Raw genomic sequence first — 115,343 nt, 5'->3', positions numbered from 1 at the left:
ATCCAAAATGCGGGTACTGAAGTTGTAAATGCTAAAGCAGGCGGTGGTTCAGCTACGCTATCTATGGGTGCTGCTGCAGCTCGTTTTTGTATGTCTTTAGTTAAAGGCCTACAGGGTGAAGAAGTTGTAGATTACGCTTACGTTGCTGTTGAAAATGGCGATGCAGAGTACTTTGCACATCCAGTACGTTTAGGTAAAAACGGCGTAGAAGAAATTCTTTCTTACGGCGAACTAAGCGCATTTGAAACAAAAGCAAAAAATGACATGCTTGAAACACTGAAAAAAGACATCAAAGAAGGTGTTGATTTCATGGCGTAATAGCCAAAGTAGAATAACAAAAAAGCCTGCATTTGCAGGCTTTTTTATTGCTCAGAATTAATTTCACACTGTGTAACTAGTTAAAACTAGTGGTCGCGGTCAACCGCAATACGAGCAAGGCTTATGAGTGCTTGCTTATAGTCAGACTCAGCTAAAAAGTCTAAACACGCAATAGCTTTGTCAGCTTCAAGCTCTGCTTTTTGCATTGTAAATTCAAGCGCATTAGTTTGCTTTAGTGCCGATAGAATGTCTTCTAAATGCTCCATACCATTACTGTGCTCTATTGCATCACGAATAAGCTGCGTTTGCTGCTCGCTACCATGTTGCATAGCATAAATAAGTGGAAGCGTTGGTTTGCCTTCAGCTAAATCATCACCAATGTTTTTACCCAACTGCTCAGCATCTGCATTGTAATCGAGTACATCATCTACTAGCTGAAACGCAGTACCTAAATGCATACCATATAGGTTTAGTGCATCGAGAGTAGTTTGGTCTTGCTCAGTAATAATGGCAGCAAGGCCTGTCGCTGCTTCAAACAACTTAGCTGTTTTAGAGTAAATAACCTGCATATAACTGGCTTCGGTCGTATCTGGGTCGTTGCAGTTCATTAACTGCAATACTTCACCTTCAGCAATAATGTTTGTTGCATCGGCAAGTACTTGCATAACCTGCATTTTTCCAAGGCCAACCATAAGCTGAAATGAACGAGTGTAAATAAAGTCACCAACCAATACGCTAGCAGCATTACCAAATTCAGCATTTGCTGTAGGTGTGCCACGTCGTAAGTTTGATTCATCTACAACATCATCATGCAATAGCGTTGCTGTATGAATAAACTCAACAATTGTTGCAAGTGTTATGTGATCTTTACCCTGATAACCGAGCGCTTTGGCTGCTAAAATCGCGAGCATTGGACGAACGCGTTTGCCGCCACTGCTAACTATATATAAACCAAGCTGATTAACTAACGCCACATCTGAGCGCATTTGCGCATGTATAAGTTGATTGACGTCATTCATATCGCTTTCGATTAACGCCTGGATAGCTTTTATATCCATTGATCTCCGAGCCAATTTTTATGTGTGAACGGCGCAGATTGTACAACAAAAAATGCACTAGCTCGATATTTTGTGACGATTGATTGAAAAAACACTATTAAAGTACTTAATTTAGACTGAATTAGCCAAGATAACTGATTAATTGATAATCAATATACAGTTTATGGTGTGCTTAGATATTAAGCTGTGAGGGTCATATTTGAGTACATTAATTTATTTCGACTAAGAGTTAAAAAGCGCTTGGCAAAAGGGCTAATTAATATAAAATGGGGTAAATATTGAATTGCTCTCAAAGCAGCTACTTTTTATTCATTTTAATTACAAAATAGGCTTGCTAGTTATTTCGCGTTAGCGTAAACTTCGCGCCCTATCGAAGAATATTTTAGTTGCGCCGATTTGAGGGTGCACAGACGGAGTTAATTATGTACGCGGTTTTCCAAAGTGGTGGTAAACAGCATCGTGTGACTGAAGGTCAAACGATTCGTCTTGAAAAATTAGACGTTGAAACTGGTGCGGCAGTAGAATTTGATTCAGTACTTTTAGTTGCTGATGGTGAGAAAATCGAGATCGGTGTACCGTTCGTAAACGGTGGCAAGATAACAGCTGAGGTTGTTTCACATGGTCGCGGTGAGAAGATTAAGGTTGTTAAATTTAGACGCCGTAAGCATTCTCGTAAGCAAATGGGCCATCGTCAATGGTTCACTGAAGTTAAAATCACTAGCATTAGCGCTTAATTAGAGGTACTTAGAAATGGCACATAAAAAAGCAGCTGGTAGTACTCGTAACGGTCGCGATTCAGAAAGCAAACGCCTAGGTGTTAAGCGTTTTGGTGGCGAATCAGTTCTAGCGGGTAGCATCATTGTTCGTCAGCGTGGAACTCGTTTCCACCCTGGTACTAACGTAGGTATCGGTAAAGACCACACTATCTTCGCAAAAGCAGATGGTAAAGTTCAGTTTGAACAAAAAGGTCCTTTAAACCGTAAATACGTAACTATCGTAACTGAGTAATCAGTAAGGTAGTTAAAAACCCCGCCTTTGCGGGGTTTTTTGTTTTGTAGTCAGTCAAAATATATACCCAAGCCTGCATTTGTGTTGGCTTGGGTATATAATAGAGTTATTAAACAAGCCAATCCCTAAAGTGAGTAATCATGAAGTTTGTAGATGAAGTAGAAATTCGCGCAGAAGCTGGAGACGGTGGCAGCGGTATCGTGTCTTTCCGTCGTGAAAAATATGTTCCAGATGGTGGACCAGACGGCGGTGACGGTGGAGACGGTGGTAGTGTTTATCTACAAGCTGATGAAAACTTAAATACCCTAATTGATTATCAGTTTGAGCGCTTTCATAGAGCTGAACGTGGTACTAACGGTCGTAGCCGTAACTGTACAGGCCGAAAAGCCGATGACTTATTTGTTATGGTGCCTGTAGGCACGCGCATCATGGATGTTGATACCCAAGAGGGACTTGGCGACTTAACTCAAGATGGTCAACGAATTTTGGTTGCAAAAGGTGGTTTCCACGGCTTGGGGAATGCACGTTTTAAATCAAGTACTAACCGAGCACCTCGTCAAAAAACATTGGGCACACCCGGTGAAGTACGTAACTTAAAGTTAGAGTTACTATTATTAGCTGATGTAGGCTTACTAGGATTACCAAATGCAGGTAAATCTACGTTTATCCGCAGTGTATCTGCAGCAAGACCAAAAGTAGCTGATTACCCATTCACGACGCTTATTCCTAATTTAGGTGTGGTACGTCCTGAAGCAAATAAATCATTTGTTATAGCCGATATTCCGGGTCTAATTGAAGGTGCATCTGATGGTGCAGGCCTAGGTATTCGCTTCTTGAAGCATTTAGAGCGTTGTCGTGTGTTATTGCACATTATTGATGTAATGCCGGTAGATGGTTCAAACCCTGTTGATAATGCATTCTCGATTATTAACGAGCTACACCAATACAGTCCTAAATTAGCTGAAAAACCACGCTGGTTAGTGTTTAATAAAATAGATTTATTACCAGAAGATGAAGCAAAAGCGCTATGCGAAGCGATTGCAGAAGAGCTGGGCGAAACTGAAAATATTTATCACATTTCAGCAATTAATAAACTTAATACTCAACCTTTAATCCACAACATAATGACACTACTTGATAGCATGCCTAAAGAGAAGTTTGTACAAGTTGAAGATGAAGAAGTTGAATTTAAGTGGGATACCTATCATGAAAAAGCCACTAAAGGTAAAGGCAATGATGATGATTGGGACGACTGGGATGAAGATGATTACGACGTAGAAGTTGTCTACGAGCGTTAATTAAATAGAATTTATTAAAAAGGAGCTTATGCTCCTTTTTCTTTTTTTAAGAATAAAGTACTAGGTGTTTATTATGATAATTTCAATGATTGCAGCCATGGCAAATAACCGTGTAATTGGCCTAGATAATAAAATGCCATGGCATTTACCAGCAGATCTTCAGCATTTTAAAAAAGTAACTACGGGTAAACCTGTGATCATGGGTCGTAAAACTTTTGAGTCAATAGGCCGTCCTTTACCTGGGCGTCGTAATATTATTATTACTCGAAACAGCGAATATACTGCAGAGGGTATTGAAGTAGTAACTACGCCAGAGGCCGCACTAGAACTAGTTTGTGCAGTTGAAGAAGTGATGATTATTGGTGGTGGTAATATTTATGAGCAATTTTTACCAAAAGCAGAACGCCTGTATTTAACCTTTATTGATTTAGATGTTAAAGGCGATACACAGTTTCCTGATTACAATAAAGTAGCTAATTGGGGCATAAAAGAAGAGCAAGAAAATCTCCCAGACGAAAAGAATAAATCTAGTTATAAATTCGTAACCTTATATAAAGAACATTAACATTATTGCGTAATTTTTAGTAGGTTGGTATAATATTAAACAGTCTATATAGGAATAAAGTACCATAAAGGGTTTGATATGTTTAAATTACCAAAGCTAGTTGTAGTTACTGTTGTTGTAGCAGTAAGTTCGTTTTCGTACACAGCACCTGCAAATGCTGAAGATCAGTTAGCAGTATCTATTTGTGAATATATTGCGGCAGACGATAAAAACCGATTACGTAGTAAGCTTAAAAGCTCTCGCGTGAAAATTCGTAATATTTATGATGCAGTGCAATGTAACGGTAATAACTTGCTACGTCATGCCGTTGCTAGTAATGCAGTGGATACTGGTGAGTATATAGTTAAAAACTTATCAAAAAGTGCGTTAGCTGATGGTGCTGACATTAGTTGGGTAGAAGGCAATTTTGCTAGCTCACCGCTTATTGCAGTGATTAAAGAGCGTGCTGGTCTTTAGTTATAATAATATTTATAGCTTTACCATTGATAAGAATACGTTCAAAGATTTATAAGCCTAGGGTTGTTACAAATAATAATACTAGGCTTTTCTCCTTTCCTCCCAACATATACATTGCTTAATTATACTTCCAAAAAATCATTAATAAGTTTCACAACTTACTAACTAGCTTTAAACTGCTAAAAATATGAAGTCTTTCTTTAAAAAAATAGCTTAAAATTTACTTCTTCAAAAGATGTGGCTTTATTCAGCTGGTATCTATTTTGTATCTGTTATTTTATTTACAAACTTAATCACTAAGGATAGATATGAAAGCTGTTATTCCAGTAGCTGGCTTAGGGACGAGAATGCTTCCTATGACAAAAGCTATTCCAAAAGAAATGCTCCCAATAGTCGATAAACCTTTAATTCAATATATTGTCAGCGAATGTGTATCTGCCGGTATTAAAGATATTGTATTGGTTACACACAGCTCTAAAAATGCAATCGAAAACCATTTTGATACAAGCTATGAACTAGAAGCCACTCTTGAAAAACGTGTTAAACGTGCTTTATTAGATGAAATTCGATCTATTTGTCCGCCTGATGTAACTATTATGAGTGTACGCCAAGGTGAAGCTAAAGGGCTAGGGCATGCTATTTTGTGCGCTAAGCCAATAATAGGAGACGATAGCTTTGTAGTACTCCTTCCAGACGTGATACTTGATGCTTATACTGCCGATCAAGAAACTGAAAACTTAGCTGCGATGATTAAACGTTTTAAAGAAACTCAAGCAAGCCAAATAATGCTTGAGCCGGTAGCTAAAGAAGACGTTAGTAAATATGGTATTGCTGATATAAACGGTGTTGAGTTAATGCCAGGTAAAAGTGCTGCAATTAAAGCGATGGTTGAAAAGCCTGATGCAGACTTAGCACCTTCAAATCTTGCTGTTGTAGGGCGATATGTACTGAGTAAAAATATTTGGCCTCTACTAGCAAAAACCTCTGTAGGTGCTGGCGGTGAAATACAGCTTACTGATTCTATTGACGCATTAATGGCACAAGAAACCGTTGAAGCATTTCATATGAGTGGCCGCTCTCACGATTGTGGAGATAAGCTCGGTTATTTAAAAGCAATTGTAGAGTACAGTATGCGGGATAAAAAGTTAGGTAATGACTTTTCTCGCTTTATAAACGATTTAAATTTACCTTAACTGCAGAGCAATAAATTTCATGAAAACTATAGAAGCTAAAATAGCTTTCATGAAATGTAGTGAGCTCGGTCTATAGACCTTTACTATACAGCTCTGGGTTACGTAGTATGTTTGTTACTTATTCTGTATTAATCTTTTCAAGGAACTACCATGATTGAGCAAGGCCAAGAATTACCAGCAGTTACACTAACGCAATTAACTGACGATGGTATGCAGTCTCTTACAAATAAAGAGTTGTTTGAAGGTAAAAAAGTCGTGTTATTTGCAGTGCCAGGTGCATTTACACCAACGTGTTCAAATGCACATCTACCTGAATTTATTACTCTTGCTGATAAAATTAAAGCGAAAGGTATTGATGCTATTTACTGTGTATCTGTTAATGACGCATTTGTTATGAAAGCATGGGGCGACTCGCAAAACGCGCAAGAAATTACAATGCTTGCTGATGGCGATGGAAGTTTCACTAAATCGTTAGGGCTTGATAAAGATACCGCTAGTTTTGGTGGTGTACGCTCAACGCGTTACGCTATGATTGTTGAAAATGCAGTAGTAACTGGTTTATTTGTAGAGCAAGACAAAGAGTTTGTTGTAAGCCGCGCAGAATCAGTATTAGAGAAGCTATAACAGTAATAAGGTGTAGGTTTTAGCTCTAATTAATCAGCAACTTACTATTTAAAAACCGATGTTGGAAACAACATCGGTTTTTTATTTACGGCTCAAACTTTAAATTACGGTTGGTATTGCCCGCTAATTGTTAAACCAGAGAAAGTGCTATAAGCGTTAACGCTTAAATGCCAAGTACCTGCTTGTGGAGCGGTAAATGTACATGTTTCTGCATTGCCATTTTTATAAGGGCGACAATCGTACGTAGTTGTTGTTGGTTGGCTTCCATATTTTACAAATAAGTCTGCATCGCCACTTCCACCCGACGTTGTTACTGTGAACGTACTCATTCCTGCAGGTACATCTAACGTGTAATGCTTCCACTGACCAGTATTGCCTGTCACATCGTTTATAGTGCCGCCGCCAGCTTGTGGAGCGCCTGTACCGCCGCCAGACGATGAACCACCAGTAATATTACCCACCAAGCTCACAGCTGAATATGCAGAGTAGCCATTAAGCATTACGTGATAAGTGCCCGCTGTTGGATTATCAATAGAACACTCTTCGCTATTACCACCTTTATAAGGGCGACAATCATAGGTAGTTGTCGTTGGTTTTCTGCCTGCACGTACGTATAAATCAGCATCACCAGTGCCACCACTCATAGTGAACGTGACGTTAGTTGTACCGCTTGGCACTGTCATAGTGTAAAATGCTTGTGCATTTGCTACGCCACTTAAACCTGTTTTAGCTTCACCACTAACAAGTTCATTATTGCCACCTGTTGGTGGAGTTGTACTGCCACTTGCTGCTGCAACAGCTGCGGCTGCATCAACAATACCCGTACCACAGTTAGTACATGTAGCAGGGAACGCACGGGTTGTTGATTTTAAAATACTTTCTATTTCATCAGGCGTTGCATCTGGTTTTGCTTGCTTAATAAGTGCCGCAACACCTGCTACGTGAGGTGCAGCCATTGATGTACCTTGCGAAAAACCGTAACTGTCGCTTGAAGGTGTAGACGAACCAGAGTTATAAGTTGATAGAACGCCTTCAGAGTCGTTTGCAAAACTTTGCGCGCCACCCGGTGCTGCAACATCAATATTGCTACCGTAGTTTGAGTAATAAGCTCTGCCGCCATTACGGCCCACTGATGCTACGTTTACTACACCATTACAGTTACCTGGGTTGTAGTTTGCTGAGTTATCGTTATCGTTACCTGCAGCAATAACTACCACAGTGCCGTTACTACGCGCGGTGTTAATTGCATTTTGAGTTGTAGAGCTACATGAACCGCTGCCGCCTAAACTCATGTTTATTACATCTGCAGGGTTTGAGTTAGCAGGAATACCTGAAACACTTCCACCAGATGCCCAAATAATACCGTCTGCAATATCTGAGGTTAAACCACCACACTTACCAAGTACACGAACAGGCACTACTTTTGCGTTATAAGCTACGCCTGCAACGCCTTCGCCGTTATTGGTTACCGCAGCAACTGTCCCGGCCACATGCGTACCATGCCAGCTAGAGTTTTGTGCACCGTTAGTGCCACATTCATTCGCAGCAACTGCATCACCAGGATCACGTGCATCGCTATCGCGACCACCGCCATCATTTGCTACCGATAGGTTAGATATCATATCGTAACCCGGTAAAATATTAGCGTTTAAATCAGCATGAGGGCGGTAGCCCGTATCTAGTACAGCAACAACTACACCGCTACCCGTTGCGGTATCCCATGCGGTAGGTAAGTTTAAACCACCGGCTTGCTCGTAGTAGTGCCATTGGTCATCAAAGCGTGGATCGTTAGGAGTTGAAAACGGCTTTAACATTTGATCCACTTCAATGTATTCAACATTACCTGAATCAATCATTTCTTGCATAAACTCTTGGGCTTCTGCTGTACTTAATTTTTTATCAGCACGCATTACGTGATGGTTGTTAAGTGCCATTGCACGAATGTATTTTGCTTTTACTTGGCCTTTTTTAGAAGCGAAGCTTTTAACAAAGCTTTGTGCGCGCTTTTTCATGCTAGACGGGCTTGCGTCTGCAGTTGAGAGGCTCGCCATTTCGCTATTATTTTTATATTTAATAATGAACTGAGTTTCAAAGCCGCCTTGGCTTTGTAGTTTAGCCGATGTTTCAGCCACTGAACTTGAAACTGATTGAGCCATGCCAGATGTTGCTGCAAAAAGCGTACTAACTGTAATTGCAATTGCGCATCTTTTAAAAGTTTTACTTGTTGTCATAATTATCCCTAGATTTTATTTATTATTTCGTGATGTAAGATCACGATGCGGGAACAAAAGTAAACGATCTGTTAACTAGGTTAAAATATCAAATTATTATGTACCTCTTTCATTTAGTTATAACTCAGGTTTTTAGCGGTTTACTCGTCGTTTAGTATTTGTCGTATAAATTAAAAACAGGTATAAAGGATTGATTTGTTGTGCAGGTAATTAGTCATCACTTATTACTGATGCGATTTTGTTGTGTTATTACTAATAATTTAAATGCTGCGTTGTTAGCTATTAAACTTTGCTATAATCGAGCAAATTTTTTAATGAGATAAATAAATGACCCAAGTAGATGTAATTGTAATAGGTGCGGGAGCAGCAGGGTTAATGTGTGCAGCGCAAGCTGGATACCGTGGCCGAAGCGTTACAGTACTTGATATGGGGAAAAAACCAGGTCGTAAAATTTTAATAAGTGGTGGTGGGCGTTGTAATTTCACTAACGAAAACGCAACGCCAGATAACTATTTATGTGGAAACTCTCATTTTGTTAAATCATGTTTAAGTCGCTATACGCAGCATGACTTTATTGAGCTGGTGGACAGACATGGCTTGGCGTATCACCATAAAACATTAGGCCAGCTTTTTTGCGATAACAATGCACAAGACATTGTGGATATTTTACTGACCGAATGTGAGTGGGCGGGAGTAAATATAAAGCTACGCAATGAAGTGATCAGCGTATCAAAGACCGAAACAGGCTATAGCGTTACCACAGAGCAAGAAACATTAAGCTGTGAATCGTTAGTCATTGCATCGGGTGGCTTAACCATGCCAAAACTGGGTGCAACGCCAATAGGCTATAAAGTAGCACAGCAGTTTGGATTAAGTGTATTACCAACCATGGCCGCCCTTGTGCCATTTACTTTGCATCAACACGATAAAGAGCGCTTTGAAGGGCTGTCGGGAATTAGTATCCCTTGTGAGGTTTCAAGCGAAGATGGCACCGTATTTAAAGAAAATATCCTCTTTACTCACCGAGGGTTATCAGGCCCTGCAATATTGCAAATAAGCTCATTTTGGCGAGCAGGGCAGGCTGTCACTATAAACCTGCTACCTGGAATTGATTTAAGGCAGCAACTTGCTGATTGGCGAGAAACGCAGGCCCAAAAGTCTTTAAAAAACAGCCTTGCGACTATTTTACCTAAACGCTTTATAGAAATACTGCACGAAAGCAAAGCGATACCAGATTGTAATATTAATCAGCTTACACATGCTCAAATAGATGAGTTAGTAAATTACATTCGCGCTTGGCAAATTAAACCCAATGGCACTGAAGGCTATAGAACAGCAGAAGTAACACTCGGTGGTGTAGATACCGACGAGTTGAGCTCAAAAACCTTTGAAGCCAAAAAAGCCAAAGACCTATACTTTATAGGTGAAGTAACCGATGTAACGGGTTGGTTGGGAGGCTACAATTTTCAGTATGCTTGGAGCTGTGGATTTGCCGCCGGACAGTATTGTTAAGTGTTTATAAAGCGTAAATAGTTTAACTTTGTCTAAGTATATTAAAAATTATAGTTCAGTAGGCTTAAATAAAATTAGATTTACTGAAAGCACATAGAACCTAGTATCTTATCGTATTTTTGTTATTATTTACCCACTCGGTGACGCTAATTTTATTAAGCTATCGCTCACCTAGAGGGTTAAATAATTTACGCATTCACGTACGCTATACACACTTCTTATTTGTTCACGTTTTATCACCTAAAACACGCCGCTGTTAAAATTTATAACCGCAATACTTGAATGCTCTTTTACTCAACCAGCCTGTATTTTTGCAATTTACTATTTGGCTTCTCAGGTATTGTCATTTCAATTAGCGCTGCATCTATAGCTGGTTTAAGATAGCGCTCTCTAAAATGCTTTCTATCTTTTAAATTCAATTTTGCCTGTAATTGTTTTCGATTTAAAGAACCTTCCACTTGGTATAGTACATTTAACAAGGCTTTAACTTGTGGGGTTTCTTGGGGTTTGTGTGTGAGGTGTTTTTCTTGGGGGGTTGCCTCTTTGTCTGATAATGAATCACTAAATGCTAAAAGCATACGTAAAATATTTTCGAGCATGTATTCTATGAATGCGCAGGAGTCACCTGTTTCTGTACTGTTACCTATTGCTGTATGGTACTGCTCTTCACTTATCGCGACAACGCTTTCTATAGGTATTAGAGCAAATAATGGATTCCATTGTTTTAATATTTGAGTGTGCCAAATGCACCCAATACGGCTATTACCATCAACAAAAGGATGTATAAATTTAAGTTCATAATGAAACACTGAACTTTTTATAAGTGGGTGTTGGTCTGAACTAGCAAGCCAATTAAATAGCTCTTCCATCATTTGTGGAATATGCAACGCTTGTGGAGCCATTTGCAATTTTTTGCCGTTATCGTCGACATTGCTAGAACGGTAATTACCTGCACCACGCCCTCGCGATAGCATGAGAGTTTTATGTCCACTCAAAAGGTCATTACAGAGATTTGTATCCCAATTATCTAATTGGTTATACGTGTTAATAATATCGTTTTTCTCTCGATCAATTTCAGCCGATAAGAAGTTATCATTATGGTGTAGTGTATCTATTTTTCGGCTTGTTAAATCACTGTTTTCAACAGCGAGAATGCTTTGAATCTGGTTTTTAATAATGTTCTCGCGATCTTGATTTATGTTGTGTTTACTATAAAAAGCAGACAACTTACCAAGGGCTTCGGCAATATCAGAAATATAATGAATAGTTTTTGTTGTGATCGTGAAGGGAGGTTGAAATTGACTCATGAAATAATACATTTTAAGCTTTAATTCTGTCTATAAGATACGCTGATCTCATTCAAAAGTCAGCGTTATTGTTACAATTTAAATTATTAGCAAAAGATAAAGCCCTCTTTATAAAAAGGGCTTGAATAAGCAGTACTTAAAGGCGGCAAATGATAACCAATTAATTTGTTAGGGTGAAAATCTGTTTTCACTCTTCTATAAATGCTTCGCCTTGTGTCATCCACTTAGCAGCAGGTTTCCCTTTTAAGTAATGATCAAAGTACTGCATCATACGCACTGAAAAATCGACCTGATTAGGAAACTTTTTCAAGTGGTGTGGTTCACCTTCATATTGTAAAAATATAGCGTCTTTTCCTGCACGGCGTAGGGCTAAGTAGTACTGCACGCTCTCATGCCAAGGCACTGCATCATCTTTGTCGCCAGACATTATTAAGATAGGCGTATTAACTTTGTCTGCAAAAAATACTGGTGAGTTTTCTATGTAAAGCTCTGGTGCTTCAAATAAGTTTTTGCCAATACGGCTTTGCCCTGTTTCGTATTGAAATTGACGAGTAAGGCCCGATTTTAAACGTATGCCACTGTAAGCACTTGTCATGTTTGATACTGGAGCGCCAGATACAACCGCTTTAAACATATCTGTTTGGGTTACCATAAATGCACTTTGATAACCCGCCCAAGAGTGACCTTGTAAGCCTATTTTATCTGGGTCGGCTATGCCTAAATCTATTAATTTTTGGGTGGCGTTTATCATGGTTTGCGTTGACGATTTACCCGGGTGACCTATTTCAAAACGAATATCAGGTAAAAACACCGCATAACCGTTTGAGGTAAACATAGGGAAGTTAGGGCGATGGTTTAATTCCATTTTAGGAAAATCAAACATGCGCTGACTCATGTAACGATAAAAATACACAACCATAGGCACTTTATCGCCTTTTTTATAACCCGCAGGCTTTATTAATACGCCTTGTAAGTCTTCGCCATCAAAGCCTTTATAACTTATTAGTTCTGGCTTTTCGCCCCAGGCAAAATTACTAATTTGTGGGTTTAGCGTGGTTACTTGTTTTGGTGCGCTAAAGCTAAAATCTGTTTGGTAGTAATCAGGAAATTGGCTATAAGTTTGCGAGGTAAATAAATACTTGTCAGCCTTTTTGGCTTTTTTAACCATATCAAAGCGTTTATTACCGCTAAGCACGTTAGTTAGTGTGTTAGTGGTTAAGTCGAGCTTTGCAACTTCGCTTTGTTTAGTTTGTAAGTTAATAGCAGAGACAAGTAATGTATCGCCTTTTTTAAAGCCCACTTGGGTTTTATCAAGCTTAATAACACGGTACTGCGTATTGCTTTGCTTACCATTAGTTAGGCGTTTAGCTTGCTGCGTTTTTACGTCAAATGCCCAAATATCGTATTTACTATAAGCAAGCACTTGGCTGCTATCGGCCATCCAACCAGCAAAACCATAACCAGGTTGAGTAGATGGGTAGTCGTGTTTATCATCAGCAAAGGTTGCCTGAATCGCTTTTGTAAGCGGTGTTACTTTATTATTTTTTAAATCTTTTAACTGTATTTGGCTATCGCTAAAGTAAGCCGCAAACTCTCCATTAGGTGCAAGGTTCGGTTTAAACGGGTAGTTACTAATAATGGGAGTTTGTTTACCGGTGTTTATATTTACTGCAAAGTAATCAGCAAAAAAACCGCCGTACATTATTTTTTCTAGGTAGGGAATGTTAGATGAGCCAAGTAAAGACACATCTCGCTCAGGGTTTAGTGCAACCTCAGGCATGTTTGGTGTACTAAGTTGCGCAACTTTTTGCGAGTTAACGTGATATACCGCGCTGTAATGGCGGTTTTTATTAACTTCGTTCCATTGCTGTTCTTCACGCGGTTTTATTTGCGCATCGTTGTTGTGCCATACATCTAAACCTTTATGTTCACGTATGGTATCAAAGTCGTACAATGAGGCTTCGTCGGTATATTCTTTGGCTTTTACTTTAGCTGCTAATTTTGGATGGTTTTCAAAATATAAGCGCTCGCCATTTTCTGACCATTTAAGGGATGCTGTTTTAACTAAAACCCAGGTTTTATCAGGTGAGGCTATTGTTGAAAGTTTATCGTTTTTATATAGCTGTAAAGTGTAGCTTCGACGGCGCGTGTCATCATTTACATAATTACCTAATGTAAATGCTGCAATATTGTCAGTTGGGTGCCACGCTATTTTATTTGCGATTACGCCTGGTTCATCAATTAATACGCTGCTATTAAAGTCACTTAGCTCAATTAACGCTATTTGGTTGTTATTACCATCGCTGTAACTTTGACTCACTAATAGCTGGCTGTTGGCTGAGTTAATAGCATAGCTAAATACGTTTTCTATTGTATGGGTGCGTTTATCAGATAAATTTACGATAACAAGCGCATAGCTCTTATCTTTTTTATCGGGCGTGATAGCGTTGTCTTCTTCGTTTTTAGTGCTATCGGTTTTATCTTCTACTTTTGCGTCATCGTCTTTTTTATTCAAACGATAAACAAGCCACATACCGTCATCAGATAACGTGTAATCTTTTACATCAGCAAAGCTTTGTTGGGCACCTGATTGTGTGTTTAAGAGTACCAGATTGTTTTTAAGTGTGTCTTTTTTTTTGGTTGTTTCTTTTTCAAGTAAGGTAGGTACTTGTGTAAAAGCGACCCAGTTAGCGGCTTTATTAATATGAGGCTTAGTGCCGCGCTCTACTTCTGCGATGAGAGTATTGCTTTGTAGTGAGTAAACTTGGCCAGTTGCATTTCCACGATACGGCGTTGCACTAAAAGTGAGTACTTGACCATTGTCAGATAGTTGCGTGCTTTTAGCTGATTTAAAACTAAAAACGTCTTTAAATTGTAGCGATTCTTTGGCGTGTATGCCGGTGCTAGTTAAGCTGGCAACGAGTGCAGTGCTTAATAAGGTGAGTTTTGTTTTCATTATTGATTCTCGTATTATGACATTGTTTCATTGTAACGAGTTTGGTTCATAATTCGAGCGGATCAGTTAAATGGCAGCTACATACGACAAAACGACCCGCAGGTCGTTTTTTGGTATTTAATTTATTAATTGAGCAGTAATTACAGCCAAATTTTTTGTAGCTCAAGCCATTGTTTTTCAAATTGAACACTTGGCTTTGCTTTAAAGTCACTACGTACAAACTGATTCATTTTGCCTTCAACGTAGGCAAGTAAAAAGTTTGCAAGTGTAAGCTCATCACTTTGGAAGTTTTTACCTTCACGTAATTTACGCTCACGAAGTACTTGTTTAAACTGAGTTTCTAGTTTTTCAAACAGACTTTGTACCCGCTCGCGTAAACGTTCCTGCTCACCTTGTAATGCGTCGCCAGTTAAAATACGAGTAATGCCTGGGTTTTTTTCAGCAAAGGTTAGAAGTAATAATAGAATGTTATAAATGCGCGTTTGGCTTTCTTTTTCGTTTTCAATAATAATATTTATACGAGATAAAAGGGTATCTTCAATAAACTCAATTAGGCCCTCAAACATACGCGCTTTGCTCGGAAAATGACGGTATAGCGCGGCTTCAGACACACCCACCTCAGCAGCTAGTTTTGCTGTGGTGATACGTTGTCCTAAATTAGTTTCTAACATTTGTGCGAGTGCTTGCAGTATTTGCTCTTTGCGATTACTTCTTTTTGTCGCAGGCATGAACATTCCTTTTTATTAGTTATTCTTAGTGGCGCAGTTAAGAACCCTAGTCATTTTTTGTTCAAATGATTGGCGTATGTTAATGTTTTATTCAGTTTGTTTCCAGCCTTTTTATAGATGTTTAGCCAGCTGTTCGATCACCTTGCGAGCTATTTCTATTTTACTTGTAGTTGGTAATTCTAGTTGTTCGTTATGCCAGTACAGTGTTAAAGCATTATGATCGGAATTAAACCCTAAGCCACTTTTTGATACGTCATTAGCGCAAATCATATCTAGATTTTTATTCTTTAGTTTACCTTTAGCATAGCTTTCTACATTTTGAGTTTCGGCGGCAAACCCCACAGTATAAGGACGATTTTGTTTAAGATTGGCAATAGCTGCAATTACGTCAGGGTTTTTAGTTAAAGTAAGAGTGAGTTCGTCGCCTTGCTTTTTCATTTTTTGAGTCGCAATGTTTGCAGCTCGATAATCCGCAACAGCAGCGCAACCTATAAAAGCATCTGATTGTGGTGCATAGGTAAGTGACTCAGTTAATAGCTCCTCAGCGCTTTCTATATTGATAAGGTTTACGCCAGTAGGGGCTTTTATAGTGACCGGACCCGAAATTAAATTAACCTTAGCACCGAGTTGCAACGCGGCTTCTGCCAGTGCATAGCCCATTTTTCCAGAGCTGTGATTTGATATAAAACGTACCGGGTCGAGAGGCTCACGCGTTGGGCCTGCTGTTATTGTAATTGTTTTTCCTGCAAGTAATTGCGGTTGCTCTTTTGCTATACATAGCGCAACTAGCTCATGAGGCTCTAACATGCGTCCAGCGCCTATATCACCACACGCTTGCTCACCTTTACCCGGGCCCCAAATAAGTACGTTACGTGCTTTTAATGTGGCTAAATTAGCTTGTGTTGCTGCGTGTGCATACATTTGCTGGTTCATGGCTGGTGCAACTGCGACTTTTGCAGGCGTTGCTAGCAGTAACGTCGTTAGTAGGTCGTCAGCAATGCCGGCTGCCATTTTAGCAATAATATTACACGTCGCTGGAGCAACTAAAATTAAGTCAGCCCATTTTGCAAATTCAATATGCCCCATTGAAGCTTCAGCGGAAGGGTCTAGTAATGAGTCAGAGACTGTTTCCCCACTAACGGCTTGCATGGTCAGTGGTGTAATAAAGTGTTTAGCTGATTCAGTCATAACTACTTTTACTTCACAACCAGAGTCTTTTAATCGCCTAACGAGTTCTGCACATTTATAAGCTGCAATACCGCCGGTAATACCTAGTACAATTTTTTTGTTTGTTAAGTTAGTCATGGATGTTCATCAGCTTTTATTAAATATTGGGCTTAAAATAACAAATCTTTACCCATACAGCGAAGTTTTTTAATTCGAAATAACAGGCTAAATTTCAAATTTGCATTACATTTATAAGACACTTTCGCCTCTCAAGGATGAATAATGCAACTTACTTCACTACCAAACTCACTTCGACCTCGTGAAAAGCTCATAGCAAAGGGAGCTAAGGCGCTGACTGACGCAGAGCTTCTTGCCATATTTTTACGAACAGGGTTACCGGGAATGAATGTAATTGAGTTGGCTCAGCATTTATTAAACGAGAATAAAACACTTCATAATTTGTTTAATGCCAGCATTGAGGAGTTTTGCTCTCAAAAGGGGTTAGGGACCGCTAAGTATGTTCAGCTACAAGCTGTGTTAGAGCTAAGCCAACGTTATATGCAGGAGCGTTGCCAACGAGACGCCGTGTTTAATTCGCCAAACTCAGTTTACGATTACCTAACAATTCAAATGCGAGGTTTGCAACAAGAAGTATTTATGGTGTTATATCTGGATAGCCAAAATAGATTAGTAAAAGATGAAATACTTTTTTATGGCACAATTAATTCTGCCAGCGTTTATCCGCGTGAAGTGGTAAAGGCTGCCCTTAAAAATAATGCAGCCGCTGTTATTTTTGCGCATAATCATCCAAGTGGTATTGCAGAACCGAGCCAAGCAGACAAACTTATTACTAATAAATTGCAGCAAGCACTGCAATTGGTCGACATAAGTGTGCTCGATCACATCATTGTTGGTGGAGAAACGTGTGTTTCGTTTGCCGAGCGAGGCCTGATTTAGCTTTGTTAGATACAGAAGTGTGTTAAAAATGAGCTGTTTAACGTGTTTTGGCAAATTAGTTTAATTTAAATGCAGTTTTTACTTTCCCTAAGGGCATTCGATCTTTATAATTAGCCGCTATCAAATTTACATATATGAGCTGATTGGATAGATCAGTGTTTGATCTTTGCCTGTAAAAGCTGTATAAAGAGCGCCCTTCGATTTATCTCTAGGGCGGAAATACACGGCCTTAGATTAAATTAAGCTCGAGCGAAGTTATTGGAGATATATAGACATGTCTAAAGTATGTCAAGTTACAGGTAAGCGTCCTGCGGTTGGTAATCACCGTTCACACGCGAGAAACGCGACTAGACGTCGTTTCCTACCTAACCTACAAACACACCGTTTTTGGGTTGAAAGTGAAAAACGTTTTGTAACATTACGCACTACTACTAAAGGTATGCGTATTATCGATAAAAAAGGCATCGACACGGTTCTTACAGAAATCCGTGCTCGCGGCGTTAAAGTTTAAGGATCTGAATCATGCGCGATAAAATCCGTTTAGTTTCAACTGCCGGTACTGGTTTTTTCTACACTACTGACAAAAACAAACGTAACATGCCTGAGAAGATGGAAATCAAAAAGTTTGATCCAAAGATTCGTAAACATGTTCTTTTTAAAGAAGCTAAAATTAAGTAATTTTAGTTCTTTTAGAATTTAAAAACCCAGCTTAGGCTGGGTTTTTTGTTTTTTAAAATATGATTAGTGAATTGATATAAAAAAAACCTCGTTGGCATAACCAACAAGGCTTTTAAATAAAAAAACGTTATACCAATAGCATTAAATTAGTGAGCTATTTAATGCGATAAAATAATCATGTTTTTAATAAAATTGGTATCATTAGATTTTTGTGAATGCATCTTGTAGTGGTGGTACTACTTGCTTTTTACGGCTCAGTACACCATCTAACCATACTTTATCATTCTCTGGTTTTACACCGTAAGCCTGTTCAACTAAGTTTGCATCGTCAGATACAATTAGCATTTCTGAGCCTTCTTTCATTATATCGGTAAGCAGTAAAAATACAGAGTGGCGATTACCCTCAACTTTTAGCTTAGCAATATCGGCTGCAAGGTCTGCTTTAATATCGTCAAAAACAGCAAGGTCGATTACTTCTAGTTGGCCAATGCCTACTAGGTTACCGTTCATGTTGAAATCTTTAAAGTCACGCATTACTAAATCACGTGCTGGTGTGTTTTCTACCGCAGATTTAACGCGGAACATATCCATACCAAGTTCTTTAAAGTCTTCTACGCCTGCAATTTCAGCTAGCGCTTCAACACATTTAATATCGGCAGTGGTACATGTTGGTGATTTAAATATGACTGTGTCGCTTAAAATTGCACACATCATAATGCCCGCGATGTCTTTAGGGATTTCTACGCTGTAGAAGTCGTACATCATTTTAATAATGGTGTTTGAACAACCAACAGGACGAATCCAACATTCAAGCGGAGTAGATGATGTTAAGTCACCTAATTTGTGGTGATCTACCACGCCAACAACGCGAGCTTGGTCGATATCATCGGGTGCTTGTGTTTTTTCTGTGTGATCTACAATATACACATCTTCACCCGCGTAGCTTAATTTAAGCTCTGGTGCTTCGAAGCCAAATTTATCAAGGATAAATTGAGTTTCAGGTGAAATTTCACCAAGACGAGTTGGAATTGCAGGCTCATCGATTTGGTTTTTTAAATAAGCCAGTGCAATTGCACCACAAATAGAATCTGAATCTGGGATTTTATGGCCCACTACATACATAGACATTGACGGAACTCCTTTAAATTTGCCGATATTCTAACAAAGTCTGCGGCCTTTAACATATAGACAGCGCAATTAAGTTTTAGTTACACTTTAAAATCTTGAATTTACTAGGTGTATTAATATGCGACTGGGCCGTAAAGGTTGGAACAACGTTATAATATTTTCGATGTTGATTATGATCTTCTTCTTAAATGGCTGGCATAAGCAACTTTTGGGAGGGGAGGATAAACCAACATTACAAGCCGTACTCCCCCAGCAAAGTTTTGTACTGACACTGCAATTTGTTGATCAAAAAATTGAGCGAATAGGAACAAGCTGGCGTACAACCCCACTACAAAAAGACATACCGCTTGTGTGGCAAGCATCTGAGCAGCAACTTAGTGATTTAATTAACCAATGGCAAAGCGCACAGTTAATGGGCGTTAACGAATCTGTTGTTTTTAATCATAATGCGCCTTTATATGTTGCTACATTTGAGTTGGCTGGTGAGAGTTTACCTTGGGTTTATTTGCTTTATAAAGGCGATGGGCAATATTACTTACTCGAAAAGAGTAGCCAACGAATACTCGCACTCGATTTAAAAACTGCACAGCAGTTATTTCCTAGTTTTGATTTTTCACAAAGTGAGTCTAATTAATGCCTGAATTACCAGAGGTAGAAGTGAGCCGAATGGGCATCACTCCCCACGTACAAAACCAAGTTGTCACAAAGGTAAATATTTACAATGCCAGTATGCGCTGGCCTGTGCCAGATGACGTGTATCAACTTGAAGGGCTAATTGTTACTAGTATTGAACGACGAGCTAAATACTTACTTTTACACTGTGAGCTTGGGAGCACTATTTTACATTTGGGTATGTCAGGTAATTTACGTGTTGTAGATAAAAGTGAGCCGCTTAAAAAGCATGACCATGTAGAGTTTATTTTTGGCAACGGTAAAGCACTGCGCTTAAACGATCCTCGTCGCTTTGGTTGCTGCTTATGGCAAGAGCCAGGTGAAGTGCATAAGCTACTCTCTAAGCTTGGTCCTGAGCCGCTTACCGATGACTTTTTTGCTAAACGCGTGTACGAACAGTCGCGCAATAAAAAAGTACCCGTAAAGCAATTTATTATGGATAACGCAGTGGTGGTTGGTGTTGGTAATATTTACGCGAATGAATCGTTATTTAAAGCGGGTATACATCCAAAGCGAGAAGCGGGAAAAGTATCGCTCAAACGTTATCAAGCACTTATCCCTATTATAAAAGACACGCTTGCTGCAGCTATTATGCAAGGTGGTACAACGCTTAAAGACTTTGCACAAAGTGATGGTAAGCCTGGGTATTTTGCTCAAGAGTTATTGGTATATGGGCGCAAAGGCAAGCCATGTATGACGTGCGAAAACGAATTGGAAGAAATTAGATTGGGGCAGCGTAGTACTATTTTTTGCTCAAATTGCCAAAAGTAGTTATCCAGGGCGTGTTGACCTTTCGTGATTGATTTTGCAGCAGACTGTTTGGTATTTAGGCAAGGCAGAGCCTATGTAATGTGGTTATTCCCCATAAATTGGCGATAACACAGCATAAATGCCAAACATGCGCTGCCCTTTGGGTTCTTTCTAGGGGCGATTAACTCTTTGTTGCTCGATTTTTACTTAGCCCGCTAGGTTACAAACCTCGCGCCGCGATTAAATCGCCCCTAGATTGAACAAATTTCAATCCACAAAGATCAACACGCCCTAGTTATTTGAATATTCAGTTATTTAAATTTTATCGATTCTAAATTTAATGATATTTAAGGGCCAGCTTTAAAAGCTGGTCCTTTATTTTAAAGCTCGAACGGTGCTACACCGACCGCTTTCATTTTATATCCTACCTGCGCTATTTCGCCCGACCATGTTTCAGTACTTATTATTCCAGTTACAACAATTGCGTCGTATAGGCTATCTATTGGCACGCCACCTTTAATCGTTACATGGACTATTTGATTTGGTGGAGGCGGCGGTACATGTATACAGGCGCCAAAATAAGGAACGAGTAAAAACTCGGTAATTACTTCGCTATCGCCCTCAAGCGGCACAACGAAACCAGGCAAACTCACCGATTGACCATCAAGCGCTTTTACTACTGGAGCATCCAAATCGGGTTGTACCCAGTTTTGATCGCTACCTTCGTGGTTAGCTTGTGCTTGCGTGTCTATTTGCACATGGTTTTTAGGGATTAAGTCTTCCCAAAAAATTTCTTTTGGTGGATTAGCATAACTCGCTACGCTTATAAATAATAAGCCAATAGCAGCAATGTACTGAAAAGCTGTTTTAAAAAATGTCATAAAATCCCTAAAAATTATGCTTTTATACTCATACCATCGCTGAGTGAATAAAAATAAGCGCGAGTAGCGGGTATTAAGCCAATAATAAAACCGGCTGCCATAATAACGCCGATTAAGCCCAGTTCATAGTAAGAGAGTATTGTGATATTTACGCTTATACCGGCATGGCTTTGTAAGTAACCGCAGGCTGAAAAAATAGCTAAATAGTAAAGCATACTTCCTGCTAGGCAACCAAGTAAAGTGGTCAGTAGTGACTCAATACTTATAAGTGTAAATAAATGCCAAGGGCGAGCGCCTACCGAACGTAATATAGCAAGTTCGCGACGACGCTGACTCAGGTTTGCGAGCAATGTCGTTAGCATGCCAAGTAGGCTAATTAACACGACAACAGCTGAGAATAGCAAAAGTATTTTTTCTACTATGGCGAGCATTTCCCATAACTCTTTAAGTGTTACGGTTGGCATAATCCCAAGCAAGGCTTCTGGCTTATATTGATTTATATTACGCCTAATTTGTAGTGTGTATAAAGGCGAATTAAATCCCATTAAAAATGCCGTAATTTGTTTTGGATGCCCAACTAGGTTGTTATGTTCTTCATGCTCATGCTCATGCTCATGCTCATGCTCATGCTCATGCTCAAGGCTAGCTTTACCGCCGTGAATTAAATCGATTGCAGCCAAAGGAATATGCAGCGTTTTATCAACAGGCGTGCCAGTAGGGTTTAAAATACCAACGACTTTAAATGGGTTATCGTCATGATGATGAAAACTGGTATTACCCATACCGTGCGATATAACAATAGAGTCGTTAAGTTTATAACCTAATTTATTTGCAACTTCACTACCTAGCACCACTTCGTTAATTGCAGCAAAAGGGTGGCCTTTGTTAAAGGTTAAATTTTGTTTTTTTGCAAAGCGATAATGGCTAAAGTAATCAAGTGTTGTGCCTAGTACCGCTTGGCCTTTATGGCTGTCGCCTAGGCTTATAGGTATGCTCCATTTTACGCCTCGCTGACTTGTTATGTATTCATAACTTTTCCAGCTTACGCCGTTATTAGTATGGCCAATTCTAAATACTGACGAAAGCAGCAACTGTATGTCGCCGGTACGCGCACCAACAATTAAATCAGTGCCCGAAATAGTATTACTAAAACTACTTTTAGCATCAATTCGTACACGTTCAATACTTAAAAGTAGCATTACACTAATTGCGATAGTAAATAATGTAAGCAGTACACTTGCGCGGCGGTTTAATAAGCTTTTGTAAGCAAGTTTAGCGAGAATCATACTTGTTCCTGCAAGCTTATAAGGTCAATGGAGCGGTCAAATAAAGGCTTTAGTGTTTCATCGTGGCTCACAAATACCAGCGTACTATTAGATAGCTTTGCCTGCTCAAACAGTAGGTTTATAAAGCTTTCACGGTTATTTGTATCGAGTGCAGATGTGGGCTCATCAGCAATTATTAATTCAGGGCTGCCTATAAATGCGCGAGCTGCAGCAACGCGCTGTTGCTGTCCAATACTCAATGTCGCTACATCTTTATGGTGATACTGCGCAGTAAGGCCTAAAGCATTTAATAACCGTATCGCTTCTTTTTGTAGGGCAGAGTTTTTATTTAACGATTGCTTTAATATTTTTTGTTTTCGGCTTTTTGAAAACTCACACCCAAGCGTTATATTTTCAATAGGAGTTAAATAAGGAAGCAGGTTAAAGTTTTGAAAAATGTAGCCAATGTGATCCGCTCTAAAAACATCACGGGTAATATTGCTTAATGTAGTTAGGTTTTGGTCTAAAATTGATACCTCACCGCTGGTGGCTGTATTAATACCAGCAAGAATCGCTAACAATGTCGATTTACCTGAGCCACTAGGACCGTGTAAAAAAATATGCTCACCTTTTTCGATAACTAACTCTTTTATGTTGAGCGTGAGTGAGCTATCGCTTTTATGCCACTTAAAAGTTACGTTTTTTAGGTTGATCATTACTTTATTTTACCATTTCCAATAATTAAGCTTTTTACGCATTTTAAAGTTTCTTATTACATTAAGTGGCTTAGGTTTTAGTTTATCTTCACTTAATAAAAACTCATTTGTTGCAGCAACTACGCGTTCACTCGACTGCCGATCAGTATATGGATGAAGCTCTTGGCAATAGTTTTCAATGTTTTTCATAAGTGTTTTAGGGTACGTGAAAGCCTGCTCTAAGGCTTCTTCAACTTTATTAGGGTCTGTTACATTAAGTAGGTGTTCCTCAGGAGCATTATTACAAAAGGTGACCACAGGTTTTCGTTGGACTAAAAACATTAAAAGTACTGATGATGTATCGCATAACATAACATCGGCTGATTTTAATAAAGGGACTACGTCGTCGGTCTCAATAAACGTTAAATTTTGATTGCTTAATGCCTTATATTTGCTCACCAATTCAGTTGGCATTTTTGGATGAAATTGCATTAAAATTCGCCATTTCCCGGTTTCACTAAAATGTTTTATTTGCTCATATAGCTTTGGTGCAAGCGATAGTCGCTTTGAAAATGTAGAGCAGATTAATAAGGTTGGTCGGGTGTCTGATTTATTTGTATAAGGCGTTTCGGTGATGCCATCAAATAATCGGTCAAGAGGAGGCCAGCCAGTTTCTGTTACCTTGAAATAGCCTAGTTTTCTTTGTAAGGCTTTAAATGGGATTGTTGTATTTGGGCCTTGTGTACAATACAGGTCGAAACAACCCCTAGCTTTAAGGTGATCGTTATTCCCTTTTTTATCTAGCTTACCTGCATCAAAGCCATGAAACACACCTACTTTGATACCAGGGAAAAAAGTGGGTATTAAATTAGCCGGTGCAAACGTTGCATCGGGTTTCCATTCGTGAATCTCTTCAATCGAATTAAGCTGTTTCTCGTGGCTTTGTAAAAAGCTTGGGTTTACGTCTGTGCCTTGTAAAAACCAGCGCACTTCGCCACCATTAGCTAGTACTGCAGCCTGAATAGGCCTCAAGATAGCGTACGAATAATTTTGAGAGATATACATCAAGTATTTTTTATTTTTAGTGGCAGTTAAGTAGTTCAAGCTATCTCCTCAGGCTGGTTGGCACATTAAGTTTACCCCATTGCGACTCGCTTATAAATATATGCCTTTATTTGTTTTAAGCATCCGATTGAGCTTTGAGGTTGGCTAGATTATTATACAGCCCATATAACCCCATACCATACTTTGCTCAAAGAGCATCCCTAACCCCGGAGATAGCATGACTAGCTATAAAGTTTTAGACGTAAACGATGATTTACCCATTCGTACCAAAGGTGAAGTACACAGCGGTAAAGTTCGTTCAGTTTATTGGTTAACTGATGAAGACAGCGCTCGACTAATTAAAGACAAAGGCTACCAAGTACCGACAGGTACTGAGCTTGCGATTATGGTTATTTCAGACCGAATTTCTGCATTTGATTGCATTTGGCAAGGCGAAAATGGTTTAAATGGCGTACCAGGTAAAGGTATAGCATTAAACTCAGTGGCAGCCCATTGGTTTAAGTTATTTGATAAAGCAGGCCTTGCGGGTAATCATATTGTTGATATTCCGCATCCGTATGTGTGGATTGTACGCAAAGCCAGTACAGTAAAAGTAGAGGCAATTGCTCGCCAATATATTACGGGTAGCATGTGGCGCGATTACGCTAAAGGCATACGTAACTTTTGTGGTATAGATTTACCAGAGGGTTTAAAAGCGAACCAAAAGCTTGATAACGTTTTAATTACGCCATCAACAAAAGGTATTATTGAAGGCGTTGCTGATATTCCGCCAGTTGATGATGTAAATATTACTCGCGCTAACATTACTAATAACTTAAACGTATTTAACTTTAAATCGGCAGATGACGTAACCAAATACGAAAAACTGTTAGTTGAAGGTTTTAAATTAATTAGTGATGAATTAGCGAAGCTTAACCAAATTTTTGTAGATACAAAATTTGAGTTTGGTTATGTAGAGGATTTAAATGGCGCGCAACAGCTTATATATATTGATGAAGTAGGCACGCCTGATTCGTCACGTATTTGGGATGAAGCTGCATACAAAAACGGTAAAATTGTTGAAAATTCTAAAGAAGGTTTTCGCCAATTACTTATTAATAATGTGCCAGAGAGCGACGTATTATTAAATAAAGATCGCATGAGTGAGCGTGAGCAATTAGCAAAAGATTATATTTTACCAGAATCAGTAATGCTTGAAGTGTCAAATACCTATGTTGGTATAGCGAGTAAAATTGTGGGTAAAGATATTGTAATCCCAGAAGATCCTCGTCAAGACGTCATTAATATTTTAGATAACGATTACGGATTAATTGTTAAATAACAGCACTTAAGTGCTAATAAAACCAGTAACTAAATCTTTATTTTTAGTTACTGGGCTATAATTCTTGCAATTAGTGCTCGTCTCTAATTAACTTAACCTAACATTAATATTTAGGTGTTGTTATGTTTGAACGGGCATTTCAAAAGTTTGCTAAAAGTCATTGCTTTTTAGCTATAGGTTTGTTTTTTAGTCAGTTTGCTTTAAGTGCGAATATTGAATTAGTAATAGAAGATCAACACGGCCAAAAGTTATCAGGTGCAGTGGTTGAGCTTAATATTGCTGACAAACAAGCCACACCATCAAATTTGCCCATTGCTATAATGGATCAAGTCCATAAGCAGTTTTTACCCGAATTATTAGTTGTACAACAGGGTCAAAAAGTTAACTTTCCTAACAGCGATAATATTCGCCATCATGTTTATTCTTTTTCACAAGCTAAGCCTTTTCAACTAAGATTATATTCAGGGCAACCAAAAGAGCCCATTACGTTTGAGCAACAAGGGGTTGTTGTTTTAGGGTGTAATATTCATGACTCTATGGTTGGCTATATCTATGTAGCGAGTAGTGAATCCGTGTATAAAACAGATAAAAAAGGCTATGTAAGTTTGCCTATTAATATACTGCCTGCACAAGTGAGTGTGTGGCACCCTTTACAAACAGCGCCATTGGAGAATAAAAAAATGATAACAATTAATTCTCAAAAACAGTTACAGATAACAGTAAATACATCGACCCCTGCACCTAGAAATACCTTTGGTAGTAAGTTTAAGGCTGGTAATGACTAATAGTTTACGAAATCGCATAACCATTTTATGTGTTGGCTTAGTGTTATTAACCACTATGGTCAGCTTGTTTAGTTTTTGGTGGTCTACGAGTAAGTTTCAAGAAGAAAAAGTAAATCAAGACATTACCGTAGCGCAAAATGTTTATAAGCAATATTTGAAATCAAAAGAAAGCCTACTACTAACCGCAGCAAAAGTACTCACCTCCGATTTTGGTTTTAAGCAAGCTGTAGCAACCCGAGATGCCGGGACAATAAGCAGTGTGTTGTTTAATCATAGTCAGCGTATTGATGCCGAATTAATGCTGCTACTTGATTTATCGGGTAAGCTAATTTCCGCCAATACTGACGAAGACGCTTTTGCACATAACTTAAAGCCGTTAATGGAAGAGCTTTTAAGTGCGCCAGAAGAGTCTAGTTTTGTGGTGCTTAATAACGAGCTTTACCAAATTATTTTATTACCTGTGAGAGCACCACGTACAGTGGCCTATAGTTTGGTGGGTTTTAAAATTGATGACAATGTAGCCCATGAACTAAAAAGCTTAACAGGTATGGATGTGAGCTTTATAGGTAGCGCTGACGATATTGTTATTAGCTCATTAGCTAATCGCCCTGAGCAATTTGAACCTGTTAGCTATTTTAGTACCGTAACCATATCGCGGTTTTTTGGGGAGTATTTGGTGTATCGTAACCGAGATATAGATTTACCATCGTTGTTGACCCATCCTATAATTATTTTACTGAGTGCCGATTTAACACAAAGTTATAGTGACTTCGAAAAACTTCTTTTTACACTTATTATTTTAGCTATTTTAACTATGTTTGTAGGTGTTATTACGAGCAGCATATTTGCAAATAATTTAACTACACCACTTACTCAATTAGCTGTAATAGCAAGGCAGTTTGCACAAGGTAATTATGCATTTGAATTTAAAGGGCGAAGGCAAAGTACCGAAATAGACACGCTAGTCGCAGCGTTTGATAGCATGGGTAATGATATTAATCAGCGCGAGCAACAAATTAGCTTTCAGGCTCAGCACGACTCCCTCACAGGCTTTTATAACCGCTCAGCAATGCTTGAGGTGCTTGATGATGAGTTAGATTCATCATCCGAGTACACACTCGTTGCAATAGACATAAAGGGTCTTCGCCATATAAACGATAAGCTCGGTCCACGCATTGGTGATGATTGCCTAAAGGCGGTTGCTTGCAGAATAAGTGAGTTTTCGGATGAGTTAGGAGGCTTTCATGCTCGTATTGGTGGCGATGAGTTTTTAACTGTGTTTCCGACGGCGGCAGCGCGTGAGCAAAAAAGCGGTATTGTTGGATTAATGGCGCAATTACAAGCGTGCTACACCATTCAAAAACTAAAAATTAACTTACGCTTTAGTGCAGGCATTGTACAGTATCCTACGCAAGGTATTGCAAGTGATGATTTAATGCGCCGTGTACTAATTGCTATAGAAAGTGCAGCTACTGCTCAAGAAAGTATGCATTACTATCAAAATGGCGAAGACGAAGCGCACTTAGAGCGCTTAATAATGCTTGATGAGCTAAAGCAGGCTATTAGTGATGATGATGGTCAGTTGTTTATGACTTATCAACCAAAATTACATTTAAAAACGAAAAAAATAGATAAAGTTGAGTCGCTTATTCGTTGGCAACGAAAAGATGGTAGCTGGGTTAACCCAGAGTTGTTTATTGATTTAGCTGAGCAGTCTGGGCTTATTGTTGAATTAACTGCGTGGGTAGTTAGAACCGTAGTTTCGCAAGTAGCCGACTGGCAATCTAAAAATATAAACTTGCAGGCTGCAATAAATGTTTCAGCGCAAGATATCGCATTTCTGGGTTTTCATGCTGCATTAGTTCGTACGCTTAAAAAGTACAAAGTAGACCCTAAGCTGATCACTATTGAGCTTACTGAGCGCGATATGATCGAAAACGAAGAAAAAGGTATTAAAGCGCTCGAAAACCTAAAGGCAATTGGCGTTAAAATATCATTAGATGATTATGGTGTAGGGCAAACATCACTGGGTCGATTAAAAATGTTACCTATTGATGAGCTTAAGCTAGATAAGTGCTTTATCCTAAAACTTGATGAATCGCAAAAAGATCAATTTATAGTGCAATCATCAATTACGTTGGGGCATCAGCTAGGTTTCTCGGTTGTAGCTGAGGGGGTTGAAACACTTGGCTCATTAAATTTACTTAGAGGTATGCAGTGCGACCATGCACAAGGCTATTACTTAAGTAGGCCTTTAAAAGCAGAACTATTAGAAGAATGGCTGGAGGAATACTATGAAAAAAATTAAATACTTATTAGCAAGTTTGTTTTTAATAATTAGTGTACCGAGCATTGCAAGCAATGGAAAACTGCTAGCTACGCCGGGAGTTTCTCAAATTGAAGGCAGTGGCGGCGGTGGTATTGTACCGTGGGCACAACTTGCTGGGTACGCAAGTGATGATGAATTTTCGGTAAATGGCTTTTGTAGCCGCGCAGATGTAACCGACTACACACTTGACGTATGTGGTGCACAACTTAATTTATTTAATCGTGTTGAACTTAGTTATGCCCAACAGCGCTTTGATGTACCAGCACTTGATGCTGAAATAGAGCAATCAATTACAGGTGCTAAAATACGTTTATACGGCGATATTGTTTACAGTGATTGGCCACAACTTAGCTTAGGTATTCAGCATAAATCACTGGATGATGGCAGTATTGCAACATTTGTAGGCGCAGAAGATACTAGCGGCACTGACTACTACCTCGCTGCTAGTAAATTACATTTAGGGGCTATTGCTGGCTATAACTGGTTTTGGAACGTAACTACACGATACAGCGAAGCTAATCAACTTGGTTTGCTTGGCTACGGTGGAGAAAATGGTCGTAGTAAAGCGCTATTTGAAGGCAGCACAGCTATATTTTTTAGTCGTGAAGTAGCCGTAGGTGTTGAGTATCGTCAAAAGTCAAATAACTTAAACTTAGGCGAACAAGATTGGAAAGACTTATTTGTAGCATGGATGCCTAATAAGTACGTAAGTGTGACAGCGGCTTACCTTGATTTAGGAAGCATTGCAGGGGCTGACGATCAAACAGGTTGGTATTTATCGGTAACAGGGTATTGGTAATGAAAAGCGTTGGTATTTTTATAGTATGCGTGGGGTTGCTTTGCAGTTGTGCTAGCTCAACGCAATTATCGCTTTATCAAAAGCTGGATGGTAAAGCGGGGATAGGCAGAATTGTTGATAGCTTTATCTATCAAATAGGTAATGACGAGCAGATAATTCATTACTTTGAACATAGCAATATAGCGTACTTTCGCCAAGGGTTTATTACTCATATGTGCATGCTAGTAGAAGGCCCATGTACATACGATGGCGACTCTATGGTGGCAATTCATACCGGTATGCATATTACAGAGAGAGATTTTAATCATGTTGTTGATTTGCTTATAAATGCAATGAATGAGCAAAACATTAGTCATAGCTTACAAAACGATATTCTTTCTAGAATGGCGCCACTTCGTGGTGAAATTATAAAAATGTAATTTTATTTTTTAGTAAAGAAAATACAGTTTCAACTTTTTTTTCTGGTGAAATTTCTTTAATTATTTCAGCATCATTTAAACTATTGCCATTGGCAACTAGAAATATTTTGTTCTCGCACTTAGGTTCTACAATACTCCAAGGTGAAGTTCCTAAACCAACTACGGCAACGAATGCTGTTTTTGTTGCCGCTGCTATATGCATTGCACCAGAATCAATGGTAATCAATAAATCTACGCTGGAAATTATGTCGACCAGTTCGGTTAAATTTGTTTTGCCTGTTAGATCTTGAAAATCAATATTCTTATCGCTTAAGTCTTGTGATATTTTAGCGTTTTCTGATGTCTCTTGATTGTCTCCTACAAGTATAAAGTGAGATGGCGATATTTGATTTATAAGAGCTAAATGCTTGAGGGTATGGATAATGCCTACATTTTTACCAAGCCACCATAATAAACAGCAATTACAGGTTTGCTGTGATTAGCTTTAATTAACTCACTCTTTTTACTAAAAATATATGGTTGGCCGTGGGGTTCATTTACTAGCCGGCAATACCTATTTATGTAGTGATGACTATTATTTAGCTTATATTTATGACTTAGTAGCCAAGAGCGTCCATTCTTTTTGTAGCCAATTTTGTATTTGATATTTGCTAAAGTGCATAGCAAGGCCTCAGAAAATGCACTTCTCATAATTACTGCGAGTTGAACGTTGTGCTCTTTTATTTTTTATCATAACGTTCATCTACCATCACCGTTAAATTTAAACGATCATCACGTTCGAATATAGGTGCTAAAAGGGTCTTAACTAGTACAATTATTTTATTGTTAGGATAAAGCTCTCTTAATAGTGATGTAGCAGTCATATTATTGATGGCATCACCGATAAACTTTGGCTGAATGACTAAAATGGCGCCAGTTATTTTTTTATTAGCCGTGTCATAATTAATATGTTTTCTCAATTAAATTATTAATAATATTAACTCAATTCTTTGGAGTTTTTAAATATTATGTATTTCTTGGATATAATTAATGAAAAACCTAATTAGCTGTCAGCAATTACACGAGCAACTTAATAATCCTGCATTAGTGATATTTGATGCAGGTATGTTGCGCCCAGGTGTTTTGGGTACTTATTCGCCGCAAGCAATGCTGCCTAACGCTAAACGTTTTGACATAAAAAACGAATTGGCCGATAGATCAAATCCCTTACCAAGTACGGTATGCAGCGAGCAGCAGTTTACCCACGTGATGCAAAATGCAGGTGTAAATAACGACTCGTTTATAGTTGTATACGAAGATGGCGGTTTATTTAGCGCAGCAAGAGCGTGGTGGATGTTTAAAGCTATGGGGCATCACAATGTTAAAGTACTCAGTGGTGGCCTTAAGACGTGGTTAGAGAGCGGTTACGCCATACAACAAGGTTATAGCAAAGCGTCAGGTAAAGGTGATTTTACGGCAAACTATAATTCTGAGTATTTTATTAATAGCCAACAAGTGGTTGACGCAATCGATGAGTCTAACATTGTGTTGCTAGATGCACGTGCTTATAAGCGTTTTACAGGCGAAGAAAGTGAACCCCGAAAAGGTATGCGTAGCGGGCATATCCCAAATAGTCGCTCGTCACCTTTTATGGATTTACTTAATAAAGGTGAAGCAAAACCACTTACTGAAATTAAAGCGATATTTAATGACGTGGTCGGTGATGCGCAGCAGCTACAATTTAGCTGTGGCTCAGGTATTACAGCCTGTGTTTTAGCGTTATTTGCTACCGAGTGTGGTTACAGTAATTTAAGTGTTTTTGATGGCTCGTGGAGTGAGTGGGGCGCAAGTGATTCATTGCCCATCGCCACGGGAGAAAAGTAGACGTGTTGGATATGTAAAGCTTGCTCACGTTAAAAGCGCAGCGCTTCTAAACCTCTTTGTGAATAATTGCATATTAAAAATATTACTCACAAGGAGAAATAAAAGAGAAGAAAATGAGAAGGTAAAAACCAATGTTTGCTCGTATTTGTATTAAATAGTTTTTACTTTCTAAAACCATAAGGGCAATTTTTACAACCATTTTTGCAGCACGAACCACGCTTTAAAAAAAACCACTTACTAAATATCATGTAACCACTTTGCATGGTGTAGTCGAGCCCTTCAATTAAATTGTCGTTACCTCTAAATTGTTTTGCAAAGTCTATTTGAGTTTTAATAGGTTGTGTATAAACCCCCTTTAAAAAAGTATTTATTTTATTAAGCGTGCACTTGCGGCATAAACAACTTGTTGCTGTGATATCAAGCGGTAAAATGGCCGGCAGCTCATTGCACCAACACACTGATATATCGTCTACATTACACGTTAGAGTACTGTGGCATTGAGTGCAGTTAAGTTCAGTCATTATAATTCTTTTTAGTAACAGTGAGCCAAGAATAACAAATATTATGAATACACAAAAAGCATTAGCTGAATTTATTACATTTGGTGAGCAAAGGGACGAAGCTATATCGGTTATCGTTTCAAGCCCTGCTGATAGCAATAAAACTCATTATACTCTCTCAACCGAGGTTTTAATTGATGTTCTTAAGCGCTGTTTAAGTAACGAAATAGACTTAGATGATTTAGAGCTTTGGGCAAACGTAATTGAATCGCGAGATGACATTGATTGTGCAGAGCATGAAGGTTTTATTTATGCGCTCAGTAATAGCGAGCAAATGGGAGAGCTTAATCATCAAAAGCTTGCTCAAATAGTTGCGTTAGTAAAAATTTGATTTGTTTAAAAAGCGAGGTGTAAAACCTCACCTACAAAAAAACCGCACTTCAATTGAATGCGGTTTTTTAAATTGAAGACAATCGTTTTAAGCGATTATTTATGATATCCCAAGCACGTTTCGACTTCGTTTTTAGAACCTAAAATAACGGCTACTCGCTGGTGGATTGCATCAGGCTGAATATCCATAATACGCTCGGTACCTGTTGAAGCAATACCGCCAGCTTGCTCTACTAGCATAGCCATTGGGTTTGCTTCGTAAAGTAGGCGTAATTTATTTGGCTTTTTAGGATCTTTAGTGTCAGTAGGGTAAGTAAATAAACCACCACGGCTAAGTACACGATGCACATCGCCCACCATTGCTGCAATCCAGCGCATATTAAAGTTTTTAGCGCGCGGGCCTGTATCGCCTGCTAGCAAATCATTGATATAGTTTTGCATCGCTGGTTGCCAATGGCGTTGGTTAGACGTATTAATGGCAAATTCGTTTGTATCAGCAGGGATTTCGGCAAAATCTTGTGTAAGTAAAAAGCTGCCTTGTGTTTTATCAAGGGTAAACATGCGCGTGCCTTTACCTGTAGTAAGCGCCAGCATAGTTGACGGGCCGTAAAGTACATAACCTGCTGCAACTTGCTTGTGACCTGGTTGCATAAAAATGCTTTCATCAGCAGCGTCAGAGCCCTCAGGCGCTTCCATAATAGAAAATATAGTACCGACAAGCGAGTTAATATCGGTATTTGACGAGCCATCCAATGGGTCAAATGCCACTATAAATTTTGCGTCTGGGTTACCTGCTACCGTGTAGTCTTCTTCCTCGGAGGCGATTGCTTTAACCGTGCCAGACTCCAGTAAAATATCTTTTAACAGCTGATTAGATAATACATCGAGCTTTTTTTGAGTTTCACCTTGAATGTTTTCATCAAGGGTTGAGCCTAATACGCCAGAAAGCGCGCCTTGACCAACGCGAAACGAAATTTCTTTACATGCCGCTAAAATTGTTCGAATTAATGATAAAAGTTCTCTTGAACAACCATCTTCAAGTAATACTGGAGGGAGTCTACGCATTCTATTTTCCTGATAACGTGTTAAAACCAATCATAATGTGAGAGAGATTAGCTTAGAGCGCTGAAATTCGTCTTAAATAACTGTATTGTTTAAATAGCCCCCTATAATGGGACCACCTAATCGTACTTAAAACACAAATAACAAAGATAAGATTATGAAAAAAATACCACTACTAAGTTACATATTCTTTACTGTGCTGTGCTCTATCATAACTCAAGCGCACGCAGCAATTAAGTCAATTGATGAATTTACTACGCAAATGAATCATTTTCCGGGCTATTATTCGTTTTTTTACGATACCCAAAACGGAAAAGTATATTTAAAAGTTGATAAGTTTGAACAGCAATTTTTACTGCAGCAAAGCTTGCCTTACGGTATTGGCTCTAACGACATAGGTCTTGATAGAGGTCAGCTTGGTAATACTCACCTTGTGCAGTTTGAGCGTTTTGGTGACAAAGTAATGCTACGTGCTGTAAATACTTACTATCGTGCTAATACAAGTAATAAGGCTGAACAGCAAAGTATTAAAGAGGCGTTTGCATCAAGTATACTTGCTGGTTTTAAAGTGGTCGCAGAAGATAAAGCCACAGCACTTATTGATTACACGCCTTATTTATTAAGTGATGTACACGGCGTAAGCCGAACGCTTGCGGCGCGTAAGCAAGGTAACTTTAGCCTTGATGAGTCACGTAGCGCCGTTTATATGAATCGCTCAAAAGCATTTGTAAAAAACACCGAGCTTGAAGCCGTACTTACATTTAAAGGCACAAAACCAGGTGAATTTGTTCGCCAAGTAAGTGCCGACCCTTATGCGCTTACTGTTCATATGCATCATTCACTTATTCAATTACCAGATGATAACTACACGCCCCGTAAGTTTAATCCGCAATCAGGTTTTTGGAGTATAGAACATAAAGATTACGCAGCGCCGCTTGGTGACTCTATGTACGTGCGTTATATACCGCGCCATCGTTTAACTAAAAAGGATTCAAGCTTACCTATTAGTGAGCCTGTTAAACCAATTGTTTATTACCTTGATCCTGGCGTTCCAGAGCCCGTTAAAAGCGCTTTGCTTGAAGGTGGAAAGTGGTGGAACGATGCATTTACTGCTGCAGGATATAAAAATGCATTTATAGTAAAAGTGCTGCCAAGTAGCGCCGACCCTATGGATATTCGTTACAACGTCATTCAATGGGTACACCGTGCAACGCGTGGTTGGTCATACGGTAGTTCGGTAATCGACCCACGTACAGGTGAAATACTTAAAGGGCACGTAACACTTGGCTCATTGCGTGTTCGCCAAGATATTTTAATAGCCGAAGCACTCGCTGCTCCTTATTTAAAAGGCAATGAAGTTGCTAAAAACTTGCAAGCAATGGCGCTTGATCGTATTCGCCAATTAAGCGCACATGAAATTGGCCACACGTTAGGTATTTCTCATAACTTTGCAGCATCGGTAGGGGATAGAGCCTCAGTAATGGATTACCCACATCCGCTACTTAGTTTTAATGAACAAGGTAAGCTTGATGTAACGCTCGGCTATGCAACAGGCATGGGCGTGTGGGATACCCAAGTAATTAAATATGGCTATAGCGATTTTACTAACCAAGATGAAAGCGCAGAACTTGCTGCTATTTTAAAAGAGAACAAAGCCAAAGGCCTTGAGTTTATATCAGATAGTGATGCTCGTGCTAAAGGTGGCGCGCATCCAACAGCTCATTTATGGGATAACGGCACTAATCCTTCGCAGGAGCTTTTAAGAGTACTCGACGTACGTAAAAAAGCGCTTTCGCAGTTTGGTATTAATAATATTAAAACGGGCGACTCATTATCGCAATTAGAAGAAAAACTAGTTCCGCTTTATCTGTTTCACCGTTTTCAGGTTGAGGCTGCAGTGAAACTTATAGCCGGTGTTGATTACGAATACGAAACACGCGGTGACTCACCCGTAAAAGGCGCACAAGTCGTTAATAAAAAAACACAGCAAGAAGCAGTAAACGCTATTTTTGCAACGCTTAAGCCAAGTAACTTATTACTTCCTGAATCTGTGTTATCGCTAATTCCGCCAAAAGCATATGGCGAGTCTAAATCGCGCGAGAGCATAGTTGGACGCACAGGGTTAACGCTCGATGCAATGGCATTACCCGAGGTTGCAGTGCAGCACAGCTTGTCGCTTTTATTAAATGCACAGCGTTTAAATCGCTTAGCGCAGCAACAAGCGCGTAGTAATGACTTTTATAGTTTAGATGAGTTACTTGAGGAGCTATATAGCCAAGTGTTTAACGTGTCATCACCTAATACAATGATAGGTAAAATCACTCAGCGCGTGCAATTTTTAACAGCAAAAGCTATGGCTGATTTAGTAGCAAGCGATAGTGCAAGCCCTGAAGTGCAAGCGCAGTTACGTTACTACCTAGTTAAGTTGAGTGAAGACTTTAACCAAAACTCAATGCTGAGCCATACAAGTACTGGCGAGAGTGCGTTTAAACAATATTTAGCTGAGCAAGTAAATCAGTTTTTAATTAAAGGGCAATGGCCAAATAACTTTAAAGTGCTGCCAATCCCACCGGGCTCACCAATTTAGAATAAAAAGTAGAAGCGCTTATTTTTAATCAATCATAAAGCAAAACACCGAGTATATTTATACTCGGTGTTATTTGATTATAAAAACGAATACGTACTCTAAGACTTTATTTGCACTAAATCGTAATCGGCCATACCAGGGACTATTGCTTGTAAGCGAGACTCGGTTACATCGAGTGCATTTAAACATTCGCAATATTCAGAAGCTTTAAGCTCTAATTGATGCGCCTTTTTTTGTAGCGACTTATCAATTTCTCTTGAGATGATATCCATGCGTTGCCCCATGTCGTTAATACGATCTTCTATATTCCCTTCGCGCGATTTAAACGCATCTCCGAGTGACACCAAAATAGCACCTAACGATCCATGCACTGCAGAGTGAATTTGCTGGCTTATTTCTTTAGTAAAAAAATCATCTATTTGCGAAAGTGATTGAGGAGCTATAAAAAAGAAGTCATCGCCGCGCTTAAACTTATCCATTAGCGCGCGCTCTACATACTTTAGTTGTGTTTTAAGTACTTCAGGTTCTTTGTCTGACATACCCTCAACTACGTGCTCAATAGCGCTTAAACCTAAGTTAACGCCATCTGTAGCCAGGTTTACTAATTCGGGGACTGTGTGGCGAATACCATTACTAAACTGTTCGAGTACTTTGCTTTCGTCATCGCTTAAATCAACCCAATAACCGCGAATAAACAGTTGGTTATTGTTATTAATTTGTACACGAGTTTGGCCTTTATCTAATATGCGAATCACATCGTCAGTAATAATTAAACCATGACGTAATTCAACATCGCACTGGGCTTGAGCAAAGGCACTGCAGCTTGAGAGCGCTATGGACAACGCCAATATCGAACGAGATAGAAACGCCATAAACACCTCAAAAAGACTAAAATGGAAGGCGAGTAGGTTAACAAAAAAACAACTTTATGCAAGTTAAAATAAGCCTGTGGGTTATCTCAATGAATAAGTGTATAAAGTGCAGCTTGCGTTTTTAGATGCGGTTATGTTGAACAAAATCAGCAGTACAACAAAGGACTTGGTATAAAGCTAAATAGGTAGTGTTAGCTCACATCTAAATAAGAACACGTGGTTTTAAAAATAAAGTTTAAAAAGATGACTCCAAATTTACTCTGGAGTCAGCTTAAAAAGCTAGCGGTTAAAAGCCAAAATCTCTAGTGTGAAACCACTATTAATCGAATTGCATCAAGTTGTAGCTGCGTTTTTTCAATATATGTAGCTAGGTCGCTGCGTTGCTTATCGTAGAAGGTAATTTCTTCTTGGCGAATATTCGGGTTAATCTGCTTAAGGGCTACCAGTCGCTCTTGCTCTTCACTGAGTGACGTTTGCATTTTAACAAGCGACGCTGCACGAATAACTTCAAGTTTTTCTTGTGCCATATCTTTAGCGGTAGTAATCATTGGGTGAACAGCGCTTTGTAGTGCACCTGCAAGTTTACTTGCTGTTTGGCGGCCAACGGCTGATAACTGCTGATTGAAGCCTTCAAATGCCACATTCTCACCTAAGTTATTACCTGCTTTATCAAGCAATATACGAATTGGTGTAGGCGGTAAAAAGCGACCAACCTGTAATACTTTTGGTGCCATTGCTTCTGCAACAAAAATAAGCTCAACAAAAAAGGTACCAGGCGGTAACTTTTTGTTTTTAAGCAATGCAACCGATGCGCTACCAAAGTCGTCGTCACAAATCATATCCATGGTGCCTTGCACCATTGGATGATCCCAACTAACAAAGTGTACGTCTTCTTGCGAAAGTGCCGTATCGCGATCAAAGGTAACGGTCATGCCATCTTCTTTAAGCGATGGGAATGAAGGGTTTAACATATGCTCAGTTGGCTTTAAGATAATGGTATTTTCGCCTTTATCTTCTTGGCTTACGCCAAATGTGTCGAACACGTTGATCATGTAGCTTGGTAGTTCAAACTGATTGTCGAGTTTTTCGATTTCAGCTACAAGCGAATCTGCAGCACCTTGACCCGATGAATGTAGTTCTAGTAAACGATCTCGTCCGCTTTCCATTTTTTTACGCAGTACGGCATTTTGCTGTGCTACTTGCTCAAGTAATGGATCGAGTTCGTCTTCATCGCAGTTATGCGCAGAAATATATTCAAGTAGATCATCACGGAACTCTTTATAAAGCATTTGACCCGTTGACGAGGTAGATTCGAATGCATCTAGACCTTCGTTATACCAACGTAGTAATACTTCTTGAGCGGTGTTTTCAAAATATGGCACATGAATGTTCACATCTTGTGTTTGACCTATACGGTCTAATCGACCAATACGCTGCTCTAGTAAATCTGGGTTCAATGGTAAATCAAACAACACTAAGTGATGCGAGAACTGGAAGTTACGACCTTCTGAGCCAATTTCTGAACACAGTAATATTTGTGCATTATCGTACTCATCTGCAAAAAATGCAGCAGCCCGGTCACGCTCAATAATAGACATACCTTCGTGGAATACCGACGCTTTAATTGCTTCGCGCTCACGCAGTATTTGCTCAAGACTGATAGCTGTTTCAGCTTTAGCACATATAAGTAGTACTTTTTCACGCTTAAGCGTTTTAAGTGTTTCGATTAACCAATCTACACGTGGGTCAAATAAACCCCAGCTTGCGCTTTCGCCTTCAAACTCTTGAAATATTTTTTCAGGAAAAAGAGCACGGTGTGCACTTAGTTCAGGGTTTTGAATGCCGCCCATGTTACCAAGAACCGACATAGCCGTTTTATACTGCTTTGGCAATGCCATTGGGTAGGCGTGTAATTTACGACTTGGGTAGCCATCAATGCCGCTGCGGCTATTTCTGAATAATATACGACCTGTGCCGTGGCGATCGAGCAGCATGTTAAGTATTTCTTTACGTGCTGGTAAATCACCTTGCTGTGCTTTTTCAAGAATATCAGTAATATCGGTTTCTTTTAATAGCTCAATTAGCGTGGCTTTGGCTGTGTCGTCTAGCCCTTGCTCTTGCAGTAATTGATTTGCAGCTTCAGCAACGTCTTTATAATTTGCTTCTTCTTCTTTAAACACGTCGTAGTCGTAAAAACGGTCAGGATCGAGTAACTGTAAACGTGCAAAGTGGCTGCTGTGACCAAGTTGATCAGGCGTTGCGGTAAGTAAAATAAGGCCAGGAATATCTTGGCTAAGCTCTGCCATACGTTGGTACTCTGAGCTTGGCTTGCCGTTATTTATACTTAGGTGATGGGCTTCATCTATAACTAGTAAGTCCCAATCAGCAAGTGTTGCTTGTTCAAACCAGCGTTTTTTCTTGGTTAAAAACTCAAGGCTGGTAAGTACTAGTTGCTCTGTATCAAACACGTTTGGCGAATCTGCAAACGCTTCGTCGCAGCGTTCTTCATCAAAAATAGAAAAATGTAAGTTAAAGCGGCGTAGCATTTCTACTAACCATTGGTGCTGTAGATTTTCTGGTACAACAATAAGTACGCGGCTCGCACGACCACTAATAATTTGTTGGTGTAAAATCATGCCCGCTTCAATTGTTTTACCAAGGCCTACTTCATCTGATAAAAGTACGCGTGGTGCAAAACGTTTACCCACTTCTTGGGCAATATAAAGCTGGTGCGGAATAAGATTAGCACGTTGACCAATTAAGCCTTTAATAGGCGATTGTTCACGTTCAAATTTATGTAACCACGTTTGGTAGCGAAGTGTATAGCGATCAAAACGATCGACTTGGCCCGCAAATAAACGATCTTGTGGTTTATTAAACTTAATAAAATGATCTAAAAAGGTTTCTTTAAGTTTGGCAGTTTCGCCGTTATCAACACGGGTGCCGTGATAACACAGTAACTCACCTTGTACTTCAATAGACTCTACTTCTAATTCCCATTCTTCAACGCTTTTGATCACATCGCCAGGATTAAATGCCACACGGGTAACAGGTGCTTCTGCCGAAGAATAAACACGGCTCTCACCACTGGCAGGAAATAATATGCTGACCTGACGGCCTTCAATGGCAACAACGGTGCCTAATCCTAAATCTGACTCTGTATCACTGATCCAACGCTGACCTAAGGAAAAATTCATGTATGTCTCGTCTATGATGAAAAAGGCGGCTATGTTACCTGTAAGCTAACACCACTGCAAGGCGCTATTTGGCTCACTTTTAATTAATTTTGTAAGTGTTAATTATTACTATTAAAACAACTTGTTTATGACTCTTTTTTAGGTAAATCAAAACTAATTACAGTTTGTAATAAAACGGACTTTTATGACAAATAGACTAAACTTACATTATGCCTTGGCAATTAAGTATTGCAGGTTTAAGTTTTGCCCGTTTTACTTAGTTATTTTGGTATAGCATAAAAATCATAAAACGTAAGGAAAGTGCTATGGAAAAAGCTTCGAACCTTGAAAGTAAAATGTATGTGCTAGATACCAACGTACTACTTCACGAACCCCTCGCTTATTTGTCTTTTCAAGAACATGACGTTGTAATTCCGATGACGGTGCTTGAAGAACTCGACCACATAAAAAACAGAAAACACGACGTAAGCCGCGATGCGCGCGTTGCTATTCGTGGATTAGATGAGGTACTTAAAAATGCAACGCCTGAGCAAATGCTACAAGGCGTGGCGCTGCCGAGTAACAAAAAGGCAAAAGCGAGCTCTGCAGGTACCCTCATTATTGTAAACGACCATTTATTTGCCGACTCGATTTCTGGTTTGCCGGGTAACGAAAACGACCATCGTATTATTAATTGCGCCGTGTATTTACAAAAGCAGCACAGTGATTCAAAAGTTATATTAGTAACAAAAGACATAAACATGCGTTTAAAGGCCAAAGGCGCAGGGCTTAAATATGTTGAGGATTACCGTACCGATCAACTTATTGACGATATCAGCTTACTCACTAGTGGTTATAAAAAAATTGAAGGTGATTTTTGGGACCATGTAGGGGAATGTAATACGCAGCAACACGGACGAGATACGCTTCATCATGTGCCTAAAAACTTAATACCTGATGTATTTTGTAATGAATATTTACTTGATGGAGGGGATCAGTTTGCGGCGCGTGTTAAATCGTACGATGACGAGCACATAACGCTCAAAGATATTGGTATTGAGCGTTTAATGCATCAACAAGCATGGGGCGTTAAGCCCAAAAATATTTATCAGGGAATGGCGCTTGATGCGCTGCTAGATACAAGTATTGAACTTGTTATTTTAACAGGACCAGCAGGGTGCGGTAAAACCTTGTTAGCACTTGCCAGCGCTCTTGAAATGGTCATCGAAAAAGGTATTTACGATAAAGTAATAGTCACTCGTAATACGCCAGAAATAGCAGAGTCCATTGGCTTTTTACCAGGCACCGAAGAGGAAAAAATGGCGCCATGGCTTGCAGCCATTACCGATACGCTGGAGGTATTGCACAAAGGCGACGAAAATCCGATATCAAGCCGAAACTACATTATGGAGAAGGCTAATGTTCAGTTTAAATCGGTTAACTTTATGCGCGGCCGTAGTATTCAAAATGCGGTGGTCATTTTAGATGAGAGCCAAAATTTAACGGCATCTCAACTTAAAACGATTATTACCCGCTGCGGCGAAGGTACTAAATTAATTTGTACGGGTAACTTGGCGCAAATTGATAGTAACTATTTAACGCCAGTAACATCGGGCTTAACGTACATAGTAGAGCGCTTTAAAAACTTTGAAGGCAGCGCAACTATAAACCTCAACGGTGTTGTACGTAGTCGCTTAGCGTCATTTGCAGAAGAAAATTTATAACTTGCGCTTAACAAATTGGCTCGATAGTCTATCGATTGATTTTCGAGCCAAATGGCAGGCAGTACATTGAATTTTTTACCTCTGAAGCATTATTATCGTTCATTATTTATTGCGCTTTTAGTGCCATTGATTGTCGCTTTTTTACTGTGCTTGCACTTATATAATATAAAGCTTGAGCGGGCGGTTGAAAAACGCGAAGCCGATTTTACGAATGTTTCAGCACAGGTTACTCATGGGATGGAGTCGGTGAGCAATCTACTTACCACCATGTTTAGCTTATACGAACAAACGACCTATCCAAAAATAAACCAAAGCTTACTCGAGGGCATAAATCAATATGATGGTTACTATTACCGTCACTTTAGTGAGCAAGGCACTGAAATTGTAGGTAAGGGGGAGTTTGCGTTATCTGCTAAGGCATTAATGCAGTGGCAGCAGGCTATTACATTAGGGCCTTCGTTTAATACAACGCTTGCATTAATGCAGTCGTTGTCTGCTGTAGCGTATGTTGATAATAATGGTTTTGCTTATGTAAGCAGGCGCAACAAAAGCCAAAGTTTAATGCTTACTGAAATTCTAAATGGAAAATTCAAGCCAAAATTTTCACCAAACAAACTTACTTCAAGTCCCATTGTTAAAGTGAATGATAAATCGTATTTTGCTATTGGCCGACAGCGAAGCACTGGCTCAGCCGATTACATTATTTTGATTTATGATGTTCAGGCAATTTCTGGGTGGTTAAAAAAGGTTTCACCGAACAGTGGTGAATACGTTTTTATGAACCAATCACATCAAGTTATCGCCAGCTCTAAACAGTTAATAGAGCAAGCAACAGCATTAAAAAATTATTGGCCTGATTTGGCCCAGCACCATAGTAAAAAAACAGTATTAACTAGTGATAGTAATTACTTTATGCAGCCTATGGATGAGTTACCTATTCACGCAGCATTTTACGAGCACAAACCCCAATTAATAAGCCCAATTAAGTATGAAATACTATTAGAGTTCGCATTTTTAACGCTATTTTTAAGTATTATGTTTGGCGTGTTTTTTTGGTTAAGTCAGCGCATTTTTATTAAGCCAATGACTCACTTAATGTCGTACCTAGAGAGTAACGGTACACAGCAAGAAGTGCAGCTCGATTATAAAGTACCGCTGAGCTGGCAGCCTTGGTTTTCTAAAGTGAAGCGTGTATTTACTAAAAACAAACAGTTAGTTGATTCATTACAAAGTACAAATAAAGCTCTGGACGACCAGGTTCAGTTGCAATCAGAAAAACTAAGCCGCAGTTACGAAGCAAAAGAGCGCCACTTGGCTTTGCTCAACACTATGCTAAACAGTGTGCCAGATCTTATTTATTTTAAAAATATTGATGGATCATTCTTAGGATGCAATAAAGCATTTGAGGCGTACATCGGTAAAGATCAAACTGCATTAGTCGGTAAATATGTAGATGATTTAGGTGATAACGATCAACAAATAAATGCGCTTGAAAAACAAGTATTACAAAATAGAAACAGTGTTGAACAGCGAATAGAAACCGATAAAAAAACGTATCAACTTACTATTGCACCTTTTTATAACGAGCACCAACATCTGTTGGGGACTATGGGTATTGGTCGCGATATTACCGAACAGCAACAAGCATTATTGGCCTTAAAAGCATCAGAATCTAAATTTAGAAGTGCGATTGAATTTGCGGCTAACTGCGTGGTTTTACTCTCGCTTGAGCACACAATATTACAAGTAAATAAAGCGGCAAGAAAGCAGTTTTCTGAACAGCCAGTACTGGTTGGTGAGCAGTTAAAAGCATTGTTTGACGATACTCAATGGCAGCAAATAAAAAGCACTTTAGCGCAATTGCTAGATGACAAAAAACGCGTATACCACTTAACGCTTGCTCAAGGGCGCTTAACAAGTTGGTTGCAACTGAGTGTATCGCTTGTATGGGATGAAAACCGCGACCCAGCTTATTACGTTATTCACATTCAGGATGTGAGCGCATTAACTAAATCGAAACTAGATGCCGAACGAGCAACCCTTGCTAAAAGTCGCTTTATAGCCAATTTAAGTCATGAAATACGCACTCCTCTTAATGCTGTTTTAGGGCTGCTTGATATGCTTATTGAGCAAGGATTAACGCAAAAGCAATTACAACAAACGGATCAAGCTAAGCATGCAGCACAAAGCTTGTTGCTAATGCTCAATAGAATGCTTGATTTTGCACGCATAGAAAGTTCGCAAACCGATTTAAAACAAGCATCTTTTAGTATGGTTGAGCTGGTGGATATTTGTGAAAGTTTAACGGCTCCATTGTGCGAAGGAAAAGGTATTGAATTTGTTATTGATATTGACCCGTTAATAGCGCCTGATTTGATATGCGACAGCATTCGCTTACAGCAAATATTAGGTAATTTATTAACAAATGCTGTTAAGTTTACAAAAACAGGTTCTATCACTTTAAAAATGGAACTTATTGAAAGCGATAGCCTAGAGCAACAGCATATTTGCTTTAAAGTAATTGATACCGGTATGGGCATAGATGAAGCCGATCAAAGGCGTTTATTTGACGCCTTTACGCAAGGTGATGAATCTTCAACACGCATACATCAAGGTGTTGGACTCGGTTTAGCGATTGTTAAACATGCCGTGTCGTTAATGGGGGGTGAAATTGCTTTAAAGAGTAAAAAAGGCCAAGGTTGTGAGTTTTATTTCAGCATTAGCTTTTTAGTTGATACCACTAAAAACACGATGTTACCGACTAACACTTTGGCTATTTTATCTGAGCAAAGTAAAGAGCTTAAAGAAGTAACAAATGCGTATAAAGAATTTGCTAATATTAATTTAGATGAAGTACTAAAATACCCAATTAAACTCTCCAATGTTCAGCAGATAATAATAGATGCTGCAGACCTACCAGCACTGTTAAATATTGAAGCGATTAATGATTCGTTGTCAGCTAAAGAAACATCGGTGATTATTATTAATCATCAGCACACGCTTAATTTACCAACGAGTGAGCATCTAGCAGCGCATCACGTTAAAGCATCGGCGTTAGGGCAAAGGTTATTTAGTTTGAACACGGTGCAAAAGCCAAAAGTCGATACCTATACTCCAATACATAATATAACTGAAATTAAAGCTGATATATCGGGTCTACTTGTATTAGCAATTGATGATAATCAGCTTAATTTAGAAATAATTAGTAGTGTATTACGCCAAGCAAATGTAAGTGTTGTTACGGCTTTAAGCGCATCGATTGGCATGGAATTACTACATGTTTTAAAGCCAGATTTAATATTGATGGATGTGCAAATGCCTCAAATAGATGGCTGCCAAGCAACGGCTTTAATTCGTCAACAGTTTGACGCAAAACAACTGCCTATTTTTGCATTAACGGCCCATTGTGAACCTGCGGATATTGAGCGTTCTTTAAAGTGCGGTATGAATAAGCATTTAACTAAACCGGTTGTTGCTAAGGTACTTATTGATGCAATTGCCGATTTAAACTTAGTTAAACCAAGCTTTTTTGAAAAATCATTCGCATTAACGCAGTTTAGTATGGATGAAAAGCTCCTCAATACAATGATTGATAAGTTTGCTAGCTTGTGTGAAACACAATTATCTCAAATTGAAGAAACAACCAATAAAGATGATTTGGTACGCTTAGTGCATAGTATAAAAGGTGTTGCAGGTAATTTAGGTTTTAGACGACTATCACACTGTGCTTTATTATGTGAAAGAGAGATTAAAACAACTAACAAGCCTATTGAAATAACACTCAAAGAGCTTATTATGCAGTTAGAACAGGTAATTGTTTTTATTAAAGGGTTAGGGGTTAGGGATGTCGAAAAGAGCTAAAGTACTTATTGTAGATGATGATCCAATCAACAGATTAGTACTTGAAAAAACACTTAAAGGAGAACACGACGTGTTCTTGGTTGAAAGTGGTGAAAAAGCACTTACCTTTGTAAAAACAGCGCAAGTTGATTTAATAATCCTTGATGTGATTATGCCCGGAATTGACGGCTATCAAGTACTCGTAGAGCTTAAAGAAAGCCCGATAACTCAGTCTATTCCTATCATATTTATATCAGCCAATCGCAGCCATGATGATGAAGCAAAGGGTCTAGAGCTCGGTGCAATGGACTATATAACTAAGCCATTTAGTCCTTCTATCGTTCGCGTTAGGGTACGTAACCAATTACTTATAAAACAAAAAAATGATTTGCTAGAAATGCTAGCTTCAATAGATGGCTTAACCGAAATTCCAAATAGACGCTATCTCGATGAGAATTTATCACGAGAATGGCGCCGCAGTAAACGCAATGGAACGCCGCTGTCGGTTTTACTTATGGATATAGACCATTTTAAGCGTTATAACGATTGTTACGGACACCGTGCAGGTGACGAATGTTTAAAGAATGTTGCGCAAGCACTCGCAGCACAATGTGAACGCGGTAGTGACTTTATTGCTCGTTATGGCGGCGAAGAATTTGCAGCTGTGCTACCTGGAATGGATAAGCATGAAGCTATGGAGTTTGCTAACAAATTACGCAATGCGGTAAACGCTTTGAATATAGAACATAAAGCCTCATTAAATGCAGACCACATCACTATAAGTATAGGTATTGCTACAACTCAAACAGGTAGAGTGTATGCTGAACAAGCATTACTCGAAGAGGCCGATTTAGGCTTATATGCTGCCAAAGATGCAGGGCGGGATAGAATAGTCGCACGGTAAAAATTTAATATACAAAAAACGCCAATATTTATATTGGCGTTTTTGTATCAACTACTTTTTGTCGGTTATTGCGTGATCATACCTAAAGCGGTGTCACCAATGCCCACTAACTTATCATTTTTAAATACAAGTGGCGTACATTCATCTTTTGTTGTTTTCGAATCAGAGTGCTTACTGTGAGTTACATAAAAAAGTACTTGGTATACATCGTCATCTTTTTTTAATAGCTCTGTGAAATTAGGCGTTTTTAATTGCGTTAAAACAGATTGATAGCTGCTATCCATTTTTAGCTCTGATATAACTTCACGATTATTTTTATGTTGTGCTTGCCAGCTAGATGAATTCTTACCAGCCCAATGAGTCTCAGCTTCACCATCTGATACGGCAATAACACAGCCTGTTAAAAATGGAGCGATTAAAGCGGCTGCTAAAAGTGATTTTTTCATTTTTATTTACCTTAATAAGATTTTTAATTGGTTATTAGCTGTATTAAAGCAAAGAGTAGACCATATTTATAAGTTGTTATTAATCAGTTTGTTAAATTGGTTAAGCTGTTTTTATCTAATAAAATATTAAATGTATTAGTAAAAACAGCCATTTTTTAGCTTATTTGATTACTACAATAAAATCACTACACCAAGCGGTTGCGTGATTCGCCTTTATTAAATGCAGCAATATTTAAACTTACTTCATTAATTAAACGCACAATAGATTCGGTGCTTGCCCATGCTATATGTGGAGTAAGTAAAAGGTTATTACCTTTGTAATTAGCAAGTGGGTTTGAAAGCTCAGCAGGTTCTTTAGTTAGTACATCAACACCGGCTCCAGCAATTAGATTTTGCTCAAGCGCTGTTGCTAAGTCGGATTCGTTAATAATTCCACCACGTGCTGTATTAATAATTATAGCGCTTGGCTTCATCATTTTAAGCTCATTAAGTGCAATTAAATCACGTGTTTCATCTGTTAGCGGGCAGTGTACGCTGATTATATCGGCTGTTTTAATGACGTCTTCAAAAGGCGTACGACCGTCGCGACATTTAACACCTTTGCGCTCTGCAACAATAACATTTGCGCCAAATGCCTCAGCCACTTTAGCAACGCCTTTACCTAGCGTACCACCGCCTATAATGGCAAATGTTTTACCTTGTAAGTCGTTAAAGCTGTAATCGAGTATGCAAAACATTTCACTTTTTTGCCACGCGCCTTGCTGGCAATCCGCCTGATAGCGGTGTGTGTTACCCAGTAAGTTAGTAATTAAAGAAAACGTATGTTGAACAACAGAAGGTGTTGAATAGCCAGCTACATTAGTTACGGCAATATCAAATTCTTTAGCGGCTTCTAGATCAACATTATTAGTACCAGTTGCACTTACACAAATTAATTTAAGCTGTGTAAGTTTGCTAATAGTGTCGCGATTTAAAACGGCTTTATTAGTGATTAATACATCAGCGCCTTGGCAATGTTCAATAACTTGCTCTGGGCTAGTAAGTTCATAAGTCGTTAATTTACCAAGTTGTTCAATACAAGTAAGAGACGTTTTAGCTAACGTTGCGTTATCAAGAATAGTAATGTTCATTATGAGCCCTAAAATAAGTGGATCTGAAAGAGTTAAAATCGTAAAAAGATGCCTACGATCCATCAAAAATCTAAAATACGAGCTTAAGGTACTACGAAAGAAAGGCTTTGTTAATGGTATTACTACCAAATGATTAGAGGGCTTTGTATTAGTGGTCTGCCCACTAGCAGATTGAGAACATGGTATTTTGCTAGACTGATCAGATTTTTGCACTTTTGAGCAAGCTCATGGTCATAGAAGGTAATTAAACTCGGCTTTAAAGCAAGTTGCTAAAAATAAAATCGCTTTTTTGGTTATTTCGCATTTTAGATTGGCTGAGTTATAATCGGATATAGACATAAACGGTGCGCTTTGGCGTACCGTTTTTTAACATTGTAGATGTAGTAATGAGTGAATTAGAAGATAAATACGCAGATATACGCCCATACAACGACGACGAAGTTGCGGCGTCGCTTACACGTTTAATTAACGATGATGCGTTTATTGATGTAATAGCAAAGTATAATTTACCGCGCTTTTTATCGGCAGTGCCTTTTATTGCGCGTCCAATGGTAAGAAGTCAGTTACGCAAAAAATGGGGCAAAGTAAGCACCGTTGAAGATGTGCAAAATGAAGTGGCACAATACTTAGATAAACTAGTGAAACGCACCACATCAAAGGTTACCTTTTCTGGGTTAGAACAGTTAGATGCTAACCAGGCCTATTTATTTATTTCAAACCACAGAGACATAGTGCTTGATCCTGCATTAGTTAACTGGGGTTTATACCAACATAAAATGAAAACAGTGCGTATTGCTATTGGCGATAATTTATTGCAAATACCTTACATTACTGAGCTTATGCGTCTAAATAAAAGCTTTATAGTTAAGCGCTCTGCTAAAGCACCAAAAGAGATGTTAAAAGCACTGACTCAATTATCGTCATACATTTACGATTCTGTGGTCGGTGGAAATTCTATTTGGATTGCGCAAAAAGAAGGGCGTGCAAAAGACGGTTTTGATCAAACTGATCCTGCGCTTTTAAAGATGCTGCAATTAAATGGGCGTAAACAAAAGAAAGAGTTTGGCGATTATATTAAAGAGTTAAAAATAGTGCCTGTTTCTATTTCTTATCAATATGAGCCGTGTGCAATTGCTAAAGCCAAAGAGCTTTACCACAAGCAACATCATGGTGAGTACGTTAAATCGGCTGGTGAAGATATTGCGAGCATTGTTGAAGGCTTTAGTACTGCTAAAGGGCACGTGCATTTAGCATTTGGGCAACCAATTGAATCTAAATGTGATAGTGCTGAAGAGCTTGCTAAAACAATTGATAGGCAAATTGTTGATTCGTTTTATTTACACCCAGGCAATTACATCGCTGGTGGTTGTAAAGATGCGGTAATAGACTCTCCTGATACAGCGACATTTGAACAACGTTTAGCTTGTGTACCTGAAGAGTTAAAACCATTAGTGCTAGCTATGTACGCTAAGCCATTTCACCGTAAAACAGAGATAAATACTAATAGCTGTGAACATTAATACTCACAGCTCAATGAAATTAAGCAGCAATTAAATTGCTGCTTTTTTTTTGCTCAAAAATAACGCTATACTAATACCTCCTCTTCAACTGGGCGGTACTTATGCATGCAACAAATTGAAATATTTGATATTCCAAGTCCTTGCAAGAGTATTTGCTTAGTTAATAACAGAGGGTATTGCAAAGGGTGTTATCGTAGTCGGGATGAACGCTTTTCGTGGAATACCTTAACGAACGACCAAAAAAAGAAGGTGCTTAGTTTGTGCCAGCAGCGCTACAAACGTTATCTTCAAAAAAAGCAGCAAAATGCAGTGCTAAGCACACAGGCGCAGCAGCAAGGGTTCGACTTTTAAAAGCTTAATCCATACTTGGCTCTTAGTGCGTACACAGTGCCATTGTTAGTTAAGTTAATTAATGACATTTTAAGCTTTTCTACCAAGTTTTCATTACGCTTATTTAAATAATGATAAAGCGGATAAGTATTCAGCACTTCTTTTACAAAGCAACCTTGAGGTGAAGGTAGCTCATTGTTTTGCATTATAAAATTAATCATTAAAGCTCCCTGTACTTTTTTCTGAGCAAGCAAATTAAGTTGGGTATTCATGCTTTTAACTTTAATAATATTCCCTGCAAACTGTGTGCTTGCTAAATAATGTTCTTGGACAGGGTAGCCATCAACAATTGCGACGCTATCGAGCTGTTCTAAACTGCTAGGTAAACAGTTTTTATATAATACTAAGTCAAACTTAAAGAGCTCATAATCGACCCTAATCAAGTTTTCGTAATTTTCTTCAACGCTTGCATCTCTTCCTAACTGCCCATCAAGTACGCCATTATTTGCAGCTAGCAAAGCATTTTGGTGACTAAAATCGATTATATGTATTTTAAAACCGATATCTGCGTATGCTAACTTTAATAACTCTAAGGCATAATCAGCTTGTGGTGTACTTTGCGGACGATTAAAAGTGAGGTTGTATTGATGACTAAAACAAGAGGCACTAAAAAATAAATTTACCAATAATAACAAGATACTAAAATGTCTATTCATTATCAGTTCCAATTACTACAGAAATAAATAAAATAAGACGCGTATAATAACAAGGAGATTACCTCTTGCCCAGTTTCGGGGTTAATCAAATAATTTTAAAAGCGAATGAGGAAGTATTGTGAGTTTTAATTTATGCCTATTGCCACGTGAAGAAAAATACCAAATTCAGTTAGATTATGAAGCGTCTTTTTGGGCGTATCAAATTAAGCGAAATAAAAAAACGAGAGAGCAAGTTTATAATACAATCCATAGCCGTCCAATGGCTGAACAAATGGTTTTGAAGCAAAAATTTGAGCAATATTTAGCGCTAATGCTTAGCTAAGTGTTGATATAAAAATGTATATAGTTGAATTGCTGGATGGGCTAAAAGTTCCACTCGTTAATAAATTTTATAAAAAACATAATGTAAGAGGACGGGCTAATAAACAAGATAAGGTATGGGTTACTTACTATAATAATGAAATAGTTGCAGCATGTAGGCTGCAAGATAAAACAGAGTTTTTATTTTTATCTACCGTGTTTGTTGCGCTGGAACATCGCGGTAAAGGTGTTGCTAAACAGCTATTATCAACACTCTTAAAGTCGCAAGATAAGATGATTAATACCTTCGCATATAAAAACGTAGTTGATTTATATTGTGCTATTGGTTTTAACCAGGTGTTAACATATACTCTTGCTTTACAAGTACTTTTTGATACTTACAAACATCGAAATATAGTCGCTCTAGAGTACCCATAATAATAAATAATAATATGGAATAAGCATGAGTAAATGCGTTAATGGGATCATTAGTTGCTTTGTAGTTTTAATAACTATCCTAAGTTGCCAAGTAGGCGCACAAGTAAAACGTTTATCTCCAAGCGAAGGCTTATCGCAAAGCTACGTTAATACAATGCTTATCGACACTAATGGTTACCTTTGGCTTTCTACTGAGGCTGGGCTTAATCGTTATGATGGCTATCAAGTTATTCCAATAAACGGCCCTAATGGTGAATTAGAAGAAGCGATCATTGATCGTATTTACCAAGACCCTCAAGGGCACATTTGGATAGCCTCTTTACTTGCAGGCCTATTTAGATACGACCCCGTAACAGATTCATATCAGCAATTTCTAGAAAAACCTACCAGTGAAGAAGAAATTATCAATCAGTCTGTTTTTAGTATGGTGGCAGTTGATAAAAAAACACTTTGGATTGGGCGAGGCCGCGATTTTGCAAAGCTTGATATCGCAACCGGAAAAATCACAACTATTTTTGAGCTGCCTGCTAAATATAAAAATACCCTTGTGAGAAAGCTGTTTGCTTACAATGGTTATATATTTATAGGTACAAGCCATGGCGCATACGTATTTGATATTGCCACAGAGCAAGTTAGACCCCTGCAGCATTTAAAAGGTGAAGCTGAACATATTTACCAAAATAATGTTAAGTCTTTCGCATTAGGTGAAAATAAACAGTTGTTAGTAGGGGCGGTACAAGGCTTATACGAAGTTGATATTAGTAACTTATCAAAAATGTTTGAACGCCCAGATTTACCTTTTAAAAGTAAAGTATTACTAAGCGATTTAAATGTTTGGAGCATAGTAAACGAACACGGAACAATAGATTTAGCTACCGACAAAGGCTTGTTTAAATTTGATTTAAACACCGGGGAGATGATTAAAAACACTCGAATAGCCCAAAGTAAGTACACACTTGCCGATACCAGTATTATTGATATGGCAAAAGATAAATCGGGTGGTACGTGGGTTGCGACTAAAACCGACGGTGCGTTTTACTTATCTCATGACAGCTACCATTTTAATAATGTCGATGGCACTTTGCTCGGGGGGGATGGTTTATCGCATCACTCTATCTGGGGGATTACCGAATATAAAGACAAACTTTGGCTTGCAACGCATAACGGTATTACCGAGGTTGATTTAAAAACAAATATTGGTAAAGCTTATTTAAAAGATTACAAAGTCGACTTACTCACCACTGAGTTTACCGTATATGAAATAACGCCTTATAAAAATAATTTATGGCTTTATACAAATCGTGGTTTGTTTATTTTTGACCCTGTAACGCATCAAGTTAGCGAACCTAAAGTACATAACCCTGCTAATCAGGAGTTAATTACCGGTAGGGTACATGGCGTTACATTAATGCCAAATGGCGATCTATACTTTGTGCACTCAGATCATGGGGTATTTATATACAATATAGATTCTCAAGTAATAACGCGTTTGGGTGGCCAGTTTGATCAATTTGAACCCTTTTTAGCCCATGGTTTTTTACCTGCGCTGAGCAATAAACCAGATTCACCATTATTTTTTAATGCCGGTATTTTATACCAAGTGAACCCAAGTGATTTAGCACTTAAAATGATTTATAAAGTGCCAAAACAGCATGAAAACGTAGCCATTAGTGTGCTTTCTTACTTAATTGATAACAACAATATATTGTGGATATCACTTTCTAATTTCGGCTTAATAGGCCTTGACGCATCTACCTATCAATTAGTCCATACAATCGATTTAGAGAGGAATAAATTAGGCACTCTGCTATACGATATGGTGCTAGATGATGATGGCATGATCTGGATGAGTAGCCATAAAGGCATTTGGCGATTAAACCCAGAAACACTTCATTTTCAGCAATTTTCTACATCAGAAGGGCTACTCTCTGCTGAGTTTAATAGCAACGCCATGGCACAGCTTAAAGATGGCCATATTGCGTATGGTAGCTTAAAAGGTTTTACTTATTTTCATCCAATGGAAAACCAAAACTATCAGTCGCTTATTGATCACGTAAATATTACGCGAGTTGATTTAATGTCACGAGATTTATCGCTTGATCTAAAACAACCGCTCAACGAGGTTGTTTTAAACCATGATGATATAGGGCTTGAAGTTGCATTTTCGGCCATGGCATTTAGTAATCAAGAACGCATCATTTATGAGTATCAACTTGATAACGGACAAAAAAGTTATACCCGAAATAACAACCGTGTATTGTTTCCAAAATTGAATCCAGGTAATTATCAATTAAAAGTTTGGGCTAAAGACCCCCTGACTGGCGAATATACCTCGCCTGCTATTTTAAAAATAAAAGTAAAGTATCCGCTTTGGCGTGCACCTTATTTTATGGTGCTTTACGGCATGCTGTTTATTGGCTTTGTTGCCATGTGGGTTATGCGCCGTAATAAAATTCAGCGTATTTTATTGGCAGCAAATAAAGAAAGTAAAGAAAGCGAAGCGCGTTTAAAGCTAGCGCTTGAAGGCAGCGAATCGGGTGTTTGGGATTGGGAATCAAGTAATCCAAGTATTTACCAACCTCGCTTAGCGAGTGAGTTAGGCTACGAAAATGAAACCGTGAGCCTTGATGAATATTTATCTAAAATTCATCCGCAAGACAAACAGCTATTTCGCTTAGAGTGGCTTGAGTTTTTATCTACCGATAAAGGTTACTTTAATTGCACCTACCGCCTGCGCCATGCAAAAGGCTATTGGCGCTGGTATAAAGATTTTGGAAAAGTAGTTGAGTGGGATGATAAAACGCCACAAAAAGTAGCGGGTACCTACACAAATATGACCCGTGAGATGGTGTTTGAAGAACACGCTTTATTATTTACGGCAGCATTTGAGCAAACACGTGATTGGGTGTTTATCCTCGATAAAAATTTAAATATTCGGGCTTCTAATAAATCACTGCAAACCGCCTTTAACTTCTCTGCTGAGTCGTTATCTAGTCGAGCATTAAATTTAGGTATATCGCGCAGCAATCGTTTTGATTATTTACGCATAATGCAAAAGCTATCTATTGGAGAACACTTTTCGTGTGAAGACAGTGTAGTTTTAGCAAGTGGTGAGTCGCGTCATGTACTTGTGAAAATAAGTGCAGTGGCCGATAACGAACAGCGCCTTAATAGTTATGTCATTATTTTAACCGATATAAACGCACAAAAATCAGCCGAAAACGAGCTGCACTTATTGGCCAACTACGATGCATTAACAGGGTTGCCAAATCGTACGTTATTTAATGACCGCGTTGAACACGCCCTTGAGCAAGCAAAATTGCACGAATGTAAAGTTGCTTTATTACATATAAATATTAAGCGTTTTAAATACTTTAATGACTCTTTGGGGCATGCAGTTGCTGATGAGCTAATTAAAGAAGTCGCTGAGCGTTTAAAATGCTCCTTGCGTCCATCTGATAGTGTTGCTCGATTTGGTGGCGATGAATTTGTAGTGCTGGTGGAAGATATTCAGCAAATCGAACAAGTACTCATTATATGCACTAAGTTGATGGATTGTGTGAATCAAAATATTACGATTAATGGCCAAGTTGTAAACGTTAATTTAAGTATTGGTGTGTCTATATCACCAGATGATGCTCAGCAAGGCTCTGCGCTTTTAAAAGCTGCGAGCATAGCGTTATATCATGCAAAAGACTCTTTAGAGGGGCGTTATCAGTTTTATAAGCAAGAGATGAATCAGCATGTTCAAAGAGCGCTGCATCTTGAGTCTCAGCTAACTAAAGCGTATCAAGAAGAAGAATTTTGTAATTACTACCAGCCTATCATTAACGCTGAAAGTCAAAAAACAGAAGGCTTTGAAGTACTGCTGCGTTGGCCTGAAAATAAGCTTGTGCAAACTCAAGAATTTTCGGTGGCAGCAGAAGGTATAGGCCTAATTACAAAAATTATGCTGCAGACTTTTGCGCGCGCTTTATTAGAGCTAAAAGAGTGGCGAAAAGCCTCACCTAGCCTGTATTTATCTATTAATTTATCGGCTCTTGATTTTGAGTTTAAAGACCTTGTTCCTGAAATTAAAAAAGCGTTAAGTAATTCAGGAGTGTCGTCTGAGGCAATTGTTTTTGAAATAACCGAATCAATATTAATGCGTGATTCAAAAGAAGCGCTACACAGCATGGAACAACTTAAAAAGTTGGGCTGTAGATTGTATATGGATGATTTTGGTACGGGTTACGCATCGCTTACTTATTTAAAGCGTTTTCCTATTGATGTATTAAAAATAGATAGAAGCTTTGTACAAGACATAGGCATAGATTCTGACGATGAAGCTATTATTCAATCAATACTCGCGCTTGCAGATAGTTTAGGTAAAGAATGTGTAGCTGAAGGCGTAGAAAGCTCGCACCAACTCGCCTTTTTAAAGGCGCGAGGATGCATGCATTTTCAAGGGTACTTATTTAGTAAACCGGTACCTAATACCGAAGTACTACCGCTTATTAATCGCAATTGGAGTGATATATTTAATTAATAATAGCAGTACTTATTTAAGGCCTTTTACCGCAGTGCCTGCAAAACAAATGGCTATTATGCTCATTCAACTGCGTTTTAATGGCCTTATTAGCTTCTAGTTTACTCAAGCCTAATTTATAGCGTAGTTCTTCTAGGTGTTCTTGTTGAGTATTATTAAGGGTGCCATCTTGAATTTGTTCATGTACGGCATCTTCAAAAAATTGGCGGCGTTTACGTATTTGTTCTGAAAAACTAGACGCCAGTAAACCGGTAGGTATCGCAACCATTCCCATGCTCAGTAGTGTAATAACCCCGCCGAAAAACTTACCCAATGGTGTTATAGGTACTACATCGCCATAACCAACGGTTGTTAATGTTGCCATTGCCCACCACATAGCTGCGGGAATCGAGCCAAATTTATCGGGTTGTATGTCGTGCTCAATTAAGTAAATTCCGCATGAAGCTAAAATAAGCACGACGGCCATAATAAAAAAAGCTGCCATTAATGAACTACCTTCATCGTTAAAGGCTTTTAAAAGTAGCTGCATGGCGCGTGAGTAGCGAGTGAGTTTAAATACCCTTAATAGTCGGAGCACGCGTAAAAAACGTAAATCGAGAGGAAATAAAAACATCATTAAGCTTGGTAAAATCGCAATTAAATCAACAATTGCCAAAGGGGAGAAAAAATAGCGAAGCCGACGTTTGGTATGAGACCCTTCCATTGCTGCATATCGTGTTTTATCTACGCAAGCCCAAAGCCTGGCTAAGTACTCAATAGCAAAAATAGCGACCGAGACAATTTCTAAAACTAAGAATTCGTTGTAATACTGCTCTGCCACACTTGGGATTGATTCAATAACAATGGCTACAACGTTGATCATTATTAAGCTAATGAGTGCAATATCAAGAATATGTCCTGCTCGATGGTACTGGCCTGTGCCTTCAAACAGGCAAGCCATTTTTTGTCTTAAAGTGTGTGGTTCATTCATTATTTAAGTTTAAGTACCATATTAATACTGCCTTCTTCAAAGTCGCGACTAATTTTAAAACCTAACTTACGGGCAAGCTCAATCATCCCAGTGTTCTCTGGTAAGGTTATGCCTTCAATCGATTCCACACCTTGGCGTTTACAGTGGTTAATTGCTGCACTCATTAGTATGCGACCAAGCCCTAAACCTTGGCAATCTGAGCGTACTACAATGGCAAACTCAGCATGCAGGTTATCGGGGTCCATAATGACGCGAGACACACCTAATGTGCGAGTTTTACCTTCAAAGCGTTGGCAAACAATAAACGCCATTTCACGGTCGTAATCAATTTGCGTCATTTTAGCGAGTTGATCGTGGTTAAATTGTGGTAGTTCGCCAAAAAAGCGTTTATATCTGTCTTCTTTATTAAGTGACTCGTCAAATGCTTTATGAGCTTGTTCATCTTCTGGCTTTATTGGTCTGAGCGTAGCTTGGGTGTTGTTTTTAAGTGTTACCACTTCAACAAGTTCAATAGGGTAGGGACGAATAGATAAGCGCTTACGATTGCTCTGAGCTTGATAACGGCTAAGTGTCATAGTGGCATCGAGCACTAAAAACTGTCCATTACTGGCAAGTATAGGATTAAGTTCCATTGAGCTTATGTCAGGTTGATCAATAACTAACTGAGAAATACGCGTTAGCAGTGCACACAAACGATACTTATCAACTTTTTCGGGTAATATGCGCTCCTTTAATACGCCTTTATCGTGCGCTGCGGCAATTAAATACTTTGCTAAGTTCATATTTAGTGGAGGCAGAGCAACGGCGGCTTGCGCATATTCAAGGCCGGTGCCTGCTTCACCTAATAATATAACAGGACCAAAATTAGGCTCGGTTTTAATCGCAATTCGCAGCTCATTTGCGCCTGCTCGCGGCGCCATTTTTTGTAATGAAAACCCTTCAATAACAGCATCCGGATAAGTGTTTTTAATACGGATAAGCATTGCAAAAGCAGTTTGTTCAACCTCGTTCGCGTCGTTTAAGTTAAGCACCACACCACCTACTTCAGACTTTGAAGCAATACTTGGGCTAATAAGTTTTAACGCGACCGGAAAACCAAGTTCTATGGCTTGCTCTCTGGCTTCTGTTGGGGTGTAAGCCACCTCAGTTTGAATGCATGTAATACCATAGTGATTTAATACTTGGCTTGCCTGATGGGTAGGTAAGTAGCTTTGTCCGTCATCTAAAAACTCATTAATAAGCGCTTTAGCTGCTACTTTATTTATTTTTGCGTCATCTGTATTCGACTCAGGTGTTTGCGTTAAATGCTTTTGGTTACGGCGATACGTTACCAAGTGCATAAACGCGCCAACAGCACCCTCTGGTGTTCTATAAGTTGGTATTGCGTTGTTTGAGCACACTTTTCTGGCGGCGTAAGATGCGTCTTCACCCATAAAATTAGTTATAACGTAAGGGCGTGCCATTTTGGGTAATGTTTGTAAGGTTTCTACAATAATGTTGGCGTAGTCTTCGCTGGGCGCAAGCGCTGAGGGAGTATGGATAATCAGTAAGTTTTTAACTTCTTTTGCGTGCAGTAAAATTTCTAATGCTTGCTTATAACGCGCAGGTGCTGAGTCGCCAAAAATATCCACAGGGTTTGAGGTGGTTTCTGATTGCGGAATTACTTTATTTAGCGCATTTCGGGTTTCAGCGCTCAACTCGGCTAATTTACCGGAGCTTTGAATTAGCTCATCAACGGCCATAACACCTGGGCCGCCACCATTAGTTAAAATTGTCAGTTGCTCTACTTTTAATAATTTTGGATGCATGGCGAGTGTTTGTGTTGCTGCAAATAGCTCTCGTAAATCATTTACGCGCAGCATACCCGCTCGTTGAAATAACGCATCGTAAACAGCATCAGAGCTTTGCTTTCCGCCGGTGTGAATTTCGGCTGCAAGTGCGCCTGCACTTGTTTTACCTGTTTTAATTGCAATTACAGGTTTACTAAAGGCCGCAGCTCTTGCTGCTGATATAAAGCCACGAATATCTTCAATGTTATCAATGTAGAGTAAAATAGCTTTGGTTTTAGCATCACGACCTAAAAAGTCGAGTAGTTCATTAAAGTTTATATCAAGGCAATCACCTACCGATACAAAATATGAAAATCCAATTTCTTTGTTTTTAGCCCAATCTAAAATGGTTGAGCATACTGCTGCTGATTGCGATACAAATGCAATTTTACCTGGGCTTGCTACTGTATGTGAAAAGCTCGCATTTAAACCAATATGAGGGATCAGCAAGCCCAAACAATTGGGTCCAAGCAAAGTAACCTGTTTGGCTTGAGCGCATGCTTTAAGCGCGCTTTTTTGCTCTCCAGAAAGCCCATCTGCAATAACAATCGCCGTTTTACAGCCAAGCTCTCCAAGCTGCTCAATAATATCAATTAAGGTATTTTTGTTAGTACAAATAACAGCAAGGTCGGGTACTTTTGGTAAGTCAGCAATAGAGGGGTAAGCAAGTACGCCATGTACTGCGCTATGGCTCGGAGTAACGGGCATTATCGGCCCTTTAAAACCGCCTTGAAGTAAGTTGCGCATAACCACAAAACCAGCACGAGTTGATATATTAGAGGCACCAATAACGGCCACTGAGCTTGGGTTAAAAAACTGGGTAATGCGCTTAAGGCTCATGGTTTTTCCTAGGCTGATTAAATTTTGCGTTATTTATAGTCTCAATGTACCCTGTTTACTGTGTTATTTCGAGCGTCTAGATGCTTATTATTGATATCAATCAAGGAGATTATTGTGAATAAAACCCCCGGTTTTTACATTGTTATAGCGGCTATTTGTTTAAGTATAGGCTTAATTAGCTTAGGGTTTATTTTAAAGAGCACAGCTCTCAGTGTAAAAGAGATGGAACGTACTGTGCAGGTTAAGGGATTGGCCGAGCGAGAAGTTATAGCCGATACGGTAATTTGGCCTCTGCAATTTAGTGATGCCGACAATAATCTTGAAAAATTAGTCAGCCGAGTTGAGAAAAAAAATGATGCTGTAACTGCTTTTTTAAAACTGCATGGTTTTGACGACGATGAAATAACAATAGGCAGCCAGTCAGTTATTGATAAGCAAGCACGTGAATACAGTAATGAAAATCAGCAATTTAGATACATAGTGCGTTCAAATATTATTGTTTATTCTGATGCGCCAGATAAAGTGCAAAACGCGCTGAGTAAAGTAAGCCAGCTTGCTAAACAAGATATCGCGATAGTGCAGGACAGCTACGAAACAAAAGTTGAATACATTTTTACAGGCCTCAATGATGTAAAACCTGCGATGGTGCAAGAAGCAACTGAAAAAGCGCGTGAAGTCGCTAATAAATTTGCTAAAGACTCTAATTCAAAATTAGGCAAAATAAAAACAGCTCGCCAAGGGCAATTTAGTATCAGTAATCGAGATTCAAACACACCGCAAATAAAAAACATAAGAGTGGTAACCAGTGTTGAATATTATTTAAATGACTAGGAAATAATATGTCAGAGTCTAAATATGGTCAGTTTGTACTGGCGCCCCGTTCGTATTTTTTTACTGCTATAGCGAGCGTAGTGTTTGCATTTATAGGCTTTAGTTATAATGCATGGCGAATGGAGGCAAGTGAAGAGAACAACAATACACGCATTGCTAGCTTTCAAATATTACAAGAACTAGCCGAGCTTGAGCTTATTGTATTTGCCGCACATTACGATAATAACAAAATAGATGGCAGCCCTAGAAAAGGCTGGGTTAAAGTTAACTTAATTCATGACTTAAGCTACTTAGCCGTTGATAAAGTACATTTAAAAACAAAAGACTTACAAAAGGTCTGGCAAACAAATTGGCCAAATATGGTTGATCACGAAAGTGCTGCGCAATCTATTACACATGCCATAGACAGTGTGCGTACAGAAGTTGTGAGTGAATTAAAGCGCCTTGATTAAGTGAGCAACTTGCGCCGTTGAGCGTTGCAAGTAAGCGGCGCTCAGTAAAATTGTGGTCTCGTTAACTTTTTGCCCTTTTAGTACGTTGGCAAGCTGCTGTTTTGCATTAGGGTTTTGTTTTTGCTCTATTTCCATTAATGCTAACAAAGCTGAAAATTCATGCTTTACCGGTGTGCTCGGTTTATTTGCATAGGCAATGTAGCAGGCAACTGGTGTTAATCCGTGAGAGTTGGGCTGCGCGACTGCTTTAACTAAGTCATCATTTGATTCAAACAACATTAAAGAGCGTACATAGTTAAATGGCAGCTTTGTAGTATCGGCATGTTTAAACACATTATGCAGTACGTTATTTCCTTGAGTATCTTGTACTAAAAAGCCTTTATTTACTCTCAGCGCTGGGGTGAAAAAGCTCAATGCGTCAATATTAGTGAGTTGGTTAATAAATAGAGAAGGTGCTGTATTAGTACTTAATATACGGATTGCTATGTTTTGCATAAAGTCATACTTAACACTCAACCGTTGGGCGCTGTCATATAAATGGTTAAGCTGCAAAGTTTGCTGAGCAGGGCTTAACTGCCTAAAGTCGTTATCGAGCTCATTTAACTGCTGCTTTGAAATACGCGCATTAAGTAGTTGTATGCTTAAATCCATTATTATTTCCAAAATCTTTTTTACTACTATAAAACAAAAAAGGTCGCAAATGCGACCTTTTCATATTTAAAGCAATTGTTTAAATTGGTTTTAAGCCTTTTTGCTTGCTACCCATTCATTAACAAAGTTTTCTAGTACATTAAGTGGTACAGGACCATTTTTAAGCACTACGTCGTGGAACTGGCGAATATCAAATTTATCACCAAGTTGCTTTTTAGCTTCTTCACGAAGCTCTAAAATCTTAAGCATACCCACTTTATAAGCTGTTGCTTGTGAAGGCATTACAATGTGACGCTCAACCATTTTAACACCGTCAGATGTTGCATTAGGCGTGTTATTTACGTAGTAATCAATACCTTCTTGGCGAGTCCACTTCATTGCGTGAATCCCCGTATCAACCACTAAGCGACATGCGCGCCATAATTCCATTGAAAGACGACCAAAATCTGAGTAAGGGTCTGAGTACATGCCCATTTCTTTAGGAATGAACTCTGAGTATAAACCCCAGCCTTCAATATACGCTGTGTAGCCACCAAACTTACGGAACTTAGGAATACCTTCTAGTTCTTGCGAAATAGCTATTTGCATGTGGTGTCCCGGAATACCTTCGTGGTATGCCAGCGCTTCCATTTGATACGTTGGCATTGCTTCCATATCGTAAAGGTTAGCGTAGTAAACACCTGGGCGTGAACCATCAGGAGCTGGCTGTTGGTAAAATGCTTTACCTGCTGCTTTTTCACGGAATGCTTCAACCGCTTTTACTTTTAAACCTGCTTTTGGTTTAACAATGAATAACTCATCTAAACGCGTTTTCATTGTATCAATAAGCCCAGTGGCTTCATCAAGGTAGCGTTGTTTACCTTGTGCATCATTAGGGTAGTAAAATTGCTTGTCAGTTTTCATAAACTGCATAAACGCTTTTAAGTCGCCTTTAAAGCCAACTTTGTCTTTAATTTCACGCATTTCATCATGAATACGTGCCACTTCAGATAGGCCAATTGCATGAATTTCTTTAGCAGTTAAATCTGTTGTAGTTGTGCGCTTAAGTGCGTTGTTATAAAACGCTTCGCCATCAGGTAATTTCCATGCGCCATCACGGTTATCTGCGCGTTTTTCAAGCTGTGCAAGGTAATTAATTAACTTAGAGTAAGATGGTTTAACAGCCGATTTTAATGCATCTGATGCATCGCTGATTAACGAGTCTTTTTCGTCTTGGCTAATTTCAAGCGCTGTTACTTTACGTTTAAAGTCAGCAAGCAAGGTAGAATCATCGCCTTTTTCAAACGGTGCACCGTGAATAATGTTTTTGCTTGAATCAATAACATGCGGGAATACAAATTTAGGGGCAATGATGCCTTTTTCTGCACGTACAGTTAAATCAATAATAAGCTGATCAATAACACCAGTTACACCATTTAAGCGTGAAATGTAGTCTTTAGCTTCTTTTACATTACTAATTGAGTGCTGATTAATTAAAAACGCAGGGATCATAGAATGCGTACCAAACATTTGGTTCACAGGGTAGTTATGGTAACGCCATTTAAAGTCAGCAATTGAGCTTTCAAGATCTTGTTTTTTTAAGTCGTAGCTAACTTTTGTTGCATCATCTAATAAATCACGGCTGATTGCTTTTAGTGCAACTAGGTCAGCTTTTGTTTGCGCTAAATCTTTAAGCTGTCTTTCTTCGCTGCCATCATCCCACTTATCGTAATCTTGCTTAATACCCATGTATGTTTGATATACAGGACTGCTCATTACGTCGCGGTTAAATGTATCTTCAAAAAAAGCATTCGCTTTGTCTATTTCACTTTGTTGTGATTGAACTGCTTGTGCAATAGGAGCTGAAGTCGCTTGTTGTGTTGTTTGCTGGCAACCAGCAAGTAGTGCAACGCTTACTGCGGCCGCAATAAAAGTAAGTTTACGCATTGTTTTCCCTTTTGTTGTTAGAAACCCATTAGGGTGTTTTATATTTATTTTTTGTGTAGCGCTGGGGGCTACACAAATAATTCTAGCAGGTCATTTAAAAAGCGATGACCTTTTAAGCTTACCTGCCAATGGCTGTCTGTTTGAGTCAATAAACCTTTATTAATTGCTTGGTTTAATGCGCTTTGCTGACCTTGCAGTGGCAGTGTTGTTAGTTTATTAAAATCATTAATTGGGCAAGGCTCAACAAGGCGAAAGCGGTTCATAAAAAATTCAAACGCTAAATCGTCTTGCTCTACATGCCAGCTTTTATACATATACGGTTTAATTAAATCCATATAGCCGCGTGGGTGTTTAACCTTTTCAGTACGCGTAATAAGCCCTGTATTTGCATCAGTAACCTTACCATGCGCGCCGCAACCAATACCGAGATAATCGCCAAAACGCCAATAATTTAAGTTATGTTGGCATTGATAACCCGGTTTTGCATAGCCCGATATTTCGTATTGTATGTAACCTGCTTGAGCGAGTAACTCGACCCCTTGTTCTTGAATGTCCCACAGTATTTCGTCTTGTGGCAAGGTAGGTGGTTTTGAAGCAAACTGAGTATTGGGTTCAATAGTTAGTTGATACCACGATATATGCGGTGGATCGAGCGCTATTATTTGTTTTAAATCGCTCAGTGCATCGTCAAGTGTTTGCCCAGGTAAGCCATGCATTAAATCAAGGTTAAAGCTATTTAAACCGGCTTCTTTAGCTTGTTGCGCGGCATAGTTTGCCTCGTCGCTGCCATGAATCCGACCAAGTGCTTTTAACTTGTCGTTTTGCATGCTTTGCACACCGATAGAAATACGGTTAATGCCTGCTTTTACGTAATCTTTAAAACGACCTGTTTCTACTGTACCTGGGTTGGCTTCAAGGGTAATTTCGCAGTGTTCTTCAAGACCAATTAGGTTGTCGACTTCATTTAATAAACGAGTATAAGCCGCACCAGTTAATAAGCTCGGAGTACCGCCACCAATAAAGATACTGTGAATTTTACGTCCTTGCACTAAGTGCAAATCTGCTTTTAAATCATCAATTAAATGCTGAACATATTCAGCTTCAGGTATTTCACCTTTTTGTCCGTGGCTATTAAAATCGCAGTACGGGCATTTTTGCACGCACCAAGGTACGTGCACATATAAGCTCAGTGGTGGAAGGTTCACAGGCCGCCTTTTTGCTGTAGCTCTAGCAATAGTTTTTGTAGTGCTTGGCCGCGATGACTCACTGCATTTTTTTGCTCTTTTGTAAGCTCAGCACTGGTACAATTTTTCTCTGGTACAAAAAATACAGGGTCGTAACCAAAGCCACCGTTGCCATTTTGAGTGAGCGTAATTTCGCCTTCCCAGCTTGCACTGCAAATAAGGGGGGTAGGGTCATCTGCGTGGCGCATTAATACCAGTACACACCAAAAACGAGCACTACGGATAGGGTTATTACCCAAGTCTACGAGTAACTTATCAATGTTATCTTGATCGCTGGCACCTGGGCCTGCAAAACGGGCAGAGTAAACACCGGGTGCGCCATTTAGGCCATCAACTTCTAAACCTGAGTCATCGGCAATAGCAGGCATGCCAGTAATTTTAGCGGCATGACGCGCTTTAATAATGGCATTTTCAACAAAGGTAGTGCCGGTTTCGGCAACTTCATCTACGTTAAAATCGCTCTGTGGAACTACATTAATATTCAGAGGGCTTAGCATGTTAGCTAGCTCATTTACTTTGCCAGGGTTACCTGTAGCAAGTACTAAAGTTTTGGTCATGTTATTAATCTACGTAAAATTTTTGCTGAAACTGTAATTTTTGAAATTGATTACTTTGTTGTATTTCAATCTCAAAGCGTAAAATCTCTTCGTTGGTATAATCAACTTGGGCAAGGTAATAAATTGAATCACCTTCTTTTACTTCTTTAAAAGTAAGCGTTTGTTTGTTGCCAAGTAGGTTTCTAGCTGTGCCAGTAAGCTTTGCTGTTTGGGCTGTATTTTCGGCATTATTTTTTAAAACAGAAATATTTACAATGCCTTTGTATCCGCTTCGCTCAAGGCCATACGTTTTTGCTATTTTTGGCTGAATAAAAGTAGAAGGAAAGGCGATGTAATGCACTTGCCAAGGGCCAAGCTCTTTATATTGTGCGCCTTGCATTTCTTCGCTTTGCGCGTTAAATGCAAATGCTAAACAAGCAATAAAACAAAACTTAATTAAACGGTTCATTATGTATTCCTCAAAACATATAAAAAAGAGGCCTTTGGGCCTCTAATTAAAAAATCCATATTAGACTAAAAAATCCATAAGCAGCATTTGCAAAAACTGAATACCAATAATAAGCACTAAAACTGATAAATCTAAGCCACCCATTGATGGCAATATTTTACGAATTGGTTTTAGCATTGGTTCAGTAAGCTGATGGAAAACCGCTTCTATAGGGTTATAACCTTGGCTAACCCAACTTAAAATAGCGCGAATAATAAGTACCCAAAAAACTAAGTTAAGGCCTTCTTTTAGTACCGTTATAAGTGCTTGTATAATTACAGGCTGTATTGCCCACGCATTATATATAACAAGCATTAAAGTACTAATTTTGGCTACAGCCACTATAAATGCCAGCAACAGAGATGCTAAATCAAGTCCGCCAAACCCCGGAATGATTTTACGCAGTGGTTTTACCGCAAACGAAGTGGCTTTAACCACAAACTGGCTCATTGGATTATAAAAGTCGGCTTTTGCCCACTGCAGCCAAAAGCGCAGTAATACCACCATTAAAAACAAATCAAACAGGGTACTGATTAAAAATTGCATGGCATTCATAGTGTAACCTTCAATAAAAAGTGGTTTTAAAGTTCTTTTTCCATTTGCTCTGCACGCGCAATACACGCATCCATTGCATCGCCGACGGTTTTAGTTAAGCCTTCGTCTTTTAAGTGCTCAACAGCTGCGTGAGTAGTACCGCCTTTAGATGTTACGTTTGAACGCAGTTGCGAAATACTAATATCAGGCTGGCTAAGTGCCATTTCTGCGGCGCCAAGGGCTGTTTGCTGTACTAAACGACGAGCGTCTTCATCATTAAAGCCCAGCGCTTTAGCTTTTTCTTCTATGGCTTCCATAAATAAGAAAAAGTAAGCAGGTGATGAGCCGGTCACAGCAATAATATCGTTAATTTGTGATTCTTTTTCGACCCATACAACAATGCCAGTGCATTCAAAAACTTGTTGTACAAACTCGTGTTCGCTTTGTGTTTCGCCCGCGCCATATAAACCTGATACACCACGGCCTAATAAAGACGGTGTATTTGGCATACAACGTACCATTTTAACGTCTTGACCTAGCATTTCACGTAAACGTTTTACAGTTAAGCCAGCAGCAACAGAAATAAACAGTTTATCGCTAAAATCTACGCCCGACTCTTGAAACGATTTACATAAATCGCCCATCATTTGTGGTTTAACAGATAAAACAATTACATCAGCATCGCGCAGGGCTTCGTTATTGTCACTGGTGGTTTGCACCTTGAAATCAAAGGCTACCTTTTCAAGCTTTTCTTGGTTGCGGTTAGTCGCAATAATGTTACTTGCGTTAAAACCGTTTTTTACCATGCCACCAATAATGGCGTAGCTCATATTACCTGTGCCTATAAATGCGATTTTTTTATCTGACATAAATCTGTTATCACCTTTTAAGTTCGTGTTCCAAAAATGTCTGTGCCGATCCTTACCATGGTTGAGCCTGCACTAATGGCAGCTTCAACATCGTTACTCATACCCATCGACAAAGTATCTACTTGAGGATATTGGGTCTTTAGTTTATCAAAGCAAGTTTGTAATTGCTCAAAAGATTGAATTTGCGTATCCAGATCGTTGCTTTTAGCGGGAATTGCCATTAAACCTCGAAGTGTTAAGTGCTCACATTGGTTAATAAAATCGGCAAGTTCATCTATTTCATCGCGGTGGCAACCCGACTTCGCTTCTTCATTACTTATATTTACTTGAATAAGTATATTAAGAGGCTGTTTATCGTCTGGGCGCTGGGAATCTAATCGTTTCGCTATTTTTATGCGATCAACACTTTGCACCCAATCAAAGTTGGCAGCCACTAAAGCACTTTTATTAGATTGAATAGGGCCAATGAAATGCCAAATGATGTCGCTATATGACTGTAGTTGAGCTATTTTATCTATAGCCTCTTGAACATAAGATTCACCAAATTCGCGCTGACCATGCTCATAAGCTGCAATAACATCTTCGCTTGGTTTAGTTTTAGACACTGCCAGTAGAGTGACTTCGTTAGTGTTTCGTTGTGCAATTTTTGCCGCGTCTGCAATTCTAGCGTAGGCGGATGTGAGTCGTTCTGCTATTGTAACCATATATTTATCAGTTAGTTGTGGAGTCATAAATGGATATTACCGAATTATTAGCGTTTAGTGTGCAACACAAAGCATCCGATTTACATTTATCGTCGGGTGTTTCACCTATGATACGCGTAGACGGTGATGTTCGCCGCATTAATATACCAGCCCTTGCAGACAAAGACGTAAACAGTCTGGTTTACGATATTATGAACGATAATCAACGCAAGGACTATGAACAAAATCTCGAAGTGGATTTTTCGTTTGAAGTGCCTAATTTAGCACGTTTTCGTGTGAATGCGTTTAACTCTAATCGCGGGCCTGCTGCGGTATTTCGTACCATACCAAGTGAAGTGTTAACGCTTGATGATTTAGGTGCGCCAGATATTTTTAAAACAATCTCCGATACCCCACGTGGACTCGTGTTAGTGACGGGCCCAACGGGCTCTGGTAAATCAACAACACTTGCCGCTATGGTCGATTATATAAATCAAAATAAACATCACCATATTCTAACAATAGAAGATCCAATCGAGTTTGTTCACGATAATAAATTAAGCCTTATTAATCAACGTGAGGTACATCGCGATACTCATAGCTTTTCAAACGCGCTACGTAGTGCATTGCGTGAAGATCCAGATGTAATATTGGTCGGTGAGTTACGTGATTTAGAAACAATTCGTCTTGCAATGACCGCTGCTGAAACGGGTCACTTAGTGTTTGGCACGTTGCATACAACATCTGCACCAAAAACCATTGACCGTATTATCGATGTATTCCCAGGTGAAGAAAAATCAATGGTACGTTCAATGTTATCTGAATCTTTGCGTGCTGTTATCTCGCAAACACTGCTTAAAAAGATTGGTGGCGGGCGAGTTGCAGCACACGAAATTATGATTGCAGTACCTGCTATTCGTAACTTAATTCGTGAAGACAAAATTGCACAAATGTACTCGTCTATTCAAACCGGTGCGTCTGTGGGCATGCAAACAATGGATCAATGTTTAACTAATTTAGTTAATCACGGCATTGTTACAAATGCGGCAGCGAAAGAAAAAGCACAAGACAAAACACAATTTGGCGGGTAAGAAACTATTATGGCTTTATCTTTAAACGACTTTTTACTCATCATGATTGAGAAAAAAGGCTCTGACTTATTTGTATCGAGTCAGCTACCTGTAAGCGCAAAAATAAACGGTGAGCTAACAGCCCTAAGTGACGATAGGCTTACTGATGAGCAATCGCTTGAGTTAGTAGAATCTGCAATGAGCGAAAAGCAAAAAGCAGAGTTTCATACAACGAAAGAATGTAACTTTGCGATTGCCACCGACGAAGGGCGTTTTCGTATTTCTGCTTTTTGGCAACGCGATAAAGCCGGTATGGTTATTCGCCGCATTGTTACGCAAATACCTGATGTGAGTGAGCTAGGTCTACCTTCTATTCTTACCGATGTAATTATGTCTAAGCGTGGTCTAGTATTGTTTGTTGGTGGTACAGGTACTGGTAAATCAACCTCACTAGCTGCACTTATTGGCTACAGAAACCGACATCAACGTGGTCATATACTGACTATTGAAGATCCGATTGAATTTGTTCATGAGCATCGCAAAAGTATTATTACTCAACGCGAAGTAGGGCTTGATACCGAAAGCTTTGAGTCAGCACTTAAAAGCTCATTACGCCAAGCTCCCGATGTAATTTTGATTGGTGAAATTCGCTCTCAAGAAACTATGGAATACGCACTAAGCTTTGCCGAAACAGGTCATTTATGTGTTGCAACACTGCATGCTAATAATGCTAACCAAGCGATTGACCGTATTATGCATTTAGTTCCAAAAGAAAAACACGATAAGCTTAAGTACGATTTAGCACTTAACTTACGTGCAATTGTGGCCCAGCAATTAGTACCGACTGCTGATGGTGAAAGCCGTGTTGCAGCTATTGAAATATTGCTTAACTCACCAATGGTTGCTGAACTGATTAAAAACGGTGATATTGGTGGTATTAAAGAGGCAATGGCTAAATCGAAAGAAATGGGCATGCAAACCTTTGACCAAGCATTATTTGAGCTGTATAGACAGCAGCGAATTAATTACGCTGATGCACTGCATCATGCTGATTCGCCAAATGATTTACGCTTAATGATTAAACTGCGCAATAACGAACAGCAAGGTGCGGGCTTTTTACAAGGCGTTACTATTGATGGCCTTGACGATAAAAATAGCGATCAATGATTTAAAAAGTAATGAATATAAATACTTTATATAAATAAAAAGCGCCAATTGGCGCTTTTTATTTATATAACGGGTTGTTTATGTAGCGGGCTTATTCACCGTAACTAGACTCAAAAAAACTTTCTAAAATAATAACCGCAGACATATTATCTACGTTACCTTTGCCTAAGTTTTTATAGCCACCACTTTCAAAAAGTCGCGCTTTAGCATCCGCAGTCGTTAAACGCTCGTCTTGTGTTTGCACCGGAATGCCATAATGATTATGTAATCTGTTGGCAAACTTTTTTGCTTTAAAGGTAACCTCTTGTGACGTTCCATCCATATTTAGTGGTAAGCCAACAACCATTAAGTCAGGCTGCCATTCGGTTACTTGTACAGCAATATGGTCCCAGTTAGGAATGCCATCTTGTGCTTTTACAGCCTTAAGGCTAGAGGCGCTGCCTGTTAGCTCTTGCCCAATAGCAATACCAATACTTTTGGTGCCAAAGTCAAAGCCCATTACAGTGCGTTCGCCTTGCGGCTTAAGCGATTTTTTTGTCATGTGTATCTTGTTTAAGTTTGCTAAGGGTTAAGTTACTATTATGCGTGACCAGCTTCAGGGCTGAGTTGGCTAATATCAAAGCCCAACATTGAAACTGCTTTTTCCCATCGTTTTTCAACGGGGGTATCAAAAATGATCTTCGGATCGGCTTCTATGATCAACCAACTGTTATCAAGTAACTCTTGTTCGAGTTGTCCTTGCTCCCATCCTGAATAACCCAATGTAATAATAAATTGTTCAGGTGCTTGTGCGGTAGTTAAGCTTGCTAAAACGTCTTTTGAGGTAGTGATCATAATATCGCTACTGAGCTTTTGGCTTGCTGAATAACCTGATTGAGGAGAGTGCAAAACGAAACCACGATCAGTTTTGACAGGTCCGCCTGCAAACACACTTACTTTTGCTGCGTTTTGCGTTTTGTCGTTATCAATTTCTATTTTATCTAAAAGTTCGCCAACAGTAACATCAATAGGTTGGTTTATTACCAAGCCCATAGCCCCATCTTCATTGTGCTCACAAATATAGGTAACAGCACGTTTAAAAAAAGGGTCTTGCATCGACGGCATCGCGATTAAAAAATGATTTTCTAATGACTGCATAGATTTCACCCTTTTTAGTTAATGAACTTTGAGTATGGCACATACCTTTGTTTTTAAAACTAAAAAAGCACTTTCATACGGTTTAAAAATTAATAGTTAACAACTATATTAAAATCTATGACACGAAAGTGCTTTTAATAACGACAGGTAGATGCTTATTTATCTAGCTTTCTTTCAATTGCGTCAAACAAAATACCTGTTATAGAGATATCGTATGCAGCTTCAATTTCGCGAACACACGTTGGCGCTGTAACATTAATTTCAGTTAATTTATCGCCAATAATATCTAAACCTACAAATATTAAGCCTTTTTCTTTAAGCGTTGGTGCAACCGCTTGCGCTATTTTTAAATCTGACTCGCTAAGTGGACGCGCTTCGCCTCGACCGCCAACAGCTAAATTACCGCGTGTTTCACCATTTTGTGGAATTCGCGCTAAACAATACGGAATAACCTCACCATCAATAACCAATACGCGCTTGTCGCCTTGTTTGATCTCTGGGATGTAATTTTGCACCATAGCAAAGCGGCTGCCGTGCTCGGTTAGCGTTTCACAAATTACACCAATGTTGGCATCGTCTTCTCTAAGGCGGAAAATAGATGCGCCACCCATGCCATCAAGGGGTTTTAAAATAATGTCTTTATGCTCGGCTAAAAACTCACGAATTTGTTTTTGGCTACGTGTAACAAGTGTGTCTGGCGTATGTTCGCTAAACCATGCTGTAAATAGCTTTTCGTTAGCATCGCGTAGGCTTTGTGGCTTGTTAATTATTAACGTACCTTCTTGTTCTGCACGCTCTAAAATATACGTCGCGTAAATGTATTCGGTATCAAAAGGAGGATCTTTTCGCATTAAAATAACATCAAGGTCGGCAAGGGCTATAGTGGCTTTTTCTTCAAGCTCGTACCATTTTTCTGCATTATTAAACACTTGCGCTTTAGACGCTGTAGCGTACGACTTACCTTTACGAAGAGATAAATCATCCATCTCCATATAATAAATTTCGTAGCCGCGTTCTTGCGCTTGCATCATCATTGCAAAACCGGTGTCTTTTTTGATGTTAAATCCACTAATAGGATCTGAAATAATACCTAACTTAATTGCCATGCGCTGTGCCTTACTATAAATGTTACTGTTTATATGAGGGTGCTTTTAGTTATTTCAATTAGCTAAATCGCCAAATTGAAGTTGTAATGCACTTAAGACCGTTAAAGCGGCTGTTTCCGTTCGTAAAACGCGCGGGCCTAAGCGAATATCTACAAATTCTAGTTGTTTAGTTAGTGCCATTTCATCGTCGGTAAAGCCGCCTTCTGGGCCGACTAAAAAGCGTACGCCATCTTCAGGTACCGTAATGGTTTTAATGCTGTGCTCAGCACGAGGGTGAAGAGTGAGCTTAATTGCATTGGTTTGTTGTGCAAGCCATTGTTTTAAATCTACAGGGGGATGAATAATTGGCACAAAATTACGCCCAGATTGCTCTGCCGCTGCTATTGCAATTTTTTGCCATTGTTGGTGTTTTTTCTCAAGACGATCGCCCATTAGTTTCACGCCACAGCGCTGACTAAAAATAGGGGTGATTTCGGTAATGCCCAGTTCAACTGACTTTTGAATTGTAAAATCCATTTTATCACCACGGGATACACACTGGCCTAAATGAATTTTAAGCGGGGATTCTACATCATGAGGATTAAGCTCTAATGGCATTACGACGACTGTTTTTTTTGTTACCTCAATTATTTCACTAAGGTATTCGCCGCCTTCGCCATTAAAAATAGATACATGCTCGCCTACTTTCATGCGCAGCACTCTGCCAATATGCCCTGCAGCATCGTCATCTAAAGTTACAGGGGTGTTTAGGGCAATACTCGATGTTTGATAAATATGAGGAACTCGCATAGGGCGTCACTTATTACTTAGCGTAAAAATATATACTGCTATGGTAAGTAAGCTGGGAGCTGTGCGCAATTATTTATTTTTATTAAGTTGCTCTGCAAGGTCTATTAAATCTTGTGGTGTGTGCGCTATATCGTGGTGATTTTGCGAAGGTTCCGTTAACGTCTCGTCGGTAACTAGGCTTAGTGTGTAGCCTGTATCATCAAAGCTTATTAAAAAGCGCTCTTCATGTAACGAGTTATAAATAAAGCGTTGTTTATCGCTTGCGAGTAAGTAATCGGTGCTATTAAAAAGGACTCCGTGTAAATCGTGATGCTCTTTTAGATAGTTAATTAATTCAGAAACGCTTATTTCGTTTTCAAGGTCGCAATAACTATAGTCTTTAATAAGCTCGTCAAACATCATTTTTACTAACTGACGGGTATTACTGCCTGCGGCAATAAGCGTACTCGCTTTTGTTTTACCATTATTATTTACATAGTATTCGGCAAATGCTCGGCTAAATTCGTTGTCTATGTCAATTAACAAGTAATTCGTTATTTCAAGTGGCATAGAGCTAGGACCTTGTTGCATTTAAGTAATTACCATTATTACTTAAATGCAGACTTTTAATGGCTGTATTTTAGTAAAAAGGTCTAAAGAGAAAACATGCTAATAAGTAAATAGCCTATAGCACAAAAAACAGCAAACTCTATACATGCTACCCCAATATTATCTTGATGGTCTATTTCAAGAGCCGTATCAATATTTGGTAAAGAGATAACTTTTATCACATACGTTAAGCTGTAAAGTAGTATCCACATTACACCGCAATGCATAACGAGTGTAAATATGTTTTCTACCATTTTACCGTTTTGAAATGCTGCGCTAGATAAACCAGCATACACAGCCAATGCTAAACCGATTGATTTGCCAGCATACCTTATACCAATAGATGTATTTTCTAGGTTAAAGTTACTTTGTAGCGAAGCTCCTTGATTTGCTTTTGCAAAACGGTGTTCTCGTATTTTACTATCCAGTGCAAACATTCCCTGAAGCGTAAAAAAGCTAACACAAGCAATAAGTAAGTTGCTAAATCCCAGTGTGTGCGTCCACGTGTACAAGCCAAGTGCGATAATACAGTTAGCGATTAACATGCCTGAATCTACCAATGCAGCACATACATTTTGTTTTAGTATGGCAGCTTCTTCGTTAAACCTGTGGAGTATCCATTTTCTGTGAATTAAATGACCCACTTTTATAAAAGTGAATAAAAGAATAATAATAATTAACACTTTTAACGGGTTTGACTGTGCGGTACTTATACTTATTTCGTCAAATAAGAAAGCCATAGTGGCTATAACAACTGATATTTCAGATGCAAAACTAATACCCATGGCAAAGTTGTCGTGTTGTGCTAGCTCATCTTTAAGCGCTTGTTTTGCTTTGATTTGAGTGACAACTCGTAAACAAAAAATAGTTATGCAAATAACCGCAAAACTAATGGCAATCGCAATAAAACTAGTGTTAGATAAAGACAAATATGACATGGTGATCCTAATTAAGTTAACCTTTCTAGGTTTTAATCATTCTAGTACGGTTATTGATGATATAAAAGAGAGGATTGATGAGTAACGTAAAGCAACTTCCTATTCAATTACAAAAACTTGGCTTGATGCGCTTTGAACAGTTATACCCGCAGCAAAGTAAACAAAGTGAAGTTGTAAGGTTATTAGCATTAAGCGACTTTGCTTGGCGCAGTTTAGAGTCACAACCTGATTTAAATACTTGGCTATTATGCAAAGACGAAATACAAAATAGAGTAATAGATTCTCCTTTTAAAAACCTTAACTTAGCTGACATTGATGAAGTGCAGTGCCATAAAGTACTTCGCCAATATCGTGAAAAGTACTGGCTCAAAGTCGCCTTTTTAGATTTATGCTGTAACAATCCCATTGCCGATAGTATTAATTACATAAGCCAACTGGCTGACATGCTAATAAATAGTGCTAACCAATGGGCGCATGCACAGGTGGCAAAAGTAAATGGTGAGCCGCTTGATGAGCAAAACCAAGCAATGCCGTTAATGGTTTTAGGGATGGGAAAACTTGGCGGACAAGAGCTAAATTACTCCTCTGATATTGATCTCATTTTTGCATATCCGCGCAGTACAAAAACCCAAGGTGGCCGCAGAAGCCTTGAGGCTCAAGTATTTTATACCAAAGTTGCACAAAAGCTCATTGCATCACTTAACCAAGCCACCAGTGACGGGCAGGTCTTTAGGGTTGATATGCGCCTACGCCCGTTTGGCGAAAGTGGCCCTTTGGTTATGAGCTTTAATGCCATTGAAGATTATTACCAAGAACAAGGTCGCGACTGGGAACGCTACGCGATGTTAAAAGGGCGCTTAATTGGCACGCCTAATAAATATTGGGATGAATTTATTAAGCTTTTAAAGCCGTTTGTTTATCGCCGGTATATTGATTTTTCGGTGATTGAATCTTTGCGTAAAATGAAGTTAATGATTGCACAGGAGGTTCGCCGTAAACGCTTAACTAATAATATAAAATTAGGCGCTGGTGGTATTCGTGAAGTTGAATTTATAGTGCAAGCCCTACAAATGGTACGAGGTGGGCGAGAGGCTAATTTACAAACTCAATCATTACTTAAAGCATTAAATGAGCTGGCACTTAACCAAGTTATAGATGAGCAAGAAGCAAGCGAGCTTAAACGCAATTACCTTTATTTGCGAAAAGTTGAACAGTACTTACAAATATTTGACGATCAGCAAACGCAAACACTCCCCGATGATGAATTGAACCAGCAGCGCTTAAATTTATTATTAGAACAAGCTGATTTCTCCGCCACTTTAATCACTATTGAAAAGGTAATGAAGCAAGTTAACGGTGAGTTTGCACTCGTTATTGGTGAAGAAACCGCGCCACTAGATACCTGTGAAGGTGCATTTATTAGTGCTTGGGATCATGGTGATGTGAGCTTTCTAAAAGAGGCTAGAGATGAATGGCAAACACCCCTTAACGATTTTAAATTAAGGCTGTCTAAGGTCAACATAGGTAACCGAGGGCGTGAAACCCTTGATAAATTAATGCCTGTTTTATTGAGCCAGTTAAATGACTTTAATGCCAGCGCAGCTGCTTTTACAATGGTTTGCCAAATTTTTAATAAGATAATTTCACGTACTGCTTATTTAGAATTGCTGTACGAAAACCAAGGTGCATTAAAGCAACTTGTTTTACTGTGTTGTCATAGCAAATGGATAGGCGAGCATATTTCTCGCTACCCTATATTGCTGGATGAGCTAATAGACCCGGCTGTTCTTTATAAACCAACACCATTAACGGCTTATAAAGATGAAATAAGACAGTATTTTTTACGAATAGAGCATGACGATTTAGAACTGCAAATGGAGTCGCTTAGGCAATTTAAGCAAACGCATCAACTAAGAATTGCTGCTGCCGATGCAACCGGTGTTCTTGATGTAATGAAAGTAAGCGATCACTTAACGGTCTTGGCTGAGGCTGTTGTGGATCAAGCTGTTAATATTGCATGGCATAACACCATTAAGCGCTTTGGCATGCCTCCTGGCACTGATGATGAAAATAAAGGCTTTGCTGTTATTGCATATGGTAAAACAGGCGGCTTAGAAGTAGGGTACGACTCAGATTTAGATTTGGTGTTTGTACATAATCATGATGGCTCAAGTCAAACCAATGGTGAAAAACCGATAGATTCTCGCCAGTTTTATTTAAAGCTCGCTCAGCGCTTAATGCATTTATTTAATACTCGTACTGCTTCAGGCATTTTGTATGAGCTCGATACACGGCTTCGCCCTGAAGGTGCATCGGGTTTACTGGCTATTAATCTAGAGAGCTTTAATCACTACCAGCAAACTCAAGCATGGACGTGGGAGCATCAAGCACTTGTTCGGGCTCGTCTGATTTTAGGTCAAGATGATCTGATAGAGCGTTTTTCACAAATTCGTAAAAATATACTCTGCCAACATCGCGACGATGCCGTATTAAAAGCAGATGTGATAAAAATGCGCGAAAAAATGCGCGATCATTTAGCGAAGGGAAATATTGAGCAATTTGATTTAAAACAAGATGTTGGTGGTATGGCTGATATTGAGTTTATAACGCAGTACTTAGTGCTTAAACACGCTAATGAGTTTGAACAGCTTACCGTTTATTCAGATAACGTAAGAATACTAACGGATGCAGCAAAGATAGGCTGTATTACTGAGGAGCAAAAACAGCAGTTGATTAAAGCGTATATTGATTATCGTTCACGCTACCATGTGCTTAGTTTAGAGCAACAGGGCCGGTTGATACCGCGTTTAGGGCTAGAAAATAACATTAACAATGTTAAATCTATTTGGAAAAGTATATTTTTACCAAAGTAGTTCGCAAATTTATTTTTGTATTATTTATTAGATAACGCTGTTGTATCAATTTTTATAACTTTATAAAAGTAACTTGTTTTTGAAGTTATAATATCAATTCGCAGTAATATTTAATTAATTTGAAGGATTAAACTTGATGCTTACTATGTTAAAAATTTCTGATATGCGACAGCATGGATGCAAAGTAATGCAGGGACAGTTAGTGATTACAACTAAATAAATAAATTTTTGCCTTGTCATAGACAAGGCTTTCTTACCTCAAAATAGCGCACTTAATTAAGCGAATGAGTATAAGGTCATACTCTATGTTTAAACAGGTCGATCTCCTATCTAAATTGTTAATCTAATGCAATTAGAACGTACGAACTCAGAGGGTAATTCAGTGATTATAGCAGCACGTTGTTTGTAACAAAAAAAGGTGTAAACTTCATTTACGAAATCATTATTTATAGAGCGACTAACCTTATACAAAGTAGTTATGAAGTCTCCATCCATTCTGAAATGATCTTTAACAACGTAGTCTTTATCTAAATACCAATAAAGTATAATGTCCTCTTTTTTTGCATAGTCAGTTAAAACTTCTTTAAGAGTAAAGCCTCTTTCAAAACGTCTTGCCTTTGTTTCTCCAACCCAGTTAGCTGACATCGGATCTACGGTTCGTCCTCTTGCACTTAAAACGCGATCTAAACTTTGTTCAGGCTTACTCAAATCAAGTACATACTTATCATGCTCTTTGTCTTCATTTATTTTACTACGAATAGATTTATAGAATCTAGATAATCCGTTTGCAGCAGCGTTTGAAGAGTCTTTAAAGTTAACTACAGAGTCACTATTTAAAATGAAGTAAAGAGCGCAAGTGATTAAAGCAACACCTATTACTATATGTTTAATCCAAGATAACATAATCGTTGTTCTTCTTATTTTGTTATTTATTACGCTATATATACCATTACTTTTTATAAAAAGAAGGGGTATTTTTATCAGGTCGAGTTTTAAAGCGACGGTGCAGCCACATGTATTGCTCTGGAGCTGCATTTATACATAGCTCTACGCGTTGATTAACACGTGTTACATCAGCCTTGTCATCACCACTTGGGAAGTTTTCAAGCTCAGGTACTACCTCTAAATGGTACTTACCATTTTCGTCACGGCGCGAGATTAAACTCATAGTTTCGCAGTTTTTACTGCCAGCAAACATAAGAGTACCTGTTGTTGTTGCAGTGTCAGGTACTGCGTAAAATGGGACAAATTCACAGCGGTTACGGCCGTAATCTTGATCGGGTAAGTAATAACATACCTTTTTATTTTTTAATGCTTTTAGTAAACCTTTTACATCTTTTCGACCGATTAAATATTCGTTAGAGCGAAGGCGCCCATTAGTCGTAAAGTATTCCATTAGTGGGTTGTTATGAGGGCGATAAAAGCCAATACCCTGACACTCTAAGCCCATAATACGGCTAGCCATTTCAAGATGCAGAATATGAGGGACAAGCAATAAAACACCTTTACCAGACGCTTGTACGCGTTCAAAGTGCTCAAGCCCTTTAAAAGACCCTAATGCTTTTTGTGCTCGCCACTGTGGCCACCACCAGGCCATGCCAGTCTCAACCATTGCAATACCGGTGTTTTCCATATTTTTGAGCACAAGGTCTTTTTGATCTGCTTCGCTCATATCAGGAAAACACAGCTTAATATTTACTTCTGCAATATGGCGACGGCGCTTCATAAATTTATGAACTAAGCGACCAAGCTGTTTACCCATTGCCAATTGTAGTTTTTGCGGTAACCAAGAAATTAAATATAAAAATAGAACGCCAATCCACGTTAACCAGTATCGAGGGCCCAAAAAAGATGCTTTAAAAGGAGATGAGGTGACCACAAAAATATCTCTGAGAATAAAAACGATAGTTTAACGCTAAGCGCTGTAAAATACAAAAAGCCAGCATTTAGCTGGCTTCCAATGTTTTTAACTACATGAATTATGCGATTTAAGCGGCTTTTAAACCTTGGTTTATAGCAACTAGATCTGCACTTGTTAATGTACCAGCAGCTTGTTTTAGGCGAAGGGTAGATAACACATAACGGTAACGTACATCAGCAAGGTTACGCTTTGCATCGTATAAATTTTGCGTACTTACTAGTACGTCAACAATGGTACGAGTACCTACTTCAAAACCAGCTTCAGTTGCTTTAAGCGCACTTTGAGCTGAAACAACAGCTTGCTCTAGCGCTTTGTAAGTAGCAATGTCTGAAACAACTTGGTTATAAGATGTAATCACTGTGCGAGTTACTGCACGATAATTTGTTTCATAATCTTGGCTCGCACCTACGTAAAATGCACGGGCCTGATTTGTTGCAGCAACTGTAGCACCACCTGAATATAAAGGTACGCTAAAGTTAAGCCCTACAGAGCTTGAGTCTGAACGTGGCTGATCATCAAAGTTAGCGCCATTTATTTGATTGTCTGTAAGAGAATCGCCGTAACTAGCACTTAGGGTTAGTTTTGGGTAATGACCCGCTTTTGCTAATTCAATTTGATCTTTTGCAATATCAACCGTTACTTTAGACACTTGCAGGTTTATATTTTTATCTTCAGCTATTTTAACAAAGTCGCTTGAGCGCTTAGTTGGTTTAGTTGTTGAGAAAGTATCTGTATTTAAAAAATCTAATTTTTCGTGGTATTTACCTGTAATCTCACGAAGTTGCTCGCGTGCTGTTTCTACAGCATTACCTGCAATAATTTCTTGAGCTACTGAGTTGTCAAACTGAGCTTGCGCTTCATGTACGTCTGTAATAGCTGTTAGGCCAACTGCATAACGTTGTTTTGTTTGCTCAAGTTGGCGTTCAATTGCACGTTTTTCAGCTTCAACAAATTCAAGGTTATCGCTTGCACTTAATACGTTAAAATAACCCTCAGCAACGCGTACAATTAAGTTTTGTTTAGCTGCATCGTATAGGCCGCTTGCTTGAAGCGCTTGCTTGTCGGCAATATCTAACGTATTCCAGGCACCTAAATCAAATAATGTTTGGCTTAAGCTTACACCGCGAGAGAATTGGTCTGTATCACTTTCAACTTTTACTTGGTTAGATAAGTCGCCAACGCTTTGGTACGACGTTGCATCGCTTTTTGTATAACCCATAGTTAAACCAATTTGAGGTAATAGTGCACTCATCGCCAAATCGCTTTGGTAAGACTGCGCATCGGCTTGGGCTTTTGCTTTTAAAACAGTAGGATCGTTAGCTGTCGCTATTTCAAAAACTTGTAGTAAATCTTCAGCTTTCACTGCTGTTGCACCTAGTGCGCATGATAAACTAACTAGCGCCGCAAGAATGTTCTTTTTCATGTGGGGTTCGGTCCTTAGACAATTTTTGTACTAAAAGCATGTTAACCTGTTTTACTCCATAACAAAAAAAATAATTAGTAAAACAGTATGTTCAAGTGTAACAGAATATATTAACGCATTTTAAAGCTTTAGATAAGTAGGAGGTAGGTACGTGGTTGATAAAAAACTCGTTCAATTTACACATAAAGATGTAAATTTAAAGCCAATAAAAAATCTTTATAAAGGTTTTTTTCAGGTTGATTTGTACCAGTTTGAACATGCTCTTTTTGCGGGTGGAAAATCTAAAGTAATTAGCCGAGAAATATTAGAACGTGGCGATGCAATTGCAGTACTCCCTTATGACCCAATTTCAGATACTGTTCTTTTAATTGAGCAAATACGTATTGGCGCTATTAAAAGCAAGCATTCGCCTTGGCTACTAGAGTGCATAGCTGGAATGACAGACGGCAGCACTGATTACGAATCAGTTGTAAAAAAAGAAGCGTATGAAGAAGCTGGGCTTGAATTAACTGAACTTGAATTTATGCTTTCATACCTATCAAGCCCTGGTGGTACAACTGAGCGCTTACATTTATATTTAGCGCGTACTGACTTAAGCCAAGTGAAATCAGGTGTATATGGTCTTGAAACTGAAGGCGAGGATATAAAAACCCATATTTTATCGGTTGATGATGCGCTAATGCGCCTCAATAACGGTGAAATGGATAATGCGGCAACGGTTATTTGTATGCAGTGGCTTGCGCTAAATCGCGAAAAAATGGCAAGTAAATGGACATAAACTCTTACTAATATTATGGTGGTACTTTGACAGCACAATTAGCAACAAAGCGATATATTCAGAGCCTCCCAAAGTATTTAACACTTTGTGAGCATAACTATGTGCGACTATTAAAGTTGTTACCGAGCGAGCGTAATATAGGAAGCATTCGTGAAGTTAAACTTGGCAACAGTGAGTTTGCTACAAAAATTGATGGCAGCGCAAAATACACCATGGATATTTCAATTAAGCAGCTAACAGGAATGGTTAAAGGGATTACGCCGCTGTATTTAACGGTGCGTTTGTATCACGATGCCAAAGTGGCTGAAATTGTTCATCACGATTATCATCAACGCATAAAACCATCTTATGGATACCCTAACCCTAAAATGCATCAAAAAGATGAAAAGTATCAACTGAATGCTTTTTTATACGACTGGTTAGTGGCCTGTGTAGAGCACGGACAAGCGACGTTAAATTGGGATGTAAATAATGGCTTGGTTTGATGATACATATACATTTGATAAATCATCTTTGTGCATTGCTCATATTACCGACAGCCATTTATTCGCAGACAAAAGCGGTGAGTACTTTAATGTAAATACCGCAGATCATTTTGAACAAGCCTTGGCACACATAGCTAAGCAATCAATAGACTGCATTATTTTTGGTGGCGACTTAACACAAGACCATAGTTTCGAATCGTATTTATTATTTAGTGAACTTATAAATGCCAGTGACATTACTAGTCCTGTATTTTGGGTGCCAGGTAATCATGATGAACTAGCAATGCTTAATCGCATAAGTGGTGGGCAAATAAATTCGGCTAAACATATTATTGCTAATGGGATTGAGCTACTTCTTATTAATTCTAAAGGGCCCACGCCCGCAGGATGGGTTACTGGCACGCATTTAGATGAAGTAACGGACGCTTTAGTCAACTCGAATAATAGTAAAGTTATATTTTGTCATCATAATCCGCTGCCAATAAACGGCTACCTTGATAAACACTTATTAGAAAATGGCCCACAGCTTTTAAATATTTTAGTTAATAGTAATAATGTATCTGCGCTTTTTCATGGGCATGTGCACAATGATTACGAACAAAGTTTTAGAGGCTTGCCCATATATGCAAGTCCTGCCAGCTCAATACAATTTGTAAAGCACACTTCACAGTGGGAGCAAAAAAATGCGGGACCAGCTTACAGAATGCTAAATATAAAGAGTAAAAAAGATAAAGTAGAAGTAAAAACGGAAGTAGTATGGCTAAACGCGTAATTTATATTCATGGCTTTAATAGTTCACAAAAATCATATAAAGCTGTGCGCTTTGGTGAGCTTATGGCAAACTATGACGTTGATTATTGTGTACCGAACTTAAACCACGAGCCCCTACAAGCTATAATTGAGCTTGAACAATTACTAACGCCAAATACCGTTTTATTAGGTAGCTCGTTAGGTGGTTTTTTTGCCACGTATTTATCGCAGCGTTATCAAATTCCTGCAGTGGTTATTAATCCCGCGGTCGCACCCTATAATTTATTACAGTCGTTACTTGGACCTAATTATAATCCGTATCAAGATTATCATTACGATTTAAATAACAGTCATATTGAGGCACTTAAATTACTCGCTGTAGATAAATTAGCATACCCTGAGTTACTGTACTTATTACAGCAAACAGGCGATGAAGTGTTGAACTTTCAACACGCAGTAAAATATTATTCGCAATGCAAGCAATTGATAGAATTTGGTGGCGATCATAGCTACGTTGAATTTGAACGCACCTTTGCAAGTATTGTAGATTTTCTTAAAATCACGTAAAACTAGTTAGCCTGAACTGAGGTTAGTTACTATATTAACGCTTTAGCGCATATAACAATAAAACTAGTAAAACGTATTAGAGCCTTAGCGGATATAAAGACAAAAACTATGAGTGATCAAAATTATAACGCCGAAGCCATTGAAGTACTTAATGGATTAGATCCGGTAAAACGACGCCCAGGGATGTACACAGATACAACACGTCCCAATCATTTAGGCCAAGAGGTTATCGATAACAGTGTCGATGAAGCTATGGCTGGTCATGCTACTCGTATCGACGTAATACTCCACGAAGACAATTCGCTTGAAGTAAGTGATGACGGGCGTGGTATGCCTATTGATATTCACCCAGAAGAAGGTATCCCTGGGGTTGAATTGATCTTCACCAAATTACACGCCGGTGGTAAGTTTTCTAATAAAAACTATCAATTTTCGGGTGGTTTGCACGGTGTAGGTATTTCGGTAGTAAATGCGTTATCTACGCGTGTAGAAGTAACAGTAAGACGCGATGCTCAGCAATTTAGAATGGCATTTGAAAGCGGCGATAAAGTAGAAGACTTAAACGTAATTGGTACAGTTGGTAAGCGTAACACCGGTACTACGGTTCGTTTTTGGGCTGATGTTAGCTACTTTGATTCACCAAACTACTCAATTACCAAGCTTAATCATTTATTAAAAGCCAAAGCAGTTTTGTGCCCAGGGCTACGTATTAAGTTTGTTAATAAGCAAACAAAAGAAACCCAAGAATGGTTTTACGAAACAGGCTTGAAAGATTATTTAGTTGAAGCAATTAAAGGTTTTGAAACATTACCGCAAGACCCATTTGTTGGCGAATTTAAAAGCTCAATTGAAGGCGCTGACTGGGCTGTTGTATGGCTACCAGAAGGTGGTGAATCAATAGCTGAAAGCTACGTAAACCTTATACCTACCGCGCAAGGTGGTACGCATGTAAATGGTTTACGCCAAGGCTTGCTTGAAGCAATGCGTGAATTTTGTGAGTTTAGAAACTTACTCCCTCGTGGTGTGAAATTAACTCCTGATGATATTTGGGATCGTTGTAGTTACGTGTTGTCGGTAAAAATGCAAGACCCTCAATTTGCCGGTCAAACAAAAGAAAAACTATCATCACGCTCGTGTTCTGCGTTTGTATCGGGGGTTGTAAAAGACTCGTTTAGTTTATGGTTGAATGAACATACAGATACCGCTGAGTTATTAGCTGAGTTATGTATTTCAAATGCACAAACTCGCTTGCGTGCAGCTAAAAAAGTAGTGCGTAAACGTGTTACTGCAGGTCCTGCCTTACCGGGTAAACTAACAGATTGTAGCGCTGCTGATAACGACCGTACCGAATTATTTTTAGTGGAAGGTGATTCTGCTGGTGGCTCTGCTAAACAAGCAAGAGACCGTGAGTTTCAGGCTATCATGCCGCTACGTGGTAAAATTTTGAATACCTGGGAAGTTGAGTCAGGTCAAATACTAGCATCACAAGAAGTACACGATATTTCAGTGGCACTGGGTATTGATCCAGAATCAACCGATATGTCGGCATTACGCTACAATAAAATTTGTATATTGGCCGATGCTGACTCGGATGGACTACACATCGCGACGTTATTATGTGCACTGTTTGTTCGCCATTTCCCAGAGTTAGTAAAAACAGGGCATGTGTATGTAGCAATGCCGCCATTATTTAGAATCGATATTGGTAAAGAAGTTTATTACGCACTTGATGAGCAAGAAAAAACCGCTATTTTGGCGCGCATAGAAGCCGAGAAAAAACGCGGAAAAGTAAACGTCCAACGATTCAAAGGTCTGGGTGAAATGAACCCGTTACAACTGCGTGAAACCACGATGGATCCAAATACACGACGTTTAGTGCAGCTTACGCTTGATGAAGAAGTAGAAACCATGGAAATGATGGATATGCTGCTTGCTAAGAAACGATCGCCTGATCGTCGTCAATGGTTAGAAGATCATGGTAACAAGGCACTCGTTTAATTACCTGTGCTTAACACTAGGAGAGGCGAATGAAAAAACTACTAGGAAGTTTGCTGTTACTTGGGCTGACTACCGCTCCTGTAATGGCGAAAAATATACTCGATAAGCTCACAGTCGCGCCGGGATTTGAAATAAGCTTATTTGCAAATGATGTAGAAAATGCACGTCAAATAGCCGTTTCAAAAAAAGGTATTGTGTATGTTGGCTCTCGTAAAGCGGGCAACGTATATGCGCTTATTGATCATAATAGCGATGGCGTAGCAGATAAAAAAATTGTTGTGGCTAAAGGCCTAAACATGCCCTCTGGCATAGCAATTAAAGATGGCGATTTATACGTAGGCGAAGTACATCGTATTATTCGCTTTAAAAATATTGATACCCAATTAAAAGATCCAAAATTTGATGTGGTTTATGACGCATTACCGAGCGAGCGTCATCATGGTTGGAAATTTTTACGTTTTGCACCAACGGGCGAGCTAATCATTCCGGTGGGTGTACCGTGTAATATTTGTGCTGAGGATGAACGTTTTGGTCGTATTTTTGCGCTTAATGTAGAAACAAAACAAATAAAAACAATAGCCAAGGGCGTTAGAAACACCGTCGGTTTTGATTTTCATCCAGCTACTCAAGCTTTATGGTTTAGTGATAACGGTCGCGACATGATGGGCGATGATATTCCGCCTGATGAGTTAAACCGTGCAACGCAAGAAGGTGAGCATTTTGGTTTTCCGTATGTTCATGCCGGTGCAATTATTGACCCTGAGTTTGGGGAAGGTAAAAATATTGCCGATTACACGTCGCCAGCTCTTGCACTTCCAGCGCATGTAGCGCCACTGGGCATTCATTTTTATAACGGTAAGCAATTTCCAGCAAGCTATAAGCAACAATTATTTGTTGCTGAACATGGCTCATGGAACCGTTCTAAAAAGTCAGGTTATAAAGTAGGGCTAGCAACAATTGAAGTAGGTCGCGTAACTAAATATACGCCATTTATTACTGGCTTTATGAAAGACGAAACAACATTTGGACGCCCTGTTGCATTTGCAGAATTAGGTGACGGCAGTCTGTTAGTAAGCGATGATTACGCTAATGTAATCTACCGTGTAAGCTATAAGAAAAACTAGGTAAGCTTTAATGAGTGATACAGATACCTTGCTAATGCAAGGAATTGAGCAACAAACAATGGGGCGTTTTACCGAAGACGCCTATTTAAATTATTCCATGTACGTGATCATGGACCGCGCCTTACCGCATGTAGGTGATGGTTTAAAACCAGTACAGCGTCGTATTATTTATGCGATGAGCGAACTAGGTTTGTCGGCTAACGCTAAGTACAAAAAATCCGCCCGTACAGTGGGTGACGTACTTGGTAAGTACCATCCACACGGCGACAGTGCATGTTACGAAGCGATGGTATTAATGGCGCAGCCGTTTTCTTATCGCTACCCTTTGGTAGATGGACAAGGAAACTGGGGTGCGGCAGATGACCCTAAATCGTTTGCAGCAATGCGTTATACCGAAGCGCGTTTATCTAAGTTTTCAGAAGTACTATTAAAAGAGCTTGGCCAAGGCACCGTTGATTGGACACCAAACTTTGATGGCACAATGGATGAACCTGTAGTATTGCCTTCTCGTTTACCGCATATTTTACTAAACGGTATAACGGGTATTGCTGTAGGTATGGCAACCGATATTCCGCCACATAACGTACGTGAAGTGGCTAGTGCATGTTGTTTATTACTTGATAAACCAAAAACAGAGCTTGAAGAATTACTTGAGCTTGTACATGCACCAGATTACCCAACAGATGCTGAAATAATTACCCCAAAAGCCGATATTCACAAAATATATAAAACCGGTCGAGGGTCTATCAAAATGCGTGCGGTTTATACCGAAGAGCATGGTGATATTGTTATTACAGCGCTGCCGCATCAATGTTCTGGTGGTAAAGTACTTGAGCAAATTGCAGCGCAAATGAACGCTAAAAAATTACCAATGATTGCCGATTTACGTGACGAGTCAGATCACGAAAATCCAACACGCATTGTAATTATTCCGCGCTCAAACCGCATTAAAGCTGAGCCATTAATGGCGCACTTATTTGCAACCACCGATCTTGAAAAAAATTACCGAGTAAACTTAAACATGCTAGGCCTCGATGGCCGCCCGCAAGTTAAAGATTTACGCTGTATTTTAAGTGAGTGGCTAATATTTAGACGCGAAACAGTGCGTCGTCGTTTGCAGTATCGTTTAGATAAAGTATTAGCACGTCTACATATTTTAGAGGGTTTGTTAGCCGCCTTTTTAAATATTGATGAAGTGATTGAAGTCATTCGCAGCGAAGATAAACCAAAGCCTGTATTAATGGAGCGCTTTGATTTAACGGATACGCAAGCAGAAGCTATTTTAGAATTAAAACTTCGTCATTTAGCCAAACTTGAAGAGTTTAAAATTCGTGGTGAGCAAGACGAACTGGCCAAAGAGCGTGATAAATTAGCGCAAATATTAGGCTCAGAACGTCGTATGTCGACACTGCTTAAAAAAGAAATTCAAGAAGCCGCTGAAATGTATGGTGACGATCGTCGCTCGCCAGTGATTGAGCGCTCAGAAGCAAAAGCGCTTAACGAAAAAGATTTAATTCCATCAGAGTCGGTTACTGTTGTGCTGTCAGATAAAGGTTGGGCACGTGTTGGTAAAGGCCACGACTTAGATGTACAAGGCTTAAATTATCGCTCGGGTGACGGCTTTAGAGCCTCGGCTCGTGGTAAGAGTAATCAACCGGCTGTATTTTTAGATTCAGCAGGGCGGGCGTTTGCAACCGATGCGCACAGCCTACCTTCTGCGCGTAGCCAAGGCGAACCAATGACAGGTCGCTTTAACTTAACACCAGGCGCTAATTTTGAGCACGTGGTAATGAGTGAAGACGAGCAAGTATTGCTTATGGCATCGGACGCAGGTTACGGCTTTATTACTGACTTTAAAGATTTAGTTAGTAAAAATAAAAATGGTAAAGCGCTGGTAAGCGTCCCTAAAGGTGGAGTATTACTTTCTCCTATTAGAGTGAACAATGTTGCTAGCGATTACTGCATGGCTATTTCTAACGAAGGTCGAATGCTTTTATTCCCGCTGCGAGACTTACCAAAATTAGGTAAGGGTAAAGGTAATAAAATCATTTCTATACCAGGGGCTAAAGTACAAGCTCGCGAAGAGTTTGTAAAAGTGCTTGCTGTTGTGCCACTAGGAAGCAGTGTTACGCTTCACGCTGGTAAGCGTAAACTAACGCTTAAACCAAGCGACTTAGAGCATTATCATGGTGAGCGAGGGCGTAGGGGTAATAAACTACCGCGAGGCCTGCAACGTGTTGACGAAGCTGTTGTAGAACTAACCCCTCAAGATGATGAACCGATTGAAGTCATTAGCGAAGAATAAGCATTAGTTACCGCGCTTATAAATAAAAACGGTCTGCATTTGCAGGCCGTTTTTGTTTTAAAATAAAGAGCTTAAATATTTCAGCGTACACTTGTGCGCTATAGACTCGTTTGTGTCACAAAATAACGCTATAATAATCATAATTGATTTTTGGAGAAACCCATTTGCTAGCTGTTATACGCGTTTTTATTATGCTGCTGTTTATATTATTCAGTTGTTTTTTTGGTTTATTATTGTCGATAGTAAGACCATTTCATCCTAATAATGTACATATTATATCGGGTTGGTTTGGCTCAATGGCTAAAATGGTTGGCGTTAAGCTAGCTCTAACACGTCATAAAGATGCCGTTGATCCAGGTCCTGCAGTTTATGTTGCTAATCATCAAAATAGCTACGACTTATTTACAGTGCCAGCAATGGTGCCAAAAAACTGCGTAAGTTTGGGTAAAAAGAGCTTAAAGTGGATCCCATTTTTCGGTCAGCTTTATTGGTTGTCGGGTAATATATTAATAGACAGATCGAATCGCTCTAAAGCGGCAGGAACTATCTCAAAAGCAGCCGAAAAAATTAAAAATAATGGCTTATCTGTATGGATGTTTCCAGAAGGCACACGAAGCTATGGAAGAGGGTTGCTACCATTTAAAACAGGTGCATTTCACACCGCAATGAGCGCAGATGTACCCATAATTCCGGTATGTATGAATACAACACATAAAACCATTAAGCTAAATCGTTGGGATAATGGTACAATTCACATCGAAATGTTAGCGCCTATACCGCTTGATAAAGAAATTAGCGCGCGTGAGCATGCTAAAAGCGTGCATAGCATTATGGCTGCTAAAATAACTGAATTAGATGCTCAAGTGAGAGAAAAATAATGGAAAACTGGCGTGAAATAAGTGAAGACATCGTAAGTTCACTACTTGAAGATGGGTCAGACCCTGAAATACTTTATGAAGTAGAGCACCACTTTGTGTGTGAAGACTTTCCTAAGTTAGAGCAAGCTGCACTTGCTGCTTTTAAATTGGGTTACGATGTTGAAGAACCAGCAGAGCTTGAGCTTGAAGACGGTAACAAAATTTGGAGCTTTGACATTGTAGTTGAAGCTGAGCTAGACGTAGACGTTATTATGGAAGACGTTGATAAGCTAGCACAACTAGCTGTTGAGTGCGAAGTTGAGTACGACGGTTGGGGTACTTACTTTCAAGAGTAACGTAACTAACGAGTGTTTAGATTAACTAATTTAAAAGCGAGTGTTGTAAAAACACTCGCTTTTTTGTGCCTATAATTAGGTCATGTTTGTTTTTCGAGGTTAAATAAATATGCTGCTGAAAATTCAACCATCAAAGATCAACACGCCCTAGCTAGAGAGTAATAAGCCTAAATGTTTTAGTGTTTTAATATGCTAGTAAATCTTCTAATTAAATCTCCAAATTAAAGCTCCGGTTAATTATTTATTCGTACTAAATCTATTTTCAAACTAAGCTATATTAACGCTTTATTGGTATGACCAGTTTTACTCAGTTACAATTTTATTAAAAATAATTTTAGTTTATTCATAATGCATTAAGCTGTTCATGGAAAGCTGGTAATAGAGGTTTTTGTTTGAAGTACTACTATTTTATGAAATTTACCAATAATTGCATTCTATAATTTTAAATGATTGGATTTTTAGTTTGTTGTTTTTTAAGCGTTTAAGTTTGTTTGTATTGTGTTTTTTAGAATGTTTTGCTGCTCATACGGTAACAATTAACTTGTTGACATATTGGCAACAAAAAATATAGCCTTGCTTTACCAGTTTGGTAAATGTTTTGGTAATACCAACTTGAATTGCTTAATTTATTTTTGCTATTACCAATTTTTTGAATCGAAAGTCTGTTTATACAATGCGTTTAAGTTTGGTATTTACTACCAAGTTAAGTTGTTAGGTTATTTATATACAGATTTAAAGGAATAAAAATAATGGTTAAATACAAAAAGTTACTTATTTGCTCTGCAATTGCTGCGAGCACTTCTTTTGCGCATGCTGCCACGATTGATAACTCGGGTTTTGAAGATGGTTGGAGCGATTGGAATGAAACAGAGCCAGCAGCGCTATCTTCAGATGCATACAAAGGCTCAAAGTCACTGAAAATACAAGGTAGCCCAGGGCGTGTTTACCAGAATGTAGATGTAGATCGCAATACTCAGTACACGTTAAGTGCGTACGTACTTGGCAAGGGACAAATCGGCATTAACGATCTTAATGGTTTGTTTAAAAGTGAGAAATTTAACGTTTCTTCGTGGACAAAAGTATCTAAAACTTTCACCACAGCAAATACAGGTTCGCTACAAGTATTTGCTAAGCATGATAAGAGCTCAAGCGATGTTCGTTTTGATGACTTTTCGTTAACTAAGGGTAGTTCTTCTGGCGGCGGAGACACAGGTGGTGGTGATACTGGCGGTGGCGACACTGGTGGTGGCTCAGGTATAGCAAGCAACATCACCAACGGTAGTATTTTTGACCTTGAAGGTAACGATCCTCATCCATTAGTAAATAGCGACACTTTAGAGTTTGTTCCTCTAGAAGCGCGTCATATCACTCCAAATGGGAATGGCTGGCGTCATGAATATAAAGTAAAAGAAAGTGCACGTGTTGCGATGACCGAAACCTATGAGGTTTTTGAGGCAACTGTAAAAGTTGAAATGTCAGATGGTGGTAAAACGATTATTTCTCAGCACCACGCTAGCGATACGGGTACGATTTCAAAAGTATATGTTTCAGATACTGATGAATCAGGTTTTGATGATAGCGTAGCAGGTAACGGGGTTTTTGACGTTTATGTTCGCCTGCGTAACACCAGTGGTAAAGAAGAAAAACATGCACTAGGTACTATCAGAAGTGGTGGTTCATTCAATCTAAAAGTAGTTAATAATTACGGTGATGTAGATGTGACTGCATTAGGTACTACCTTTGGTATTCCGGTAGAAGATGATTCAGAATCTTACTTTAAGTTTGGTAATTATTTACAATCACAAGACCCATATACACTAGATGAGTGTGGCGAGTCAGGAAACTCAGATTCATTTAAAGAGTGCTTTAAAGATTTAGGAATTACAAAAGCTAAAGTAACAATGACTGACGTTAGTTATACGCGTAAAACTAACTAATTATTTAGTTATTCAGTAGTTTAGAAGGCCACTCAGTTTAAAGCTGAGTGGCTTTTTTAATGCTTTTTTAATGTATAAACTTAATCTATAACCATTTTTTATTTTTAAAATACACACCAATACCGCCAGTAAGTACAATCAAAAATATAACAAACGCACTAAATGCATAGGGGCTCTCGGTACCCGGAATACCTCCTACGTTTACGCCTAACAGGCCGGTTAAAAAGCCTAAAGGTAAAAATAATGCAGCCACAACCGACATTACATACATACGCTGATTTAATTGCTCAGACACTTGGTTAGTGATTGTTTGTTGAATGATTTGCGCACGTTCAATAGAGCTATCAAGCTCCTCTAAATAACGAATAAGTAAGTTAGTTGTTTCGTTTAATTTTGCTTTATCGTCATCTAACAGCCACGGGTAGTGATTATTTATCATTGAGCTAAGGGCTTCTTTTTGCGGTTTTAAATAACGCTTTAAGGCAATTGTTTGACGGCGCAACTGTGATAAACCTTGGTTATCAAACTTTTTACTTGGTTCATCTATTTCTTCTTCAAACTCATCGAGTGTTTCATCTAGTGAGTCAATAACGCTTTGCATGCGAGAAGTTAGTTTTTGTGTAATAGAGCATACTAGCTCAGAAATATTGCATGGGCCTTTATTTTCATTTAAACAGGTGAGCGTATCCTGCACCGATAATAAACGACGCTTGCGGGTAGTAATAAGAATGTCTTCGCTAATAAATAAACGAATTGAAACCATGTCTTCAGGGCTTTGTGCTGGATTTAAATTTACACCACGTAAAAATAACATATGTCCGTTAGTCGTTGATGTAATACGCGGGCGTGTTTCATCAGCAATTAAGGACTCTAATTCGTAGTCGTTTAAATGAGGTTGTGCCTTGAGCCACTCAACAGCCTCGCTTTGGCTATAGTCCATGTGCACCCAAAGTTTTCCGTGGCTTGGTTGCCAGCTATTTAGCTCATTAGTGCTTTCAATAGGGCGAGCGCCGCCTTGTCCATCAAGTACAAGTGCATGTAGTAAACCATTAATCATAATTATTTCTCATAATAGTGTATTTTTAATACCGTTAACTATAGTGTATCTACTTAACTATTTTAAACTTACCTTTATTTTTAATAAGTTAAGCTTAAATAGCAAAATATATGCAGAGCCTTTGGGCTGAGTAAAGTGGCATAAAGTACTATTCAGCAAGGCGTGCATTGTGTGACCAGTTGTTTAAAAAGATCAATTTAATTTACTAATCGACTAGATAAATTTATTTCGTTGGTGTTTTTTTACCTGTAGCGTATAAGTCACTTTTTTATTAAGGGCACATTTATGACAGCAAAGATCACAGTTGGTTGGCGTGAGTGGTTAAGTTTACCTGGGCTTGGTATTAACGAGATAAAAGCAAAAATTGATACTGGCGCTCGCACTTCATGTATTCATGCAATTAACATTGAAGAATACGAAGTTGACTCAGAAAAATGGGTTAAATTTACGGCCCAGCCGCTGCAAGATGATGAGCAAACGCAAGTCACTTGCAATGCAAAAGTTAAAAAAATGAAGTACGTAACCAGCTCAAGTGGGCAAAAAGAGTTACGTTACTTTATAGAAACTACATTGCATGCAGGCGAGCATAGCTGGCCTATCGAGCTTACTTTAACAAGCCGTGCAACAATGAAGTTTAGAATGTTATTAGGGCGTACAGCCATGGAAAATCGTATAGTCGTTGACCCGGCTTTATCTCAACTATTAGGTCGTAAGGTTTAACTATGAAAATCGGTATTTTATCTCGCAACAGAAAATTATATTCAACGCGTCGCTTAATTGAGGCGGCAGAGGCACGCGGTCACGAAGTTAAAGTGATTGATGCATTGCGCTGTTATATGAATATCAACTCTGAGCAACCAGAAATTCACTATCGCGGTGAAAACTTAAAAGAATTTGACGCAATCGTCCCGCGTATTGGTGCATCGGTTACATTTTATGGCTGTTCGGTACTTCGTCAGTTTGAAATGATGGGTGTTTACCCTGTAAACGAATCAGTCGCTATTTCTCGTTCGCGCGATAAATTACGCTCACTTCAGTTACTTTCGCGCAAAGGCGTTGGTATGCCAGTAACAGGTTTTGCTAGCAAACCAGATGATGTAAAAGACTTACTAGAAATGGTAGGCGGTGCACCTGTTGTAATTAAATTACTTGAAGGCACACAAGGCATTGGTGTTGTACTTGCTGAAACACGCAAAGCGGCTGAAAGTGTTATTGAAGCATTTATGGGCTTAAAAGCTAATATTATGGTTCAGGAATACATTAAAGAAGCGGGTGGTGCGGATATACGTTGTTTCGTATTAGGCGATAAAGTAATAGCAGCTATGAAGCGCCAAGCACAAGAAGGTGAGTTCCGTTCTAACCTTCACCGTGGCGGTAGTGCTACATTAGTTCGTATTACTCCAGAAGAACGTAAAACGGCAGTAGCGGCGGCTAAATCAATGGGCTTGAACGTAGCGGGAGTTGATTTACTTCGCTCATCTCGTGGACCACTTGTGATGGAAGTAAACTCATCACCAGGTTTAGAGGGCATTGAAATAGCAACAGGTAAAGACATTGCAGGCATGGTGATTGATTTCATCGAAAAAAATGCTTCAAGTAAAGGAACAGCAACACGTGGCAAAGGTTAAAATTAACCGTCCTTTTTCCTTATTAGGAGAGAGTGTAGGCGTAGGCGAGCGTAAAACACTTGCCTTAGAGGCAGCTAAACTTTATACCCATTCACCACTTAATATTCCTATTGAAGTGGTTAACGGTGTAATGGAAGGTCCTGTGCTTATGGTGTGTGCGGCTATTCATGGTGATGAGCTAAATGGCGTAGAAGTTGTGCGTCAGTTAATTGCTAAAATAGACCCAAGCCAACTGCGCGGCACAATAATCGCTGTGCCTATTGTGAATGTGTTTGGCTTTATTCATAAATCGCGTTACTTACCAGACCGACGCGATATGAATCGTAGCTTTCCAGGTTCTGAGCGTGGCTCACTTGCTGGGCGTATGGCTTATATGTTTTTTAATCAAGTGGCAATACATTGTACCCACATTATTGATTTACATACTGGCGCTATTCATCGAACTAACTTACCGCAAATTCGCGCTAACTTAGCTGATGAAGCAACCGCTGAAATGGCTAAAGCATTCGGCACGCCAGCAGTTATAGATGCATCATTGCGTAATGGCTCATTACGAAGTGAAGCTGCAAACCTAGGTATACCGGTTATAACCTATGAAGCTGGTGAAGCACTGCGTTTTGATCCAATCGCCATTGCGGCAGGTGTGCAGGGTGTTGATTATGTTATGCGTCATTTAAAAATGATCCGTGGCAAGCGTCCTAAAAAGTTACCAGATCCTATTATTGCAGGTTCAACTAGTTGGATACGTGCCGAAGTTGATGGCATTGTGCGTGCACAAGTATCACTGGGTGAGCATGTAACTAAAGGGCAAGTACTTGCTTATATTAGTAGCCCACTAGGTGACTCTGAGCTTGAGCTTTTAGCGCCTAAAGGCGGTATTGTTATTGGTCAGCAAACTATGCCATTGGTAAATGAAGGTGATGCGGTATTCCACCTTGCTTACTTTGCAAATGACAATAGTTTAGTAGAGCAGCAACTAGAGAACTTTATTGACGAGATAAACGATTTAGATGACGAGCTTAAAACAGCTGAGCTAAATAACTAATAGTTCACCTTAATTTTGGTTAGTTAAAGCATTAAAAAGCCGCAGAAGTTAATTACTTACTGCGGCTTTTTTGTGACTAGTACTTTTTTAACTATGTTTTTTAGGGCCAATAATACGCTTTATAACGGGAGCTTTTGTTGGCTTTGGTTCTTTATTTAAAACCATGACAGGGCGTGTCACAAATAAATTATTAGGGTAAATTACACGGTGCCCATCAATATGCTCAAGTACTACATTCATTAAGCCCATTTCAACAATGCGCCCTTCAACATGATTTGCACCATCAATAATTCGTACCCAATAGCCAACACGGCAATCGTTTTGAATAAACATTAGTAAAAATGCGGTTAGGTTACTCAGTAATGACCAAGCGGCAAAAAGCGCTACGCCTAACATAGCGAATAAAGAGGAGCCTAAAACCAATAAGCCACGAAGCTCTATACCCCAAAATACTAAAACTAAACACAGCACGACAAAGGCGAGTATAATTTTTAGTAAGAGCTCTGCACGGTATTTTCGGTGTAAATCAACTTTCCCCTTAATTGCTTTTTCGAGTAATTTTTTGGTTATTTTTAATAGCAGAGGGAAAACCAAAATAGCGATTATAGTTACAATTAACTTATATTGTGATGCAAACAATTCTAAAACTTCTATTATTTCCACATTAGGCCCTGAACTTTTATACCAATTTAATTTAATTCAATTGGTATTAGTTTAACGCGTTTGTATTATTTAAAAAGTGTTTTTAACGCTTACTAACCACTGTACTGAGTCTACGTCATCGTAGCTATCAACTGGGGCTGCAATATCAATGTGAATCATGGTTCCTGAGTTTGCACGACTCGGTGCTAAACGAAGACCCACGCCTATATTTTTTAATACATGTGCGTTTTCACCATTATCTTTATCGTTAAACCATGCTCTGCCCACATCTACAAAAGCTGCGCCACCCACTTTAAATAGTTGTAGTAAATCGTACTCCCAGTAATAGCGCTTTTCTAGATTAACTAAAAAGCTGCGGTCGCCATGTTGATAATCCATAGGGTAACCACGCAGGCCTGTTTCGCCGCCTAAAGTAAGCTGTTGATCAGCAGTAAGGTTTTTTGCGTATTGCACCCGGGCTTTAACATACCAAGATTGGTCTTCACTGGTATTTAAATAATATTGTACTTGGCTGGTGGCCATAAAGTTTTCGAGTTTTTTCTGTTCTTTATTCCAATAGCCATCAATATCAGCACTAAAACGCCATAAGGTATTATCGTTAGTAAAGTGGGCTTTTTTAAAGTTAAAAGAATACACCGCGCGGCTGTCGTCATTACTTAATGATTCGTCTGAATAGCCAATTAAGCTTTTAATATTCCAACCTAAGTTTAAATCCTCAGTGCGAGATATACTGTCAAAATTGCGTACTTTTATGTAGTTATCTTCAAACCAATGGCCGCTTATAAAGGGATAACTTAAACTTCTGTCATCGGCAAGTGGTGCAAATGTAGTGTCTATAGCTTCAAAGGTATGCTGCTCGTCGGTATAACCTAAGGTTAAGCGTTGGGTCCAATTATTATTAAGCGCTTTAGAGTGTCCTATAAATGCACGGTTTAAATCAGTAGTTTGATCAAATTCGCTAAACTCTTCGCCGCGTTTATATAGTGACTCTTCGCGCTGCTCAGAATAGCTTAAAATACCGTAACTAAAAGGGGTGTCTATCGCGTAAAATGGATAGGTTAGCTCAAGTAAATGGCGCTTGCCATCGCTGTTATCAGCGTACTCTAAACGGCCGCGGTAGCGAGTAGATAAAATATTAGGATCGTCGTAAACAAATAAATAACCGCTACGATCGCTGTCGGTCGTGCGTGACAACGAAAGGCGCTTCCCCCAACCAAGCAGGTTTGATTCTCTAAAACCTATACTCGATTTATTTTCTCCGCCGCTACGGCTAAAGTTTACTTCAGGTAAAAGTGTCCACAAATCACGGGTAACCACTTCTACATTAACGTCACCGTCGCAGTTTTCGATTGCACTAATTTGTGCATCATATAAGTAGCTTTCTTTACGAAGTAGGCGCTCAGACTCTGCAAGCTTTTTAGCATCGTACTTGTCACCAGGGGAGAATAATAAAAGGTTATTAATGACATCGGGCTCTGTTTGAATATGAGCGCGGTTAGCAAATCGAAATAGTGCGTTGTTCTCCTCTTCAAGCTCAGTATTAAATACATTAAGTTGCTTGAGCTTTATTGAGGCTATTTTAGCGTTACTATTACTGTGCGTGAGGGTTGTTTTGTCTTGAACTTCTCGGCGTAAGTTTTTATTTGTGCTTAAATCTGTCTGTTCTACAAGGCAGTTATCAGTTTTCGTTGAAGATTGTTGTGCGAATGCATTAGGCACATAAAAGCTTAAAACCGTTAAGCTAATACAACATTGTGCTATCCATTTCTTGTTCACCATTAAACCTCTTTACTGCTACGTAGCAAATGACTATCGTAATATCAGCTTACATCATTGTTATTATAATGTAAGTAAAAGGTATGGATTTTGAAACTAATTAATTGTTACTCATATTCACTTATGTTAATAACCAACCTGGTTTAGAACCGCCTGTGGGCGGGATATTAAAAGCTAACTTAAATAAAATGCTAAAGCGGCTAATAAGTGCTCAGCTTCATGGCCTTCGGCATTAATCCAAATACTTTGGCTGTAATGCTCATAGTTTAAATTAAAGGTCTGCTGATTATAGGTAAAGCGAACTTGATGGCGATCGGCGCCTGCAGAATACTCATTGAGTGTTACATCGTCTGAGTGTAAAAAGAGTGTGCTCCACAGTTCAAAGTCTTCATCGTGTGGAGGCTCGACTGGCGTAATTAAAATGTATTTATGGGCGTGGTCATATTCTATTTGGGTCATAACATTCTTAATTTGTAGCTAGGTAATTGCGAATTGCAGTTAAAAACTCGCCGCCGTATTTATTTAACTTAGTAAAACCCACACCCGACACTTTTAAAAATTCGCTGTCGTTTGTTGGCATAAGCTGCGCCATTTCGGCTAGCGTTTTATCATTAAATACCACATAAGGTGGTACATCATCGGCATCAGCAAGTTCTTTACGTAGTGCGCGCAGGCGAGCAAACAGTTTTTTGTCGTAATTAAATTGTGCTAATTTATCTTGATAAACGTGTTTGGCTTGCAGGCGTGGCTCGGCTAATTGCAGTGCGTACTCACCTTTTAAAATTGCACGCGCGGCTTCGGTTAACCTAAGTGACGCACCTTGCGTTATATCTTGGCTAAGTAAGCCTTGATGAATAAGCTGGCGTAAAATACTAAGCCAAAATTCACTGCTTTTATCTTTACCTATGCCGTAAGTGCTTAGCTCATGATGATTGTTATCGCGTATGCGGCTAGTATTTGCACCACGTAGTAATTCAACAATGTACCCAAGACCAAAGCGCTGGTCAGCTCTGTACACACAAGAAAGCGCTTGTTGGGCAACTAATGTACCGTCAAAGCTTTTAGGTGGATTTAGACAAATATCGCAGTTACCACAAGGTTCGCGTTGATATTCACTAAAATAGTTAAGCAATATTTGCCGACGACACGTTTGTGCTTCTGCAAAGCTTGCCATTGCGTTAAAGCGTTGTTCTTCTACACGGCGGCGTTGCTCGTCGTCTATGTCTTCAAAAAAGCGTCTTACACGGCCAATATCAGCTGGGTCAAAATACATTATGGCTTCTGCGGCAAGTCCATCTCGCCCAGCACGCCCTGTTTCTTGATAGTACGACTCTATACTTTTTGGAATATCGTAATGCAGTACAAAACGCACGTTAGGCTTGTTTATACCCATACCAAAAGCAACGGTTGCGACCACTATTTGTATATCGTCACGGGCAAAGCCAGTTTGTACAAATTGTCGTTGCTCGTTACTCATACCTGCATGGTAAGCGGCAGCGTTTAGCCCTGCATCTGCAATTTTTTCAGCAATGTCGTCTACGCGTTTACGGCTGGTGCAATAAATAATACCGCTTTGGCTTTTTTGCTCCTTTAGGTAGCGAAGCAATTGCACCATAGGTTTAAATTTTTCTTCTATAGTGTAGCGAATATTGGGGCGATCAAAGCTGCCAGTATGAATATAAGGCTGTTGTAGTTTTAGTTGCTCAACTATATCAAAACGGGTGGCTTTATCGGCAGTTGCAGTGAGCGCCATCATGGGTACATGTGCAAAACGTTGCTTTAATTCGTTTAAGCGAAAGTAATGAGGCCTAAAATCGTGACCCCAATGCGACACACAATGCGCTTCATCAATGGCAAATAAGCTTACATTTAAATGCGATAAACGCTCTAAAAATTCGCGTTGTAATACTTTTTCAGGTGCCACATATAAAAGCTTAATTTGCCCCTGATGAAGCTGTTGATACACCAATTGCTGCTCTTCTCGCGCTAAGCTGTTATTTACGTAAGCGGCTTTTACCCCAAGTGCTTGAAGTTGACTTACCTGATCTTGCATTAGCGATATGAGCGGAGATATGACAATAGTGACGCCTTCGAGCACTAAAGCGGGTATTTGATAGCAAACCGATTTTCCGCCGCCAGTAGGGAGCAATACAAGCGAGTCTTGGCCGTTAATAGCAGCATCAATAACTGTTTTTTGGCCGTCGCGAAATTCACTGTAGCCAAACACTTGTTTGAGGACAGTTTCGGGTTTACGCACAAGGGTGCTAGAAGGTGGTGTTGATGTATTCATTGGCGGGTATTTTAGTGGTTTTTTAGTGAGATGTCTTTAGCTGAGTTACTTATACCAATCCGCAATACTACTTAATCAATTTGAGGGATCAAATCTGACGCTAGCTGCGTTAAAAATTTCTGATATAGAACAACTAAATAACGAGTTTTTTGCCTTGTTATAGACACTATTTTCTTACCTCCAGATAGATCACTTAATTAAGCTAATTGGTATTAACCTCAACTCTATTGTAAGTAAATTAAACTCTGGTAGTGTTGAAACCGCTTATTAAGATAGATCTGCTTTCTTAAAGTTAGGTTGCTAAGTAAATGATTTAACTAGAGCCTCGTAGTTTTGCTTAAGTTATGCTTTACTCATCGTACCAGTTTAAACATAGAGAATAATAATGAATAAAGAAATGTTAATTGAACAAGTGGGCGCATTATTTGTAAATGGCATGCCGTTTAACCAGTTTTTACAAATATCGGTTGAGTCGTTGAGCCCTGAACAGGCCAAAATTACGTTTCCGTGGCAGGATGTACTCATTGGTAACCCTGCGCAAAAAATACTGCACGGTGGTGTTATTTCAGCCGTACTTGATAATGTAGGCGGTATGCTCGCTGCAGCAAGCGTGATTGATAAGCTCACCGATTTAGATATAGGAAGTGTGCAAACAAAATTAGCCACGCTTGGGACTATCGACTTGCGCACTGACTATTTGCGCCCTGGTAAAGGAGAGAGCTTTACAGCGAGTGCCACACTTATTCGCTCAGGTAATAAAGTGTGTGTTTGTCGAATGGAATTACATAACGAACAGTCTGTTCAAATTGCTTTTGGGACAGGCACGTATTTAGTTGGATAAAACGTGTATGGCAAGTAAACTAGCGGCCTTTTAAATCACTAAGTGTTTATTATGTCGATTGATACTGAGCAGCGTAAAGGTGCTATTTTTGCTTGTCTTGCTTTTTTTATGTGGGGCCTTGCGCCAATATATTTTAAGTTAATTCAGCATGTTTCTGCCTTTGAAATTTTAATGCATCGGGTTGTTTGGTCGGTTGTATTTTTAGTATTAGTAGTAAGTGTTTTAAAGTATTGGGGTAAAATTAAACGCATTATTGTTCAGCCTAAGCTTTTGCTTATGCTTGTTATTACCTCAACATTACTAGGGTTTAACTGGGGTTTATTTATATGGGCTATAAATAATAACCATATGCTTGATGCGAGTTTGGGCTATTACATAAACCCTCTTTTAAATGTATTACTGGGTATGCTCTTTTTAGGTGAACGCCTGCGTAAGTTTCAAGGTGTAGCAGTGGCACTGGCCTTTACCGGTGTTGTGCTGCAGCTAATTAGTTTTGGCTCGTTTCCGGTAGTGGCATTTTCATTAGCTATATCGTTTGCGCTTTATGGTTTGTTACGTAAAAAACTACCCGTTGAAGCCTTGCCTGGCATTTTGCTTGAAGCACTTATATTACTGCCTGTTGCACTCATTTATTGGTGGTTAATGGTGCCTACAGTAACATCAAGCCTGCCAGCTAACGATTGGCATACTAATGCATTACTGATTAGTGCAGGTATTGTAACTACATTACCATTGCTGTGTTTTACCGGCGCCGCTAAGCGTTTGCAATACACTACATTAGGCTTTTTTCAGTATATTGGGCCAAGCCTAATGTTTATATTGGCAGTGGTGTTTTACGGTGAAGTGTTTGACGCTGAGAGATTAGTAACGTTTGCATGTATTTGGAGTGCGCTAGCTATTTTTAGTTGGGACTCTTACAATCAATCACGCAAACGTAAAAAAGCGGCTATTACAGCCGCTGAAGTATAATTAACCTAATAGAGCTGTTAGCTAACTACTTTATTACGACCAGATTCTTTAGCGTCGTAAAGCTTTAAATCGGCCTGTTTTAATAATTCATCAATTTGATAAACAGGCCCATCTGCAAAACCAATAGATATAGTAAATTTGATTTTTTCTTTACTAAACTCTTGGCTATTCGCCTCTATAAAGTACCTAAAACCTTCAAGTCTTTTTAGCGCTTCTTGTTTATCCGCATTTGCAAAGTAAACGGCAAACTCTTCGCCACCTAAGCGGGCCACTAAATACTTTTTAAAATATTTGCTAAAGCAAATGGAGAGCCCTTTTAATACTTCGTCGCCTACATCATGCCCGTGAGTGTCATTAATTATTTTAAAATGGTCAATATCAAGCATGGCTAGCGCTCCTGAACCTTGCTTATTTTTAATCTTTTTGAGTGATTTGTTTGTTTCTTCAAAAAAGTAACGACGATTAGGTAGATTAGTTAGGTAATCGGTGTTGGCTTGGCGTTTAATTGTGGCTATTTGTTCTAGCATATCGACGTTTTGGCTAAGCCTGCAGTAAAACTCTTCACTATTAAAAGGTTTATGTAAATAATCGTTTGCGCCATTTTTTAAAAATAAACTAGAAAGCCCTACAGAGTCAGAGCCCGAAATACCAATAATGGCTTTTTCGTCATTGCTATATAAGCGGCGAATTTCGCTACATAACTCATCACCATTCATGTTTGGCATTTCGTTATCAGTAATGATGACTGAAATGTCGGGTGAACTTTCGAGCATTTTTAATGCTTCTTGTCCGTCTTGTGCTTCAATAATTTGATATTTGTGACGAACTAACAAGCTGCAAATGTATCGTCGAGTCGATTTAGAATCATCAACAACGAGTACTTTTACATTTTCATTGCGAGGTAAGCGGTGTAATTGTTTTTCTAGGTATTGGTAAGCTTGTTTGTTTTCTTTAATGATGTAATCGATGATTGGGTATTTTTCGACGGTGTCGCGGGTTTTTTTATCAATATTACCCGTCATTACAATAGTTGGGATATCAGCATTAACAGTGCAGGGTACTGCTTCACCTGATGGGGCATCAGGTAATATAAAGTCAACTACAGCGCAAAAGTAGCTATTTTTACTTATAAGCTCTTTTGTTTGTGCTAATGACTCTGCTATATCAACTTCATAGCCTGCTTTAAGCGCGATGTGCTTTTGCACTCGCGCCATTGCAGGTGTATCTTCAACTATTAGTATTTTTCGCGTCACGGAACAACCCTGTTTATATTTTGCAAAAATATTTGCTTATACAAGTTGTAACTGTTAAAACGCAAAAAAGCAAATAACTTAAGTACTTACAGATTATCCGCTTCTGAATAATACTCTTGGCTAATCGGTGCCGGTCCTGACATTTTTGAGCGGCCAAATAAAGTATGAAACTTAGTTTTACAGGTCGTTAGCTTTAAGTATTTTACCCAAGCACGTTCGATTGGGTTAGTAGGTTCTTGTGAGCCAGTGACTACTGCTACAAACTGTTCTTGATGTTCGTTTTGCGGCTCAATTGTTTTACTGTATAAGCCTCTTAAAACAACACCGTGTTGTTCTAATATACTGGCTTCTAATAAGGTGAAGTTTCCGCTGCGGCTAAAACCACGTGGAAAATTCTGATCATCATAAAATTGACGTTGGCTAACAAATGCTTGGCGTAGTAATGAAATGTTATTGCTCATAGCTTTATCCTCATACCCTATTAATTAGCTGGAGTATGATGCAAGTTTGGCAATTTATTAAACAAATTATTTTTATCGTGAGGATAAAAAATTGGATATCGATTTATTAAAAACATTCGTTGAGGTAGTGCGTACGCGTCACTTTGGTAAAGCGGCCGAAAACCTTTATATTACGCAGTCTGCAGTGAGCTTTAGAATTCGCCAATTAGAGCAAGGGCTTGGTGTTAATTTGTTTATTCGCCAGCGTAATAATATTCAACTTACAGCACCTGGCGAGCGCTTATTACCGCACGCACAAATGATTATTACGGGCATGCAGCGGGCCAAAGTCGATGTTGCACTTGCCGACAATATGCATAAGCAAATTAGCTTAGCAGGAACGCCTAATATTTGGGATGCTTTTTTACAGTTTGGTATAACAAATATTGTATCGGCGATGCCGGGCGTGTCGTTAGTTGCAGAAGTTAAAGCACAACAAGAGAGCACTCGACTTTTATTAGAGCGTACTCTCGATTTGGCAATATTATTTGATCCACCAAAAGTAGATGAACTCGTAGTAGAGCGTATTTGTGAGTTGCCAATCATTCCAGTAAGCGGATACGACACCGCAACGAACGAAAACTTTTTTGATAATCAATATGTGTATGTGGATTGGGGAACTACTTTTTCTCTTTGGCATGCGCGTCAGTTTACAGGAAAAACGCCACCTTACTTTAGAACCAGCACGGGACGTATTGCACTTGATTTAATACTGCAATGTGGTGGTAGTGCATTTATACCTCAAGTATTGGTTGAAGGGCATTTAGAAAAAGGTGAGTTGTTTCATGTTAAAGGGGTAGAAAACACCTCAAGAGACGTATTTATTGCGTATCACAGAGACAACGAGCAAAAAGAGCTAATAGAAACCTTAGTTAATTTACTTTCGCAAATGACGCCAAGCTTGTCATTAAAGCAAGGTAAGTAAGTACGACCATCTACTAGGCTTTCATGTTATTTTGATTTCATATTTAATGCATTTTTATTAACAAAAAAAGACAGTAATATTTCTATTGTAATATTACTGTCATTTAGGAATGACAAAATGCAGCAGTTTTGAAAATTAGTCTTTTGTGATTATCCAAGGAAATAACATGAAATTTGTAAAATCGAGCTTATGCTTAGCACTATTAAGTGGTTTATCTTTTAATGCACTTGCCGACGTAGACATTTACGGTAAAGCGAATGTAACAGTGCAATCATCTGATGATGGCGAAGGGTCTTTTACCGAGATAAAAAGTAATGCATCTCGTCTTGGTGTTAAAGGTTCTGAAAAAATAAATGATAGTTTAGAAGCGGTATATAAGTTTGAGTTTCAAGTTGATGTGTCTGATGCTGATTCAAAAGGCGATAACGACGACAATATTTCTGCGCGTAACCAATACGTTGGTTTAAAAGGTGCGTTTGGTCAGGTTGTAATTGGTCGTAACGATACTGCGCTTAAGCAATCTCAAGGTAAGTTAGATTTATTTAACGACCTTGAAGGCGATATTAAAAATGTATTTAAAGGTGAAAACCGCTTAGGAAACACAGTTAGCTACTCATCAAACTCATACGAAGGCTTTAAAGTACTTGCTACTTTTGTAGCTGAAGACGATGTAGACGCTGATAACGGTTATTCAATGGCGGTGACATACGGTGACGTGGCTCTTAAAAAGAGCGCGGTATACGCCTCTATTGCAGCCGATAGTGAAGTAAATGGCTACGACGTAGTGCGTGCATCAATCCAAGGTAAAGTTGAAAACTTTAAATTGGGTGCAATGTACCAAACACAAGAAGCAGTAGATGGCAGCGCAGAAGCGGATGGTTACTTGCTAAATGCTGCTTACAGCATGGGTAGCAACACATTTAAAGTGCAATACCAAGATATGGACTTTGACGACAGCGACGATAAGTCAGCAATTTCAGTTGGTCTTGACCACAAATTAAATAAAAACATTAAAGTATTTGGCTTTTATTCAAGCTTCGACATGGACAACAACGTTGACCAAGATTACGTAGGCTTAGGTATGGAATACAAGTTTTAACGACTAGCCTAATTAGTTAAAACACTCCCTTTTTAACCGCGCTCTTTTGAGTGCGGTTTTTTTTGCTTTAAATTATTTACTTAGCCGCCCATAATAGAGCTTCATTTGGAATGAGGTGCGAGTCCTCGACTGTTCCCGCAACTGTAATTAGCGCAAAGCTTTAAGTCAGATACAAATGGTATGATACCAATTTTATTAAAAACATGATCTTTCTAGCGAATTAAATAACTTACTAACTTCGTTAAAAATTATTCATATAGAACAACTATATGTCATAATTTCCGCCTTGTTATTAAGCTATTTATTTGTCGCTATAATAAATCACTAATTTAATGCAATTGGTATGAATTCTTTTAACGAGCGGGTTTACTCATTTTTTCTTGTAGTGCATTAGTATTTTTATCGCATTTTGGTGAGTTTAACCTAGGGTCTGTTGATCTTTGCGGATTAAAATTTGTTCAAACTAGGGGCTATTTAATCGCGGCGCGAGGTTTGTAACCTGGTGGGCTAAGTAAAAACCGAGCAACAAAGAGTAAATAGCCCCTAGGAAGAACCCTTTGGGCAGCGCCTGTTTGGCATTAATGCTACGTTATCGCCCATTTATGGGGAATAACCACACTACATAGGCTCTGCCTTGCCTAAATACCAAACAGACTGTTGCAAATTTAACCTTGAAAGATCAACAGACCCTAGCCTAGGACTGACTATTGCGCACTCAAACGCCATTAAATAAACCATTACTAAACGTTAAAAACGTATCATGGGGTATTGGCAATAAAACGATTCTCAAAAAAATAAACCTTAAAATAACCACAGGTAAATTTGTTGGTTTAATTGGACCTAATGGCGCAGGTAAATCGAGCTTATTGCGTTGTTTATATCGTTTTAATAAACCAAGTGATGGCGTTGTAGAGTTTAACAACACCGACATTTGGCAGCTAAAAAGTGATGAGTACGCAAAAAAAGTCGCGGTTGTTTTACAAGAAACCCCTTCGCAATTTAACTTAAGCGTATTTGATGTTATTGCACTTGGGCTAACGCCTCATAAATCGCTATTTAGCTCAATAACCAATATTGATAAACAAAAAATCATCCAAGCTATCAACACCGTAGGGTTAGTGGATCATATTGATCAAAGTTTTGAATCGCTCTCAGGCGGTGAAAAACAAAGAGCGCTTATTGCTCGTGCTATTGTGCAGCAACCTCAACTATTAATTATGGACGAACCAACCAGCCATTTAGATGTTAAATACCAAATACAGGTTATGGAGCTTGCTAAATCGTTGGGTGTAACGGTATTTGCATCGTTTCACGATTTAAACTTAGCCTCTGCAATGTGCGATGAACTAGTGGTTATTAAAAACGGTGAAATTACACATACAGGCACGCCAAGTGAGGTATTAACCGAAAACATGCTAGGCGACGTTTTTGGTGTTTGCGCCCAAGTAAATAACCATCCGCAGTTATCTAAAGCAGGAAATAGCATTCCTCACATTACTTACTTTTATGGTTATGAATAATATGAGCGCAGTTAATACTCGCCAATCATTTGCGCTATTTATAAGTGTTGTAGCTGCTTTATTTAGCTTATTTGCAGCACTTAGTTTTGGCGCAGCAGAGACCTCACTTCAAGACGTACTTAATAGTTTTTTACTCTCAAATGATGCGTCTTTTAATTCGCGTATTATTTACGAGCTAAGAATGCCACGCACATTACTCGCCTTTTTAGCAGGCTCTGGCTTAGCAATTGCGGGGCTTATTTTACAAACGGTAACGCGCAACCCTTTAGCCGATCCTTACTTATTTGGTATATCGTCGGGTGCCTCATTTGGCGTGGTGTTACTTATGGCGCTAGCAGGCATTAGCGCAGGCTTTATGCTATCGGCAGCAGCACTGCTGGGCAGCTTACTCGCTATGAGTTTATTAATACTTATTGCAGGTAGGCAGCAAAGTGCACAGGTAGAATCAATGTTATTAGCTGGTGTTGCTCTGTCATTTTTATTTAGTGCATTTACCAGTTTGTTGCTTTATTGGAGCGACCCTCAGGCGGTAGCCGCTATTTTATTTTGGACACTGGGCAGCTTTGCTCGTGCGCAGTGGGCTACGCTTTGGTTACCTTTATTGGTAATCACATTGTGTACGTTTGTAATGCTGATCTTTAGAAGGCAACTCAATGCTATGTTACTTGGCGATGAAAGCGCGATTACATTAGGTGTTAGGGTCCAGCGCTTTAGAATACTTATGCTGGTTTTGAGCTCATTAATTACCGCTGTGCTGGTGGCTATGTGTGGTGGTATTGGGTTTGTAGGATTAATGGTACCGCACATTGTGCGCTTTTTTATATCCCAAGGCACCATCGCTGGCTTACTGGTAACCAGCTTAGTGGGCGGTACATTTATGGTGTGGGTTGATGTACTTTCGCGCTCCTTGCTAAAAAACCAAGAATTGCCCGTAGGCGTTATTACTGCTGCTATTGGTAGTGTGTTCTTTTTAAGTTTATTGTTTTTTAGAAAGCGAAGGGTGTAATTCCATGAAAACCTTAATGGTGCAAGGCACTACTTCCGACGCAGGTAAAAGCACTTTAGTTGCAGCCCTTTGCAGGGTATTTGCTAAGAGAGGGGTAAAGGTTGCGCCTTTTAAACCACAAAATATGGCACTTAATAGCGCAGTAACAAAAGATGGCGGCGAAATTGGTCGTGCGCAAGCTTTGCAAGCAATAGCAGCTAAAGTAGAGCCCGAAATAGATTTTAACCCTATATTACTTAAGCCTAATAGCGACACGGGCGCACAAGTGATTATTCACGGAAAAGCCATTAGTAATATGGAAGCTGGCAAATATCACGACTATAAAAAAGTCGCGATGGATGCGGTAATTACTTCACATAACCGCTTAGCTAAACGTTTTGAATTACTCCTTGTTGAAGGAGCGGGGAGCCCTGCTGAAATAAACCTGCGTGAAAACGATATTGCCAATATGGGTTACGCCGAAGAGGTAGATTGCCCTGTCATTATTATTGCCGATATTGATAAAGGTGGTGTGTTTGCACATTTGGTAGGTACGCTTGCGTTGTTAAGCGAGTCAGAACAGGCGCGCGTAAAAGGCTTTGTTATAAACCGATTTAGAGGCGATATAGGTTTGCTGCAAGGCGGGCTTGATTGGCTTGAAGAATACACAAACAAACCCGTACTTGGCGTATTACCTTATTTGCACGATCTTGCGCTTGATGCCGAAGACGCCGTCGCAATTGATAATAATGTAACCAACGCCACAATTAATATTGCAGTGCTACTTGTTCCCCACATTAGTAACCACACCGATTTTGATGCACTGCGTTTGCACCCAAACATTAATATAAATTACGTGCGCCATACGCAAACGATCCCAGAAGTTGATCTGATCATTCTCCCAGGCAGTAAAAACGTGCTGGGGGATTTAACCTTTTTGAAAAATGAAGGCTGGGATTTACAAATTAAGCGCCACTTACGCTATGGTGGCAAAGTACTTGGCATTTGTGGCGGCATGCAAATGCTGGGCAATACAATCAACGATCCCGATGGTATTGAATCGTCATTAAAACAAGTGAATGGGCTTGCTCTATGCGACTTTGAAACCACGCTGACAGCGCAAAAAGTATTAACTAAAATAACCGCTACACTGCTTTTAAATAACCAATCAACACCCTGTAGTGGTTACGAAATACATGCAGGGATTAGCCAAGGTGCAGCGCTTGATAAGCCATTTTTAACCTTTGATGAAAACCACCCACATGGTTTTACGTTTGATGGCTTTATTAGCGATGATAACGCCATTGCGGGCACCTATTTACATGGTTTGTTTGATGAAGCCGATGCTACATCGCAAATTTTAAAATGGGTAAAACCAAGCGCCTCAATTAACCCAATTAGTATTGCCGCTCACCGCGAGCAGCAGTTAGAACGATTAGCAACCATGTGCGAAACGCATTTAAACATACAGCAAATTATCTCGATTTATGAAGGGCACAATAATGACTGAACAAAACAACGATAAGCACCAACAACGCCAACAAAAAGTAAAAGAGCAAGTGGATGCACGTGTTGCTGCCGCACAAGATGTTAAAGGTATTTTTCAGGTGATTACGGGTAATGGTAAAGGTAAATCAACCTCGGGTTTTGGCGTTGTAGCACGCTGCGTAGGTCATGGTAAAAAAGCAGCCGTTTGCCAGTATATCAAAGGTACTTGGGAATGTGGCGAGCGTAATTTATTACAAGGTGCAGGTGTTGAGTTTGTTGTAATGAACACCGGTTTTACCTGGGATACGCAAAATAAAGAAGCTGATACCGCAGCCGCCCAAGCAACATGGCAAGAGTCAAAACGCATGCTTGCTGATAGCAGTATTGATTTAGTATTACTTGATGAGCTTACGTATATGGTGACCTACGGCTACGTTGATTTAGATGAAGTAGTAACGGCGCTTAATAACCGCCCACCAATGCAGTCAGTTATTATTACAGGGCGTGCAGCGCACCGTACTTTAACAGACCTTGCCGACACAGTAAGCGAAGTGCGTAATGTAAAACACGCATTCGACTCTGGTATAAAAGCGCTTGAAGGGTTTGATTACTAATGTTTAAAGCGCTTTTTATTGGGCTGCTGCTTTTTAGTGTATCGGGCAGTGCACTTGCAGAGCAGGTTAATGATTCTAAAAAACTGCGAATAATCGCGCTTGCACCACATATAGTCGAAAACCTATTTGCCATAGGGGCGGGCGATAATATTGTGGGCACGGTTGATTACGCCGACTATCCTGCTGAGGCCCAAAGTATTGAGCGCATAGGCGGTTATTACGGTATCTCGCTTGAAAAAGTATTGGCGCTTAAACCCGACTTAGTAATTGCGTGGAAAAGCGGAAATCAAAGCGAAGATTTAGCCCAAATAGAGCGCCTTGGCATAAAAGTATATTTGAGTAATCCCACCACAATCGCTGGTGTAGCCGACGAGTTACTTACTTTTGGTGAATTTACAGGGAACATTAAGCAAAGCCAGCAAGCGGCAAGCGCATTTAAACATAAGCTAAATGGTATTGTTAAAAGCCAGCAAGATAAAAAAAATATTACCGGGTTTTATCAGTTATGGGCTGAGCCCATGATGACAGTAAGTAAAAATACATGGATAAATCAGCTGATTGAAACATGCCATGTAAGCAATGTATTTGCACAGAGCGTTACAGATTACCCGCAAATTAGTATCGAAAATGTCATTGTTACTAAGCCACAAGTTATCATTATTCCTGATGAAAAATCAAAAACACCACAGCCGGTTGTTAATTGGCAAAAGTGGCCAGAAGTGCCCGCCGTTAAAAATGATCAATTTATTAGCGTAAATGCCGATTTATTACATCGTTTTACTCCGCGCATGCTAGATGGACTCGCGGATATGTGTGATAAAATAGACGCATCACGTAAACAGATTAAGAGTACACAATGAGCGATTGGGCTACATTTTTAGAAAGTGAATTACAGCAACCTTACATGCAGGAAACGTTAGAGTATGTGGCTAATCGCCGCAATGAAGGTGTTGCTGTTTATCCGTCTGAACCTCAAGTATTTAGTGCTTTTGATGCCACAGCACTAAATGACATCCGCGTTGTAATTTTAGGACAAGACCCATACCACGGAGAAGGGCAAGCGCATGGCTTGTGTTTTTCGGTATTGCCTGATGTAAAAAAGCTGCCGCCGTCGCTTAAAAATATGTACAAAGAGTTAGCTACCGATATCAGCGGGTTTATTATTCCTGAACATGGGTACCTGCAAAGCTGGGCAGATCAGGGCGTGTTTTTACTCAATACAGTATTGACCGTTGAGCAAGGGCAAGCGCATTCTCATAAGCATTTAGGGTGGGAGCAATTTACCGATAATGTAATAGCGCATATTAATAAACACCGCGAAGATGTGGTATTTATTTTATGGGGTGCACATGCACAAAAAAAAGGTAAAGGCATAGATAGCGCTCGCCATCATGTTTTAAAAGGGCCGCACCCATCACCGCTTTCGGCGCATAGAGGCTTTTTTGGCTGTCAGCATTTTTCAAAAACGAATGAGCTATTACAAGCCCAAGATGAAAAACCGATTAACTGGCAGGTGTAAATAACCTGGGCTCTGAATAATAAATTTATCTCATGCAGCTATTTTCAGCGCATTAAAAAAGGCTTCCATATATCGGAAGCCTTTTTGTTTAGTTGGGGCGTATTGAATTAAAAGTCGAGCTCTTCAATTGCAATACTGTCTGTAAAGTAGTCTAGTTCTTGTAGTTCTTTACGTAGGCGCTGTTTGTCTTTTATTGCTTCTATTTCACGCCATTTTCTTTTTTTATTTTTCTGAGAGGTTTTCCTTGTTGTATCTGGTCCTTCTAATATCTCTAATATATCGTTTAGGCTATCCATGAACTTCTCCTATTGATTTTATTGACCTCAAGAATACCTATACCACAGGCCTAGTTAAAATAGAATAAAAAAGTGACAGTTATGTTACATAAGTGTGATTAATTGATGAAGGTTTATACGAAGATTATATGAAGTCGATATGAAGATTATATAGAGGGGTAGCGTATTTTAGGCATAAAAAAACGCCGCTATTGCGACGTTTTTAAAACACGATTATAGCAAATTACATTGCTTTAAAGCGCGCCTCTAGTTGTTCTTGTGCATCAGCAAAAGAGCGAATACCTTCAGCTAGTTTTTCAGTAGCCATAGCATCTTGGTTATGTAACCAACGGAACTGTGCTTCTGTTAATGGCTCTGGTTTTGGCTCTTGTGGAACATCGCTTTCAAGCAAATATTCTTGTGCGCCTTCAAGGTTACCTAAATCTTCTAAAAGATTAGGGCTAATAGTTAGCTTGTCACAACCTGTAAGTGCAATAATTTCACCTGTATTACGGAAACTTGCACCCATCACAACTGTTTTGTAGTCATGGCGTTTGTAAAATTCAAAAATGCTGCGTACAGACTGAACACCCGGATCTTGTAGCGGATCGGTTGGTTTTTCCATACCGTTAGCAACGTGCCAATCTAAAATACGACCAACAAATGGCGAAATTAGAAATACGTTTGCATCGGCACACGCGCGGGCTTGGGCATCGCTAAATAATAAAGTAAGGTTACATTTAGTGCCTTCTTTTTCTAGCTGCTCAGCGGCTTTAATACCTTCCCATGTAGACGCTACTTTAATTAAAATTTTGTCTTTGCTTACACCTTCTTTTTCGTAAAGGCTAAGTAGGGTATGTGCTTTATCAATCGTAGCTTGCGTATTAAACGAAAGGCGTGCATCTACTTCAGTAGAAATATAACCAGGTACAATAGCGCTAATTTCTTTACCTAGTAATACGGCAAAGTAATCACATGCTAGTTCAAGTTGTTTAGCTGGCTCTTGCTCGGTTTCTTTTGCGTAGCTCCAAGCTTTATCTAGGTAAGGCTTATATGCTTCAATCTCGCTCGCTTTTAATAAAAGCGATGGGTTTGTAGTTGCATCTTCTGGTTGATGCTTTTTAATAGCTTCAATATCACCAGTGTCGGCTACGATAGATGAATGTTGTTTTAGCCTTTGTAGAGCTGAAGTCATTTGCTTTCCTCATTCCAAGCAAGTTAAAAGAAAAATCTAATCACTCTTAATATATCTAATCCATACTGCAACAGTGTGACAATGCTTGATAGGTCTTATGTCCTGATCAATAAAAAAACGGCAATGCATGGGTTATTAAGAGAGGATTTATTTAAACAAAACGTGCTTTTCGTTTCATTTAATGTTGAAATTGACACTAAATAAATTACAAGTCAATAGCTAACTATGATCACTGTTATTTCACCTGCAAAAAATCTTGATTACGAAACGCCACCCGCAACAGACAAGTTCACTCAGCCTGAATTACTAGAGCACAGCGAAGAGCTCATGAAAGTATGCCGTGAACTAACACCAGCGCAAATTGGCAGTTTAATGAAAATTAGCGACAAGCTATCTGGGCTTAACGCAGCACGCTTTAGCGAGTGGGCGCAGCCGTTTACACAAAGTAATGCTAAACAAGCAGTGCTTGCCTTTAATGGCGATGTATACGGCGGTTTAGATGCAAGCACGCTTAAAGCTAGCGAGCTTGATTATGCACAAAACCACTTACGTATCCTTTCTGGCTTATATGGCTTATTAAAACCACTTGATTTAATGCAAGCTTACCGCCTAGAAATGGGCACCAAGCTTGAAAACTCGCGTGGCAAAAACTTATACGAGTTTTGGGGCAGCGTAATAGCGAATAAATTAAACGAAGTATTAAAAGCACAAGACGCGCAATACTTAGTTAACCTTGCTTCAAACGAATACTTTAAAGCGGTAGATAAGAAAGCATTAAATGCACAAATTATTACCCCACACTTTAAAGACTGTAAAAACGGTCAATACAAAGTAATTAGCTTTTACGCTAAAAAAGCACGCGGCATGATGGCGCGCTACATTATCGAAAATAAAGTAACGCAGTTAAGCCAACTTAAAGAGTTTACGGTAGCAGGTTATTACTTTAGCCCAGAGGCAACAGTTAAAGAGCTTGAGCCGGTATTTATGCGCGACGAACAAAATTAGGTTTATAAGCTTAAATAAAAAACTTAAAAGCCATGCATTGCATTAATGCAGATCGTTTAAGCTAATTGAACGATCTTTCAAAGGGCTCATAATAGGCTACAACAGAAGTTGTGGCCTATTTTTATGTCTGAATTTATTAAAGAATTACACCTTACTACTGAGT

At 39.1% G+C, this 115,343-nt stretch carries 108 protein-coding genes and 1 riboswitch (1 of these 109 running past the window's edge); of the genes, 59 read left to right on the top strand and 49 right to left on the bottom strand.

Annotated features, from left to right (window positions below; translation table 11 throughout):
• Nucleotides 1-318: the final stretch of a malate dehydrogenase gene (gene mdh, locus I6F40_RS02055; protein WP_007586102.1), read on the top strand. It extends 615 nt beyond the left edge of the window; 318 of the gene's 933 nt are visible here — the last part of the coding sequence; its start codon lies beyond the left edge, outside the window; its stop codon occupies nucleotides 316-318.
• Between the two features lie 86 nt (nucleotides 319-404).
• On the opposite strand, the gene ispB is transcribed toward mdh, so the two are convergent.
• Nucleotides 405-1,376, bottom strand: coding sequence for an octaprenyl diphosphate synthase (gene ispB, locus I6F40_RS02050; RefSeq protein ID WP_007586099.1), 972 nt, complete (start codon nucleotides 1,374-1,376; stop codon nucleotides 405-407).
• A gap of 422 nt (nucleotides 1,377-1,798) precedes the next feature.
• Here ispB and rplU point away from each other — a divergent pair, with 422 nt between their 5' ends.
• The 7 genes from rplU to I6F40_RS02015 all read left to right on the top strand — a co-directional run bounded on the left by rplU (nucleotide 1,799) and on the right by I6F40_RS02015 (nucleotide 6,520).
• Nucleotides 1,799-2,110: a 50S ribosomal protein L21 gene (gene rplU, locus I6F40_RS02045; protein WP_002957748.1), complete on the top strand. Its 312-nt coding sequence runs from the start codon at nucleotides 1,799-1,801 to the stop codon at nucleotides 2,108-2,110.
• Between the two features lie 16 nt (nucleotides 2,111-2,126).
• A complete protein-coding gene (gene rpmA / locus I6F40_RS02040; protein ID WP_002957747.1) occupies nucleotides 2,127-2,384 on the top strand; it encodes a 50S ribosomal protein L27 in 258 nt (85 codons plus the stop codon).
• Between the two features lie 140 nt (nucleotides 2,385-2,524).
• On the top strand, nucleotides 2,525-3,682 hold the full coding sequence (cgtA, locus tag I6F40_RS02035; protein WP_007586086.1) for an Obg family GTPase CgtA: 1,158 nt from the start codon (nucleotides 2,525-2,527) through the stop codon (nucleotides 3,680-3,682).
• Nucleotides 3,683-3,755: 73 nt separating this feature from the next.
• Nucleotides 3,756-4,247, top strand: coding sequence for a type 3 dihydrofolate reductase (folA, locus tag I6F40_RS02030; protein WP_166376433.1), 492 nt, complete (start codon nucleotides 3,756-3,758; stop codon nucleotides 4,245-4,247).
• A gap of 78 nt (nucleotides 4,248-4,325) precedes the next feature.
• Complete coding sequence (locus I6F40_RS02025; RefSeq protein WP_166376434.1) at nucleotides 4,326-4,703, top strand: DUF3718 domain-containing protein; 378 nt, start codon at nucleotides 4,326-4,328, stop codon at nucleotides 4,701-4,703.
• A gap of 308 nt (nucleotides 4,704-5,011) precedes the next feature.
• Nucleotides 5,012-5,896 (top strand): UTP--glucose-1-phosphate uridylyltransferase GalU, encoded by an 885-nt coding sequence (gene galU, locus I6F40_RS02020; RefSeq protein ID WP_197192425.1) that lies wholly within the window; start codon nucleotides 5,012-5,014, stop codon nucleotides 5,894-5,896.
• Between the two features lie 150 nt (nucleotides 5,897-6,046).
• A complete protein-coding gene (locus I6F40_RS02015) occupies nucleotides 6,047-6,520 on the top strand; it encodes a peroxiredoxin (RefSeq protein WP_166376436.1) in 474 nt (157 codons plus the stop codon).
• 104 nt (nucleotides 6,521-6,624) lie between these two features.
• Here the strand turns inward: I6F40_RS02015 and I6F40_RS02010 are convergent, their stop codons facing one another.
• On the bottom strand, nucleotides 6,625-8,751 hold the full coding sequence (locus I6F40_RS02010; protein ID WP_166376437.1) for a S8 family peptidase: 2,127 nt from the start codon (nucleotides 8,749-8,751) through the stop codon (nucleotides 6,625-6,627).
• Between the two features lie 327 nt (nucleotides 8,752-9,078).
• Between I6F40_RS02010 and I6F40_RS02005 the strand changes: the two genes are divergently transcribed.
• Nucleotides 9,079-10,263 (top strand): NAD(P)/FAD-dependent oxidoreductase, encoded by a 1,185-nt coding sequence (locus I6F40_RS02005; protein WP_166376438.1) that lies wholly within the window; start codon nucleotides 9,079-9,081, stop codon nucleotides 10,261-10,263.
• A 290-nt stretch (nucleotides 10,264-10,553) separates the two neighbouring features.
• On the opposite strand, the gene I6F40_RS02000 is transcribed toward I6F40_RS02005, so the two are convergent.
• The 4 genes from I6F40_RS02000 to coaBC form a co-directional block, all read right to left on the bottom strand.
• Entirely contained in the window at nucleotides 10,554-11,570 is a 1,017-nt protein-coding gene (locus tag I6F40_RS02000) for a Fic family protein (protein WP_166376439.1), read from the bottom strand.
• A 187-nt stretch (nucleotides 11,571-11,757) separates the two neighbouring features.
• The gene (locus tag I6F40_RS01995) at nucleotides 11,758-14,526 is read right to left on the bottom strand and encodes a S9 family peptidase (protein ID WP_197192424.1); all 2,769 of its coding nucleotides are present in this window, start codon (nucleotides 14,524-14,526) and stop codon (nucleotides 11,758-11,760) included.
• Between the two features lie 140 nt (nucleotides 14,527-14,666).
• Nucleotides 14,667-15,254, bottom strand: coding sequence for a nucleoid occlusion factor SlmA (slmA, locus tag I6F40_RS01990; protein WP_007581932.1), 588 nt, complete (start codon nucleotides 15,252-15,254; stop codon nucleotides 14,667-14,669).
• A 111-nt stretch (nucleotides 15,255-15,365) separates the two neighbouring features.
• On the bottom strand, nucleotides 15,366-16,559 hold the full coding sequence (gene coaBC / locus I6F40_RS01985) for a bifunctional phosphopantothenoylcysteine decarboxylase/phosphopantothenate--cysteine ligase CoaBC (RefSeq protein ID WP_165725159.1): 1,194 nt from the start codon (nucleotides 16,557-16,559) through the stop codon (nucleotides 15,366-15,368).
• Nucleotides 16,560-16,703: 144 nt separating this feature from the next.
• On the opposite strand from coaBC, the gene radC reads away from it, so the two are divergent.
• The 3 genes from radC (at nucleotide 16,704) to rpmG (ending at nucleotide 18,056) form a co-directional block, all read left to right on the top strand.
• Nucleotides 16,704-17,378, top strand: coding sequence for a RadC family protein (gene radC, locus I6F40_RS01980; protein WP_007581936.1), 675 nt, complete (start codon nucleotides 16,704-16,706; stop codon nucleotides 17,376-17,378).
• Nucleotides 17,379-17,652: 274 nt separating this feature from the next.
• A complete protein-coding gene (gene rpmB, locus I6F40_RS01975) occupies nucleotides 17,653-17,889 on the top strand; it encodes a 50S ribosomal protein L28 (RefSeq protein WP_004335549.1) in 237 nt (78 codons plus the stop codon).
• An 11-nt stretch (nucleotides 17,890-17,900) separates the two neighbouring features.
• Entirely contained in the window at nucleotides 17,901-18,056 is a 156-nt protein-coding gene (gene rpmG / locus I6F40_RS01970; RefSeq protein WP_004335545.1) for a 50S ribosomal protein L33, read from the top strand.
• A gap of 201 nt (nucleotides 18,057-18,257) precedes the next feature.
• Here rpmG and I6F40_RS01965 read toward each other — a convergent pair whose 3' ends face one another.
• Nucleotides 18,258-19,184 (bottom strand): manganese-dependent inorganic pyrophosphatase, encoded by a 927-nt coding sequence (locus I6F40_RS01965; protein WP_166376441.1) that lies wholly within the window; start codon nucleotides 19,182-19,184, stop codon nucleotides 18,258-18,260.
• Between the two features lie 118 nt (nucleotides 19,185-19,302).
• Between I6F40_RS01965 and I6F40_RS01960 the strand changes: the two genes are divergently transcribed.
• Entirely contained in the window at nucleotides 19,303-19,818 is a 516-nt protein-coding gene (locus I6F40_RS01960; protein ID WP_166376442.1) for a hypothetical protein, read from the top strand.
• The gene (gene mutM / locus I6F40_RS01955) at nucleotides 19,818-20,627 is read left to right on the top strand and encodes a bifunctional DNA-formamidopyrimidine glycosylase/DNA-(apurinic or apyrimidinic site) lyase (RefSeq protein WP_007581941.1); all 810 of its coding nucleotides are present in this window, start codon (nucleotides 19,818-19,820) and stop codon (nucleotides 20,625-20,627) included. The genes I6F40_RS01960 and mutM overlap by 1 nt, the downstream gene beginning before the upstream one ends.
• Before the next feature lie 359 nt (nucleotides 20,628-20,986).
• On the opposite strand, the gene I6F40_RS01950 is transcribed toward mutM, so the two are convergent.
• The 4 genes from I6F40_RS01950 to I6F40_RS01935 are packed head-to-tail and all read right to left on the bottom strand — an operon-like array spanning nucleotide 20,987 to nucleotide 24,551.
• Nucleotides 20,987-21,487, bottom strand: coding sequence for a DUF3299 domain-containing protein (locus tag I6F40_RS01950; RefSeq protein ID WP_007581943.1), 501 nt, complete (start codon nucleotides 21,485-21,487; stop codon nucleotides 20,987-20,989).
• Nucleotides 21,488-21,501: 14 nt separating this feature from the next.
• On the bottom strand, nucleotides 21,502-22,773 hold the full coding sequence (locus I6F40_RS01945) for an ABC transporter permease (protein WP_166376443.1): 1,272 nt from the start codon (nucleotides 22,771-22,773) through the stop codon (nucleotides 21,502-21,504).
• The gene (locus I6F40_RS01940) at nucleotides 22,770-23,468 is read right to left on the bottom strand and encodes an ABC transporter ATP-binding protein (RefSeq protein ID WP_166376444.1); all 699 of its coding nucleotides are present in this window, start codon (nucleotides 23,466-23,468) and stop codon (nucleotides 22,770-22,772) included. The genes I6F40_RS01945 and I6F40_RS01940 overlap by 4 nt, the downstream gene beginning before the upstream one ends.
• A 9-nt stretch (nucleotides 23,469-23,477) precedes the next feature.
• Nucleotides 23,478-24,551 carry a CDP-glycerol glycerophosphotransferase family protein gene (locus I6F40_RS01935; protein ID WP_197192423.1) on the bottom strand — a complete coding sequence of 358 codons (1,074 nt, stop codon included), beginning with the start codon at nucleotides 24,549-24,551 and terminating at the stop codon, nucleotides 23,478-23,480.
• A 178-nt stretch (nucleotides 24,552-24,729) separates the two neighbouring features.
• On the opposite strand from I6F40_RS01935, the gene I6F40_RS01930 reads away from it, so the two are divergent.
• The 5 genes from I6F40_RS01930 (at nucleotide 24,730) to I6F40_RS01910 (ending at nucleotide 30,165) form a co-directional block, all read left to right on the top strand.
• On the top strand, nucleotides 24,730-25,833 hold the full coding sequence (locus tag I6F40_RS01930; protein ID WP_197192422.1) for a phosphoribosylaminoimidazolesuccinocarboxamide synthase: 1,104 nt from the start codon (nucleotides 24,730-24,732) through the stop codon (nucleotides 25,831-25,833).
• A gap of 122 nt (nucleotides 25,834-25,955) precedes the next feature.
• A complete protein-coding gene (locus I6F40_RS01925; protein ID WP_166376446.1) occupies nucleotides 25,956-26,618 on the top strand; it encodes a methylamine utilization protein in 663 nt (220 codons plus the stop codon).
• Nucleotides 26,611-28,926, top strand: coding sequence for a bifunctional diguanylate cyclase/phosphodiesterase (locus tag I6F40_RS01920; protein ID WP_166376447.1), 2,316 nt, complete (start codon nucleotides 26,611-26,613; stop codon nucleotides 28,924-28,926). The genes I6F40_RS01925 and I6F40_RS01920 overlap by 8 nt, the downstream gene beginning before the upstream one ends.
• On the top strand, nucleotides 28,913-29,746 hold the full coding sequence (locus I6F40_RS01915; protein ID WP_166376448.1) for a DUF3034 family protein: 834 nt from the start codon (nucleotides 28,913-28,915) through the stop codon (nucleotides 29,744-29,746). Before I6F40_RS01920 ends, I6F40_RS01915 begins: the two co-directional genes overlap by 14 nt.
• Nucleotides 29,746-30,165: a group I truncated hemoglobin gene (locus tag I6F40_RS01910; protein ID WP_166376449.1), complete on the top strand. Its 420-nt coding sequence runs from the start codon at nucleotides 29,746-29,748 to the stop codon at nucleotides 30,163-30,165. The genes I6F40_RS01915 and I6F40_RS01910 overlap by 1 nt, the downstream gene beginning before the upstream one ends.
• On the opposite strand, the gene I6F40_RS01905 is transcribed toward I6F40_RS01910, so the two are convergent.
• From I6F40_RS01905 to I6F40_RS01895, 3 genes are read right to left on the bottom strand one after another with little or no spacing between them, the layout of a single operon-like run.
• Nucleotides 30,152-30,532: a glycosyltransferase family 9 protein gene (locus I6F40_RS01905; RefSeq protein ID WP_331460294.1), complete on the bottom strand. Its 381-nt coding sequence runs from the start codon at nucleotides 30,530-30,532 to the stop codon at nucleotides 30,152-30,154. The two genes, I6F40_RS01910 and I6F40_RS01905, sit on opposite strands and share 14 nt — an antisense overlap.
• Before the next feature lie 59 nt (nucleotides 30,533-30,591).
• Nucleotides 30,592-30,855: a glycosyltransferase family 9 protein gene (locus I6F40_RS19870; RefSeq protein ID WP_166376450.1), complete on the bottom strand. Its 264-nt coding sequence runs from the start codon at nucleotides 30,853-30,855 to the stop codon at nucleotides 30,592-30,594.
• 29 nt (nucleotides 30,856-30,884) lie between these two features.
• Nucleotides 30,885-31,124: a glycosyltransferase family 9 protein gene (locus I6F40_RS01895; protein ID WP_166376451.1), complete on the bottom strand. Its 240-nt coding sequence runs from the start codon at nucleotides 31,122-31,124 to the stop codon at nucleotides 30,885-30,887.
• 70 nt (nucleotides 31,125-31,194) lie between these two features.
• On the opposite strand from I6F40_RS01895, the gene I6F40_RS01890 reads away from it, so the two are divergent.
• Nucleotides 31,195-32,028: a sulfurtransferase gene (locus I6F40_RS01890; RefSeq protein WP_166376452.1), complete on the top strand. Its 834-nt coding sequence runs from the start codon at nucleotides 31,195-31,197 to the stop codon at nucleotides 32,026-32,028.
• A gap of 161 nt (nucleotides 32,029-32,189) precedes the next feature.
• Here I6F40_RS01890 and I6F40_RS01885 read toward each other — a convergent pair whose 3' ends face one another.
• Nucleotides 32,190-32,549, bottom strand: coding sequence for a DUF5522 domain-containing protein (locus I6F40_RS01885; protein ID WP_166376453.1), 360 nt, complete (start codon nucleotides 32,547-32,549; stop codon nucleotides 32,190-32,192).
• A gap of 43 nt (nucleotides 32,550-32,592) precedes the next feature.
• Between I6F40_RS01885 and I6F40_RS01880 the strand changes: the two genes are divergently transcribed.
• Entirely contained in the window at nucleotides 32,593-32,919 is a 327-nt protein-coding gene (locus I6F40_RS01880) for a hypothetical protein (RefSeq protein WP_007581969.1), read from the top strand.
• Between the two features lie 95 nt (nucleotides 32,920-33,014).
• Here the strand turns inward: I6F40_RS01880 and I6F40_RS01875 are convergent, their stop codons facing one another.
• Nucleotides 33,015-33,983 (bottom strand): class 1 fructose-bisphosphatase, encoded by a 969-nt coding sequence (locus I6F40_RS01875; RefSeq protein WP_166376454.1) that lies wholly within the window; start codon nucleotides 33,981-33,983, stop codon nucleotides 33,015-33,017.
• 154 nt (nucleotides 33,984-34,137) lie between these two features.
• Between I6F40_RS01875 and I6F40_RS01870 the strand changes: the two genes are divergently transcribed.
• Nucleotides 34,138-36,567, top strand: coding sequence for a zinc-dependent metalloprotease (locus I6F40_RS01870; protein ID WP_166376455.1), 2,430 nt, complete (start codon nucleotides 34,138-34,140; stop codon nucleotides 36,565-36,567).
• Between the two features lie 98 nt (nucleotides 36,568-36,665).
• Here I6F40_RS01870 and I6F40_RS01865 read toward each other — a convergent pair whose 3' ends face one another.
• The gene (locus I6F40_RS01865; protein ID WP_166376456.1) at nucleotides 36,666-37,439 is read right to left on the bottom strand and encodes a YggN family protein; all 774 of its coding nucleotides are present in this window, start codon (nucleotides 37,437-37,439) and stop codon (nucleotides 36,666-36,668) included.
• Nucleotides 37,440-37,741: 302 nt separating this feature from the next.
• Nucleotides 37,742-40,636: an RNA polymerase-associated protein RapA gene (gene rapA / locus I6F40_RS01860; RefSeq protein WP_166376457.1), complete on the bottom strand. Its 2,895-nt coding sequence runs from the start codon at nucleotides 40,634-40,636 to the stop codon at nucleotides 37,742-37,744.
• A 305-nt stretch (nucleotides 40,637-40,941) separates the two neighbouring features.
• Here rapA and I6F40_RS01855 point away from each other — a divergent pair, with 305 nt between their 5' ends.
• The 3 genes from I6F40_RS01855 to I6F40_RS01845 are packed head-to-tail and all read left to right on the top strand — an operon-like array spanning nucleotide 40,942 to nucleotide 47,083.
• Entirely contained in the window at nucleotides 40,942-42,339 is a 1,398-nt protein-coding gene (locus I6F40_RS01855; protein ID WP_166376458.1) for a PhoH family protein, read from the top strand.
• Nucleotides 42,340-42,390: 51 nt separating this feature from the next.
• Nucleotides 42,391-46,200: a PAS domain-containing hybrid sensor histidine kinase/response regulator gene (locus tag I6F40_RS01850; protein ID WP_197192421.1), complete on the top strand. Its 3,810-nt coding sequence runs from the start codon at nucleotides 42,391-42,393 to the stop codon at nucleotides 46,198-46,200.
• A complete protein-coding gene (locus I6F40_RS01845; RefSeq protein ID WP_166376460.1) occupies nucleotides 46,184-47,083 on the top strand; it encodes a GGDEF domain-containing response regulator in 900 nt (299 codons plus the stop codon). The genes I6F40_RS01850 and I6F40_RS01845 overlap by 17 nt, the downstream gene beginning before the upstream one ends.
• Nucleotides 47,084-47,148: 65 nt before the next feature.
• On the opposite strand, the gene I6F40_RS01840 is transcribed toward I6F40_RS01845, so the two are convergent.
• Both I6F40_RS01840 and I6F40_RS01835 read right to left on the bottom strand, forming a co-directional pair.
• On the bottom strand, nucleotides 47,149-47,529 hold the full coding sequence (locus tag I6F40_RS01840) for a DUF3192 domain-containing protein (RefSeq protein ID WP_024596200.1): 381 nt from the start codon (nucleotides 47,527-47,529) through the stop codon (nucleotides 47,149-47,151).
• A 185-nt stretch (nucleotides 47,530-47,714) separates the two neighbouring features.
• Nucleotides 47,715-48,659, bottom strand: coding sequence for a D-2-hydroxyacid dehydrogenase (locus tag I6F40_RS01835; protein WP_166376461.1), 945 nt, complete (start codon nucleotides 48,657-48,659; stop codon nucleotides 47,715-47,717).
• Nucleotides 48,660-49,045: 386 nt separating this feature from the next.
• On the opposite strand from I6F40_RS01835, the gene I6F40_RS01830 reads away from it, so the two are divergent.
• Both I6F40_RS01830 and I6F40_RS01825 read left to right on the top strand, forming a co-directional pair.
• The gene (locus I6F40_RS01830) at nucleotides 49,046-50,179 is read left to right on the top strand and encodes a 1-acyl-sn-glycerol-3-phosphate acyltransferase (RefSeq protein WP_024590668.1); all 1,134 of its coding nucleotides are present in this window, start codon (nucleotides 49,046-49,048) and stop codon (nucleotides 50,177-50,179) included.
• Nucleotides 50,180-50,284: 105 nt separating this feature from the next.
• On the top strand, nucleotides 50,285-50,530 hold the full coding sequence (locus I6F40_RS01825) for a DUF1289 domain-containing protein (protein ID WP_166376462.1): 246 nt from the start codon (nucleotides 50,285-50,287) through the stop codon (nucleotides 50,528-50,530).
• Here I6F40_RS01825 and I6F40_RS01820 read toward each other — a convergent pair.
• Entirely contained in the window at nucleotides 50,527-51,225 is a 699-nt protein-coding gene (locus I6F40_RS01820) for a substrate-binding periplasmic protein (protein WP_007586939.1), read from the bottom strand. The genes I6F40_RS01825 and I6F40_RS01820 overlap by 4 nt on opposite strands.
• Before the next feature lie 118 nt (nucleotides 51,226-51,343).
• On the opposite strand from I6F40_RS01820, the gene I6F40_RS01815 reads away from it, so the two are divergent.
• The 3 genes from I6F40_RS01815 to I6F40_RS01805 are packed head-to-tail and all read left to right on the top strand — an operon-like array spanning nucleotide 51,344 to nucleotide 56,491.
• Nucleotides 51,344-51,547 carry a DUF3283 family protein gene (locus I6F40_RS01815; RefSeq protein WP_002962585.1) on the top strand — a complete coding sequence of 68 codons (204 nt, stop codon included), beginning with the start codon at nucleotides 51,344-51,346 and terminating at the stop codon, nucleotides 51,545-51,547.
• Nucleotides 51,548-51,561: 14 nt separating this feature from the next.
• Entirely contained in the window at nucleotides 51,562-51,963 is a 402-nt protein-coding gene (locus I6F40_RS01810; protein WP_010553303.1) for a GNAT family N-acetyltransferase, read from the top strand.
• A 25-nt stretch (nucleotides 51,964-51,988) separates the two neighbouring features.
• Nucleotides 51,989-56,491, top strand: a complete 4,503-nt coding sequence (locus tag I6F40_RS01805) for an EAL domain-containing protein (RefSeq protein WP_166376463.1) — start codon at nucleotides 51,989-51,991, stop codon at nucleotides 56,489-56,491.
• 16 nt (nucleotides 56,492-56,507) lie between these two features.
• On the opposite strand, the gene I6F40_RS01800 is transcribed toward I6F40_RS01805, so the two are convergent.
• Entirely contained in the window at nucleotides 56,508-57,461 is a 954-nt protein-coding gene (locus tag I6F40_RS01800; RefSeq protein ID WP_166376464.1) for an ion transporter, read from the bottom strand.
• Nucleotides 57,461-60,130 carry a bifunctional acetate--CoA ligase family protein/GNAT family N-acetyltransferase gene (locus tag I6F40_RS01795; protein ID WP_165725176.1) on the bottom strand — a complete coding sequence of 890 codons (2,670 nt, stop codon included), beginning with the start codon at nucleotides 60,128-60,130 and terminating at the stop codon, nucleotides 57,461-57,463. Before I6F40_RS01795 ends, I6F40_RS01800 begins: the two co-directional genes overlap by 1 nt.
• Before the next feature lie 114 nt (nucleotides 60,131-60,244).
• On the opposite strand from I6F40_RS01795, the gene I6F40_RS01790 reads away from it, so the two are divergent.
• Together I6F40_RS01790 and I6F40_RS01785 are read left to right on the top strand one after the other, a co-directional pair.
• Nucleotides 60,245-60,961, top strand: coding sequence for an SIMPL domain-containing protein (locus I6F40_RS01790; protein WP_024590673.1), 717 nt, complete (start codon nucleotides 60,245-60,247; stop codon nucleotides 60,959-60,961).
• Nucleotides 60,962-60,969: 8 nt separating this feature from the next.
• Nucleotides 60,970-61,413, top strand: a complete 444-nt coding sequence (locus tag I6F40_RS01785; protein WP_024598899.1) for a hypothetical protein — start codon at nucleotides 60,970-60,972, stop codon at nucleotides 61,411-61,413.
• Here I6F40_RS01785 and I6F40_RS01780 read toward each other — a convergent pair.
• From I6F40_RS01780 to I6F40_RS01745, 8 genes are all read right to left on the bottom strand, one after another.
• Complete coding sequence (locus I6F40_RS01780) at nucleotides 61,396-62,064, bottom strand: hypothetical protein (RefSeq protein ID WP_166376465.1); 669 nt, start codon at nucleotides 62,062-62,064, stop codon at nucleotides 61,396-61,398. The genes I6F40_RS01785 and I6F40_RS01780 overlap by 18 nt on opposite strands.
• Nucleotides 62,065-62,154: 90 nt before the next feature.
• Nucleotides 62,155-63,990, bottom strand: coding sequence for a DUF885 domain-containing protein (locus tag I6F40_RS01775; RefSeq protein WP_166376466.1), 1,836 nt, complete (start codon nucleotides 63,988-63,990; stop codon nucleotides 62,155-62,157).
• A gap of 68 nt (nucleotides 63,991-64,058) precedes the next feature.
• On the bottom strand, nucleotides 64,059-65,195 hold the full coding sequence (gene hemW, locus I6F40_RS01770; RefSeq protein ID WP_166376467.1) for a radical SAM family heme chaperone HemW: 1,137 nt from the start codon (nucleotides 65,193-65,195) through the stop codon (nucleotides 64,059-64,061).
• Nucleotides 65,192-65,791, bottom strand: a complete 600-nt coding sequence (locus I6F40_RS01765) for an XTP/dITP diphosphatase (protein ID WP_166376468.1) — start codon at nucleotides 65,789-65,791, stop codon at nucleotides 65,192-65,194. Before I6F40_RS01765 ends, hemW begins: the two co-directional genes overlap by 4 nt.
• Before the next feature lie 4 nt (nucleotides 65,792-65,795).
• Complete coding sequence (locus I6F40_RS01760; protein WP_166376469.1) at nucleotides 65,796-66,239, bottom strand: DUF4426 domain-containing protein; 444 nt, start codon at nucleotides 66,237-66,239, stop codon at nucleotides 65,796-65,798.
• Between the two features lie 60 nt (nucleotides 66,240-66,299).
• On the bottom strand, nucleotides 66,300-66,833 hold the full coding sequence (locus I6F40_RS01755; protein WP_007585413.1) for a YggT family protein: 534 nt from the start codon (nucleotides 66,831-66,833) through the stop codon (nucleotides 66,300-66,302).
• 26 nt (nucleotides 66,834-66,859) lie between these two features.
• Nucleotides 66,860-67,681, bottom strand: a complete 822-nt coding sequence (proC, locus tag I6F40_RS01750; protein WP_002962567.1) for a pyrroline-5-carboxylate reductase — start codon at nucleotides 67,679-67,681, stop codon at nucleotides 66,860-66,862.
• Nucleotides 67,682-67,698: 17 nt separating this feature from the next.
• A complete protein-coding gene (locus I6F40_RS01745) occupies nucleotides 67,699-68,412 on the bottom strand; it encodes a YggS family pyridoxal phosphate-dependent enzyme (protein ID WP_007585410.1) in 714 nt (237 codons plus the stop codon).
• A gap of 2 nt (nucleotides 68,413-68,414) precedes the next feature.
• Between I6F40_RS01745 and I6F40_RS01740 the strand changes: the two genes are divergently transcribed.
• Nucleotides 68,415-69,455, top strand: coding sequence for a type IV pilus twitching motility protein PilT (locus I6F40_RS01740; RefSeq protein ID WP_007585408.1), 1,041 nt, complete (start codon nucleotides 68,415-68,417; stop codon nucleotides 69,453-69,455).
• Between the two features lie 9 nt (nucleotides 69,456-69,464).
• Nucleotides 69,465-70,601 carry a PilT/PilU family type 4a pilus ATPase gene (locus I6F40_RS01735; RefSeq protein ID WP_010553294.1) on the top strand — a complete coding sequence of 379 codons (1,137 nt, stop codon included), beginning with the start codon at nucleotides 69,465-69,467 and terminating at the stop codon, nucleotides 70,599-70,601.
• 91 nt (nucleotides 70,602-70,692) lie between these two features.
• Here I6F40_RS01735 and ruvX read toward each other — a convergent pair whose 3' ends face one another.
• The 6 genes from ruvX to I6F40_RS01705 all read right to left on the bottom strand — a co-directional run bounded on the left by ruvX (nucleotide 70,693) and on the right by I6F40_RS01705 (nucleotide 75,159).
• A complete protein-coding gene (gene ruvX / locus I6F40_RS01730; RefSeq protein WP_008170791.1) occupies nucleotides 70,693-71,142 on the bottom strand; it encodes a Holliday junction resolvase RuvX in 450 nt (149 codons plus the stop codon).
• A 38-nt stretch (nucleotides 71,143-71,180) separates the two neighbouring features.
• Nucleotides 71,181-71,738 (bottom strand): YqgE/AlgH family protein, encoded by a 558-nt coding sequence (locus I6F40_RS01725; RefSeq protein WP_007585401.1) that lies wholly within the window; start codon nucleotides 71,736-71,738, stop codon nucleotides 71,181-71,183.
• 155 nt (nucleotides 71,739-71,893) lie between these two features.
• Nucleotides 71,894-72,844, bottom strand: a complete 951-nt coding sequence (gene gshB, locus I6F40_RS01720) for a glutathione synthase (protein WP_007585399.1) — start codon at nucleotides 72,842-72,844, stop codon at nucleotides 71,894-71,896.
• 54 nt (nucleotides 72,845-72,898) lie between these two features.
• A complete protein-coding gene (rsmE, locus tag I6F40_RS01715; RefSeq protein WP_166376470.1) occupies nucleotides 72,899-73,633 on the bottom strand; it encodes a 16S rRNA (uracil(1498)-N(3))-methyltransferase in 735 nt (244 codons plus the stop codon).
• Nucleotides 73,634-73,702: 69 nt separating this feature from the next.
• Complete coding sequence (locus I6F40_RS01710) at nucleotides 73,703-74,203, bottom strand: hypothetical protein (protein WP_007585395.1); 501 nt, start codon at nucleotides 74,201-74,203, stop codon at nucleotides 73,703-73,705.
• Between the two features lie 62 nt (nucleotides 74,204-74,265).
• Nucleotides 74,266-75,159, bottom strand: coding sequence for a DUF350 domain-containing protein (locus I6F40_RS01705; RefSeq protein ID WP_166376471.1), 894 nt, complete (start codon nucleotides 75,157-75,159; stop codon nucleotides 74,266-74,268).
• Nucleotides 75,160-75,236: 77 nt separating this feature from the next.
• Here I6F40_RS01705 and glnE point away from each other — a divergent pair, with 77 nt between their 5' ends.
• Nucleotides 75,237-78,032 carry a bifunctional [glutamate--ammonia ligase]-adenylyl-L-tyrosine phosphorylase/[glutamate--ammonia-ligase] adenylyltransferase gene (gene glnE, locus I6F40_RS01700; RefSeq protein ID WP_166376472.1) on the top strand — a complete coding sequence of 932 codons (2,796 nt, stop codon included), beginning with the start codon at nucleotides 75,237-75,239 and terminating at the stop codon, nucleotides 78,030-78,032.
• Nucleotides 78,033-78,362: 330 nt separating this feature from the next.
• On the opposite strand, the gene I6F40_RS01695 is transcribed toward glnE, so the two are convergent.
• The 3 genes from I6F40_RS01695 to tolC form a co-directional block, all read right to left on the bottom strand.
• Nucleotides 78,363-78,935, bottom strand: coding sequence for a TcpQ domain-containing protein (locus I6F40_RS01695; protein ID WP_166376473.1), 573 nt, complete (start codon nucleotides 78,933-78,935; stop codon nucleotides 78,363-78,365).
• Nucleotides 78,936-78,981: 46 nt separating this feature from the next.
• Nucleotides 78,982-79,911 (bottom strand): LpxL/LpxP family Kdo(2)-lipid IV(A) lauroyl/palmitoleoyl acyltransferase, encoded by a 930-nt coding sequence (lpxL, locus tag I6F40_RS01690; RefSeq protein WP_166376474.1) that lies wholly within the window; start codon nucleotides 79,909-79,911, stop codon nucleotides 78,982-78,984.
• A 109-nt stretch (nucleotides 79,912-80,020) separates the two neighbouring features.
• Nucleotides 80,021-81,376 carry an outer membrane channel protein TolC gene (tolC, locus tag I6F40_RS01685; protein ID WP_166376475.1) on the bottom strand — a complete coding sequence of 452 codons (1,356 nt, stop codon included), beginning with the start codon at nucleotides 81,374-81,376 and terminating at the stop codon, nucleotides 80,021-80,023.
• A gap of 151 nt (nucleotides 81,377-81,527) precedes the next feature.
• Between tolC and I6F40_RS01680 the strand changes: the two genes are divergently transcribed.
• The 10 genes from I6F40_RS01680 (at nucleotide 81,528) to I6F40_RS01635 (ending at nucleotide 92,533) form a co-directional block, all read left to right on the top strand.
• On the top strand, nucleotides 81,528-82,154 hold the full coding sequence (locus tag I6F40_RS01680; RefSeq protein WP_166376476.1) for an NUDIX domain-containing protein: 627 nt from the start codon (nucleotides 81,528-81,530) through the stop codon (nucleotides 82,152-82,154).
• A gap of 26 nt (nucleotides 82,155-82,180) precedes the next feature.
• Nucleotides 82,181-82,639 (top strand): DUF1249 domain-containing protein, encoded by a 459-nt coding sequence (locus tag I6F40_RS01675; protein ID WP_024592841.1) that lies wholly within the window; start codon nucleotides 82,181-82,183, stop codon nucleotides 82,637-82,639.
• Nucleotides 82,626-83,411 (top strand): metallophosphoesterase, encoded by a 786-nt coding sequence (locus I6F40_RS01670; protein ID WP_166376477.1) that lies wholly within the window; start codon nucleotides 82,626-82,628, stop codon nucleotides 83,409-83,411. The genes I6F40_RS01675 and I6F40_RS01670 overlap by 14 nt, the downstream gene beginning before the upstream one ends.
• Nucleotides 83,396-83,956 carry a YqiA/YcfP family alpha/beta fold hydrolase gene (locus tag I6F40_RS01665; protein WP_007585377.1) on the top strand — a complete coding sequence of 187 codons (561 nt, stop codon included), beginning with the start codon at nucleotides 83,396-83,398 and terminating at the stop codon, nucleotides 83,954-83,956. The genes I6F40_RS01670 and I6F40_RS01665 overlap by 16 nt, the downstream gene beginning before the upstream one ends.
• 108 nt (nucleotides 83,957-84,064) lie before the next feature.
• Nucleotides 84,065-85,954: a DNA topoisomerase IV subunit B gene (gene parE, locus I6F40_RS01660; protein ID WP_010553287.1), complete on the top strand. Its 1,890-nt coding sequence runs from the start codon at nucleotides 84,065-84,067 to the stop codon at nucleotides 85,952-85,954.
• A gap of 29 nt (nucleotides 85,955-85,983) precedes the next feature.
• Nucleotides 85,984-87,078, top strand: coding sequence for a PQQ-dependent sugar dehydrogenase (locus tag I6F40_RS01655; protein WP_121954961.1), 1,095 nt, complete (start codon nucleotides 85,984-85,986; stop codon nucleotides 87,076-87,078).
• A 10-nt stretch (nucleotides 87,079-87,088) separates the two neighbouring features.
• A complete protein-coding gene (gene parC, locus I6F40_RS01650; protein WP_166376478.1) occupies nucleotides 87,089-89,383 on the top strand; it encodes a DNA topoisomerase IV subunit A in 2,295 nt (764 codons plus the stop codon).
• Nucleotides 89,384-89,547: 164 nt separating this feature from the next.
• A complete protein-coding gene (locus I6F40_RS01645; RefSeq protein ID WP_166376479.1) occupies nucleotides 89,548-90,261 on the top strand; it encodes a 1-acylglycerol-3-phosphate O-acyltransferase in 714 nt (237 codons plus the stop codon).
• Nucleotides 90,261-90,596, top strand: a complete 336-nt coding sequence (gene rraB / locus I6F40_RS01640) for a ribonuclease E inhibitor RraB (protein WP_007585369.1) — start codon at nucleotides 90,261-90,263, stop codon at nucleotides 90,594-90,596. The genes I6F40_RS01645 and rraB overlap by 1 nt, the downstream gene beginning before the upstream one ends.
• A 749-nt stretch (nucleotides 90,597-91,345) precedes the next feature.
• Nucleotides 91,346-92,533 (top strand): polysaccharide lyase family 7 protein, encoded by a 1,188-nt coding sequence (locus I6F40_RS01635; protein ID WP_166376480.1) that lies wholly within the window; start codon nucleotides 91,346-91,348, stop codon nucleotides 92,531-92,533.
• A gap of 85 nt (nucleotides 92,534-92,618) precedes the next feature.
• Here the strand turns inward: I6F40_RS01635 and I6F40_RS01630 are convergent, their stop codons facing one another.
• On the bottom strand, nucleotides 92,619-93,590 hold the full coding sequence (locus tag I6F40_RS01630) for a zinc transporter ZntB (RefSeq protein ID WP_166376481.1): 972 nt from the start codon (nucleotides 93,588-93,590) through the stop codon (nucleotides 92,619-92,621).
• A gap of 285 nt (nucleotides 93,591-93,875) precedes the next feature.
• Here I6F40_RS01630 and I6F40_RS01625 point away from each other — a divergent pair, with 285 nt between their 5' ends.
• The 3 genes from I6F40_RS01625 to I6F40_RS01615 are packed head-to-tail and all read left to right on the top strand — an operon-like array spanning nucleotide 93,876 to nucleotide 96,263.
• On the top strand, nucleotides 93,876-94,310 hold the full coding sequence (locus tag I6F40_RS01625; RefSeq protein ID WP_007585784.1) for an ATP-dependent zinc protease family protein: 435 nt from the start codon (nucleotides 93,876-93,878) through the stop codon (nucleotides 94,308-94,310).
• A 2-nt stretch (nucleotides 94,311-94,312) separates the two neighbouring features.
• Complete coding sequence (gene rimK / locus I6F40_RS01620) at nucleotides 94,313-95,218, top strand: 30S ribosomal protein S6--L-glutamate ligase (RefSeq protein ID WP_002961977.1); 906 nt, start codon at nucleotides 94,313-94,315, stop codon at nucleotides 95,216-95,218.
• Nucleotides 95,205-96,263, top strand: coding sequence for a succinylglutamate desuccinylase/aspartoacylase family protein (locus I6F40_RS01615; RefSeq protein ID WP_007585786.1), 1,059 nt, complete (start codon nucleotides 95,205-95,207; stop codon nucleotides 96,261-96,263). The genes rimK and I6F40_RS01615 overlap by 14 nt, the downstream gene beginning before the upstream one ends.
• A gap of 87 nt (nucleotides 96,264-96,350) precedes the next feature.
• Here I6F40_RS01615 and I6F40_RS01610 read toward each other — a convergent pair whose 3' ends face one another.
• From I6F40_RS01610 to recQ, 4 genes are all read right to left on the bottom strand, one after another.
• The gene (locus I6F40_RS01610; RefSeq protein ID WP_007583721.1) at nucleotides 96,351-96,926 is read right to left on the bottom strand and encodes a mechanosensitive ion channel domain-containing protein; all 576 of its coding nucleotides are present in this window, start codon (nucleotides 96,924-96,926) and stop codon (nucleotides 96,351-96,353) included.
• 69 nt (nucleotides 96,927-96,995) lie between these two features.
• The gene (locus tag I6F40_RS01605) at nucleotides 96,996-98,705 is read right to left on the bottom strand and encodes a ShlB/FhaC/HecB family hemolysin secretion/activation protein (protein WP_024609055.1); all 1,710 of its coding nucleotides are present in this window, start codon (nucleotides 98,703-98,705) and stop codon (nucleotides 96,996-96,998) included.
• A 171-nt stretch (nucleotides 98,706-98,876) separates the two neighbouring features.
• Nucleotides 98,877-99,161, bottom strand: coding sequence for a DUF3630 family protein (locus I6F40_RS01600; RefSeq protein ID WP_007583724.1), 285 nt, complete (start codon nucleotides 99,159-99,161; stop codon nucleotides 98,877-98,879).
• Nucleotides 99,162-99,168: 7 nt separating this feature from the next.
• Nucleotides 99,169-100,992 (bottom strand): DNA helicase RecQ, encoded by a 1,824-nt coding sequence (recQ, locus tag I6F40_RS01595; RefSeq protein WP_010553279.1) that lies wholly within the window; start codon nucleotides 100,990-100,992, stop codon nucleotides 99,169-99,171.
• 385 nt (nucleotides 100,993-101,377) lie between these two features.
• Between recQ and I6F40_RS01590 the strand changes: the two genes are divergently transcribed.
• Nucleotides 101,378-101,833: a thioesterase family protein gene (locus tag I6F40_RS01590; protein WP_007583728.1), complete on the top strand. Its 456-nt coding sequence runs from the start codon at nucleotides 101,378-101,380 to the stop codon at nucleotides 101,831-101,833.
• Between the two features lie 51 nt (nucleotides 101,834-101,884).
• Entirely contained in the window at nucleotides 101,885-102,802 is a 918-nt protein-coding gene (rarD, locus tag I6F40_RS01585) for an EamA family transporter RarD (RefSeq protein WP_166376482.1), read from the top strand.
• A gap of 17 nt (nucleotides 102,803-102,819) precedes the next feature.
• On the opposite strand, the gene I6F40_RS01580 is transcribed toward rarD, so the two are convergent.
• Together I6F40_RS01580 and I6F40_RS01575 are read right to left on the bottom strand one after the other, a co-directional pair.
• The gene (locus I6F40_RS01580; protein ID WP_024592846.1) at nucleotides 102,820-104,055 is read right to left on the bottom strand and encodes a response regulator; all 1,236 of its coding nucleotides are present in this window, start codon (nucleotides 104,053-104,055) and stop codon (nucleotides 102,820-102,822) included.
• Between the two features lie 86 nt (nucleotides 104,056-104,141).
• Complete coding sequence (locus I6F40_RS01575; RefSeq protein ID WP_007583734.1) at nucleotides 104,142-104,516, bottom strand: DUF413 domain-containing protein; 375 nt, start codon at nucleotides 104,514-104,516, stop codon at nucleotides 104,142-104,144.
• A 91-nt stretch (nucleotides 104,517-104,607) separates the two neighbouring features.
• On the opposite strand from I6F40_RS01575, the gene I6F40_RS01570 reads away from it, so the two are divergent.
• From I6F40_RS01570 to ung, 8 genes are all read left to right on the top strand, one after another.
• Nucleotides 104,608-105,480, top strand: a complete 873-nt coding sequence (locus tag I6F40_RS01570; protein WP_010553277.1) for a LysR family transcriptional regulator — start codon at nucleotides 104,608-104,610, stop codon at nucleotides 105,478-105,480.
• Nucleotides 105,481-105,646: 166 nt separating this feature from the next.
• A complete protein-coding gene (locus I6F40_RS01565; protein ID WP_166376483.1) occupies nucleotides 105,647-106,579 on the top strand; it encodes a porin in 933 nt (310 codons plus the stop codon).
• 43 nt (nucleotides 106,580-106,622) lie between these two features.
• A riboswitch (cobalamin riboswitch) is annotated at nucleotides 106,623-106,774 on the top strand.
• Nucleotides 106,775-107,286: 512 nt separating this feature from the next.
• On the top strand, nucleotides 107,287-108,099 hold the full coding sequence (locus tag I6F40_RS01560) for an ABC transporter ATP-binding protein (RefSeq protein ID WP_166376484.1): 813 nt from the start codon (nucleotides 107,287-107,289) through the stop codon (nucleotides 108,097-108,099).
• Nucleotide 108,100: 1 nt separating this feature from the next.
• Nucleotides 108,101-109,105, top strand: coding sequence for a FecCD family ABC transporter permease (locus tag I6F40_RS01555; RefSeq protein WP_166376485.1), 1,005 nt, complete (start codon nucleotides 108,101-108,103; stop codon nucleotides 109,103-109,105).
• 4 nt (nucleotides 109,106-109,109) lie between these two features.
• A complete protein-coding gene (locus I6F40_RS01550; RefSeq protein WP_166376486.1) occupies nucleotides 109,110-110,594 on the top strand; it encodes a cobyric acid synthase in 1,485 nt (494 codons plus the stop codon).
• The gene (gene cobO, locus I6F40_RS01545; protein WP_165722116.1) at nucleotides 110,587-111,186 is read left to right on the top strand and encodes a cob(I)yrinic acid a,c-diamide adenosyltransferase; all 600 of its coding nucleotides are present in this window, start codon (nucleotides 110,587-110,589) and stop codon (nucleotides 111,184-111,186) included. The genes I6F40_RS01550 and cobO overlap by 8 nt, the downstream gene beginning before the upstream one ends.
• The gene (locus I6F40_RS01540) at nucleotides 111,186-112,046 is read left to right on the top strand and encodes a cobalamin-binding protein (protein ID WP_166376487.1); all 861 of its coding nucleotides are present in this window, start codon (nucleotides 111,186-111,188) and stop codon (nucleotides 112,044-112,046) included. The genes cobO and I6F40_RS01540 overlap by 1 nt, the downstream gene beginning before the upstream one ends.
• The gene (gene ung / locus I6F40_RS01535) at nucleotides 112,043-112,705 is read left to right on the top strand and encodes a uracil-DNA glycosylase (RefSeq protein WP_197192420.1); all 663 of its coding nucleotides are present in this window, start codon (nucleotides 112,043-112,045) and stop codon (nucleotides 112,703-112,705) included. The genes I6F40_RS01540 and ung overlap by 4 nt, the downstream gene beginning before the upstream one ends.
• Nucleotides 112,706-112,812: 107 nt before the next feature.
• On the opposite strand, the gene I6F40_RS01530 is transcribed toward ung, so the two are convergent.
• Nucleotides 112,813-113,001 carry a DUF3545 family protein gene (locus I6F40_RS01530; RefSeq protein ID WP_007583746.1) on the bottom strand — a complete coding sequence of 63 codons (189 nt, stop codon included), beginning with the start codon at nucleotides 112,999-113,001 and terminating at the stop codon, nucleotides 112,813-112,815.
• 223 nt (nucleotides 113,002-113,224) lie between these two features.
• Entirely contained in the window at nucleotides 113,225-114,175 is a 951-nt protein-coding gene (gene tal / locus I6F40_RS01525; protein WP_007376481.1) for a transaldolase, read from the bottom strand.
• A 225-nt stretch (nucleotides 114,176-114,400) separates the two neighbouring features.
• Here tal and yaaA point away from each other — a divergent pair, with 225 nt between their 5' ends.
• Complete coding sequence (yaaA, locus tag I6F40_RS01520) at nucleotides 114,401-115,180, top strand: peroxide stress protein YaaA (RefSeq protein ID WP_039488339.1); 780 nt, start codon at nucleotides 114,401-114,403, stop codon at nucleotides 115,178-115,180.
• Nucleotides 115,181-115,343: the final 163 nt, after the last annotated feature.

Origin of the sequence: Pseudoalteromonas sp. SWXJ133 (assembly GCF_015864365.1) — a bacterium.
Lineage (GTDB): Bacteria > Pseudomonadota > Gammaproteobacteria > Enterobacterales > Alteromonadaceae > Pseudoalteromonas > Pseudoalteromonas arctica.
The sequence above is the reverse complement of the archived record's forward strand: the minus strand, read 5'-3'. Positions and strand labels throughout refer to the sequence as shown.

Excerpts from the sequence above, each read along its gene's own strand:
- I6F40_RS01835 (WP_166376461.1), bottom strand. The coding sequence starts at position 48,659 with ATGAACATTACTATTCTTGATAACGCAACGTTAGCTAAAACGTCTCTT.
- I6F40_RS01745 (WP_007585410.1), bottom strand. The coding sequence starts at position 68,412 with ATGACTCCACAACTAACTGATAAATATATGGTTACAATAGCAGAACGA.
- I6F40_RS01740 (WP_007585408.1), top strand. The coding sequence starts at position 68,415 with ATGGATATTACCGAATTATTAGCGTTTAGTGTGCAACACAAAGCATCC.
- I6F40_RS01590 (WP_007583728.1), top strand. The coding sequence starts at position 101,378 with ATGAATAAAGAAATGTTAATTGAACAAGTGGGCGCATTATTTGTAAAT.
- rarD (WP_166376482.1), top strand. The coding sequence starts at position 101,885 with ATGTCGATTGATACTGAGCAGCGTAAAGGTGCTATTTTTGCTTGTCTT.
- rimK (WP_002961977.1), top strand. The coding sequence starts at position 94,313 with ATGAAAATCGGTATTTTATCTCGCAACAGAAAATTATATTCAACGCGT.
- I6F40_RS01830 (WP_024590668.1), top strand. The coding sequence starts at position 49,046 with ATGAGTGAATTAGAAGATAAATACGCAGATATACGCCCATACAACGAC.
- I6F40_RS01630 (WP_166376481.1), bottom strand. The coding sequence starts at position 93,590 with ATGATTAATGGTTTACTACATGCACTTGTACTTGATGGACAAGGCGGC.
- I6F40_RS01765 (WP_166376468.1), bottom strand. The coding sequence starts at position 65,791 with ATGACCAAAACTTTAGTACTTGCTACAGGTAACCCTGGCAAAGTAAAT.
- I6F40_RS01965 (WP_166376441.1), bottom strand. The coding sequence starts at position 19,184 with ATGTCTATGTATGTAGTGGGCCATAAAATCCCAGATTCAGATTCTATT.
- I6F40_RS01665 (WP_007585377.1), top strand. The coding sequence starts at position 83,396 with ATGGCTAAACGCGTAATTTATATTCATGGCTTTAATAGTTCACAAAAA.
- cobO (WP_165722116.1), top strand. The coding sequence starts at position 110,587 with ATGACTGAACAAAACAACGATAAGCACCAACAACGCCAACAAAAAGTA.
- I6F40_RS01705 (WP_166376471.1), bottom strand. The coding sequence starts at position 75,159 with ATGTCATATTTGTCTTTATCTAACACTAGTTTTATTGCGATTGCCATT.
- I6F40_RS01785 (WP_024598899.1), top strand. The coding sequence starts at position 60,970 with ATGTCAGAGTCTAAATATGGTCAGTTTGTACTGGCGCCCCGTTCGTAT.
- I6F40_RS19870 (WP_166376450.1), bottom strand. The coding sequence starts at position 30,855 with ATGAGAAGTGCATTTTCTGAGGCCTTGCTATGCACTTTAGCAAATATC.
- I6F40_RS01780 (WP_166376465.1), bottom strand. The coding sequence starts at position 62,064 with ATGGATTTAAGCATACAACTACTTAATGCGCGTATTTCAAAGCAGCAG.
- I6F40_RS01530 (WP_007583746.1), bottom strand. The coding sequence starts at position 113,001 with ATGGATAGCCTAAACGATATATTAGAGATATTAGAAGGACCAGATACA.
- I6F40_RS01855 (WP_166376458.1), top strand. The coding sequence starts at position 40,942 with ATGGAAAAAGCTTCGAACCTTGAAAGTAAAATGTATGTGCTAGATACC.
- I6F40_RS01805 (WP_166376463.1), top strand. The coding sequence starts at position 51,989 with ATGAGTAAATGCGTTAATGGGATCATTAGTTGCTTTGTAGTTTTAATA.
- I6F40_RS02005 (WP_166376438.1), top strand. The coding sequence starts at position 9,079 with ATGACCCAAGTAGATGTAATTGTAATAGGTGCGGGAGCAGCAGGGTTA.
- I6F40_RS01600 (WP_007583724.1), bottom strand. The coding sequence starts at position 99,161 with ATGACCCAAATAGAATATGACCACGCCCATAAATACATTTTAATTACG.
- I6F40_RS01565 (WP_166376483.1), top strand. The coding sequence starts at position 105,647 with ATGAAATTTGTAAAATCGAGCTTATGCTTAGCACTATTAAGTGGTTTA.
- I6F40_RS01925 (WP_166376446.1), top strand. The coding sequence starts at position 25,956 with ATGTTTGAACGGGCATTTCAAAAGTTTGCTAAAAGTCATTGCTTTTTA.
- I6F40_RS01875 (WP_166376454.1), bottom strand. The coding sequence starts at position 33,983 with ATGCGTAGACTCCCTCCAGTATTACTTGAAGATGGTTGTTCAAGAGAA.
- I6F40_RS01710 (WP_007585395.1), bottom strand. The coding sequence starts at position 74,203 with ATGCAACAAGGTCCTAGCTCTATGCCACTTGAAATAACGAATTACTTG.
- proC (WP_002962567.1), bottom strand. The coding sequence starts at position 67,681 with ATGTCAGATAAAAAAATCGCATTTATAGGCACAGGTAATATGAGCTAC.
- rapA (WP_166376457.1), bottom strand. The coding sequence starts at position 40,636 with ATGAATTTTTCCTTAGGTCAGCGTTGGATCAGTGATACAGAGTCAGAT.
- I6F40_RS01755 (WP_007585413.1), bottom strand. The coding sequence starts at position 66,833 with ATGAATGCCATGCAATTTTTAATCAGTACCCTGTTTGATTTGTTTTTA.
- parC (WP_166376478.1), top strand. The coding sequence starts at position 87,089 with ATGAGTGATACAGATACCTTGCTAATGCAAGGAATTGAGCAACAAACA.
- I6F40_RS02010 (WP_166376437.1), bottom strand. The coding sequence starts at position 8,751 with ATGACAACAAGTAAAACTTTTAAAAGATGCGCAATTGCAATTACAGTT.
- I6F40_RS01995 (WP_197192424.1), bottom strand. The coding sequence starts at position 14,526 with ATGAAAACAAAACTCACCTTATTAAGCACTGCACTCGTTGCCAGCTTA.
- I6F40_RS01540 (WP_166376487.1), top strand. The coding sequence starts at position 111,186 with ATGTTTAAAGCGCTTTTTATTGGGCTGCTGCTTTTTAGTGTATCGGGC.
- I6F40_RS01945 (WP_166376443.1), bottom strand. The coding sequence starts at position 22,773 with ATGATTCTCGCTAAACTTGCTTACAAAAGCTTATTAAACCGCCGCGCA.
- I6F40_RS01655 (WP_121954961.1), top strand. The coding sequence starts at position 85,984 with ATGAAAAAACTACTAGGAAGTTTGCTGTTACTTGGGCTGACTACCGCT.
- I6F40_RS02025 (WP_166376434.1), top strand. The coding sequence starts at position 4,326 with ATGTTTAAATTACCAAAGCTAGTTGTAGTTACTGTTGTTGTAGCAGTA.
- I6F40_RS01950 (WP_007581943.1), bottom strand. The coding sequence starts at position 21,487 with ATGACATTTTTTAAAACAGCTTTTCAGTACATTGCTGCTATTGGCTTA.
- I6F40_RS01940 (WP_166376444.1), bottom strand. The coding sequence starts at position 23,468 with ATGATCAACCTAAAAAACGTAACTTTTAAGTGGCATAAAAGCGATAGC.
- I6F40_RS01840 (WP_024596200.1), bottom strand. The coding sequence starts at position 47,529 with ATGAAAAAATCACTTTTAGCAGCCGCTTTAATCGCTCCATTTTTAACA.
- I6F40_RS01635 (WP_166376480.1), top strand. The coding sequence starts at position 91,346 with ATGGTTAAATACAAAAAGTTACTTATTTGCTCTGCAATTGCTGCGAGC.
- folA (WP_166376433.1), top strand. The coding sequence starts at position 3,756 with ATGATAATTTCAATGATTGCAGCCATGGCAAATAACCGTGTAATTGGC.
- I6F40_RS01910 (WP_166376449.1), top strand. The coding sequence starts at position 29,746 with ATGAAAAGCGTTGGTATTTTTATAGTATGCGTGGGGTTGCTTTGCAGT.
- I6F40_RS01820 (WP_007586939.1), bottom strand. The coding sequence starts at position 51,225 with ATGAATAGACATTTTAGTATCTTGTTATTATTGGTAAATTTATTTTTT.
- I6F40_RS01880 (WP_007581969.1), top strand. The coding sequence starts at position 32,593 with ATGAATACACAAAAAGCATTAGCTGAATTTATTACATTTGGTGAGCAA.
- cgtA (WP_007586086.1), top strand. The coding sequence starts at position 2,525 with ATGAAGTTTGTAGATGAAGTAGAAATTCGCGCAGAAGCTGGAGACGGT.
- gshB (WP_007585399.1), bottom strand. The coding sequence starts at position 72,844 with ATGGCAATTAAGTTAGGTATTATTTCAGATCCTATTAGTGGATTTAAC.
- mutM (WP_007581941.1), top strand. The coding sequence starts at position 19,818 with ATGCCTGAATTACCAGAGGTAGAAGTGAGCCGAATGGGCATCACTCCC.
- ispB (WP_007586099.1), bottom strand. The coding sequence starts at position 1,376 with ATGGATATAAAAGCTATCCAGGCGTTAATCGAAAGCGATATGAATGAC.
- I6F40_RS01735 (WP_010553294.1), top strand. The coding sequence starts at position 69,465 with ATGGCTTTATCTTTAAACGACTTTTTACTCATCATGATTGAGAAAAAA.
- I6F40_RS01890 (WP_166376452.1), top strand. The coding sequence starts at position 31,195 with ATGAAAAACCTAATTAGCTGTCAGCAATTACACGAGCAACTTAATAAT.
- I6F40_RS01810 (WP_010553303.1), top strand. The coding sequence starts at position 51,562 with ATGTATATAGTTGAATTGCTGGATGGGCTAAAAGTTCCACTCGTTAAT.
- tolC (WP_166376475.1), bottom strand. The coding sequence starts at position 81,376 with ATGAAAAAGAACATTCTTGCGGCGCTAGTTAGTTTATCATGCGCACTA.
- I6F40_RS01555 (WP_166376485.1), top strand. The coding sequence starts at position 108,101 with ATGAGCGCAGTTAATACTCGCCAATCATTTGCGCTATTTATAAGTGTT.
- rplU (WP_002957748.1), top strand. The coding sequence starts at position 1,799 with ATGTACGCGGTTTTCCAAAGTGGTGGTAAACAGCATCGTGTGACTGAA.
- galU (WP_197192425.1), top strand. The coding sequence starts at position 5,012 with ATGAAAGCTGTTATTCCAGTAGCTGGCTTAGGGACGAGAATGCTTCCT.
- I6F40_RS01625 (WP_007585784.1), top strand. The coding sequence starts at position 93,876 with ATGACAGCAAAGATCACAGTTGGTTGGCGTGAGTGGTTAAGTTTACCT.
- I6F40_RS01795 (WP_165725176.1), bottom strand. The coding sequence starts at position 60,130 with ATGAGCCTTAAGCGCATTACCCAGTTTTTTAACCCAAGCTCAGTGGCC.
- ruvX (WP_008170791.1), bottom strand. The coding sequence starts at position 71,142 with ATGACAAAAAAATCGCTTAAGCCGCAAGGCGAACGCACTGTAATGGGC.
- I6F40_RS01870 (WP_166376455.1), top strand. The coding sequence starts at position 34,138 with ATGAAAAAAATACCACTACTAAGTTACATATTCTTTACTGTGCTGTGC.
- I6F40_RS01775 (WP_166376466.1), bottom strand. The coding sequence starts at position 63,990 with ATGCGTAAACTTACTTTTATTGCGGCCGCAGTAAGCGTTGCACTACTT.
- I6F40_RS01575 (WP_007583734.1), bottom strand. The coding sequence starts at position 104,516 with ATGAGCAATAACATTTCATTACTACGCCAAGCATTTGTTAGCCAACGT.
- I6F40_RS01960 (WP_166376442.1), top strand. The coding sequence starts at position 19,303 with ATGCGACTGGGCCGTAAAGGTTGGAACAACGTTATAATATTTTCGATG.
- ung (WP_197192420.1), top strand. The coding sequence starts at position 112,043 with ATGAGCGATTGGGCTACATTTTTAGAAAGTGAATTACAGCAACCTTAC.
- rpmG (WP_004335545.1), top strand. The coding sequence starts at position 17,901 with ATGCGCGATAAAATCCGTTTAGTTTCAACTGCCGGTACTGGTTTTTTC.
- glnE (WP_166376472.1), top strand. The coding sequence starts at position 75,237 with ATGAGTAACGTAAAGCAACTTCCTATTCAATTACAAAAACTTGGCTTG.
- I6F40_RS01605 (WP_024609055.1), bottom strand. The coding sequence starts at position 98,705 with ATGGTGAACAAGAAATGGATAGCACAATGTTGTATTAGCTTAACGGTT.
- I6F40_RS02015 (WP_166376436.1), top strand. The coding sequence starts at position 6,047 with ATGATTGAGCAAGGCCAAGAATTACCAGCAGTTACACTAACGCAATTA.
- I6F40_RS01670 (WP_166376477.1), top strand. The coding sequence starts at position 82,626 with ATGGCTTGGTTTGATGATACATATACATTTGATAAATCATCTTTGTGC.
- I6F40_RS01695 (WP_166376473.1), bottom strand. The coding sequence starts at position 78,935 with ATGTTATCTTGGATTAAACATATAGTAATAGGTGTTGCTTTAATCACT.
- rsmE (WP_166376470.1), bottom strand. The coding sequence starts at position 73,633 with ATGCGAGTTCCTCATATTTATCAAACATCGAGTATTGCCCTAAACACC.
- I6F40_RS01915 (WP_166376448.1), top strand. The coding sequence starts at position 28,913 with ATGAAAAAAATTAAATACTTATTAGCAAGTTTGTTTTTAATAATTAGT.
- I6F40_RS01800 (WP_166376464.1), bottom strand. The coding sequence starts at position 57,461 with ATGAATGAACCACACACTTTAAGACAAAAAATGGCTTGCCTGTTTGAA.
- I6F40_RS01865 (WP_166376456.1), bottom strand. The coding sequence starts at position 37,439 with ATGGCGTTTCTATCTCGTTCGATATTGGCGTTGTCCATAGCGCTCTCA.
- yaaA (WP_039488339.1), top strand. The coding sequence starts at position 114,401 with ATGATCACTGTTATTTCACCTGCAAAAAATCTTGATTACGAAACGCCA.
- I6F40_RS02000 (WP_166376439.1), bottom strand. The coding sequence starts at position 11,570 with ATGAGTCAATTTCAACCTCCCTTCACGATCACAACAAAAACTATTCAT.
- I6F40_RS01885 (WP_166376453.1), bottom strand. The coding sequence starts at position 32,549 with ATGACTGAACTTAACTGCACTCAATGCCACAGTACTCTAACGTGTAAT.
- I6F40_RS01550 (WP_166376486.1), top strand. The coding sequence starts at position 109,110 with ATGAAAACCTTAATGGTGCAAGGCACTACTTCCGACGCAGGTAAAAGC.
- I6F40_RS01760 (WP_166376469.1), bottom strand. The coding sequence starts at position 66,239 with ATGAACCGTTTAATTAAGTTTTGTTTTATTGCTTGTTTAGCATTTGCA.
- I6F40_RS01920 (WP_166376447.1), top strand. The coding sequence starts at position 26,611 with ATGACTAATAGTTTACGAAATCGCATAACCATTTTATGTGTTGGCTTA.
- recQ (WP_010553279.1), bottom strand. The coding sequence starts at position 100,992 with ATGAATACATCAACACCACCTTCTAGCACCCTTGTGCGTAAACCCGAA.
- rpmA (WP_002957747.1), top strand. The coding sequence starts at position 2,127 with ATGGCACATAAAAAAGCAGCTGGTAGTACTCGTAACGGTCGCGATTCA.
- I6F40_RS01845 (WP_166376460.1), top strand. The coding sequence starts at position 46,184 with ATGTCGAAAAGAGCTAAAGTACTTATTGTAGATGATGATCCAATCAAC.
- I6F40_RS01930 (WP_197192422.1), top strand. The coding sequence starts at position 24,730 with ATGACTAGCTATAAAGTTTTAGACGTAAACGATGATTTACCCATTCGT.
- slmA (WP_007581932.1), bottom strand. The coding sequence starts at position 15,254 with ATGCCTGCGACAAAAAGAAGTAATCGCAAAGAGCAAATACTGCAAGCA.
- I6F40_RS01825 (WP_166376462.1), top strand. The coding sequence starts at position 50,285 with ATGCAACAAATTGAAATATTTGATATTCCAAGTCCTTGCAAGAGTATT.
- I6F40_RS01850 (WP_197192421.1), top strand. The coding sequence starts at position 42,391 with ATGGCAGGCAGTACATTGAATTTTTTACCTCTGAAGCATTATTATCGT.
- parE (WP_010553287.1), top strand. The coding sequence starts at position 84,065 with ATGAGTGATCAAAATTATAACGCCGAAGCCATTGAAGTACTTAATGGA.
- rpmB (WP_004335549.1), top strand. The coding sequence starts at position 17,653 with ATGTCTAAAGTATGTCAAGTTACAGGTAAGCGTCCTGCGGTTGGTAAT.
- coaBC (WP_165725159.1), bottom strand. The coding sequence starts at position 16,559 with ATGACTAACTTAACAAACAAAAAAATTGTACTAGGTATTACCGGCGGT.
- tal (WP_007376481.1), bottom strand. The coding sequence starts at position 114,175 with ATGACTTCAGCTCTACAAAGGCTAAAACAACATTCATCTATCGTAGCC.
- radC (WP_007581936.1), top strand. The coding sequence starts at position 16,704 with ATGCAACTTACTTCACTACCAAACTCACTTCGACCTCGTGAAAAGCTC.
- rraB (WP_007585369.1), top strand. The coding sequence starts at position 90,261 with ATGGAAAACTGGCGTGAAATAAGTGAAGACATCGTAAGTTCACTACTT.
- I6F40_RS01725 (WP_007585401.1), bottom strand. The coding sequence starts at position 71,738 with ATGCAGTCATTAGAAAATCATTTTTTAATCGCGATGCCGTCGATGCAA.